Consider the following 115,343-nt stretch of genomic DNA (forward strand, 5'->3'; position numbering starts at 1 on the left):
GAATTTAAGGATAAGATGATCGAGATTGCAGAAGAGATGTATGATATCGATATCAAAAAAAAACTAGGTTCCAAACCCTTACCTGGTTCTGGCTCCACAGGGAAAAACACCGATGGAAAATGAATCAGCTCTATCGTTGGCTGGGCACCACGAAGCAGAATATTCATCAGCGACTCAACAGAGAATTAAAGAGAGCTGAGGAAGCAGAACAACTAAAAGTAGTTCTGCGCCAGGTAAGAGAGGATCATCCAAAAATGGGCTGTAAGGAACTTTACAGGAAGATAAAACCTCAGACCGTGGGGAGAGATAAGTTTTTTGAATTTTACCGTAGTTACGGATTTAAGATAATTCCACAAAAGTGCTTTAGAAGGACCACTGACAGCACGGGAGTTATCCGATTTCCTAACTTAGTTACCGGTCGGGAGTTGACTGGTGTAAACCAGGTTTGGGTGAATGATATAACCTATTATGAGCTAAATAGTAAATTTCACTATCTCACTTTTATCATGGATCAATACTCGAGAAGAATTATTGGTTATAGTGCAAGTAGCACCTTAAGAACAGAAGATACCACTATACCAGCTCTCAAGATGGCATTAACTCGTATCAGAAGTGATCAACAAGTAAAACCGATTATCCACTCCGATGGTGGTGGACAATGCTATAGTAAAGAGTTTTTAAGCCTTATAAAAGGACGTTTAAGAAATAGCATGTGTGAGAACGTATATGAAAACCCACATGCTGAAAGGATAAATGGAATCCATTAAAAACGGTTATATAAAAGGATATACTCCTAACGATTTCATAGATTTATACAAGAAATTAGATAAAGCTCTGTAGGGACTAAACCATCAACTGTGTAAGTAGAAAATAAAGGGTTGACTTACCGCTTATTTTTTAATCTTGCCCGGCGTAAAATCCGGGTGCTAATCTTACACAATAAATGAAAAAAGAAGATCTACTTGATGATGAGTTTCTCAAACAGTTTAAGTCAGGAGAAGGACTCAGCAGTTTCCTAAAACAAATCCAGAAAAGAGGACTTGAAAAAATACTTGAAGGAGAACTGGATGGTCACCTGGATTATCAGAAACATCAGAAATCTGCTTCCGGTAATACCCGAAATGGCTATTCCGAAAAGAAGATCAAGAGCTCCTATGGAGAGGACACCATTAAAGTTCCCAGAGATCGAAATGGTTCTTTTAACCCAATGATAGTCCCTAAGCGTCAGAACATGGTAGACGGTATAGAGAACGTCATTGTCTCCTTGTATGCCAAAGGAATGAGCAACAGCGACATCGAAGAACAAATCTCTGAAGTGTATAACTTTGGTGTCTCCACCACCACTATATCAAGAATAACAGATCGTATTACAAATGATATTGTAGCCTGGCAGAATAGGCCCCTAGAGTCTGTATACCTGATTGTCTGGATGGATGGAATTGTCTTTAAAGTGCGGGAGAATTCCAAGGTGATCAATAAAACTATCTACATTGCCGTAGGTCTTAGAAGAGATGGAATAAAGGAAGTTCTGGGGCTGTGGCTCGGAAAGAACGAATCTGCGGCTTCTTGGATGAGTGTACTGACAGATATTAAAGCTCGTGGCGTGGAGGATATTTTAATTACTGCCACGGATGACCTGAATGGTTTTACCGATACCATCCGGAATGTTTTTCCTCAGTCCAAGACCCAGATCTGCGTAGTTCATCAGATCAGAAATGCCTGCAGATACGTGGTCTGGAAGGACAAGAAGGCTTTTACCAAAGACATGAAGCTTATCTATGATGCACCCACCAAACAGGCTGCTGAGGCTGCTCTGGAGGATTTTGCTCAGAAGTGGAACTCCAAGTATTCTTACGCCATAAAAAGCTGGAGAGACAACTGGGAAGATCTTACCGTCTTCTACGAGTTCCCGCTGGAAATCAGAAAGATAATCTACACCACCAATCTTATAGAAAACCTCAATGGAAAAATCAGAAAGTACACCAAGAATAAATTCTCATTCCCTACAGATGAGGCTGTTACGAAATCAGTATATTTGGCTCTGAGGGAAGCCACTAAAAAGTGGACCAAGCCCATTAGAAATTGGGGCGTGATCCTAAATCAGTTCTTGTTTATTTTTGAAGAAAGGGTCCAACTCTAAATATGTTCAGCACCCTTTATTTGCTACTTACACAAAATACGGGATAGTGTCGCTCTGTATATGTATAGCTATGAAAAAGGCCATAGTTCCATTGATCATTTCACACCGGTAGAATACGAACAGAGATTAAAAAAAGAAGTACTAATTTTAGAATGAATAGTATTAATAAATAACTTTAAAAAATGGTCAACTCTATTCAGTACTCCACAAAGTCAAACCCTACAACAGCCAACATGAAAGTTCATACTGTTTCCAATTTGCTCTTTAAGAAAGTTTCTGACCGCTCGGTGATCTAAATAGGTATCCAATAATAGGTTTTGTTTGTATTTTTTTCTCTTTAGTAAGCAATATTGTGCTTGAGTGGTGCCTTTATGGATATTACGTATTAAACTGGACACCTTATTCCTGAGCAAGGTGGATATTTCATTCGGGGGCAAACTGAACAGTTTTTAATTATGGTTTTAAGGGTTATATTATATGATTTAATCATAGCATAGTATGGCCGATACGCCGATGAGATGAGTTATGATGCGAGAAATATCAGAATAAAAAAATGGATTTTCCAACATCAGGATATCCTAAAGCCTTGGCAAAATCGAAAACCACCGTAGTTAAATACCTCAATATTTTTGGGGCTCCGGCTTTAGCTTAATGAACTCCTATAACTTTTTGAGAATCAGGATACCTTTTCCTCCCTGCGATCAGGATAGCAAACAATCTGAATTTTATGCCTTCTTTCATTATATATAGAAAAGAAGTTAAAACGTGTTGGGGTTACCCGTCATATTTATAAAAAAATACAAACCAAAGTAGCCAGAGGCATTTAGTACAGCCATTTCAGCTACCATTACAGCCGATGGAGCCAGAAACCCGAAGGGTTTATGCCGGCTGTTTATAAAGCAGGAGAAAAGATCTTTGTTGATTACGCAGGGAAGAAACTGCATATTATTGCCCAGAAACCCGTGGAAGTGTTCGCAACAATGTTTGCTACAAGTCAATCACTTATGCAGAAGCCTTTTTCTCCCAAACTATCCCAGATTTTATCAACAGCAATCAGACCTGTCTTTCACTTTTTTGGAGGTGTTCCGGCTTGTTTCATCCCAAAAAACCTTTAATCGGTGGTAACTAAGGCAAATAGATACGAGCCTTTCTTAAGGGAACAATTTGCAGCTTTGCCTCTCATTACAACACTTCGGTAATGACGACCAAATCATAAAACCGAAAGATAAATCAGTGGTTGAAGGCGCTGTAAACATCACCTACACCCGTAGTTATGCGGCTCTTCGTAACAGAAAATTTTACAGCCTCAATGAATACCGCTATGAGGGAGTTGTTGATCCCCTATAACAATGCTCCCTTTCAAAAGAAAAAAGGATAGTCACACGGAGCTGTATCTGGAAATAGAAAAGCCCGAGCTGAAGCCTCTTCCAATAGAGCGGTATGAGCTAAAGGAATATAAAAGGGACAACGGCACTTTTTTAGAAATAAAGTAAAGCTGATCCTGACTCAGAACCCGGTTGATGTTTACCCTGCTCAAACCCGATTGGCCCTGCACCAGCGCAAGAGAAAACCTTATGCCTATATAACCGTAAAAGAACACATGCCGGTAAAACATACCATAACAGCGACTGGAGCCATGATTACTTTATTAATTGGGCCAGGAGCATCGGTTCTTCGGTAGAGCAATGCATTAAAATAATACTTAATAGAAAACAATATCCTGAACAGAACTACAAGAGCTGCGTGGGCATATTAATCCTGACAGCAAAAATGGATATTCCGGATTAAGCTGCCCCCCCTGAAAACTACTTTTTAGTTACCTGTCGTTCCGGCAGATACTGACTCCCTTATAAATTAAAAAATGGCTGTCCGGTAAAATTATTCTGGAGCATACTGACCCCTCTGTGAATTTATTCCGGAGCATGTTGACCCCCCGTTTTTCGAATTGGTTTTTGGTTTATTTGATGAATACCATCAAAAGATAAGTAATGGCCGGAAAACCAAAACGAATGAGTCAAGTAAAACAAATACTCCGTATGCACCAGCAGGGCAAGGGAATAAAAACTATTGCCAAAACCTTGTCCATCAGTAAGAATACCGTTAGAGGATATGTTCGTAAAGTTAAAACAGACACTCTTCCAGTTGAAGCTTTATTGGCCTTGGAAGACCCTGTACTTGAGGGGAAGTTATGGCCCGGAAACCCCGCTTAAAAAGATGAGCGGTATGAACAGCTTAAAACTTAGCTTGAATACTACAGCAAAGAACTTAAAAAAGTAGGTGTTACCCGGCAACTACTTTGGGAAGATATGCTTCTGGGATCGCCCGGAGCCAAGATTTGACTTGCATAATTATAATTCCAAATCTTTGAAGTTTTTGCCTTATGAACTCAGTTTTGTTCGATATGATATATTTTTAAGGGATAGTAACCGCGCCTTTTATCAGTTTCCCCTTTAGCACCGGCACCATTGTGTAATTCGAAAATAAGGTTCAATGATTTCGAGGAGTAATCATCAATAGACTTGTCACTAGCTCTTTTAATTTGATATTTATTGAGTTCAATTGCTATGACCGCTTTTTTCTTCAGAATCATGGCTGCTTACCTCCCCTCTTCCTTTTCTCCAACGGTAAATTCATCAACGCGCACAATTCCCAAGAGTGGGTATTGCCGGCTGTTTTGCATGGAGGTCCTTACCTTCTGCATAAAATATTAAGCCGTTTTCAGCGGTTATTAAATGTTTCCCCATTTGGATGCCCGATATACTCATACTGCTGGCGGACAATTCAAAAACAATACAAAAGGATGTCTAGGTCAAATTTAATCTAATGGAACAAGGTATTGGTTATTGAACTTTTAACATTTTGGCAATCATAGTATTAGTACATATAACCTGCTTTTCATATCCTTTTTACAAACTATTTCAAAGGCTTTAGCCGCTCCGGTTACAGCCATATAAACTTGCTTTGAATTCGCTTCAGTAAAGACATCTCCTTTTTCTCCCTCAGCTGGATTCTGCGCATGGAACTTTTCGCCGTCGCCTGTACCACGTTCCATTTATATATTTTTTTAAATTTCCATTGCCATAGTTTTCTTTTGACATGAGTTGATTTTAAGTCCTAATTCTCTCCTAAAATCCTGTTGTACCTTTTTATACATTCTAATCGGCTCTTCTTATTTATTAAAAGTGAATGAGATAGAAAATCTACACTCCAACGAACATGATATTAAAAAGTAGCAGAATTGAAATAGTTTAGTATTTCCTATTTATTTCGGTTGGAGTTATACTCAGAGCATTCTAGCTTTCTGATAATGAGCTAACATAATAAACCTGGGGTTCTACATGCAATGGATTCGACTTTTAATCTTGCCCACAGATTAACATATCTCATATGTTGGTTCTTGGCTGGTGCACATATTTTTTTAATTAAATTATAATCGATTCATATTTTTCTTGAAAAAAATTTTTATTTGTCAATGTTAAAAATTTTTACATATATTGCATTTAAATTAACAAAAAGAGACGAGTTTTTTAACGTTTTTCTTAATGATGCTGATGAAATATTGCTGTTTTCAAATTATTCGTTGTTGTAGTTCCGAAAGTCCAACGGTTCATAAATTGACAGTGCAAATCAGAAAAGCGTAAAGGAGTGTTAATTAAAACTTGGTACTTACGAAAAAGCACTTTCGTTAAATTCTGAAATCAAAAATAAAAATAAACAGATGAAGCAAAAGCTTATTTTAGTAAAAGCAGTACTGTTTTTTTGCACATTTATTCTTCTAAACTCTTGCGCTTCCGCCCAGGACACTACTATTCAAAAAGGTAAAATTGTTGATGCTTTACAGCAATTTGACCAAGCAATGATCGAAGGCAATTCAAAAGTTTTGGATTCGATAACTTCTCAAAACCTTACCTATGGACACTCCAGTGGAAGTATTCAGAATAAAGAGCAATTCTTAGAAGATGCGTTAAACGGTCCCTTCCGTTTTTTATCTATTAATAATGAAAAACAAAAAATAACTTTTTCCGGAGACGTTGCTGTGGTAAGACATATTCTTACTGGCGAAGGAACTAACGCTGGTAATCCTGCAACCGTCAGGATAGGTGTTGTTATGGTTTTTCAAAAGAATAAAGAAAATGAAATTGTGCTGTTGACCAGACAGGCATATAAACTATAACTAATACTTTAATTAATTTAAGAACTCATTCAATTAAAATTATGTTAAAAACAAAATTCTTTTTTGCAGTTGTTCTTCTTGGTCTGAGTGCGCAATTGTATTCGCAACAGATTTCCAAGGATGAGCTTATTTTATTAACCCCCGAATGGAAGGGAGAAAGATTTAATGATGGAAGGCCTAAGGTATCTGATGATATTTTAGAACGCATGAAATCAGTAAGCCTTGAGGAAGCATGGGCCGTTATGAAGAACGAAGGTTATCGCTATCAAATTGCTGAAGACTGGAAATTGATTAACCCCGATAGTGTTCTGGTAGGCAGGGCTCTTACCACAACATTTATGCCTGGTCGCCCAGATGTTTGGAAGGCTATTGACGAAAGAGGAAAGGCGCAGGGCAAAAGAGGACAAAACACATGGCCGGTAGATTTGTTGGTAAAAGGTGATGTGTACGTGGCAAACCAGTTCGGAGCTGATCGAAATGGACCGACTATTGGAGACAATGTAGGAAATGCAATTTATTCAAAGTCGGGAAATGGAATTGTCTATGATGGAGCTTTGAGGGATGTAGAAGGCCTTATGGAAATAGAAGGCTTTACTTCTTTCTACACGAGTTATGACGCTTCTCACCACAATCCTCCTGGTGATATAAATACTATGATTGTAGGTATAAATCAACCTACCCGAATTAGAACAGTTACCGTTATGCCTGGGGATGTAATTTTAGGTAAAATGGGGGTAGTCGCTTTTATTCCACCACATTTAGCAGAACGTGTAGTGACCACATCTGAAGTTGTACGTTTACGAGATATGTTTGGGCATAAACGTATAAGAGAAGGAAAGTACACGGCAGGTCAAATAGATACACGCTGGTCTGATGAAATTGAAAAAGATTTTAGTCAATGGCTTAACAAAAACGTAGATGACCTTCCTGTCCCAAAAGAACAGATCCAAGAAATATTAAAAGAAAGAACCTGGTAAGAACTAAACTACTATATCATAATGAAAAATTCAAGAAGATCTTTTTTAACAAAATCTTTAGTGGCAGGTGCCGGCTTGGGATTGGCACCATCGGTTTTCGGAACCGAATATCAAATTGCCATAGATAAAAATCCTAAATTATCTGCACCATCCGATTTAAAAATTACAGAAGTCAAATGTGGTTTTATTCGGGGTGGAAGCGGATTGTTTGTAAAACTAGACACCAATCAAGGAATTACTGGATGGGGTGAAGGGGTAGATGCCACTGTAGGCACCTATCATGTTGTAAAATCCATGGGAAGAAGATTGATTGGTCAGAGTCCATTTCAAATACATAAAATTTTTGAAGATATTCGTAGAGGCGGTCATTTTGGTGGAGGGCAATCTGGTATGTATGTAGCTGTACTTTCGGCTATTGAGACGGCTTTATGGGATTTGTCAGGAAAGGCACTTGATTTACCTGTATATCAATTATTGGGTGGTAAATTCCGCGATAAAGTAAGAGTTTATTGTGATACTGCCTTGTATCGTGTTCGATTTCCTTCACCAGAAGATATGGCTACCGCAGCAGTTGATGCCGTCCAGGACTGGGGTTATAATGCTTTAAAATTCGATATTGATTATGTAAATGATCCTGACAAATATGACCGTTATAATTGGACCGCCAGTCCTGGTGAAATACAAAGAATGTACGATCAACTTGCTGCCGTAAGGGAAGCTGTTGGTCCAAAAATAGATCTTTGTGTTGATATGCACGGCCGTTACGACCGCGTAACGGCTCAGACGATTGCTGCGAAAGTAGAGGACCTTAACTTAACATGGTTAGAGGAGCCCATCCCGGCAGAAAACTTTGATGCATTTAAAAATCTTTCAGATGAAACCAGTACACCAATTTCGGCGGGTGAAAATGTTTATCTCGTTCACGGATTTAAACAATTGTTAGATAATGGTGTGGACATCATTATGCCAGATTTACAAAAATGTGGCGGACTTGGAGAAGGACAACGAATAGCGAATCTTGCTAACGCATATTACGCGCCCTTCTCACCTCACATGGTGGCTTCTTTATTGGGAGGTATGGCATGTGCGCATGTGTGTGCCTCTGTTCCTAACTTTCATTTAATGGAATGGCAGTCATATTTCCATACTGATCCAATGTTTAAAGAAATAGTTCATTATGATCATGATGAAGACGAATTGATAAATAACGGTTTTCTCATAGTTTCTGAAAAACCCGGCATTGGAGTGGATATAAATGAAGAAGCTATGAGGAAATATGCACCTGAAGGTGTTCCATTTTTTGAATAAATAGTTAAAAACTTATTTGTGAAATCACTATATAAATTTGCTTTATGGGCCGGAGGAATACTGGCCCTTTTTTCAGTTTACTTTTATTTTAAGGGGCAATATTCTATTTTTGGTCCTTTAATGGTTTTCTTTTTTTTAGCTCTTTCAGTGGGTTTTCGCGGCTATAAAAGGTTAAAAGGTTTTTCATTCGCAATGCTTATTTTTGCAATGGTTGCTTTTGCTATGACCTACCCTGGCCTGTTAACCCGTTGGGGAGAATTTGAAGTAAAGTCTCTAATTGTTCCGCTACTACAGATTATTATGTTCGGTATGGGGACCACCATGAGTCTTGCAGATTTTGGCGAAGTTATTAAGAATCCAAAAGCTGTTTTTATTGGTCTCGCCTGTCAATTTACCATCATGCCACTGGTAGGTGTCGCTTTAGTTTTCTTTTTTAGTTTTCCCCCAGAAATAGCCGCAGGGGTCATTTTAATTGGTTCTTCACCAAGTGGATTGGCATCAAACGTAATGTGCTATATCGGTAATGCCAATTTGGCTTTATCTATTACTCTAACTACGGTAGCTACACTTTTAGCGCCATTTGTCACCCCTCTTCTCATGAAAACCTTTGGCGGTCAGTTAATACCTATTGATCTTTGGGAAATGATGTGGAGTATAGTTAAAATCACCATTTTGCCCATTGCAGCTGGGCTAATATTCAATAAACTTTTCCATGGGAAAACCGCATGGTTGGACAAGGTAATGCCTTTAATATCAATGGGAGGAATAGCACTAATTATAGCTGTAATAGTTGCCGCGGGACGAGACAACCTTTTAACTATGGGAGCTCTACTAATTCTGGTGGGATTCATGCACAATATGGCAGGTTACTTCTTTGGATACTGGGGGTGTAAAATATTTAGAATTGAAGAGCGATCTTGCAGGACTATTGCCTTTGAGGTGGGTATGCAGAATGCAGGTTTAGCTTCGGGATTAGCAAATGAAATGGGTAAGGTGGCAACGGTGGGATTGGCGCCTGCTGTGTTTGGTCCAATTATGAACATTACCGGTTCCATACTTGCATCTTTTTGGCATAAAAGATCTCCGAAGGATGAAAAAAAGCCTACATATGAAGTAATGAAGGAAGCGTGATTAATTATTTTACAGAACTTTTATTTTAAAATTGAGAAGGTATGGTATTATTGCTTAAAATTAACATCCTGGACATCAAATTTATCCAGCCTTATAACGCTTAAGAAGCCCTTGTGAATTATCTATCATCAGTATGAAATTTGTTTTTTAAAAAATTTATAAAAACCTGCTTCTTCATTATAAATAATTTATTGAAATAAAAATTTTAATAAAACAGGTTTCATTTTTTCACTTTATGTCTAAAACTAAACTACTACCGCTTTTTTCCAATATCTTCTTAGTCGTACTGTCAATACTGATTTTTTTATAATCGGATGCCAGAGAGAAAGCAAAAATGAAGTCATTCACACCTCTTGGGAACACTATGCCGGTAGTCCAGATCAATCAAAGTTTTTTCATACACCTGGTATCACAAAGTCTAACGTGGATGAAATCGAGATTTTATGGATGTATCCAACGGGAGACGAAAGATCCTACTTTTTTAATCCTTTAATCGTGGACAGCACCATGTATGTGATGGGGAAAAATAATTCCCTGATCGCCCTAAATGTTAAAACAGGAAAAGAGATATGGATACACACCAACCTAAAAGGAATTACTAGAAGGGGAATTAATTATTGGGAAAGTTCCGAATAAAAGGATCAAAGGCTGCTATTTACACTGAACAATACGTTACAGGCCATTGATGTCAAAACAGGAAAGTCCATAGCAGATTTTGGCGCTAACGGATATACAGACTTACAAGAAGGGCTTGATCGCGATCCCACCTCCATGAGAACTATACAATCCATGATGCCCGGAGTTATATATAATGATCTGCTAATCATTGGATCAGCTCCTGGAGAAGGTTATTTTTCACCGCCAGGACATGTTCGAGCTTATAATGTAGTAACCGGTAAATTGGAATGGACCTTTCATACCATACCCCATCCAGGGGAATATGGATATGATACCTGGCCCAAGGATGCATACAAATATGTGGGAGGGACAAACGTATGGAGCGAAATATCTGTGGACGAAGAACGCGGAATTGCCTATTTGCCGATAGGCTCGCCCACCTACGATTTTTATGGAGCAGATAGGTTAGGCAGCAATCTTTTTGCCAATTCTCTCGTAGCCGTAGATGCCAGAACTGGGGAAAGACTGTGGCATTATTAAACGGTACATCATGATTTTTGGGATTACGACCTCTCACCAGCACCACAATTATTAACTGTAACTAAAGATGGGGAAAAAGTAGATGCTGTGGCCATTGCTACAAAGCATGGATTCGTTTTTGTATTTGATAGGGTTACTGGTGAACCTCTTTTTCCAATCGAGGAAAAACCCTTCCCCAAAAGCGAAATGCCAGGAGAGAAATCCTGGCCAACACAACCTATAACTTCTCTTCCAAGTTTCACCAGACATGAGGTGACACCGGAAAACCTTAATCCATATTTCTTCGCTTAGAGAAGATTGGCTTAAAAGATTGGACACCACCACGACTGGTTTATTCAAGCCCCCATCAGATAAATACGAAGCCATCATGATGCCCGGTGCTTTAGGAGGGGCAAATTATGGTAATACCACAGCGAATCTTAATAATGGCATGATGTATATTATGACCCAGGAATATGCATCAATCTATCACCTGAAAAAAGTAGAAAAACCAAAAAATGAACTGTCTAAAAAAGATGTGGACAAAGTGAAATACTCCTGTATTTCATGTCATGGTCCCAATATGGAGGGAGGAGTAGGGCCTTCGCTGTTAAACTTAGACAATGCTATCTTCTATGATGAATTTGAGAATATAGTGATTAACGGTAAAGGTGTAATGCCTGGTGAAGTGCACATAGATGAAATCACCCTGAAGGCGTTGTTCCAATATCTTGGAGGTAATCCGGATCGTCGAAGGTTTAGACGTGGAGAAGATAAAGAAGAATCTATCGAAGGACCGGTGTGGCATCTGGAGGAGTTTACATACAGAAAGACGAACAAAGGGGAGCACCAATGGAGGCGTATCCTGAGGGTGTAGAACATCCCGAAGACAGGTTTTCTACGGATTATGGTTTGGAGTGGCCGGGTTTAATAAATCCTCCGTGGTTTTCTATTCTGGCTTACGATCTTAATGAGGGCACAATAAAATGGAGGCGTCCGATAGGAATTAATTCATTATATGTTCAGGGGGATAAAACAAAAGGAGCACCAAACGGCAGCCATAGAAAAGGTATTATAACTACTTCCACCGGGATTGTATTTGCTACCGCAAATGGCGGAATGGTATATGCTTTTGATGCCGAAGATGGGAGTGTACTCTGGGAAACCACGTTAAGCAATGAGACGAATGCTCAACCAAGTATGTTTTCCATTGATGGGAAGGAATATCTCGTAATCAATGCCACATCCAATTTTAGAAGTGACAGTTATGACCATTCAAAAAAACCGGGAGCATTACCCAAAGGATATGTAATTTACAGCATTCCGGATAATAAATAACGAAATATACTGGTAAGAGGTTTTTAAACTAAGGTTGAAAAACATTGACAAGAGGTGATATTCTTATAAAAAGTTTTAATTCGTTTAAAATATCAAATATTAAAATTAATATAAAAATTTTAGTATATTGTTTAAAATTTAACGTAAAATTTTATAAATATAAGAATGTGATGAAATTTATTCCTAAGGTCTTCTTAAAGTGAAAAAAAATCTGAGAAGTTTTACCTGCAGGGAAAACTTCTTAATACAAAATATTTACAACTATAAGTTTACCTAATCACCAGCAATACCAAATTAACGGGGGTATATTAAGATTAATGATTCACCTAATACAATTAAATTAAATCAAACAATTATGAAGCACTATTGGTATTTATTGTGTGTCGTATTTTTACCTCACATTGGAGCAATGGCCAAAAACCATGAGCTATACTTGCCTAAAGCAGATACAGCTTTATCAATCCTGGATAAACTTAACCAACAGACCACAGTTACAGGGCAGGTTACAGATGAAAATGGCGTACCTGTTTTAGGAGTTACAGTTTTCATTGAAGGTACTTCGACAGGTACGACTACAGATTTTGATGGTAATTACTCCATTGAAGTTCCGGATGAAAACAGTATTCTTGTTTTTACTTCCATAGGATTTAGCAGGAAGGAGGTTACCGTAGGAAACCAAAGTGTGATAGACATTTCTCTTGAACCCGACGTAACCTCTTTAAATGAAGTAGTTGTCACCGGTCTTGGTATTAAAAGAGAGTCCAAAAAACTCGGATATGCTGTCACCTCTGTAGATCCCGAAGAACTCACCAAGGGTAGAACTGTCAATGTAATGGAATCCCTGGAAGGCCAGGTTGCCGGCTTAAATATTACCCCACCTGCAGCCGGGGCTGGTTCCAGCATGCAGATACGTCTTAGAGGGCAGTCTGCATTTGCTGGTGCCAGTAACTCACCTTTAATTGTTATCAATGGTCTTCCAATGGATCAAGGCGCAAGGGGAGCTAATGGCCGTGATAACAATAGAGATACGGGAGACAATTTACAAGGTATAAACCCGGACGATATTGAAAGTATGACTGTGCTTAAAGGTGCTACTGCAGCAGCAATTTATGGAGCCAGAGCGGCTAACGGAGCCGTTATAATCACCACCAAATCCGGTAGCCTAAATCAGGGAATTGGGGTGGAATTTAATTCGAATATTACTTTTTCAAATCCACTAAATTTTATAGATGAAATAAGACAAACTCAATATGGCCAGGGAACTGGGGGTAATAGACCTCAGACTCAGGGTGAAGCCCAGAGTACAGGTCAATTTGGTTTTGGCGCAAGGTTAGATGGACAACCATCCATAAATTTTGATGGCGTGGAAAGGCCCTATAGAAATTACTCCGCTCCACTTTTTGACTATTTACGCACTGGAACGAATATTACCAATACGATTGGTTTATCTGGTGGAAATGAAAAAGGTAGTTTTCGTGCTTCATTTGCCAACACAAAGGCAGAAGGTATAACACCAGCGAATGAATATAAAAGGAGAATTTTTAATATTGGTGTGAATCAAAACATTACGGATAAATTAAGTCTTCTCTTAAATGTTAACTATTCAAATGAAGAAAATATCAATCCTCCGGAAATTGGTACTCAAGGTCCTGGAGCAGCGAATTTCTTTAACAGACTTGCGAACTCCGTACCAGAATCGGCTTATGAGCAAAGTGCAATAGATCCAGAGACCGGAGCAGAACTTCGTACTAATGGATTTTTAGGAACTATAAATAACCCTTACTATCAGTTACAAAAGGGCCAGTTTTATATTGATGACCGAAAAAAGTTACTCGGTACTGCTACTCTTAGATATGAGTTTACTGACTGGTTATATTTGCAGGGTCGATATAACTACGATTACAGCACCACTTTTAATGAATCGAATTCACTTAATGGTGCTGGAGCTACCACTATTTTTGAAGGCGATACCGGTTTTTACAGAGGGCAATATAATGTTGGACAACAACAAAGTACTGATATAAATGCTGATTTCTTGTTAGGAGCAAACCAGGAATTTGGAAAATTCTCAGTTGATGCGAGTTTTGGTGGGAACACCTGGAGGTCTAAATTTCAAAATCAATTCCAGTTCTCAAGGCTTTTTGTGGTGCCAGACTTGTACTCAATTTCAAATGGCACTAATTTTGAAACCGATAATGGTGTAAATCCATATAGCTTTAGTCAATTCCGGATTAATTCACTTTACGGATTGGCAGAATTTGGATTTAATGATTTATTGTTTTTAAATGTTACCGGAAGACAAGACTGGTTCTCTGTACTAAACCCTGAAAATAATAGCGTGTTCTACCCTTCTGTTTCAGGAAGTTTTATCTTTTCAGAATTGGTGAATGGCCAGGATTGGTTGAATTATGGTAAGCTTAGAGGATCATGGGCAGAAGTGGGTAGTGTTAATGGAGTTGGCACCTATGAAGGAGTGTTAAATTATTCCATTAATCCACCCCTAAATGGACAAACAACTGCGAGTGTTGCTGGAGGTTCTGCTCCCAACCGATTTTTACAGCCATTTACAGTGACTGAAAAAGAGATTGGTATAGAAATGAGAATGTTCGATAATAGATTAAGGCTTGATGTAGGCGCATTCGATAAGGTTACTACAGATCAAATTTTAGATGTAAACATTTCCAATGCTTCAGGATACACTGAATCGAAGCAAAATATTGCATCCCTACGAAACAGTGGTTTGGAAACCTTGATTGAATATTCACCCATTCGATCCGAAAATTTTAATTGGACCACCTCATGGAACAATGCTTATCTTTCTACAGAAGTATTAGATGTTGGTAATGACAGTGGTACTATACTTGTAGTATATTTTAATGGTACTGGGAATGAATTTCTTGGAGAACTCCGATATACTGAAGGGCTTCCTATGAATCAATTGTATACAAGAACCTACAGGCGAAATGAACAGGGACAGATTTTAGTAAATGATGATGGTCGTTTGCTCGCAACAAACAGCAGTACACCGGGAGCTGAGGAAACTAACGGATTTTTACCAGTAGGTAGTTCGATTCCGAAGCATACTGGTGGATGGAATAATAACTTTAGCTACAAGAACTTCAATTTTAGTTTCTTAATTGATTATAAACTGGGCGGTACTGTGTTATCTTCTACTCTTTTGAATATGACTAGACAGGGACATTCCAAACTTTCTTTGGATGGTCGTAGAGAGGGTGAAAATGGAATAATTGTTCCAAATAGTGTTTATGAAAGTAACGGACAGACCAACACTACAGCGGTTTCCAATTTACAAGGCTTTTACGCTGATTATCGCAACCTTCAGATTGGCGATCCATTTACTTATAAGTCAGACTTTGTAAAGTTAAGAACCGTTTCTTTATCATATAATTTTACAGATATGTTGAGTAATGTAGCATCTTTAAAATTTGTAAAAGGACTAACTTTAATGGCAGCCTGCAGAAATGTAGCCATACTTCATAAAGATTTACCAGGACTGGATCCTGAAGCAGTGCAATCATCTGGTGATTTTAGAGCCGGTTATGAGAATGCTGCTCTTCCAACCACCCGCAACTATACTTTCAGTCTAAATTTAAAATTCTAGAAAATGAAAATTACAAAACAATTTATACTCTTATTTGTTGCCTCTCTACTTATCGTAGGTTGCGATGATGATTTTGTCGAAGTCAATACCGACCCTTATGCAGTTAACGATGTCGACCCTGCTCTGCTATTTGGGGGAGCCCAACGAATTGGAACTGGAAGTCTTCAGGCAGAAAATACTATTGTACAGCAGTTTGTAAACCCTTATAATCAGGGTGCTACTCTTGGCTTCAATTTCAATGCAGATATTGATGGAGTAAATAATGGAATATGGAACGACGCCTATGGTGGTGATCTTCGAAATATTATACAGGCTTTAAACCTTCTGGATGAAGATACCGAGCGTACTAACCTGGAGAATATGATCCGGATCTGGAAAGCACATATCTTTATGAGATTGGTCGATACTTATGGAGATGTACCTTATTTTGAAGCTGGAAGAGCGGTAAGTGATATTATTTTTTATCCTGTTTATGATGATGATGAGATAATTTATGAAAATTTACATGCTGAAATTACCGATGCAGTGGCTTCATTTAACCCCAATGGAGAGTTTGTCTCTGAAGATCTTTTTTATGGTGAGAATGGTTCAAATCCAACAAATTCCGCATCAGCGCAGGTGGAGAAATGGAGAAAACTGGGTAATTCGCTATTATTGAGATTAGGTATGCGCTATTCCGAACTCAATCCTTCCAAGGCTGAATCAATTGTTTCAGAAGCTCTTAATGGAGGGGTTATGACTTCAAATGATGATAATGCGTATATAGTTCTTGATGGAATTAGAAATGTTAATGGACGCAATAATCTCTTACGTGATTTTCCATTTTTCTATTATGCTGCAGAACCATTCGTGGATCAATTAAAATCTACTAATGATCCCAGAGGTACGTATATATTGGCAACCTATGATGACCCGGGAGCAATCGTAAATGATCCAGAGCCAGACACCGATTTGGACAATCAATTTGGTGTTCCAATTGGGGTAACAGATGTGGAATTAAGAGATACTTCTCTGGGCTATAGAGGTGCAAGAGGTGCAGGCTTAGACTATTCTCAATTCAATGTTTACTCTGTATTATCTCCCGCAGCTCCAGAGGAGTATGTAACATACCCGCAAACCGCTTTGCTGCTGGCAGAGGCTGCATATAGAGGATGGATAGATGGGGATGCTCAGGAATATTACGAAGAGGCTATAACTGCACATATGCAAATGTATGAGATCTATCCAAATACCGCTTCAATTACAATGTCAGAAATTGAATCTTATCTCAACGAACCGGAAGTAGCGTATGATGAATCCAATGCTCTTGAATTAATTAATACACAATATTGGATTGTTAGCTTTACAAATGCAGCTGAAGCGTTTGCCAATTTCAGAAGAAGTGGTTATCCTAATTTAAATCCTAATACTTTTAATGATGATTTAGTAGCCGGAGGTGGGTTTGCAAATAGATTTTCCTATCCAGATCGTGAGTCTTCGGCAAATGCAGAAAACTACTCAGCTGCAGCCGCAGCTATAGGTGGAGATAATTTGATTTCAAGAGTTTTTTGGGATATTGAATAAATAAATAAGATGTTGTAATTGTAATCAATAATTGAGCTCGTTAGCTTGTTTTAAGTGGCGATGTAATTATTATATCGCCACTTTTTTATTACTGGTCTCCTTCCAATCTACGAACTGGTTAAAAGTAGAAAATCCGAGCTATTTCTTTTCTCTCGATGTACTCCATTGGGAGATCTTCCTATAAATTATGTGGCCTAAAACCATTATAATCTTCTCTCCAATGATCAATTTTCTCCTGGACATCTTCTATGCAAAAAAACCATTTAATGTTTAAACACTCATCTCTAAATGACCCCTTAAAGCTTTTAATTAAAGGATTATCTGTAGGTTTTCCAGGTCTTGAGAAGTCCGGTTCTATTTTATTTTCGTAAGCCTATTTATCCAATACTTTACTAATAAACTCGCTTCCGTTATCTACCTATATTCCTTTCAGATTTTGTTTATTTTCAAAGGTAAAACTTTCCATTACTTGTACCTAATCACTTCCTTTTACTAATTTTCCAGCTTAAATCGCAAGACATTTTCGACTATAATTATCCACTATAGTTAAAGCCCTAAATCGGGACCCATCATACAGCTGATCACAGACAAAATTCATGCTCCAGCACTAGTGTAAACTAGAGGCATTTCCTTCAGTAGGTTTTCTCTTGGCAGCGGAACGATGCGTTTTTAGACGTTTGGATCTGAGCTTAAGTCCTTCTTCACATTAGACCCTATTCACCCTTTTATGGTTCTCAGAAACCATAGCGAACCCCAGTATCGGTGATCTCCCTCATTCCCATACGGAGCAACTCATTACCGCGTTAGATATTTTTGTAATGGAAAACACTCTTGAAGAGCAGTACCAAGTGACAACAGCGATTAATAGAGATATCATACTCCATTCAAATATTACCGACCAACTCCCGCCTTTTGCGCTCTTCTCAGTATTTTCAATAGGTACAGACATTAATTATTTTAAGGTAACCTTTTAGTTATCTTCAAGTTGGACTTATATACTTTATACATCTATGCCGTAGAGGGCTTTCATCGCAAAATCTAAAAAATTACCAAAAAGGTGCTTTTACTAATAGTATGTCACTACTCAAGCTAATCTATCTGACTACAAGAAATTGAGAAGAAAAGGACCGTTCCTTTGTATAACTGGAGCCTTATGGATATTCAGGTGATGCTGACCCCCGTTCAGGCCATACTGACCCCTCTAGAGATTTTGGTCAAAAAGATAAGTTAATGACAATATTACAGTTTTTTTCTAAGACTTTCTCCCTTAAGTTCTATTCAATGGGAGGTGTATACCAGACGGTCTAAAATAGCATCGGCTATGGTAGCTTCTCCAATAATATCATACCAGCTTCCCACTGGTAATTCACTGGCAATAATGGTTGATGATTTTCCGTGCCTATCCTCAATGATTTCCATCAGATCCATTTGTTGTTTCTTGTCCAGATGAGCCAGACCAAAATCATCCAAGATCAATAGGCTGGCCTTAGCCAGTTTATCAAAGAACTTCAGGAAGCTTCCATCAATACAGGCCATTTTAGTTTTCATCAGTAATTTCTGTGTATTGAAGTACAGTATCTTATTCCCCTGGCTACAGGCCTGGTGTCCTAAAGCCGAGGCAAGGAAGCTTTTGCCGCAGCCTGTGGCACCGGTAATTAATACCGATTCCCCTTTTTCCAAGTATGTTCCGGTAGCCAGGTCGGTGATCTGGTCTTTATTGATTCCCCTGGCGGTTTCCAGGTTTAATTCTTCTATGGTAGCCTGGTAACGGAACTGGGCACTTTTCTTCAGGCGTTCAAAACGCCGGTGGGTACGTTCTTCGGCTTCGGCCTGTAATAATACTTCTAAACCTTCCCCCAGGGATAGCTCGTGGTGTTGCCGGGTTTCTATCATAGCTTTCCAGCTTCGGTGCATTCCCCCGAGCCGGAGTTGTGATAATTAGTTTTCAATGGTGTTCATGTGATATTTGATTTTAATAGTTACTTATTATAAAAAGAAGCCCCGCGGATATTCCCATGAGTGGGCAGGGATTTTACCTTTTGTTCCTCCTGATAGTCGGTCATCCGGTTCTCCAGGACCTGCTTTAAGAACCGGTAAGAATACTGCCCATGGTCCAGGGCAATTCCACAGGCTTTAATAAAGCTTTCCCTATTAGTTTTCCGGGACAGGTTCAATATGCCATCACAGGTTTTGTAGAGCTGCTCGGAGTATTTGTTCTGTTTGAACAAGGCTTCCATGTACCGGTAAAGTTCTTCAGAGTGGTTATACCCACGCTGCAGGTAATATGTGGGGCTAAGCTCTTTATAATACTGGTGGTGGGAACACAGGTGTTCTTTCCGGATGGTATAACCTGCTTTTTTTTGGTTCCTGGGATGCGTGGCAATAAGGCCTACTTTATGGTAGATCCTCACCAGCAATCGGGTGTAGACTACCTTGACCTTCATGCCAATGTAGGTATAGGGAACGCTGTAATAGTGTTTGTCCATTCCCAGGTAAATATGATTGTTCTTGGCCACTTTATGTTCCCTGTAATATTTGATCTCGAAGGCTGTTTCCGATAAAGGCTGCAGGGTATGTTTTTCATCGGCCAGGAACTTTTCTTCCCTACAGTAATCCTTCTGCTGCATCCGGGTCTGGTTATGCTCCCTGACCTTTTGGGCAATGGCTTTGTTCAAAGAAGGAAGGTCAAAGAAAGTGAGCTTGCGAAGCTTGGCATATACCCGGCTGTAGATCAGCTTCACCTGGTTCTCCACTAAACCTTTGTCCTGAGGCTTTCTGGGACGTGCCGGGGTAACAGAAGTGCCATAGTGATTGGCAAAGTCTTCCAGGGCACGATTGAGTTCAGGCTCATAGGGATTGGCTTTTATTACTGCCGATTTTAGGTTATCCGGAATCAAGGTTTGGGGAACTCCGCCAAGATCTTTTAAACAACAGCCAACTGCATAAATAAAATCTTCCAATTTCTGACTGGGCACGGCCAGGGCAAAGCAATAATCGGAATAAGGCAGACAGGCAACAAATACCTGGACCTTGATTTCCTCCCCGGTATCCCTATCAATATAAGATAAAGTCTTTCCGGCGTAATCAATAAAAAGCTTGTCCCCAGCCTTATGGTCCAATACCATGGAGGGTTTCCCACTGCGCAGGTATTGCTGGAGGTGCCAGCAGAACTGGCCATAGCTATAGGGATAAGGATTTCCTGTTTTATACTCCTCCCAGAGCAACTGCCGGGTAACACCTACTTTTTTAAGCTCTTTGCTGTAGTATTCCAGCTGTGTCTTAAGATGCTCGTAGCGCTCGTCTTTGTAAGCTGGGTTTCCGGGCCATATTTTCCCTTCCAGTACCGGGTCTTCCATTGCCAATAGAGCTTCAATTGAAAGATCGCCTGCACGTGCCTTCTTTATATATCCTTTTACAGTATTCTTGCTGATCGAGAGGGTTCTGGCAATGGTTATATGCCCTTGCCCTTTTTGTGCATACGAAGTATTTGCTTTACCTGACTCATTCGTTTTGGTTTTCCGGCCATTACTTATCTTTTGATGGTATCCATCAAATAAACCAAAACCAATACAAAAAGCTGGGGGGCAACATGCTCCTAAATAATTTTTCCAGTCAGCTTTTTTTTTCTACAAGGGGTCAGCATCCGCCGGAATAACAGATACCTAAAAAGGTGGGCTTCAGAGGGGTCAGCTTAGTCCTGAATATCCACCTTACGATTTAGCAATTTTATATCATTTTGGAGACAGTATATCGCTGGTCATAAACGCCAATTCCTTTACGGTTAGCCCCAGAGGAATTGAAATATCAGACAGAGCTTAATTTACAGACCCTACAGGTACAATTCTGTTCAAAAAAAGCATCATGCACCTCGTTTTACAGAAGGCATGACTCATTTTTAAGTTTTTGTTTCCTTTTAAAGGTTGGACCTGACATAAGTAGTATTCGTTTTTTAGCAGAACCCTTAAGGGCTCGATCACACCACTGGAACTTTTAAAGGCGAAAATTTTCGCTGAAAAATAATAGAAAAACGCCTGACATTTACTTCAGAGAAATGAAGAATATTTGGACTTTTTCTTCATTTAGTGTAGAAATCATGATTGACAGTAATGCATTGATATTTTACTGATCGGATTTCTAACCACAACTAAAGTATTACTGGATTTTAAAGCTGCTCTTCTCTCTCACGAAATTTGCTTGGTGGTATCCCATAAAATTCTTTAAAACTAGTGGAGAATTTAGAAACGCTGGAAAATCCGGTGGCATAAGCCACCTCCGAAACAGTGATTTTTTTTGAAGCTAATAGTTCTCCGGCTTGAGTTAATCTTACATTTTTGATAAGTTCTCGGGCAGACTGATTAGTCAATTGTTTTAATTTCCTATATAAGTGAACTCTACTAATTCCTAATTCCTGTGCAATCATCTCAACATTTAGATCTGTTCTATGCATATTTTCTCCAGTGATATCCATAAAACGCTGAATCAATTTCTCATCAGCGGATTTAATTTGAACCTTTTCGATTTTTTCATTATAAACCTGATTACCGCCGAATGAATTTTTCAAGATTTTCCTATTTCCAATGAGCCCCTTTATGGTCTTTTTCAGGATTTCAATGTTGAAAGGCTTTGCCAAATAAGCATCTGCACCTATATCTAAGCCTTGTGCTTTTGTTTCAAAATCTGTTTTACCGGTTAATAGAATTATCGGAATATGATTAATCTTAATATTATGCTTTACTTTTCTGCAAAATTTAATGCCATTCATCTGGGGCATTACTATATCACTTACAATAAGATCTGGATTTTCTTTTAAAACTAGCGGGAAAGCGGATTTTCCATTGGAGGCTGAAATGATATTGTAGTGTGATCGTAATTCCTGACATATATAATTTCTTACATCCTGGTTGTCATCTATAATAAGGATTTTCGGCTTATTTTTATTATTAGTTTTTGAATCGCCTTCATCTTTCAAAATTGGAGAGATCATCTTTTTCTCTTCTGGTTTAGAAATTTCAGGTTTATACATTCCATGGTCAATTTCATCTGGCCTGAGATGCTTTTTACCTAAAGGTATACTGACAACAAATTTACAACCGATTCCAGTTTTGTTATTTCTGGCATAGATAGTTCCATGATGTAATTTGGCAATAGAACGTGTAAGATGAAGACCTATTCCGGCACCTTCAGAACGGCGTAATTTACTGGCCTGGTAGAAACGTTCAAATATCTTTTCTATCTCTGTCTCATTAATTCCGACACCTTCATCTTTAATTATAATATGAAAAAATCTAATTCCAGATGTTGTTGAGTTATTATTACCGAGATTTTTAGTTGTAATGAGGATTTTGATCAGACCATTTTCTGGAGAAAATTTGAATGCATTAGAAAGTATGTTCTGGATAATCTTATCGAAATGGTTTGGATCTATCCAAACATCAAGCCTTTCCACTTCTGAAAGGAATTCTACCCGAAGGTTCTTTTCATTAACTTGATCTTCAAAAAGAAAATAAATATCCTGAACAAAAGATATCAAATCTACTTGACGAAATCTTAGAGTGATCTGACCCTTATCCAATTTTCTGGCATCGACTAGTTGTTGGATCAACTGCAAGATACGATCAGAATTGCGCTGCATTATACGGTAACTCTTTTGTCTCGCCTCATTATCGTCATTAAGAATTAATTTCTTCAAAGGGTTCACAATTAATGAAATAGGTGTTTTAATATCATGCGAAATATTCGTTAAGAATTGAAGCTTCGCTTCGTTAATTTCCTTTGCCTGCTCATAATTGCGTAGCCTCTTTTTCGTTTTTTCACGCTGACGAATTTGATGAATAAAGAAACAACAAAGGACAATAAATATTATGGCGTAAAGAAATTTTATCCATGTCGAGAAATACCAAGGAGGATGAACAATAACACCTAATTTTCTGATAGGAGAAAAATGACCCTGATCTTCGGCTCTAACCTGAAAAGAGTAATAATCAGGTTGTAGATCGCTAAAAACCACGCTATTATCACCTGGTTGCAATTTGATCCAATCTCCACCATCAAATTTATATGAGAACGTCACTCTTTCAGGGTTGCCAAATTCCAACGACGAAAACTCAATACTAAAATCATTATCTTTATTTGATAAATGAAAGGTGTCGGCATCGATAACAGCTTTATCTACTATATCGAACTTTCCAGATTTCATCCCTTTTTTTACATTTCTATCCTGAAGATAAAATCCAGTTATCCTTACGTTTAAATCTACTTGCTGTTCTACTATTTCACTGGGATCAAAGTAGGTGACACCGTTCGTACTACCAAAATATGACTCATCCTCGGAAACATACGAAGCATTCTTCATAAATTCGTTACCTTGAAGCCCATCCCCAAAGAAATAATTTATAAATTGTTTTTTTGCAGGAATCAATTTAGAGAGACCATGACTAGTACTTATCCACAAGTTGTTGGCTTTATCGCTGACAATGGAACTTATTATATTGCTCGGCAGACCATCTTCAGTTGTATATTTTCTCTTAATTCCTTCACCTTCTGGTTTAATGAAAAGGCCTTCGGATGTTCCAATCCAAAGATTATTCTCTTTATCCTCAAACAATGAATAAATAATCTTACCGCGCAAGAGACTGTTGGTACCTTCTTCCGTGACATAACTATAGGTCTTTAAATCTAAAATGGCAAGACCATCAAAAGTACCTATATAGAGTTTCCCACTTTGGGAAAAAAGAAGGCAATTAATCCATTCGTTTTGCAGAACATCTCTTTCGTTGTATTTATCATCATCTTTAATAATATTATGGTTCTTTATTTCACCAGAAATCAGGTTAAGGGAAAAAAGTCCGGAACCCATTGTTCCGATCCAAAGGTGGTCGCTGTTATCTTCAGTCAAACTGTAGACCCGATTGACTTTGTAATTTTTTTCGTCTATTAAGTTTTCAACATATTCAATTTCGCCGTTTTCTTTGTTTAGTTTAGCCAATCCATTTGAATAGGTTCCGATCCATAGATTCTTTTTAGAATCTTCATAAATATGCATGACTGTAGATGGATTCTTGGGGCTAGTAATATCATTTACGTAATGATATTTTTTTTTCAGCCTTGGAGAAATACCGTATAATCCATCGCCATCAGTTCCTATCCACAAAATTCCCTCATTATCTTTAAACACAGACATCACAGGGCTTGAACCAATAACATCATGTTTAAACGAACGGTATCCTATATAGTTAAAATTGTTTTTTCTTGCAGGTATCAGCATAACCCCTTTGTGATATAAACCTAACCATAGATTCCCTACTTCATCTTCCATAATTGAATGGACTTTAGCCTTAGAAAAATTGTAATTGGGAAAACTAATGTCTGTTTGACTCATCTTCTGTTGAGAAGGAAGGAAGGTTTTTAGCCCTGCACCATCAGTGCCAATCAGTATCTTATTATCTGCCAATAAGTGCAAAGAAGTTACAGATGTGTTTTCGGTGGTCGAAATAAGAATAAATTTATCGGAAGATTTGTTGTATTTCAATAGACCCTGATTAAAACTACCTAAAAAGATATTGTCATTCAAATCCTGTATAATCGTGGATAAATTGCCTTGATATTTCTCATTGGAGAGATATTGTTTAACACGATTATCTGAATCAATTTTAAAAATTCCCTGATCCTGTGTAAGAACCCAAAGGTTTTGCTCACTATCTTCAAAAAGATTCGAGATATATGAGCTCGTAATATTGTGTGATAAACTACGTGCTATAGGTGTTGAACTTGAAAAATCCACTTCAAAAATCCCCTGGCCAGATGTTCCTACAAGAATTTGTCCATTCTTCCTTTCTAGCATTGTTAATACGTGGGCTTTATAAGGTTTATTATTGTCCATCATCAGAGGAATCTCTTCAAAACTCTCTGTTGCATGGTCATATATCTGGAGCCCATTAAAAAAGCCGAAATAGAGTCTTTTCTGGCTGTCCTCGAAAACCTCCTTCACATAATTGTTCAGTACGGACTGAGAGTTCCTGTGATCCTGTTTGAAGATGGTAAACTTTGAACCGTCATACCTGTTTAAACCATCTTCTGTGGCTATCCAAAGGAACCCTTTACTGTCTTGATGTACGTCATTTACAAGACTACTGGATAATTCAGAGTCAGTTGAAAACAACCTGCCCGATTGGGAAAACGTGCATAAAGGGCAAAGTACAAGGGCTAGAAGTAGTTTTATTATTCTCAAAGTCTATAAATTGAATTAGAAAAGATCAAAAAATTTAGTATCCAAGAAATGAGGATCCCTGACATCCTAATAAGACAGCCTTGCAAATAAATGGTGTGAGAGACTACAAGTATATAAAATAACTTCGAATTTCGCAATTTTACGGGAATAAACGAGGAAATCTCAATTTATTTATCCTGATAACCCGAAAAGATGTACTAGATTCTTTAAGAAGCAATTGAGGGTCTGAATTGAATTATTTATTAATTTCATTCAGTTAGAATCTTGACAATAAAAGAACAACAAGAAATAAGAAGAACGTACTTGACCAGTTCATGTCTAAAAGAGCCTTTTTGGTGCAGACGGTGCTTTTGTACTCATGCTAAAAATGGTGACTGAGAAAGCCCTGAAGGCAGAGATGAACTCCCATTTGGATAGTGATGAACCTCCAAAGAAATAAGCACAATGGCAAGGGAAAGAAAAAGCTAAAAAGAAATACGTAGCCTCGAAGGATCAGAAGGAGTTTATGAAAGACTGAAAAAATTGTATAGGGCTGTCACCAAAGATGTAGCCGAAGATGAGCTATTGAACCTGGAAGAGAAATGGGTCAGTAAATATCCTGTGGTAATTGAAGGCTGGAAGCGCAATTGGGAGCAGCTATCCCAGAATTTTCAATATACGAAACCCATTAGAAAAATTATTTTATACCACAAATGCCGTGGAAGGCTCCCATCGCCAAATCAGAAAAATCATCAAGACCAAAGGTGCTTTCACCAATGATATGTCGCTGCTCAAGCTGGCCCACCTGGCTACAAGAAACATTGAGAAGAAATGGACCGCTCCTTAGTAAAACTGGAGCCTTACGATTTAGCAATTTTATACTAAAATTAAAGACCGGATACCGATGGCCAATTCCCCTGGGGTTAGCCCCAGAGGAATTAAAATATCAGACAGATTATGAATTACAGACCCCAACAATTTGGTTGATGTAGCTTATTATCATTTCCCTTATTTGCTTTAAATTCCGCTATACTACTAAGTGCAGCCCTTTGAATATTATTAAGGAAATCCGTCTTCCATACTTCGCATTTCTTCTAAAGAAAGAATACTAATTCCTACGGCCGGTCATAGCAATATTCATACTAGCACACTTTCCCCTTGTTCTTCTAAATTTTTTCTCCAGCTATGAGCTTATTTATTTCTCTTTCGGTAAAGCATCGTTTGCAGATGTTGCATACAAGCCTATAAGTGCGCCCGTAAAACCACCAGCGACATTTGTAGATAAAATATCGCCAGATACAGTTCCTCCTAAATTCTGGAAGTCTCCTTCCTTTAAAGCATAACTAAATTTATATAAATCGCCTTCTGCTTTTACTTTAAGCTGAAGCTCATCATTAAATTCTATTTCTTTACTCGCGATTATTTCAGAAGAACCTTTCTCGGTCCTCTCTAAGATTACATAGTATTTTTTGTCCTTTTTGGTGATGCCAAAAATATAGTTAAACTTTTCATTTTGTAAAGCTGTGATCCCAGCTAGATCATCTTCAGACTTAGGTTTATAATCCATGGTTGTTGTAAAGGAAAAATCCTTGTGCTGTTGCCTGTGGAAAAGGGTGGAAGTAGGTTTCACTTCTTTAATATTTACGTCAAAAGGAGTGATTTTCAAACCATTTTTAGTAATCTCCATGAAATCTTCGCGCGGTCCTCTTAATCCAATCCATCGATAATCCAATTTTTCAGAATCGAAATCTTCGGTATATGTGAAGTTTCCATTAGGGAAATATTCACCTTCTCCTGTCTTATTTTCTACTCCTTCAGGCATTTCAAGTTTTGGTTCCATTGGGACTAAACCATTTTCAAACACAGGGAATTTACCAGACCAATCTAATGGTAAAATAAAGGTTTCACGGCCTGTATTCACTCGATCCTCATCATTAGGTCGTATTCCTAAAAACACACCATAATATTTATCATCCGGACCAACTACCAAATCTGCATGTCCTGCCCAATCCACTTTATTTTTTCTGTCCTTCGGAAAATGACGCTGTGTAAGTATTGGATTGCTAGGTGCAGGTTCGTATGGCCCCATTGGTTTATCACTAACAAAAATTACTTCACTATGCCATCCTCCGGTACCACCTTCGGCGCACATCAGATAATAAAGTCCACCTTTTTTGTAAATATGAGGTGCCTCAATCCAAATAGGTTTTTTCGAAAGATCAACACCACCATTTACAATGATTTTATCAGTTCCCTCAATCACCTTATCATTCTCAACATCATATTCCCAAATTTTAATTACACGATGCCCCTCATATAGCTCTTCTCCCCTATTTGGAGCATCATTATGAACTACATAGACTTTACCATCGTCATCAAAGAAAATTGCCGGATCTATTCCCTGAAAATCTAGTTTAATTGGGTCGCTCCATCCTTCCATAGGATCCTTGGTTTTAACAACCATATTACCAAAACCACCGGCAAATTGGGTGGTGATCATGTAAAAAGTATCGTTGTGTGGGTTATAACGTATATCAGGCGCATAAACCCCTCCACTTATTCCTGCATCATAAACTTTTAACTGTGATTTGCGGTCCAGAACATGACCGATTTGGGTCCAGTTTACCAGATCTTTGGAGTGAAAAATAGGTACTCCGGGAAACATTGCGAATGATGAGGCTACCAGATAATAATCATCTCCTTTCCGGGCTATGGCGGGATCTGGATAAGTACCCTGCAATATCGGGTTATAGAATTCATCAGCTTCCAATGGATTTTCATTATAGACATCATCATTTCCTTCGTACACTACTTTAGAAAAAATGGGAACGTTTTTCTGCGCATTACAACCAGTAAAGATAAACAGCGTCAAAAAGGCCATCATTAAAACAACTTGATTTCTTTTCATTTTTATTACTTAAATAATTATATATATTTCTATTTCATTTTTTTTCCAAAAAAACCCGTCTATAAAAAAACTGGAATAACCTCATTGGTATGAGCTTTCACTCGAAGGTGATGAAAGTAAAGCATAGAGAAATGTGAAAACGAACGTCCTCTATTTTCCCTGGGGTCATCTGTCTTATTTAGATCATCCTTTACCATTTGACATAATATCAAAACTATTTTTGGATCTCAGGTTTACATCTTCCTAATGTTTATACCTACTTACTCATTGTTATCCTATACCGTTCTTCTCTAGAAGTTTTTAAATCGTACTCATAAACCTGCTTGATTTCGGCTTCTTTTAAATTTGCTTCTTCTAAAAAAAGTGGTTGCTTTATATCCGGAAGGCTGTAAAATTTATTCGGATTAGCTCCTTTGGCTTCTTCCAGGCCTTCTCCTTCCAGCGGCCAATATGATCTTAGCCTTAGGTTTCCTCCCATTTTTGAGTAAACAGTAACCTCGGCCTTGTTTTTCTGCCAATCTATGGCTACCTCAAAACCTCCACGGGCGCGCAAACCAGAAACAACTCCTTCCCCCCAGGCTCCAGGTAATGCCGGCAGCAGGTGAATTGCACCATCGTGGCTTTGAAGCAACATCTCTGCAATCCCCGCCGTACACCCAAAGTTGCCATCGATCTGAAAAGGAGGATGCGCATCGAAAAGGTTGGGATACGTGCCGCCTTTTCCTCTAAAGCCTTCCTGAGTAGCAGGGCTTAGCTGATCTTTTATTAGTTTTAACGCATGATCGCCATCCAGCAATCTCGCCCAAAAATTCACCTTCCAACCCATTGACCAACCCGTGGATTCATCTCCCCGGGCCACCAGAGAAGTTTCGGCAGCATTAAATAATTCAGGGTTTCTATAGGGGGAAATCTGGTTAGAAGGATATAGACCATAAAGATGTGAAACGTGCCTGTGATCTGATTCAGGATCGTCCCAGTCTCTGATCCATTCCTGTAACTGGCCCCAGCTGCCAATTTGCATAGGAGGCAATTGCTGAAGCTTTTGGTTTAATTCAGCTATAAATGCTTTATCATTGTCACCAACAATTTCAGCGGCTTTTGCTGTTTTTGAAAACAAGTCGAATATCAATTGGTTATCCATTGTTGTTCCGTAGGTCAAAGAAGATTCCGGATGTGCCGTTGGCGCGTGCTCCGGGGAAATTGAAGGTGATACTACGAGCCAGTTGTTTTCAGGTTCATGTATCATAAAATCCAGATAGAACTTAGAAGCCTCTTTTACTATGGGATAAACAGATTCTAAGAATTCCTTGTCTCCTGAAAAATCATATTTATCAAATAAATGCTGGGAGAGCCAAACGCCACCCATGGGCCACATTCCCCAATAAGAGCCATCTATCGCTCCCGTCATTCGCCAAATATCGGTATTGTGGTGCATCACCCATCCCTCAGCACCGTACATGTCCCTGGCGGTTTTTCTTCCGGCTTCTGATAGCTCCTTCACCATCTGTATTAGCGGCTCGTGGAATTCCGGAAGATTTGTGATTTCTGCAGGCCAGTAATTCATTTCTGCATTAATGTTTACTGTGTATTTACTGTCCCACGCAGGTGTTAATTGGTGATTCCAGACTCCCTGAAGGTTGGCAGGTTGAGTTCCAGGTCTCGAAGAGGTTATTAAAAGATAGCGTCCAAACTGGAAATACAAAGAAACAAGGGCAGGGTCATTTCCCGTTTTGAAATTTTCAATCCTTTCATCTGTTGGTAATTTTGCCGCTTCGGTTTGTCCTAAATCCAGCGACACCCTGTTAAAATAGGTCTGATAATCTTCCAGGTGCGCCTGGTAAATCTCTTCTGAATTTCTATTCCCTAAAGCCGAAAGATATTCAGCCGCTTTGGCTTCTTCTTCGATACTCAGATCCTTATAATTTTTGAAATTAGAGGCAATGGAAATGTACATTGTAGCACTATTGCCATTCTGAATTTTAATGGCATCATGCTCAATAACTACTTCTCCGCCTTTGGCCTCAATTTTAGTAATTGCCTGGAATTCAACTTTCCCTTCCACTCCTTCAAAATCACTGGTTTTTCCATGTAATTTTAATTCCCCGCTTTCAGTGGTAGAAACATCAGCGCCTTCGGGACGATCCATGGTAGCCGTGAAATTTAAAGCTCCGGGTTGGTTTGCTTTTATCTGTACTACAATCACCTGGTCGGGATGGGAAACGAAAACTTTGGTTTGATAGCCTACACCTCCAACTTTATAGCGCGTGGTGGTTACCGCATTCTCCAAATCCAGTTCGCGGTAATATTCCGTATAGTTCTCGTGATTAGGGAAAGACAACTTCAGGTCCCCTACAGTTTGGTAAGGCATCCCATGAGAGGTCTTGCTTATAAAATGCTCATTCACAACTTCCTGGGCTTCCTCACTCTTTCCAGCAAATAAAAGCTCCTGTACCTGGGGTAAATACTTTTTAGCTTTAGGATTATCATTCCGGTTAGGCCCACCTGCCCATACGGTATTCTCATTCAGCTGAATTACTTCCTCCTGAGGATCGCCGTAAACCATTGCCCCTAATCGGCCGTTTCCCACAGGAAGCGCCTCCACCCATTTTTTTGCAGGCTCATCATACCAAAGTTTTAACTGTGAACTTTTCTGGCTCCAGACCGGTGAAATAGACAAGAAACAGAAGAAACCAACTAATGCGATAATCCCATGACTGAAGTTAGTATTCATAAGCAGTTTTAAATAACAGTAATTTTTTATTTCCTAATGCTCGTGCTTGTTGCTTATCAATTACTTATACATCATCGACGTTCTTCGTCAAGGTCTTAAAATGGCAATTTTCGACCTTCTATTTTATTTATCATCTATTTTAAAAAAATCAAAGTCTACATGACCTCCCGCTTCTTTTGTAGCATAATTAAATAAGCTGAATCTGTAACCCATAAAGTGTGGAAGCGTGTACGACATTTTAAGCTCATTGCCTATAGCTTTCCAGTTTTCACCATCAAGGCTGTAGTAGAATCTTGCGGTATCCTTCCGGTTCCTAAAATCACCGACAGCTTTAAGATAAAGCTCCTCCTGATTCAAAGGTGTACTTTCCACCTCAACGGGTGCTTCGGAAGCTCCATTTACCATAATAATGTGCTTCTTATTTTTTATCATTTTAACTCCCACAAAGCCAAAATACTTCTGAAGAAGTCCGAGTCCCGCATAATCTCCTTCCTTCATACCTTCAAGCTCTATTTTAGTATTAGCAGAACTTTTTGGACCAATGGTTCTTTGGGTAAGCGTGTTTCGTGTATCTAGAAATGAAGTATCTACTCTGTCAGTAATCAATCTTAGATAGCCTTCGCGATCCTTCACAGACCAACAATCCTGTTGCGGATTGTGATTCCATTGCCACACCAAAGGCAAATCTCTGTCATTGGCGCTTCTACTAAAATCGTCTGAAGCAACAATACCAGGAATTAATCCTTCACTTGCAGGTAGATCCAGTGTTTCAGGCACCTTACCATTTTTGCCTAATATAGGCCAGCCATCTTTCCATTCGACCGGAACGATATATGGAATACGCCCTACCGCACCATAATCACGGAATAAATATGAATACCAATCACCTTCCGGTGTATCAATTAAACCTCCTTGTGCCACTCCTTTATCCTGGAAAGCCAGTTTCCCTTCATATGGTCCCGTAATTTTATTGGCCCGGTGAATTATAACTGATCTCATTCCATCTCGGGGCCAGGCTATGTTGAACAGATAATATTTGTTATTGACCTTAAATAACTGCGATCCTTCTGCAGGTAGAATAAAATTAGACCCTATAGGTTCCGTAGCGTTCTCAATTAAAACCCGCTCTGTGCCTTCTTTTACACCCGATAAATCCTCTTTAAGTTCCACAATGTGTAATCTACCACCGCCCCAAATGAGGTAAATTTTTCCGTCGTCATCAAAAAACAGAGTGTTATCGTGAAGAGAGGGTGAAAAAGTAATTTCCTCCCAGGAGCCGTTCTCAATATCTTTAGTATTGAAGATATGAGTTTTTCCTGTGGTGCTCGCAAAAGTTGAAACATAGAAGGTTTCATTATGGTAACGGAGGCTACTTGCCCAGGAACCGGCACCATAAGCGTTTTTACCATTTTCTAACTCCAGCGCATCCTCATTACCCAAAGTATCATATGCATAATTCACGATTTCCCAGTTCACCAAATCGGTAGATTTCATAATAGGCACCCCCGGACTCATGTGCATCGTGGTGCTGCTCATATAATAGCTGTCGTCAACCCTGATCATAGAAGCATCGGGAACATCAGCGTGGATAATGGGATTTCTTGCCTTCTCTTGTGCCGACCCATAATTACTTAAAGAAAGACTTATTATGAGAAGAAGTGCGTTTACTATTTTCATTTTGATTTTAATTAATCCTGGGAGAACAATAAGCTAGTAAAGGTTCAATTTGTGATCACAAATCCGCCCTGTGGTTGCATGGTAACTTCAAATTCACCCCTTTTTCGTTTGATTTCTTTCTTTTCAGTTAGTCCCTCTTTGGAATCATTAATAATAAATTTATTTCCTTCCAGTTCCGGAAGGGAAAAGCTCACTTTCTTGGGCTCTTTTGACGCATTAATGCCTGCGATATACCACTGCTCTTCGTGTCTTCTCGCAATTACAATATACTCCCCGGGATAGCCATCAATAAAAATAGTTTCGTCCCAGGTTGTGGGGATGTTTTTCATGAAGTCTATTGCAAATTCCGGAGCGTCCTCGAGATTATTCGGTGTGAGTGCAAAGAATTGGACCGGCGTCTGGAATAATACTGCAGTTGCCAGTTGAAAGGCATCAGATGTTTTTCTAACGTTTCCACCATCATTCGTGCGGTTATATCTTTCGTTTAACACAGTACCCCCAAAATCCATACTTCCAACGGTATTTCTTATAAATGGATGAATTGCAGCGCTTCGGGCTTCCTGGTCATTTGCGTACTGACTAAACATCAAGTTTTCCGAAGCAAGAACGGCTTCAGTACTTATAAAGTTAGGATACATTATCTCCCAGCCTTTCGGAATTGTTGCCCCGTGAAAGATCATCATCAATCCGTAGTCATTCGCATCGGACATGATATCCTCATAAAGCTGAATGGTCTCCTGTTTATCACCTCCCATAAAATCAACTTTTAAGCCCTTTACCCCGTTCTCCTGCAACCACTGCATTTCCTTTTTTCGGGAAATCGCCCTGTGCATTTTATTTCTTGGAGTCATAGGAGCATCATTAGCAACTCCATTTGAGTTATACCACAATAAGACATCAACATTCTTACGTTTAGCATAATCAATTAGATCCTCCATTCTATTATACCCAATATTTTGATCCCAAAGAGCATCAATAAGAATATATTCATAGCCCAGTTCGGCAGCAAAATCTATATATGTCACTTGGTCTTCATAATTCATACTTGCATCCTGCCACATAATCCAACTCCATACGCCGCGGCCAGGTTTATAATCTTTAGAAGATTTATAGAGGGGCTCCACCACATCAAAAGGAATGGTCGTTTCCACAATAGGCTTTAGGCTTGTACCTAAAGTAATTGTCCTCCAGGGCGTACTATACGGAAGAGAAATTGCAGCACCGGTACTTCCAAAGCTGTTAAGTTCTGTACTCTCAGGAAAAGAAATAGTGAATTCTCCTTCATCATTTGGGTCACTTAAATGAGAAGCAACGTAAGTGGCGTCAACCCCAGTTTCGGAAATCAAAACCCAATTATTATCTGTTTTAAATAGAGCAGGAAATGTGTAGCCCAGGTTATTCACTGAAGCAGTTGTGATATCCTGATCTAAATAATATCCCTCTTCGTAACTTGGCTTAGTACGCTGGAAACCTACCATGGATTTCGACTGAGGGGTGAGAAAACTTTTGGCCGTTTGTGGAAAATTGAATCCCGTAGATTCTTCGATAACAACATGAGCTACGGTATCATTGTATTTAGGAATATGGTATCGAAAAGCAATATTATTATTGCTTACGCGGAAAACCACTTTTATTTCCTGATCTTTTTCGTTAGAAAAGGTAGTGATAAGCTCCTGTGCCTCATAATCAATATTAGATTTCTTGAGTTTTCTGGATTCATAGGTCTTCTCGATAGAGTTTATTTCACTTCCTTTAAAATTCAAATTTTCGGAATAGTCAGTAATATTTGTTCTTAGTCCTAAAGGAGATTTTTCCAGTACAACTTCATTTTTATATAATACCTTATAGACTGGCATTCCCGATTCAAGATAAACTTCTAACTTCACAACTTCATCGGGGCTGTTTATCGTGGCTTTCTGGGCCAGTGAAAATTGATATACAGACATCACGCCAATAAGGAAGATGAGATTTCTCATTACAATTTTCAGATTTTCAAGAGTTATTGAACTGACGCTAATTCTATAAGTTCCTTCACTACAGGTTTTGCATTATTTTCACGATCAAATAACAGCGGATAATCAGTTCTGCCTCTTACCGGCCAATTATTTTTCCAGGAATTTCCATCATTGACACCCCATAGAGTAACTCTTGTGATTATCTCCTGATGTTCTAAAAAAAGATTAAAAAATTCTACATATCTTTTCGATAATTGTTCCTGAACTTCATCAGGTAAACCATTGGGAAAAGGATCCATTTTATCTTCGTACTCGTAATTATCCGAAATTTCTGCGCCAGCATCGCCCCACGGAGATGGTAAAACAGTGAGATCGAGTTCACTTATCACAACTTTACCAAGTTTCCCAAAAGCCTCTAAACTTTTTTCGAATTCCTTAAGGTCCGCACCCAAGCTAATGTGACCTTGCATTCCTATCCCGTAAACAAAAATATCCTGATCCTTAAGTTTTTTGATCATGTTCACCACCCCATCCCGCTTTCTGGGATTGGACATGGAATAATCGTTATAATAAAGATGAGCATCAGGATCGGCTTCATGGGCAAACTCAAAAGCAAGTTCGATGAAATCCTCACCAATTATTTTGTAAAACTGGCTTTCCCTAAAGCTCCCATCATCTTCAATCGCTTCATTTACTACATCCCAGGAATGAATTCTGCCTTTATATCGACCTACTACTGTTGTTATATGGTTTTTCATACGTTCAATAAGGACTTCTTTTGAAACAGTATTTCCATCTTCCCCTACGAAGAACCAATCGGGAGTCTGTGAATGCCATATAAGTGTATGACCATGTATGTGCATATCGTTTTCCTCTCCGAATTTTACAAATTCATCGGCTAGTGAAAAATCAAACTGTCCTTCTTTTGGTTGGATCCTTGCACTTTTCATTATATTTTCAGCAACGATCGAATTAAAATTTTCTTTAACAACTTGTATTTCCTCAGGTCTTCTTCCCCTTATTTGCCAAGCATTAAGTGCTGTACCTATATAAAATTTATCTTTATAGGCTTCCTTTAGGGTCTTTTCTTTCCCAACTGTTGTAGAATCTACACTACCGGGATTAGTATTTGCCATTATAATACTCACGCTAAAAACGAAAAGAAGAGCGAGTTGTTTATGTTTTCTCATGGGTGTAATTTTTTAAGTTTTTAATATTCCGGTAAGTCTTTCGAATCTTAATTATTAAAAGCCTTTAAATCGGCTAATTCACAGTTGGCTTTCTCTTTGGCATATTCTGCAAATTATTTGTGAGCTGCGTAACCACAAGCATCAGGATTATTTTCGTAAGCAATACCACCGTTAGGATCACCTTCAAATAGATTTTCAGGAGCAAGTAAATTCAAACCTACATTGCTTCTTTTATGTGCGAGAGCTTTAAAATCGAAATCCCCAGGTACCGGCTTCGCCAGTAACTCCGCCTTCTCCCAGATAATATATCCATCGGGGACCCAGGTCTATTTCAGTAATAGCAACTGGGGCAATGTCTGCAACAAGTTTAATGGTTTCCTCACAATTTCTCCGGAAAGTGACGGGGTCATTACTATCCTCTCCCCAATAACCAGAATAGATATGTGCTGCATAACCCAGGTTTTCTTTCTCAATAGGATTATTTACATATCCTTTGTAATGAGACTGGTAACCAGCACAAATTTACCCCGTGAAGCAACATTTTTTCTCCCCAGGAATTCTTTTCGACATGTAACCTGGAGGTCCTTAACGGCCACTCCATTTGCATTGACGGATCATCTTTTGTATTATCATTTTCATTTATTCTATAGCATCTTCTTTTTCTGCCTTTTCTGCCGGTAAGGATCGTCGTCAGCAGAACAACCTACGATAATTAACATTGAAGTTACCAGAATTAAGAAGAAGGACGCACCCTCTGCATAAATTCTATTTTTACAGACCTTCGAGAGCTTCGGCAAAACTAGCGTAGGCTGGCTTTCTATTTAGATTTACATTCCATAATCCCTGAAATTCTCCAGGCAGCCAATTTGCATCCTCCGGGCTATCGGTTATTCCCCATACCGTAATTCCATACTGTTGCGACTCTGGTACGTATTGTACATATGTCTCTACCACATATCTATACATATCTGCCTGTTGCTGTAAAACTTCTTCAGTAGGTTCAGAGACGTTTGTTCTTACATCCAGTTCAGAAACTTTAACAACTTTACCGGTTGCAGCAAGAAGCTGGAACATTTCTGCTATTTTATCCCTGTCAGAATCTATACTAATATGCATTTGTGTTCCTATTCCATCTACTGTAGCACCCTGGCTTTCTATATATTCCACATATTCAATTAATCCTCTTGTCTTGTCTAGATTATATTCAAGATTATAATCGTTTATAAATAGCAAGTCATCAGAATCTCCATGTTCCCTGGCCAGATTAAATGCTTTAACCGCATAATCTTTACCCAGGTAATCCTGCCAGTAAAATTCATCACTAGTAATATCTGAATCGTTGGCTGCGGTTTTTAATTCGTATGGATTTCCATCGTCCATAGGCTCATTTACCACATCCCAGGCGTGAACATAGTCGTTAGAAACTTCCATCATGCCCGCTATCCATCTTTCCATTTCGGCAGTAATGATCTCCTCCTTTTCTTCAGGTGTTTTCTCTATAACACCCCCCGCATTGGGATTTACCCGCGAAAGCGTCACGTCATCAATATAAATCGTTCCTGCAAAATCACCATAACTAATAATCAATCGCGAACGGTCCTCTTTGGTAATCGTCGTCTCCAAAGTATATTCCTCCCAGTCTTCCAATACATTAAATGAGCCAAACCCATCACTTGAATAATCAGGTGATTGTAGCTCGGCACGAATAGTACCGGCAGTATTTGCCTTTACTTTAAAATTTAATACATAAGTTGCCTCCATTTCCAATGACGGTAAATCATAGGCAATCTGTGCCTCCCAAAAATCCGTAGCGGAAGGATTCGTAAAGGTAAAAGCATAACCTGTATCACCATAGCCCTCACCTTCTGCTGAGCGCTCCATGGTAGAGCCATTCCCCCAGCCACCCCAGCCGTCGGTGCCACTTTCAAAATCAGAATTGGTAACTACACTTGGATCCAATGCCGGACCACCACCACTGCCCTCCTCGTTATACTTTTTTAAGCTTATGTTATCGAAGTAATAAGTAGTGGCAACATTGCCAAGGTTAAAAGCAATAGTACTCGACCCTGCAACTTCTTCAGAAACAATGATCCTTTTGGTATAAGTAGTCCATTCAGGAGAGGAAGTAATAGCACCAAAAAAATCATAATGTTTATATTCACCAGGTTGAATATGAGCCTGTGTAGCAAAGGAAGCATCAGCATCTGAACGAACATCCATAGTAAGTTCGTATTCTTCCCCTACTTCCATAGCCGGAGAAAACTTAAAAAAGAACTGGCTTCCCCAATCGTTTTCCCGAACTTCTTCATTGGTCACCGTCAATGCCCTCCCTTCACCGTCTGCACCTTCTCCGTCAGCAGTAAAAGACATTATAGCATTTGCGTTACTCTCGTAATTTGCTGCCTCATCGGTCTCAAAGTCAGCGCTAGAAACCACATCCCAGCTTGGTCCGCCGCCTACTACCGTTGGCGCAATAGTACTGTTCAGATATTCGGCATTTTGGTTGGCATGCCAGACAAGGGTATGTCCATAAACAGATAAACCGGCCCCGTTTGCTGTTGCGAGAAATTCCTCCACACCCGCTAGATTCAAACTTCCGTCTTCTTGTACCACGGCTCCATGTTTCATTCCATATCCCGGCGTCACCTCCTCAAAGTTAGAATTAATAAGGCGATACATTACCCCCTTAGAATTATATTCTGAGAGGTTAACTGCCCCCCCCAATATGAAGTCAGAGGCCTCTTCTCCCATATATGTTTTTAAGGCTCCGTAGCTATTTAACTCTTCCTGGAGGGCTACACTTTCCGGCTTTTCTACTTGAAAGTCAAGCGGTTCATAATCTGTGCAGGCGGTTACAATAGATAATCCTAATACACAGATCCCTAATTTATATAGACTTTTCATACAATTTCGATCTTAATTTTTAAACGATTATTCAAGTACAGGAGTAAAGAGTTCCATTTCTACCCCCCGATTCCTTAACACTAAAGTATCTGCAGAGGAAACATGAAAATTTTCCAGATCAACCTCGTAATTGAGATAAATAGCATCACGATCCTGATTTCCCCAACTGTTTTCCTCTCCATCCTTAACGAATTCTCCACTGCCAGTTACAGTAAATTCGTTAGAACTTGTTCCTACCGTAATGTTTCCTTCTTCATCAAACGTTAATATTAAAGGCACATTAATATTAGTTTCATCACTAGCTTTAAAAGTTAGCGGAAACAAGATTTCATTCAGAGATTGAGTAGCTAGCATAACTACTTCATCATCTTCAACGAATTCTTCACTTCTTACAATCGTCTGATCAAGTTCAGTATTTCCATTTTTCCCTACAATAACGTCTTCACCTCTGCGTAAATAATATCCATGCAAGCGGTTTATATATTTAACAGCATATAGAACAAAGTCTTTAGGTTGAACAACCCAATCACTCTCCAGTGTTCTTCTTGCATCAACAGAAAGAGGTTCTCCTACCAGAATAGAATCTGCTTGTTGCACGTTCGTCATTCGCACGGGAATCACATAGTTACGTTGAATTGACAATGGATCTGCAAAATATGCTTCCGTAAGTTGCACTTCAACACCACCTGTCACACTTCCCGAAGGAATGACAATATTATCGGAAGACATATCATAATAATTGTTAGGCATGGCCATTATTTCACGATCATTTTCAAAAGATAAACCGTCGACCAAAGTGTTATCTATTGTCACGTCAATAACAACGTCATTTACATTCTCGTAGACTCCTCCTGTTGTGGCCATGATTTCAAATTTCCACTCATTGTCCAGTGTGGTATCAAAAATGTCCTCACCAAGTGTAATCGTCCTTACAGGATATTGATGAGCAAAGTAAACCGTTTGATATTCAAAATCGGGAAATTCCCAATCCTCATTCTCGCATGAAGCGAATATTAAAGGAATGAACAAGAACAAGATTAATTTAGTTATATTTTTCATGCGTTTTCAGTTTTATTTATATAAGTCCTGCGAATACGATTTTCCTGGCTTACCATCCCATATTTTGTGTGAAGCCGAACTTAAGTATTTCGCTGTAAGGTATAGGTCCGTATATCATATATTCGGAATAAAGCCGGGGCTCAACAGGAATAATTTCATGATTACCGTTTAAAATCCTATCTCCCAATGCCATCTCTGAAAGATCTTCATTCCACCTGCGCAAATCCCAGAAACGGAATCCTTCAAAGCTAAGCTCCAATCTTCGTTCGTTTCTAATTAGTTCCCGCATAGCGTCCTGATCCCCCTTAATAGATTCAAGGTAGGTATCACCTCCATTTGCACTTAGACCTGCCCGCTCACGTATGGCTCTAACCACATCATAAGCCGAATAAGCATTTCCGCCGGTACCTTCAGGACCCCAGGCTTCGTTAGCAGCCTCTGCGTAATTCAGGTAGATTTCGGTGTAGCGAATAAGAGGGTTTATATGTCTCTGTTGATTAACACTTTGAGGATCAAGATTCACATCCTCCCGCAGCAGCTTGCGCAGATAATAACCTGTTCGGGTCGAGGATTCCACTATGTTCAGACCATCATTGGTACCACCATCAACTGCGGTAATAATAGTTTCATCAAAAGGTCCCATTTGGCTACCGTTCACCACAATAAATTCCATTAGGCGCGGATCTCTATTCGTATATGGATTACTAGCGTCGTAGCCACTTTCCATATGATCTATGGGAAAACCATTGGCCATAGGAAAAGAGCTAACCAGATTCTGAGTGGGATTTACCAATCCGTCTCCAAAGAGTGTTGGTGGATACAGCTGCTCTTCAAGTGCACTGCTTGGCCCGGGCATATTTGTACGCCAGAGGATTTCAGAAGGATTAGCACCCGCAGTAAGATTATCAATTACTCCTCCATCGTTGTACCAGGTCAGTCCATCGGGAGTAAGACCTCCAACTCCTCCGTTTATATCTAACACATCTGCCGCATAGTTAGCCGCATCCTCCCATGTAGTGGTTGTACCTTGATTAAAGGCAGGACTTGCCGCCAACAAGGATGCTCTTGAACGGATTGCCAGAGCAATGCGTTCTGTCATACGCAGCCGATTAGTCTTTCCTAAAACCCGATTATAATCATTCACATCCGCATCCATATTCAGATATTTATCCGGGATCTCAGATTCACTACCAATATCCTCAGAGTCTAACGGTAGCAGGTCTATGGCTTTTTCTATGTCACTATATATTTGCTGCATACCTTCCTCAAAAGTAGCCCGCTGAAAGCTGGAAAAGTCTGTAGAGGCATCTTGTGGTTCAAGCATTATAGGAACTCCAAGGAGTTGTCCCCCAGCCATACCACCATGTGCTTCAAGGAGTCTGTGCATAAAATAAGCGCGTAATCCATATACTTCCCCTTTAGTGCGATCCTTGAACATTTGATTAACTGCGGGATTTTCGGCATAAGTAACAGTATCTGCCTTAGAAAGCATCAAGTTCAAGTACTGGATTGCTGAAAAGGAATTTTGCCACTGCCCAACGGGGTTAAAATTGGAAGCCCATTGCCCTGTGGCCATATTAGAATATGTGTTATCTTCGTCACTACTCACCGCATCATCAGTGGCCATTTCATTGAAGGAAAAACCTCCAGGTAGCCTGGTGTAACCATTATATAGCAGCCCCAGTGCAAAAGCTGGCTCATCCTGAATATCGTTCAGGTCTCGATTGTTTTCAATAGCTGGCTCCAAAAAGTCCTTCTCACAAGAAGACAGCGCCAGCACAACCAAAACAAAAAACAGTATTTTCTTATACATAATAAAATTTTTAAATTTCTTAAAATAATGCTTTAACACCAACATTGAAAAAACGTGTCTGAGGAGCACCTCCAATATTCAATTCCATGATGTCCTTATTGGACGCAATCGTTAATAGATTAGCTCCATTCACGTACACTCCAAATTCCTGAAGGAAATTGCCATTAATCATAGTTTCCGGGAATGTATAAGAAACCTGAACCCGGGCCAAATCAAAACGGTTGGTACTGTATTCCCAGAAATCTGAATTCCGGAAGTTATTATTACCGCCACCGGTGGTCAGCCGTGGATACGTAGCTGTTTCCATAGTTGCTTCTGTCCAACGATCCCTAACAACCTCAGAGTATTTATCCTGGCCATTTACCCAGAAATAATCATTATCTTTCATACCTATTGCGCCCGAACGGCCCACTCCCATTGCAAAGAAGGTAAAATTCTTGTACTTCGCCGTCAGGTTAATTCCCCCGGTAAAAGGAGATCCAGACCAACCGCCTCTTCCAAGGTATACCTCGTCCTGTGCATTAATTAAGCCATCTGCATTTTGGTCTACGTATTTAATATCACCTGGCTGCACTTCTCCAAATGCCGATTCTGGTGAATTGGTAATATCGTCAGAGCTTTCAAAGAAGCCATCACTTTCCAGACCCCAGATGGCATCCACAGGTCTCCCCTGCCTGTTCTGATATTCATTCTCAAAAAATTCGGCCCGTTTGGAAGCTTCGGTTGTATAATAAGTTCCTACCAATCCAACCGTCCAGTCCACCTGCCCGGTTCGTTCCTGCAGGGTCAGACCAAAATCAAAACCCTTACGTATATCTTCATTATAATTGGTATAGGGGATAAAAGATGAATTTGGATAACCCGTTTCAAAATAACTAGGATATAAAACGGAAAGTTGATCTACAAGACCAGTCATTTTGCTCACAAAAACATTCCCGTTTAAGACCAACAAATTATTGAATAATGAAGCATCAAGACCCACGCTTACTTCTTCCCGCTTTGGTAAAGTCAGATTAGGATTTGCTCCACGGCGCGAGTCGGTACTTCGTGCGGGCGCAGATAAATCTGCCCACCCGTACCAGGCTCCATCAGTTTGTGTATAGATTGATTCATATAGGTAGTAATCTGAAATATCTAAATCTGTATGTAATATACCCGCAGACACAGATAACTTCAGGTTATCTACAACAGATGAAGAGGCTAAAAAGTCTTCTTCACTAATTCTCCAGCCCAACGATGCTGTAGGAGAGAATGCAGTCCGGTTGTCTTCAGGCACTCTAGTAGAGTATATCATTGCACCACTAAATTGGGCGTAATATTTATTTTTATAGTCATAGCCCAAATGTAATCCAAGATTCGCATTATTCACGCCGTGGTAGACCCCAGATTGCGATCGTTGGAAGCCTCCGGCAATCAACATTGCAGAGAAATCGTGGTCATCTTCAATTACGGTTTCATAGTTCAATTGTCCAGAAAAAGCCAGTGTCTGGCGGTATAAGCTGTTGCTAACATTTAAGTCCCCCGAACTAATATCCTGTCCATAACGGGTAAGCGAACTTATCATATCAGTTCCTGCATAGTTGGTCCAGGACGGTTCAAACACTGAATATTCATTATTAAAGGATTGATTGTATGACGTGGCATAATCTATCCCAAACAAAGAACTAAAAGACAATCCCTTTAAAAGATTTTGGAGGTCAGCATCAACACCGGCATTAAACTGGAATTGACGGCTGATGTATGTATTAGAACCCCCGGCATAAATATCGGCAATTGGATTACTTTGATCCAGCTGCGTACCTCCAAGCAGGTACTGCCCGCCTATTAAATTATCCGTCCCTTCTATCAGATCCCATGAAGCCTCATCATTTTCTTCAATCATACTGATTGGTATAAACGGAGTAAACCGGTGTGGCCTTAAGTTAGCGGCACCACCCCAGTAGTCAGCGTTAACTCCTACGTTATTTGTGAATATTGCAGCTAAGTCCACATGGGCAGAGATATTATCATTTAAATTCATATCTACGTTTCCGCGGACGTTGAACCGTTGATTCTTATTGTTCTCTGCTTCACCAAAATTCAGCAACGAACCTTCTGTCATAAAACCCAAATTGGTATAGTAACGGGCCACCTCGTTACCACCAGCTATTTCCATCGTGCCATCATATCGGCTATAGGTGCTTTGCAGGTAATCGTCCGTATAATAGTCCAAATTAGGGTAGCGGTAAGGATTTGTTCCCGCGGAATGGTGGTAGATTTCTTCCTCGGAATATAGGGATCCAAGACCATCATTATTCCGTGCTTCATTATACAGCGTCATATATTCCGCAGATCCAAGATATTTTGGAAAGCTCCGCGGGGCAAAGAGGCCCGCATTCACCCGAACATCAACTGTCTGTTCACCTATATGCCCACCTTTTGTGGTGATAAGTACGGCACCTTTGGCAGCACGGCTGCCGTACAACGCTACAGCGGAAACCCCCTTAAGAAAACTAATCTGATCAATTGCGGTGGGTTGCACACTACCTATATCACGAGGTACGCCATCTATGAGCACCAGGTACTCGTTCATCCCCCAAAGATTTCCATGAAAACCTGGCACTAAGGCTTCCATATTGTCCAGAGGATAAGTGATATAGTTTTTATCCAGTAATTCAGGAATATTAATATATGATATACCACCCAACAGGTCTTCCTTTTCCTCCTTTTGGTAAGCTACCTGAACCAGCTCCAAATCAGAGTCCAAAACAATCTCTTGCAGGCCGGGAGTTGCGGTGGCAAATTTAGTTCCATAGCCAGCTGTATTAACAGATAGGGTAGCATTAGAAGATACCTCCAGGGAAAAAATTCCGAGACTATCCGTCTGTGTTGAAATATCATCCTGCTCACTTCTTACAATAGCCCCCTGGACGGGCAATCCCTGCTCTGTCCGGACAACCGTGGTTAAATCTATTTTTGTGGCAGTTTGTGCGCTACTTATTACTGGAAGTAGAGCAATAAGAGTGCACAAAATAATTTTTAGCGTTATTTGTTTCATTAGTTAATGTTTCGTCGTTAAGATCATTTTACACTTAAAATATAAACCATTCTATTTACCCGCTACCATCCCGGATTTTGGTGAAACTCAGGACATATACTCACATCCGATACTTTTAATGGCAGCCAATAATGTTTTTCGGAAAAATCACGTTCCAGAATGAGCTCTTCCCTAAGATTCACCACATGGTTTTCCCTGGGGGTTTCATGATCAAAGGATGCTGCACGGTCAAATTCATGGGACGTTTTAATGGTATAAGGAAGTTCAGTTAACAACAACCAACGACGAAGATCATTAAAGCGGTGTCTTTCAAAGGCCAATTCCACGGCACGTTCACGTCTCAATTCAGGCAAAAAAGCCTCTAAAGAACCAGTAAAGTTACTATGTACCGGATCTACACCAGCTCTGGACCGGATGACATTCACCGCTTCCACTGCTGTTAGATTAAAACCTCCCGCAGTATTATTGGGGCCAGAGCTAACTGCGGTAGCCTCGGCATACATCAGGTAAACATCGGCCAGACGCATATAAGGCACCATAAGGTGGAGGGCATAACCATAATCAAACTTTCGGTCAAATCTGTTCGCTGTTAACGGAATAAATTTATTATTAACATAACCCGTACGGCTTCCATTAACGACATCGCGGTAAGCTCCTTCAGTGTACAGACTCGCATAGCGAAGCTGCTCTGGGTTTTCCTCGCTTGGAGGTATGGATCCCTCGACAACCTGCACCCCATCATAAAGAATATCATGATAAAAACGTGGATCACGCCCTTCCCAGGGATGTTCAGGATCATATCCTGATTCAGGATCGGCCTGGGTTATATCATCCGGCAAAGGCATTCCATTGGCCATCCCATAGAAGCTAACATAATTGGCTGTAGGATAAAATCTAGCAGGATCCCCGTGATCATTCACTACAGAAGGCAAATATTGACCACTAATTCTCCAGTTTGAAGCATTAGCCGAAACATAAGTAGGGCGGAAAATAGCTTCCGTACCACCTGGGATAGCCCAGTTCTGTCCGGTTGTATAAAAATTATCACTATAGTCTTCAAAAGGAAGCAATTCATATTGAGTTTGCCCACTTTCGACCAGGGACAATAATTCTCCGAATGCAGATGCCCCACGCTGGGCAAATTGCTGATTATAACTCTTGCTTCCAGTAGATTCATAATTCATTAAGGGACTGGCAGCCCAAAGAAGGTCTTTCCCTAAATAACCGAGGGCCATTATCTTGTTGATGCGCAAATCATTTTTTCCAAGTGTTCGCCTACCTGCCACTGTATTGTCCCAATCAATCGGCAAAAGATCAGCAGCTGCCCTTAAATCTGCTGCAACCAATTCCGCACTCTCATGGTAACTTAGACGGGGCTCACAAATTTGTTCATCAGAAGGGAGCACTTCATCGATGTAAGGCATGCCTCCAAAGTACTGGATCAACTGAAAATGAAACCAACCCCTGAAAAATAGCAGTTGTCCTTCAATAAGCCTTCTTTCTTCCTCTGTAGCATCTGTCATGAGGTCCAGGTTGGCTAAACCAATATTTGCCTTTCTAATTCCATACCAGGCAAGCGGCCACAAGCCTCCATCATGAGCACCTCCATTGGTTTCAGCACTCCCATCCATCCATCCGGCACCCCAGCCGTCATGCTCTGCTTGCCAACCCCAGAAGTCGCCATTTTCAATTTTCACCCCAAAGTGAAAGTTAGGACCAGGAGATTGGATCTCATCGTCTCCCCAGTTCCACGAAGAAGTCCAGTAACTGGTAGTAAAGTTTGGAACGGCCATATAAAGCTCTTCTGTAAATCCCTGAAAATTTTGAAAATTTCGAAAGGCAGTCTCTTCTGATATAACCGAATCTGGCGTTCTTTCCAGATAGTCCTCACAGGAGACCATCATGAGCATTGCTATAAAAAAGCTGCTCCTAACAATAGTTCTTATATATATTTTCATAACAAACAAATTTAAAATGTCATATTTAATCCCAGGTTAAACCTTTTAACCGTAGGGTAAGCTCCTTGATTACCTATTCCCGAAAAGTTCGATTCACGATCGTCAGGCATTTCAGTCCACAGCAAAAGGTTATTGCCATTTATATACACCCGCAGGTTTTGAAGACCAAACCTACTCACTGCTTCAGAGTCGAATCGGTAAGCGATTTCTGCATTCTTCAGGCGAAGGTATGAAGCGTCGTAATAATACCGGTGCCCCATAAAGTTTCCGGGAGGAACTGAACTCCAACGCGGCATGGGCGTATCGGCATTTGGAACATCTTTGGACCAGAAGGTACCCTGCTCAAAAACCGTATTTGATTGATTTCCAAGACTGGTAAGAGATACATTCCGAGTAACATTATTTACTCCGTAGAACTGTGCAAATGCGGTAAAGCCTTTCCATCCAAATCCTACATTGGTGCTAAAAGTATTCTGGGGTATACCGGAATAGCCAAAAGGGGCCGAATCAAAAGTGTCAATTATTCCGTCTCCATTATAGTCAAGGATCTGGTAGTTTCCAGGGATTTTATTGAGGTTATTGGTATTGTGAACTGTGCTCGCATATAGTTCGTCCCAGGTATTGTAATATTCGCTTGCGATATGAGTCCGGGTCTGTCCCAGTGCATATCCCGCCTGCTTTTGATAATCGGGTAACAATGCGGGATCATCCCGATCAAGTATCTCATCCTTTGCATGCGTCATGGTAAAGTCGGCCCATAAGTTCAATCCATTGGCAAAGGTATGATTAACGCCTAAGGTTATTTCATAACCCTGGGTCCTCACGCGCCCGAGGTTGGCTGCAGGAGCATCTGCACCAAAATAGGAAGGCACCGCTCTGTCACCTGCCATCAGGATATCTATCCGGTTATCTCGAAAGACGTCTATGGATCCATCAAAAAGACCCTTAAATATCCCGAAATCCATACCCAAGTTATATTTATATACCGTCTCCCAACGAACAAAAGGATTCCCTACCTGTTCCTGAGTGTACCATGCATAAGGGCTTCGCTCACCACCCTCGCCAACTAATCCAAGTTGAGAATTTCCTCCATATCCCCATTCATCCATGAAAAGAAACCTTGCACCTATATTGTCGTCTCCTACTTCTCCATAAGAGGCACGCAGTTTTAGCATATCAAGGAATGAAAACGAATCCATAAATTCTTCATTGGTTACCATCCATCCCAGCCCTCCTGAAGAGAAGAAGGCAAACCGGTATTCAGGAGCAAATTTTTCTGAACCATTATAGGCACCATTATACTCCAGCATATATTTGCTTTTATAATTATAGGTGGCCCGGAAAACCCAGTCTTCACGATATGCTGGAATTCCATTACCAATGGCATCTTTCTGGCGATTCATAAGCCCCATAAGATTGTAGTTGTGATCTTCTGCAATGGTATTTGCATAATCCAGTTTTAATTGATAGAAGATCCTACGAAGTGGGACTTCCTGACCCTGATCAACAATAATATTCCCACTCACAGGTGACCATTGTGGTCCAGGGGTATAAAAATCAAGCCCTGTGGTAGAACTTACACCCTCGGCAAGAACTACCCGCCCGGTTTCGGGATCAATCCACTTTTCCTGGGCGTCGTTGTACAAGTCATTTACCCCCCTTTCACCTTCTAAGAAGGTATTATCCACAGCCAAAGTTCCATTGAAATTTAAACCTTCCAATATCATACTTAAATCCTGGTCCAGGACAAAAGTCGTTGAGATACGGGCAGTAGTTTGCTTTTCTACTCCACTAATGGACAAGATCCGCACAGAGTTATACCCTTTTTGAATATTAGGAGCATAATACCCATAGATACCGTCTGAATACTGTGGCATAAATAGGGTTGGATCACCGCGATAAGCGGCATCCCAGAAACCATAATCATTACCCCCACCCCAAGGACTCCTCCGAACACCATAGGTACCCCCTAAATCTGTTCGGAGTTTTGTAGTAGGCGTAATCTGAAAATCTAAGTTACTCCTGAAATTCAAGCGGTTATACTCATAACCAGGATCATAACCCCTGTTATTATCGAAATCCCGGAACAAATCCCCTTCATTCTGAAAATCGAGTGTAGCAAAGTATTTAACAAAATCTGTACCTCCACGGATGTTTAAGTTAGCATTATATGCCATAGCATAATCCTTAAATAAGATCTCTTGCCAATCAACATTGGGATAACGTTCACTTTCCTCGAGACTGGCGGGATTAAGATACTTATACCTGGTTTCTTCAGGTATTATATCACCCCAACTAGCGGGATTGTCGGAAAGTTCATATTCAATTGCCCTGTTTCTAAGCCCAATAGCATCGTAAGCATCGTATTTACCAGGCAATTTAGAAACCACCTTCATCGTTGAACTAAAATTGGCCGTGATTTCTGCCGCACCCGTGAGCCCTCTTTTTGTTGTTACAATGATTACCCCATTGGCACCCCGGGAACCAAATACCGCAGTAGCCGAAGCATCTTTTAAAACAGATATTGATTCAACCGAACTAATAGACATGTTAGTAAAAAATCCTGGGCGTTCTACTCCATCCACCAAAATCAAAGGAGATGTACCATTCCAGCTATTTTGTCCCCTAATCACAATTTGCGGAGTTTCCCCACCGGGTATACCTGTACTGGCAGAAGTTACTAATCCAGGTAGCGCACCCGTCAATGCAGCACCAATATCGGATACTCCACCGGTACGTTCCAGAACTTCACTATTAGTTTGAGAAACGGCACCCACAACAGTTTCCTTCTTCTGGGTCCCATATCCCACTATTACCACTTCTTCAAGCGCACTCTGATCGGTCTCCATAACAACATTAATCTCGGAATCATTCCCTATTTCCCTCTCCAAGGTTTGAAATCCTACAAAACTAAATGTTAAGGTAGTCGCCGACTCAGGCACAGTGATTTCATAAAAACCCTCCATATCTGTTATAGTTCCTATAGAGGTTCCTTTTACTATAACATTTACGCCTGGAAGACCTAGATTATCCTCAGAAGATGTAACTATTCCACTAATTGTTTGTTGCTGTTCTCCTTCACTTCTTCGCTCATTATTATTAGCGTAGATGGCAGAAGAAAACAAAAATTCAACTAATAGCCCGACGACCATCAACTTCGCCAGATATGGAAACTGTAATAATCTTATTCTCATATTATAAAATATTTAAAGACTTGATTGAAAAGATGCTGTATCATAATTATTAATCCTTTGTTTAACCTATTACGTTTTAGTAATAAATGAAAAAGCTGATTTGCTCAAAGCAGAGCTGGAGCCTCCTTTTTGGTCACTAATAATGTATGGACGCCGCAATTGTTGAATGAGTTGAAATTTTACCATTATTTAGCCGTTTTAAAATAATATTTGGGTGCTTTTCTATTTCAGTTCCTTTGCTCAGATATCTTTGTAGAAAACGCCGCCTTCAGTCCAGAAAGCGAAATAAATTTATGAAACTTTTTAGTATTCTTTAACTTAAAAAATCAAAAAATGTAAAAATAACACAATAATCTCTTTTCAAATATATTTTTTAATCCCCTGGCACCTCTATTCTTATGTAACAAATTGTTTCCGCTATGTTACATTGCTAAAAAATCGAAGAAAAACTACTAATAATCAAACGAAAACAGATGAATTAAGAGACTGAAAAATTTTATAAAACCAAGGTGTTCAGTCAGTTTAAGAAATGGTTATCGTAACAATATTTAAATGTTAAATTTATTGCTAAATGATCTTCATGAAATTTAATAGTGACAAAACAGCTAAAAATGCTATTATTTTAACATTTTTCATTATCTAATACTGTTTTTCTGAAGAATATTCTTGATAGAAACAAACCTGAAAAGGATATTATTTCCTTCAAATTGATCGTGCAGTTCTTCTCGTTTATATGGAAGTTGACTTGCAAAACAAAGCGGAACTTTAAGGTATTCACTAAGCTGCTCGGTTGTAATTATACATATTTAACTGAAAATCTTTAATAACTCTGTCCTAATAAGAATGTCTTCTTCTGTTATTGTATCAGGTCTCGATCCAAGGAAAATGAATAATTCTGATTCAGATCTCAGGTTAAACCTGTTCCTATAAACCCATTAAACTTTTAAGGATTTAAAAATGTTTCTGCTACGACATTGTCCCAGCAGTTTCCTTTTCGGCTGATGAACTCCTTTTATCAAGCTATTATCGTGTGGAGGATGCTGGTAAATCTATGGCTTGCATATTGAATACCTTATCAGAGGTTGTTCTAGCGCTGTGATTTATGGCCATATTCCAAGCTTTTCTAATAGTATCTTCAGTAGTGAGGTTATCGCTTAAAGCCTACCTAATAACCTTTCTGTTAAATAGAGCGATAATTACCGTTAACTAGTGACAGCCTTGCTTGGTTCGGATTACAACTTTTAACTCAACTTACTTCCAAACTAATAGGGTAAGTCCAGTTATTTTTTCAATTAAACAATTATCTAGATGAATTCAACAACAATACAAGTTCAACTTAAATTTTTAAAATGTGACCTTAAGTTACATTTTGAAAAGCAGGAAACCTTTTAGTTCCCATTTGAAATCAAATTGATTCAAATAAAAAAATCTCCAAAACCTAAAAAACCACGCTAATCCTAAGATTTGCGTGGTTTTGGTGCTAATGGTTATTAGCTTTGGTGACCCCGGAGGGATTCAAACCCCCAACCCTCAGAGCCGAAATCTGATGCGCTATTCAGTTGCGCCACGGGGCCGTTATTTTTATTTACTCAATTTGCTTTTTACAATAGAAGAAATGGTTTTACCGTCTGCCCTTCCTGCAAGTTCTTTTGAAACCATTCCCATCACCTTTCCCATATCCTGCATTCCGCTCGCATTGGTGTTCTGTATAATCTCTTCTATTTTTAATTCAATTTCTGCTTCACTCATTTGCTCTGGAAGAAAATTCTCAATTACTTCTGCCTGCTTTTCTTCAGGTTCAGCCAGATCTTCTCTCCCCTGCTCCCGGTAAATAGCAGCACTCTCCTTACGCTGCTTTACAAGTTTCTGCAAGAGTTTAAGCTCTTCATCCTCGTTCAGACCATCCTTAGAAGCGCTATCAGTATTTGCCAGAAGAATAGCACTCTTTACAGCCCTAAGAGCTTCCAGTTTCGTACTATCTTTAGCCCGCATCGCCGCTTTCATCTCAACCATTACTTCATCCTGTAGACTCATACTTTCTCGTTTCTGGGTGCGAATATAAAATATTATATTCAGAATTACCACTTAAATCTACTTCCAACATCAGATCCTTTTCAGTAAAATTTTTTATCATAATTATTTGCTCCCAAAGAGACGCTCTGTTTTTCCACATTTTCGGTCCTAAAATATTGTCGGCATTTCTATGACGTATAATTATTTAACACTCCTCCTTCTTTACCACTATCTTAAATTCTGATAAGGTAAAACAATATTTTTATTAAAAGGATTATTTCCATTATGTTGGATTTATTCCTATTTTTGAAAAAATTGCTATGAGAAATGAATTTTGATAGAATTAAGGAAAAATTGTCCATCCTTGCAGATGCGGCTAAGTATGACGTCTCCTGCTCCAGCAGTGGTAGTATTCGTAAAAACAAAGGAAATGGGCTCGGAGATTCTTCAGGAATGGGGATTTGCCACAGCTATACAGAAGATGGCAGGTGTATTTCTCTGCTCAAAATTCTTCTTACTAACCATTGTATTTTTGATTGTGCTTATTGCGTCACCCGTAAAAGCAATGATATAAAACGTGCCGCCTTTAAAGTGCAGGAAGTAGTAGATCTTACTATTAATTTCTACCGACGCAATTATATTGAAGGTCTATTTCTTAGTTCAGGAATTTTTAAAGATGCTGATTATACTATGGAACGCCTTATTTTGGTTGCTAAAAAGCTTCGATTAGAAGAGAATTTTAACGGGTACATTCATCTCAAATCCATACCTGGAGCAAGTGATGAGCTTATGCAGGAAGCCGGTTTATATGCAGACAGGCTGAGCGTTAACATTGAAATACCTACGGTTTCCGGTTTAAAACTTTTGGCTCCAGATAAGAAACATGAAGATTTCATGAAACCTATGCGTAAGGTTAGAAATGCAATTACAAAAAATCGCGAAGAGAGTAAAATCTTAAAATCCACACCAAAATATGCTCCTGCGGGACAAAGCACACAAATGATTGTTGGGGCCACAGGAGAGACAGACAGGGACATTATGTACACTGCTACCTACTTTTACAAAAAATATGAAATGAAAAGGGTTTACTATTCCGGCTATGTGCCGGTTACCACCGATCCCCGACTGCCAGCTCTCACCTCTGCCGTTCCCATGTTGCGGGAGAACCGTCTTTATCAAACAGATTGGCTGCTCCGCTTTTACGGCTTTGACATAAGAGAACTATTAAATGAAGAACATAAAAATTTAGATACAGATATTGATCCCAAATTAAGCTGGGCGCTTCGCAACATGCACCTTTTTCCTGTAGATATAAATAAAGCTGAAAAACAATTGCTGGCACGTGTCCCGGGAATTGGGCTAAAATCGGTTCATAAAATTATTAATGCCCGTAAACATCGCTGTTTAAATTGGGAACATCTTAGAAAGATTGGAATTGCCCTCAATCGCGCAAAATATTTTATTGTTTGTAATTCACATGGGTGGGAGACGAAAGATCTTTCTTCAGAAAAAATTAAAGGTTTAATACTTAAAAACTCAAGCAGCAAATTTAAAAAGAATTATAGTCCGCAATTGTCAATTTTCGACTCATGAAGATTATTTTAAGCTATGATGGAACTTTTACGGGATTTCTTACATGTGTCTTTACCACGTATGAAGAAAAGCTTGAAGTGGTGGACATTCAACAGGAGCAAAGGGCAACAGAATTATTGTTCAGCCAACTTCAAAATATCATTACAGATGAAGCTAAAGCCGCAAGGGTTGCTTTGGCTATAAAAGAAAGATGTTCAGCCGCCGGAAGAAGGAATCTCTACCGCGCATTCCTTAGTGAAGAACCAGGAATTGAGCTTACTATATTAAAATACCTGCAGTACGTTTTTAAAAGTAAGCATCAGATTGATTCCGATTATAGTAATCCACAAGTTTTGAAAATTGCTCAGACAGCTAAAAAGGTCGGCAGAGAAAAACATCGCATGGAGGCTTTTGTACGGTTTAAGCTGACTAAGGATCAAATATATTTTGCCTGTATTGAACCTGATTTTAATGTTTTACCTCTTATCCAGGAACATTTTAAAAAAAGATATGCCGATCAAAAATGGATCATTTACGATATCACAAGGAAATATGGGTTATATTATGACCTTCAGGAAGTTAACCACATAGCCTTACAATTTAACCAGGACATGAACATAAATGCCAGTAATAGCAAGGCTTTAGATCCTAAAGAGATAGAGTTTCAACAGTTGTGGCAACAATATTTTAAAAGTACCAACATTGTATCAAGAAAAAACACTAAGCTTCACCTCCAACATGTTCCCAGACGGTACTGGAAATATTTAAGTGAAAAGAGCCTATTGCATAATTAAAAAATAGTTTAAATTTGTTGCTTCAACTAATTAAACAAATATTACAATGAGAAAATTATTTTTATTATTCGCAGTAGCAACAATGTCTCTTTCTATTTATTCTTGTAGAGAAACTACAGAAGAAAATGTAGAAAACGATATGGAAGAAATTGGTAACGACATCGAAGAGTCTGCTGAAGAAGCTGGTGAAGACATCGAGAATGCTACCGAGGAAGCTGGTAACGAAGTAGAAGCAGAAGTAGAAGGAACTGACGAGATGTAATCCTCGTTTGAACTAATATTTTCTAAAGCCATTCTGATATCGGAATGGCTTTTTACTTTTAATAGAAACACAACAATGAAAAAAGTATTTTTAGTTTTTATAGTGGCCGTGTCCTGCTTTTTATATTCCTGTCGTGAAAGTACTCAGGAGAAGACTGAAGAAGCGGTTGAAGCCATAGGTGAAGATATAGAAGAGAATACACGTGAAGCCGGACGTAAACTTAAAGAAGGCGCAGAGAAAATTGATAATAAAGTAGAAGAAGAACTTCAGGAACTGGAACGTGAAAATAACAAAACCGAAATCGAATGAAAGGCGTTGTTAACCTTACTTTTTCCGTTCTATTACGTAATTCACCATTAGCTCAAGTGAATCCCGGTAAGTGGAGGCTGGGTACTCCTCGAGAAGCAATAATGCTTCCTGCTGGAATTCTGTCATCTTTTGTTCAGCATATTCCAGACCTCCGTTGGTTTTAACAAATTCAATAACTTCTTTTACCCGCTTTTTATCTTTATTGTGCCTTTTGACTGAATTGATGAGCCAGGATTTCTCTTTACTCGAGCAATTATTTAGGGTATAAATAAGAGGTAACGTCATCTTTTGCTCTTTAATATCTATCCCGGTAGGCTTACCAATTTGAGCTTCTCCATAATCGAATAAATCATCCTTAATCTGGAAAGCCATTCCTATAAGCTCCCCGAATCTGCGCATCTTAATCATATCGTCAGAATCAGGTTTTACAGAAGCAGCGCCAAGACTACAACAAGCTGCAATTAAAGTAGCTGTCTTCTGCCGAATAATTTCGTAATAAACTTCTTCTGTAATATCTAATCGCCTTGCCTTTTCAATCTGCAATAATTCACCCTCACTCATCTCTCTTACCGCAACCGAAATTATCTTCAGAAGGTCAAAATCATTATTATCGATAGACAACAGTAACCCTTTGGAGAGCAGGTAATCTCCAACTAAAACAGCAATTTTATTCTTCCACAACGCATTAATACTGAAAAAACCCCGCCTTCGGTTAGAATCATCCACAACATCGTCGTGAACCAGTGTGGCGGTATGGATAAGTTCAATTACTGAAGCACCGCGATATGTCCGTTCGTTAACAGTGCCGCCGGAAACCATCTTGGCTACGAGAAACACAAACATAGGCCGCATCTGCTTGCCTTTACGATTTACGATGTAATGGGTAATCCTGTTAAGAAGCGCTACATTTGAAGACATGGACTGAAAGAACTTTTTTTCAAAAAGTTCCATCTCCTTTTCCACCGGAAGTTTTATTTGGGAAATTACCTTCATAAAGCAGTGAGCAAAGATAACTTTTTATGCGGAAATCCTACTGCTTTTAATCCCCGTAGATTAAGCCGATTTATTTGCGAGTTGACCACAGGCTGCATCTATGTCCTTACCCCTGGAACGCCTTACGGTAACGGTAATTCCGTTTCTTTCGAGCATGTGCTGATACATGGTAGTAGCCTCAGCAGATGCTTGCTGGAAATGTCCGTCATCTATAGGATTATATTCAATCAAATTTACCTTACAGGGAACCGCTTTACAGAAATCCACCAATGCCTGGGCCGCTACGCGATTATCATTAATATCTTTCCAAACGATATATTCATATGTAATTCTGCTCTTCGTCTTAGCGTACCAGTATTCCAAAGACTCTTTTAAGTCCTTCAGCGGAAAAGTTTCGTTAAAAGGCATAATCTTCGTCCGCACCTCATCTATAGCCGAATGTAATGACACTGCAAGCTTTATCTTCGCTTCATCATCAGCAAGTTTTTTAATCATCTTTGGAACGCCAGAAGTTGAAATGGTAATTCTTTTAGGAGACATTCCCAGACCTTCTTTAGAAGTAATTTTCTCAACAGCTTTCATCACGTTGTTGTAATTCATCAAAGGCTCGCCCATTCCCATAAAAACAATGTTAGAAAGAGGTTTATCAAAATAAAGCCGGCTTTCGTTATCTATGGCTACTACCTGATCATAGATCTCATCCGGATTAAGATTGCGCATTCGTTTTAACTTAGCCGTTGCACAAAACTGGCAATCAAGGCTACAACCAACTTGAGAAGAAACACAGGCAGTAGTACGTTTAGGCGTAGGAATAAGTACAGACTCTACAGTGAGGCTGTCGTGTAACTTTACGGCATTTTTAATCGTGCCATCGCTGCTGCGCTGCATCTGGTCTACCCGAATATGATTAATAACAAAATTATTCTTCAGCATCTCACGGGTCTCTTTGGAAATGTTGGTCATTTCTTCAAAAGTATGCGCACTTTTGTTCCATAACCACTCATAAACCTGGCTTCCTCTAAAGGATTTATCTCCCTGGGAGACAAAGAATTCCTGAAGTTGCTTTTTGGTTAAAGCCCGTATGTCTTTCTTTTCGTTTTTCACGCTGCAAAAATACAAAAGACCCCACAGGTTTCAGAAACCTGTGGGGTCTTTTTCAAATTATTATTTAAAACGCTATAAAATCAACATAGCATCTCCGTAAGTATAGAATTTATATCCTTCCTTCACAGCCTCATCATAAGCTCTTTTCATGAAGTCGTGTCCTGCAAAAGCAGAAACCATCATTAAAAGCGTAGATTTTGGAGTATGGAAGTTAGTAATCATACAATTAGCAATACTAAAATCGTAAGGAGGGAAAATAAATTTATTGGTCCAGCCTCCAAACTCATTAAGTGTAAGGTTTGAAGAAACTGAGCTTTCCAAAGCTCTCATCACTGTTGTACCAACAGCACAAACTTTACGTCTTTCCGTTTTCGCCTTATTAATTGTTTCTACTGCCGGACCTTCAATAAAAGCTTCTTCGCTGTCCATTTTGTGCTTGGAAAGATCTTCCACTTCTACCGGACTAAAAGTTCCCAATCCAACATGAAGCGTAACTTCAGCAAAATCAATTCCTTTAATTTCAAGACGCTTTAACAGGTGCTTAGAAAAGTGTAATCCTGCAGTAGGTGCCGCAACAGCACCTTCCTTTTTCGCATATATCGTCTGGTAACGTTCCTCATCTGAAGCTTCTACCTCTCGTTTGATATACTTTGGAAGCGGAGTTTCCCCCAATTCATTCAATTTTTTTCTGAAGTCTATATAAGAACCGTCATACAAAAACCTTAATGTACGACCCCTGGAAGTTGTATTATCAATAACTTCTGCAACAAGACTTTCGTCATCGCCAAAGTATAACTTGTTCCCAATCCTAATTTTTCTTGCCGGGTCCACCAACACATCCCAAAGCTTGGTTTCAGGATTTAACTCCCTTAAAAGGAACACTTCGATCCTGGCTCCGGTTTTTTCCTTGTTTCCAAAAAGTCTTGCAGGAAACACTTTGGTATTGTTAAGTACCATTACATCCTGCGGATCAAAATACTCTATCAGGTCCTTAAATTGCCTGTGTTCAATAGTTTGATCCTTCCTGTTTAGCACCATTAGCTTTGCCTCATCCCTGTTTTCTGAAGGATATTCAGCCAAAAGTTCTTTTGGAAGTTCAAAATTGAAGTGTGAAAGTTTCATTCCCATAGTTGAATTTTTAAAGGGGGCAAATATACAACCTCAACATAGGGGTTGTCAAGTAAATAGCACTTTATTTAAAAAATGATTTCTTCGGAAGGAAATAGTGCCGAAAATTGCCATTTTGAAGGCTATTCTTAAATTGAGACAGGAGACAGGAGACAAGAACCAGGATGCGTGATAAACCATTACAACTTATGATTTTCAGCAGAAATTTGTGACAAAGATTCCATTTGAGATTTTACAACCTGCTCCTGAAAAATATAAAGGCCTAAAATCACCATTTTTCAGCCTCTTCTTAATTTCCATTGTGAATAACAAAAGAACTTCAGGGTTTTTCTGAAGAACCAGTACCTACTCAAGGCCGATAATTGCCATTTTGTAGCGTTCATCTTAAACTGAACCATGAAACAGGAGGCAAGAATCACGATCCTAATAAAAAAACTTTCCGCGGAAGCATTTAAAAATTATTTGTGGATTCGTGGCGGGACTACAGGTCAAAAATTGGTAATTATCAACCTTCTCTTTGCACATCAAATCCCAGGCTTTCCAGATCTTCCCAAAAATCTGGATAGGATTTTGAAACCACCATTGCATCTTCAACCCTAAACGGCACTTTAAGCGCCAGCGGTGCAAATGCCATTGCCATTCTATGATCGTTATAAGTCGCCACAGAAGCCCCTTCATTAAAAATTTTTACCGGATGCAATCTTAGACTGTCGTTCGTAATGTCCACTTTTGCCCCAAATTTTTCAATTTCGTTCTTTAAAGCGACTAATCTATCGGTTTCTTTGATCTTCAGCGTATGTAAACCGGTTAACTGACATTCAATTCCCAAAGCTAGACAGGTTACAGCAATCGTCTGGGCAATATCCGGCGAATTCTGAAGATCTTCAGCAATTCTCTTTGGCTTTTTACAGGGTTTTTTCTTCAGAATAATGGAATCATTCTCATATTCTGTTTCCACTCCCAGCTGACTATATATTTCTGCCAAACACGAATCCCCCTGAAGGCTGGTTTTACGATAATTGGATAATTTTAGCTCTGCTTCATCACAAATGGCAGCGATACTGTAAAAATAAGATGCTGAACTCCAGTCTGACTCGATATTGATCGTTTTTGAAGACAGGCTTTCTTCCGGTTCAATTTTTATTCTGTTATCCTTAAATTCACCCTTAATCCCAGCGTGGTGTAATATCTCCAGCGTCATGGAAATATATGGTGCGGAAGTAATTTGTCCATCCAGCCTGATCTGTAGTCCGTTAGGAAGTGAAGGTGCAATTAACATTAACGCCGAAATGTACTGACTACTGATATTTGCCTGCACCACTACCTCATCTTTGCTAAGTTTTTTCCCTTTTATCCTTAGCGGGGGAAAACCCTGCTCCTTTTCATAAGAAATATCTGCTCCTATACTTTTAAGTGCCTCAACCAGTAGTTTAACTGGTCGCTCCTGCATGCGTGGACTTCCTGTAAGTACTACTTCCCTGCCCTCTTTAGCTGCAAAATACGCTGTTAAAAACCGCATGGCAGTACCTGCGTGATGTATATCTACGATCTCATCTTCAGACTGAAGCGCCTTCTTCATCACCTGGGTATCATCACTATTGGACAGATTTTTTACCTGCAGTGAAGGAAATAAAGATTGAAGAATAAGAAGCCTGTTGGATTCGCTTTTAGATCCGGTTATTTGTAATTTTCCAAAAAGTTTTTTTTCAGAATGTGATATTTTGATTTCCATATAATTCAGTTATTGGAATTTTCTTCTCGTTTTTCTTTTGATCTAAACTGGCCATAAGCAACTATAACTCCATAAAAAAGGGCGGCTCCAAGTTGGGCTAAAATATACCTTAGCAACTTGTCCCCGGCAATATGATCGTAGTAATAATTTTCAAAAGCAAAACCACCATATTCAAAAAAGATTGAAACGAGATTGTAAAGAATGGCAAATATTAGCCCCAGAACAACTACAGACTTCCAATATTTCCTTTGTGAGACAATGCTCTTAAACCCCATTTACTTCAGCTTTTCATTATTATGATGCCTGTCATGATCCCGTTTTGTCTTCAAATCCAGTTTTTTATCAAACGCTTTTTGAAGATCGACACCAGTTTGATTTGCAAGGCATAAAATTACAAAAACAACATCTGCCAATTCTTCTCCAAGGTCTTTATTTTTATCACTTTCTTTCTCACTTTGCTCTCCATAACGACGGGCAATAATCCTGGCAACCTCCCCAACTTCTTCGGTAAGTTGCGCCATATTTGTTAGCTCGTTGAAATAACGCACTCCGTGTTCATTTATCCATTCGTCAACAGCTTTTTGAGCGTCCTGTATATTCATTTTTATATTTTTGAAAGAACTATTGCTTCGGTTTGTTTTTCAATTATCTGACTGTAAAACTTCTTTAAACCATCATAATCTTCAGGAGTAAAATAGGTTTTTGGCAAGTCTAGAGTAGATCTTATATTCAAAATAGCTCCATTTTGCTGCACAATAAAAGTGTATTTAACTTCTCCCCCATTAAGCTGGAAAATTCCACTTTCGGGAACCGATTCCAGGATATATCCTTCCGGAGCAATAAAAGTAATAATTTCATTTTGCAAGAAAGGAAAATCAAAGAAAATCGGATAATTTCTCTCATCGGCTTTAAAGGGATTTTCCTGAACAGCATTAAACAAAAACGGTTGTAAATAAATTTTTCCGTTGATTTCCTCTACCGGGTTTTTTGCTGTAAAAGTATAAGCTTCCTTAATGTCTTCATTTATACTTACTTTGTTTTCAACAACAAGGTCTGATATAGTATACTGGCCTAATTTTAATTGCAATTTTTCCAGATATTCTTCATCACTCATACCGTTATTTTCACGGAAACGCTTTGCATACAATCCCTGATGTGCTTTACTGGCTTTACCCTCCAGTTGAAGACCGTCATTTAACCCAAAATACGTATACACTTTTTCTTCAGAAACTGTAGAAGGAATAAGGTCAACCCAGTCTGAACTACCTTCTTCTCGTATAAGTCTACCCTGAAAATTTCTGGCACGTTTTGGCAGCTCCCCTATAGCAGCTAAAGGATCTGTAGCATCGAGCAGCACGGTCTGGCCCTGGAGTTCTACACAGGAAATTACATAGTTAAAACCATTTCTTGTAGGAAACACAGGAATACCGTTATCTGGTGTACTTAAAAGCACCGGATTAGCGGTTAAACCAGCATACCTAAGCATAGCTGTTAGTAAAAGATTTACATCTGCACAGTTTCCAACTCCCTCTTTGTAAGCAGATCTAAGACCATTATCTGCATAATATCCCACAAAATTATTCCACCTTACTTTATTCTTCACAAAATCATATATCAGCGATATTTTAGTTTCAGGATTGGAAATTCCTTTTAGAAGCTCATCGATGTCCTTCTTAAAATACCGTTCCTGGCTTAATTCCTTACCCAGGCTGCCATCATAAATAGTTTTAGTGACCTTTTCCCAGCTTTCGGTAAAATTCTCTACCGGTGAGTTAGGGAACTTTGTATACATAAGCTCCCATTTAATGTACGCCGCGTAATTTTCAAGATAATCCACAAAAGGCTCTTCTTTTAAAGCAGGAATGTTATCTTCTTTAATCTCATAAACAGCTAAATTGTAATCTATAGAATTACTGGAATAATCTGATGACCTTGTCAAGCCATTACTCCTTCTATTAGCCTCCTGATAAGTATACCTAAAAGTGTCACCAGATTTGTCTATATTAAAAATTAAACGAGACTTAAGGTTAGAATGTAGCTTAAAACCAAAGAATTCAGGAATTTTCACCTTCACTTCGATTCTATTAACAGGAATCGTATACTGCAGCCTGGTCTCTCCCAGGTTGGTTAAGAACGGAGACCGAATAGAATAAGAATACTCTATTACACTTCCTTCTGTTACAGCTGGCATAGTGAATTTTGTCTTTAGCCGGTACTTATTTACTTCTTCATCAAAAATACCGTCTTTGTGCAACTTTTCATCTTCAAGTTTACCATCTACTATATTATACGTATTTCCTTTAATACTTACGATTTTCTGGCGGTCAGATCCACTCTGATAAGCTGTAATCTCTTTATTTGCCCAATCAAACCCCTCTTTGTTATAAATTTTTATACGTTCGTGAATATCGGTTACAAGAGTGAATCCCGCGTTTTGGTTGAATTCATAATAGGTATTCTCACTTTTATAAAGAATGGCTGCATTGGCTGTAGAATCCAAAGGATGAATTTTTTCTAGCACTTCTTCTTTGGAAACTTTTCCGAACTTAAAGTCCTGCCCGTTGGCGACGCTAAAGGCAACGAGGAATAGAGTAAATAAAAAATTACGCATGATGTTAAAGGTTAGTTATTATAACGGCTTTTTGATTGTTGATATGATTTACTTCAGATATAAAATCCCGGAATTTCTGATACTTTTCTGCAGGCCAGGATCCTTTTTTTATTTGATATGACCGTATCACCTCAATCTTTTTCTCGTCTCCACCATCTATTACGTTAAGTTGAAAGTCCAGACTTCCAAATTCTGAAGTTATATTTGCGGATTGTGGAATTGATTCCACCTCAAATCCTTCAGGCAGAAGAAAGCTAAAATAATCAACTATTGTTTCTCCCCTTCTTATCTCCAGTGGCAATTTTCGCTCTTTAGTTTCCGCAGTATTAAAAGTTTTCAGGTTTAGAAAACTTACCGGTAGTAATAGTCTTTTTCCGGCCTTTGTACCGTATTTTTGTCCGGTAAAACTCAGCTCTTCAACAAACTGCTGTTTATCTTTGTCATCATTGTATTGTATAGACTCTATTTTTAAATCCTGTAAATGCCCCCAGTCTTCTTTATATACTATATCCTGAATTGCTGCTTTTTGATCTTTTAGTTGATAAATATTTCCATAGAAAACACCATTGCTCTGGCGCAAAAATTGAGTTTCAAAAGAGCCATCTTGTTTTAAAATAATTTTTGTATTGCTTTCTCTGAGGTTCTCAGGTGCAGTATAAGTTTTTGTACGAACAATTTCTCCTCCTTCAGGCTTTACAAGTAGTACATTTCTATCGTCCGTAAAATCGCCAAGATAATTAAAGGGCATGGTCTGGCTTGTACATTCCAGCCATATATCCTCCTCACCATCGGGAATATTGAGAATTACATGTGTGCCCTGCATCGAAGCAAAATCTGAGTCAATATTTCTTTTTTCTTCCCCTGCATAAACCACAGCATAATTAGATAGGATATCCTGTGATTCCAGCAGAGCCTTTGTATAATTGGTTAAGGCCTTACAATCACCATATCCCAATTTATCAACATCTTCAGACGGCATAGGTTCCCAACCGCCAATTCCCAGTTGCACACTTATATACCGCGTTTTTTCCTGAACATAGTTATAGATGATTCTAGCCTTCTGTTCTAAGGTTTTTGCATCTTTGGTTAGTACTGCAATTTTTGAAATGGTTTCTTCAGGCAATCTATCCCTGCCTCTTAGTAAATTATCGAACTGCCATTTACCCAGTTCTGACCAATTAGTTGCATGCCCAGTCACTCCCACCAAAGAGAAATCATTTAAAGCAATCAATACTTTAGGTGTAAAATGTTCCAGGTCTGGCGCCAACTTTTCAGAAACATAAGCCGGAATTTTGCTTACACTATAAAAAAGTTCATATTCCGAAACTTTCTTACTTAAAGAAAAACCTTCAAAATTCCGTTCTTCAAAACGAAAAGGAACTTTAGCCGGGTTAAGCAAACGATAGGAAGAATTCTCTATACTCGCATTATACCCGTATACAGGCTGCCACGGTGGAATAAAAATAGTAGTATTAGTCACTACTTCACTTTCAAATAAAATTGTATAAGGATAGCTTCTGGGAGTATAATCAAGATAACTTATTCGATCATCTGAATGAAGGTTTGCACCTCCCACAGCACTTTGATCTTTAAAATCCCGCTCTTTATAATGCTGAATTTCTTTGCCAACAGAATTAAATATATAAGCTTCCTGATGTTTTATTTTCCGGTTATCATCATAGAAGGTGGATGCCAAAGCATAACCATCACCTTTCTTATTTAAAACAGTAACAATTTTTTTGCGACGGATAAGCATCTTGTCCACCGCCAAAACCTCCACCTCAGTCAGGTTTTCTCTAATAATTGCATGTGAATTAGCCGTGAGACTGGAATCCAGTAGAAAGCTTTGGTATTTAAAATCTTGAGCAACTGCAGAATTAACTAAAAAAAAGAGTACTACTGTATATACTGAAAATTTACGCAGAATCATTAAGAGGTTTCATTTTCTAAGGTAGGGCAGATTAATGACTGCAATATAGAAAATTTTAAGACTTTTTAACTTTTATTTTTAGAATCCATAAGAATCGTAACAGGTCCATCATTAATTAAGGCTACCTTCATATCTGCCCCAAACTCTCCCGTGCCTATGCGTTTATCCAGTTTTTCTTCCAACACTTTAATAAATCTCTCGTAGAGAGGTATGGCAAATTCAGGCTTCGCAGCTTTTATATAGCTGGGCCTGTTTCCTTTCTTAGTACTGGCATGGAGGGTAAATTGACTAACAACTATGGCATCTCCCTGAATATCCAGCAAAGAGAGGTTCATCACATCATCTTCATCATTAAAGATGCGCATTTTAATAATTTTATTACACAACCATTCGATATCCTCCTCTGAATCTTCATCTTCAATACCGAGCAAAATAACAAGTCCTTTTTCTATAACTGCATTTACGCGATGGTTAATAGTCACAGAAGCTTCTGACACCCTTTGTAGTACTACCCTCATTTCTTCTGATAATTATCTATTCTGTAATTTTCATCTTCCCCCTCCATTATTTGTAAGTAACTCTTATACCTGGACCAGGCGATTTCACCCTCTTCCAAAGCTTCCTTTACTGCACATTGCGGTTCTTCCATATGCAGGCAATTATGAAATTTACAATTTTGTTTTAGGGCAAAGAACTCCGGAAAATAATCACCAATTTCTTCTTTTTCCATATCCACCACTCCAAAGCCTTTAATTCCCGGTGTGTCAATAATCCGAGCATTAAAGCTTAAATCAAACATTTCTGCAAATGTTGTAGTGTGCTGCCCCTGCCGGTGCTGTTCAGAAATAACCGAAGTTTTTAAATCCAGCGAAGGCTCAAGTGCATTGATTAATGTAGATTTTCCAGTCCCGCTGTGTCCCGAAAACATGCTGGTTTTCCCTATCATCAATTCTTTGACTTTCTCAACACTTTTACCTGTCTTAGCTGAAATTCCCACACATTCATAACCAATTTCGCGGTACAGCTTCGCCAGGAATTTCACTTCCATCGTTTCTTCATTAGAGTAAGTATCAATTTTGTTGAATAGGATAACCGCTTCTATGTCATAAGCTTCTGCCGTGACAAGAAAACGATCTATAAAAGTGGTAAATGTCGGCGGATTATTAAGGGTAACCAGGAGGAAAACACGATCTATATTTGAAGCAATTATATGCGTTTGCTTAGAAAGGTTTACAGATTTACGAATTATATAATTCTCCCGCTCCTCGATCTTTTTTATAACTCCCTGCTGCTCATCCCCCTGCTGGTCTTCCAGATCAAAGACCACTTTATCCCCTACAGCAACGGGATTTGTACTTTTAATTCCCTTAAGGCGGAACTTTCCCTTTATTCGGCATTTATAGAGTTCTCCTGATTCGGTTTTCACGAGGTACCAGCTGCCTGTAGATTTGTATACAGTTCCTTTCATTAAATATTAAATTTATACTAATTGCCTTGTAAAATCAATTGAATTTCCACATAGATTTAACCGCTTAAACTTAATCATTCTTCATCATGCAAAAAGTTACTAAAAAATCGTTCATTTTCATCTTCTTCATCTTTATGGGATTTACATCCAACGCGCAAACCCACCTGTATGAAGATCCAAATTTCGATCAAATTGCAAAAGAGCATAAAACAATTGCTATTTTGCCATTCACTGCAAAGGTAAGCCTACGACCTAAACAAATGAAAGAAATTTCAGCAGAACAGTTAGCTGAAATGGAAAAAAGCGAAGGAACTGCTGTACAGGCTTCTATGTACTCCTGGTTCTTGAAAAGGAAAAGCCGCGGCAAATTGTTTATTGACGTTCAGGACCCAAAACGCACAAATGCGATGCTGGCTAAGAATAAAATTTATGATCTTACCGCCCTTACACCAGAAGAACTAGCCGAAGTATTAGAAGTGGACGCTGTTATTGGCGGTAACTTCGAAACCGACAAACCTATGTCTGACGGCGCATCCATTGCCCTTGGACTTCTTGTTGGATTTTGGGGATCCACCAACGCTGCAACTATTAATATGAGCGTAAACAATGCGGCAGACGGGGAACTTTTATGGAATTACAATAAAAGAGTAGCTGGCAGCCTAGGTAGCAGCACAGATGTGTTGATAAATACGCTAATGCGAAAAGCCTCAAGACGGTTGGCCTATACTAAGTAAGCACAGCAAAAAATAAGAAAGCCTCACTCTAGCAGTGGGGCTTTCTTATTTATACCAAAATCACATTTCTCATTTTTGAATTTATAGCAAAATGAAATGAGACTCTTAAGAATTCATTACTTTCTCCTGGTGGTTAATAGATTCCTGGTGGACAGCCTTAAATAAACGTAAAATAAATTCTTCGCTAAGCCCGTGTTGCTCTCCTTCCAACACCATTTTTCCGAGAATTTCATTCCATCTTTTTGTCTGAAGAACAGAAACGTTCTGTGACTTTTTCACTTTTCCTATTTCATCAGAAACTCTCATTCTTTTGGCAAGTAACTCAATTAACTGATTATCGGCAACATCAATTTGTGCTCTAAGATTACTGAGTTTATTCTGAAATTCTTCACTTTCTGAAATTTCTTTTCTAATCTTCAAATCTTTCATAATCTGAACAAGGGTTGCTGGAGTTATTTGTTGTGCCGCATCACTCCATGCATCATCAGGAGTATGATGGGTTTCTACCATTATTCCGTCGTAATTAAGATCGAGTGCCGTCTGGCAAAGATCAAAAATTATATCACGGCGTCCGGCGATATGCGAAGGATCAAGAATTAATGGAAGATCAGGAAATTTATTCTGAAGTTCAATAGCGATCTGCCATTCCGGATTGTTTCGGTATTTTGTTTTTTCGTAAGCTGAAAATCCTCTATGGATTACTCCCAAATTTTTAATATCTGCAGTGTAAAAACGCTCAACAGCACCTAACCACAGAGATAAATCTGGATTCACCGGATTTTTCACCAATACAGTTTTATCAGTTCCCTTCAGAGCATCTGCTATTTCCTGAACGATAAATGGAGAAACTGTAGTACGCGCACCAATCCATAGAATATCTACATCATTTTCTAAGGCAAGGTCTACATGAGCAGTGTTTGCAACTTCAGTAGTAGTTAACATTCCTGTCTCTTCCTTTGCCTTTTTGAGCCACTTTAAACCAAGTGCACCAACACCTTCAAAGTTTCCAGGTCTTGTTCTTGGTTTCCAGATTCCTGCTCTTAAAACTGTCGCATCTGTATCTTTTAGCTGATGTGCAATCTTCAAAACCTGATCTTCGGTTTCGGCGCTGCATGGGCCCGCGATCACAAGAGGGTGATCAAGACCAAAAGCATCCAGCCAATTTCTAAGTTCTTTCTTGTTTTCCATTTGTCAATATAATTTAAGTAGTATTAGTTGATTCCGTTTAAAATTGTTTTAATATGATTTGTCCTTTCCATTTCATTAAAGACCTCCTCAAAATCCTCATTTTCGATAAGATTCTTAAACTGGGTAAGATTACTGATATATCCATTTAAGGTTTCCAGTACATTCTCTTTATTCTGCTGAAAGATTGGTGTCCACATAGCAGGTGAACTTTTTGCCAGGCGCACAGTAGATGCAAATCCACTACCTGCAAGATCAAAAATATCCCGCTCGTTCTTTTCCTTTTCCAATACCGTTTTGCCAAGCATAAAAGAACTTATATGTGACAGGTGTGAAACGTATGCGATGTGCCGGTCATGTGATTCAGGATCCATGTACCTTATCCTCATTCCGAGTTTATTAAAAATGTCCAAAGCCTTCTCCTGAAGTTTAAAAGCAGTCTTTTCTACCTCGCAAATAATATTAGTTTTGTCTTTGAAAAGTTGAGGTGTTGCCGCTTCGGGACCAGAATATTCTGTACCCGAAATAGGGTGGGCAGCCAGAAAATTTCTTCTCTTTGGATGATTTGTTACCGCCTGGCAAAGCTTTGCTTTTGTTGATCCCGCATCTATAACCAAAGTGTTTTCCCCAATTTGATCCAGTGTTTGCTTAATGACCTCCAGACTAACATCTACGGGAACGGCCACAAATACAACATCGGCATCTTCAAAATCTGCCATTGTAGCTTTTTCATCTATCAGCTTTAATTCCTTTGCCCTGTCAAGATGTGCTTCATTAGCATCTATTCCGAAAATCTTTGAATCTGGAAAATTTGCTTTCACGTCCAGTGCAAAAGAACCTCCAATAAGCCCTATTCCTATAATATAAACTTTCATTTTTTTACTCGTTTAATGGCTTCAGAAATATTGTCTTCGTCTGTACAAAGAGAAAATCTGATGTAACCTTCTCCCTGACTTCCAAAAATAAATCCGGGAGCGGTGAAAATATCATGAGTATGTAAAAGTTTATCTACAAATTCTTCTGAAGTTTCACCTTCCGGTACCCTCGCCCAAATGAACATTCCCTGTTGATCTTTTTCCGGAGTACAACTTAGAGCTGCAGCCAGTTCCAGGACTTTATCTTTTCTTCTCCTGTAAATTTCATTTTGAGCCGTAAACCACTTTTTATCCAGGCGTAAAGCTTCAGCAGCTCCGGCCTGCAAAGGATAAAACATCCCACTATCCATATTGGTCTTTACCTTTAAAATGGTATTAATGTTTTCTTCACTACCGCAGAGCATCCCGATACGCCAACCGGCCATATTAAAACTTTTGCTCAGGGAATTCAGTTCCAACACTACTTCTTTAGAACCTTCTGTTTTCAAAATACTTTCGGGATGATCATTTAGAATAAAGCTGTACGGATTATCATTTACGATCAATATTTGCCATTTTTTGGCAAAAGCCACTAATTCTGAAAAGAAATCTTCGTTAGCTGAAGCTCCTGTTGGCATATGAGGGTAATTAACCCACATCAGTTTTACTTTGCTTAAATCCTTTTTAGCTAACTTTTCAAGATCCGGAAGCCATTTCCCTTCAGCATCCAGTTCATAATAAACCGCTTCTGCTTCCACAAGCTTTGTTACCGAAGAATAGGTTGGGTAACCCGGATTGGGGATTAAAACCTGATCTCCTTTATTTAAAAAAGCCATAGAAATATGGGTGATTCCTTCTTTGCTCCCCATTAAAGGAATGATTTCTTTCTCTGGATCCAGGCTCACGTGATAATGGTTCTTATAAAATTCCTGAATGGCATTTCTAAAATCTGCCGTTCCTTTATATGGCTGATATTGGTGCGCTCCGGGATTCATAAGTGCCTCATTTAGTTTAGAAATCACCTGAGGCGGTGGTGGTAAATCGGGACTACCAATTCCTAAATTTATAATAGGTTTTCCCTGCGCCTCCAGTGCGCGCACTTCTCTCAGTTTACTGGAAAAGTAGTATTCCTTTACCTCATCTAATCTTTTTGCCTGTACCATTACAAACTATTTTTATATGTGCCCAATACTTTTAATTGCTCAGTCATCACTTCCAATATTTCCATTGCCTTTTGAAAGCTTTCGTACTCTTCAAAAATAACATCTACAAAAAAAGAATACTTCCAGGGCGTTTCTATAATAGGCATACTTTGGATCTTAGTCATATCCAGATCAAAATCCCTGATGATATTTAATACAGAAACAAGACTCCCTCTTTTACTTTCTAATTCAAATTTTAAAGATGCCTTATTAATAATGTCCCCGTTTGGCTCCTTTTTCTTCATACTTAAAATCAGGAAGCGCGTAGCATTACTTTTTTTGGTGTGGATATTTTGCGCCAGCATTTCGAGGTTAAAAATCTGCGCTGCAGCTTTACTTGCTACCGCTCCAACATGCTTTAATCCCTTTTCTGAAATCCTTTTGGCAACTTCTGCCGTATCTGCATCCTCAATTAACTTAATATGTGGATATTTTTTAAAGAATTCTTTACACTGTAGCAATGCCATGGGGTGGGAAAAAACTTTCTTAATTTTTTCTATAGACTGGCCCGGCAATGCCATAAGGTTCATATCAATAGGAATATAATGCTCCCCAATCACCTTTATGTTATTTTCATCAATCATTGCATAATTGGGCAATATGGAACCCGCAATAGAATTTTCTATAGCCATTACCGCCTCATCTGCTTCACCCGAAACAAGTCCTGCAACCAGCTCACGAAATGACATGCATTCCAAAACATCAATATTTTCATGGTAGTACTCCTGTGCCACCAAATGATGAAAGGAACCTTGAATTCCCTGAATTGCTACTTTTTTCTCCATTTGAAATTTGCTCTAAAAAAAAAGTCCCGACGTTTAGATCGAGACTCTTATATAATTTCAGCACAGTTAATTACAAAGCATTCCCGATCCTATCTCTGGTATAGAAATAAAAATAATAAAATGCGTTCCAGGTAATTAAGTTGTTCATTGTTTCACTGTTACGGCGCTAAAGTAGCATTTAATTTCAAAAATGAGCGCAATTTTTATTCTTTTTTTAACTTTTTATTAATTTCATTTCCTAATTCTACTTTCCTGAAAGGATTACTAAAAATTGTCATTTTTAATGATACTTTATTCCGAATAATTTAAACGACTTTTGCCGCTCTTCAGAAGGAAAACGAAAACCTACATTTTCCTTAGCACATATGGGTAATAATTAATTGTTACTTTTGAAAAAAAGAGTCTGTATGTCCATTTCAGTTGAAGGAATTTCTAAATTTTACGGAGATCAAAAAGCCCTGGATGCAGTTTCATTTTCTATTGAAAAGGGTGAAATTGTTGGTTTCCTTGGACCCAACGGAGCGGGAAAATCTACTTTAATGAAAATCCTTACTGGCTATTTACCTCCTTCTGAAGGAAAAGCTGAAGTAAACGGAATTCAGTTGAGTGATAATATTTATCAAATCCAGAAGGGAGTGGGATATCTTCCGGAGCATAATCCATTGTATACTGAAATGTATGTAAGGGAATATCTTGCTTTTAATGCAAAGGTTTATGATATAGGTAAAGAAAGAATTGAAGAAGTAATCGAACTTACGCGTCTTACTCCTGAAGCAAACAAGAAGATTGAACAGCTTTCAAAAGGTTACCGACAACGGATCGGCTTGGCTTCAGCTTTACTTCACGATCCGGAAGTTTTAATCCTCGACGAGCCTACCACCGGGCTGGATCCTAACCAGCTTGTAGAAATCAGGAATCTTATCCGGAATATTGGCAAAAATAAAACGATCTTTCTTTCTACCCATATTATGCAGGAGGTGGAAGCTATTTGCGAAAGGGTGATTATTATAGATCATGGAAAAGTGGTGGCCGATAAGAAAATGGCAGAACTTCGGGACGAAAATGAGCAAATTATCATAGTGGAATTCGATTATCGTATTGAAGATGTTGCCTTCAACAAACTTCCGCATTTAATTAGCGCTAAAAATGTCGGTGGTTTTACCTACGAACTTCATTTTGATACTAGAAAAGATATGCGCCCTGCGGTTTTTGATTTCGCACATGATAACGGACTAAAAACACTTCAGCTAAACCGGAAAACCAAGAACCTGGAAAGTCTTTTTGCTGAACTTACGATCCCCCCAGCCCCCGAAGGGGGAGTTTCGTAGAAAAAATTTCACAAGTGAACTTTTTCAAGCTCAAGAACGAACTGTTTCTTCAGTACGAGCGCAGTCGACAACCCATTGTTCCGTTGTTCAGAGATTAATGTTTGCTGCTTTCAACCAACCCCTCGACTCCGCTCGGGGCGACCAAATGAAACTTTGAAACAGTTCTAAAAGTGAGGCATCAAATTTGGCAATTATCGATCTTTAGAAATCAGAAGGATAAAAATTTTTTCTTTCTGACTCGGGGATTCGCAATTTAAATCTTTGCTCTTCGAATCCTTCCAGAGAGATATGTCACGCACTGTTTTGTCAGTTCCAGCGCAGTCGAGAACCTATTGTGCTGTTCCCATAAAGAAGATGGTTCCCTGCTTTTAACAAACCCCTCGACTGCGCTCGGGGCGACATGCAATTGCCACGCAAATTCATGCATTTACCAGTTCACATTTCAGTCGAGAACTCATACAAATTACTCTCTTTAAAAGAACCTCTCGACTCTGCCCGAGTTGACCTCATATTTAAAAATCCCTTTCGGGGATTTAAAGGAAAAACAGTTTTCCCGTATAAAATTCTTCTACATCAACAACCGGCGGCCTATTAACAGAAATTACATCGCCAAAACTCCTTATCTCACCTTTTACAGACTGCTGCGGATTTATTATCATTTTATTTGTCCCGCGGTGAAAGATTTCACAATGCTGAACAACAAGATCACGAGCCTCCAGCCTTCCGTCGCCGGCAGCAAAGAACACATTCAGATTCTCCACCTTTCCTGAGAGGAAATAATTTGAGTATTGATCATTTGTAATCCGAAGATTTTGCACGTCCAGATTAACCTGAAAATCTCCCACAGTACGAATGGAGGAATCATCTTCCTGATTAAAAGATCGCAACCATAAATTGGCAAATTTCAGTACACCTATACTTTCTATTGTGCTGCCACTACTATTCTGCAACCATGTGAGTTCGGGAACAGTAACGTAAACTTTGGTAACTTCGTAATCCCGGAACAGGTTACAGGAATTGCCATTTTTGATGCTCAGTCTGGAACCTTCTACTTCAACCGAAATCTCATCTCTCAAATTCTCACCGGTCTCCACAATTATCTTCTGTTCCGCCCCCTGCTGAATGAATAGTTTCACTCTTTCATAAACCATTATTTCATCAAAAGCTTCTACTTCAACTTCGTCCCGCACCACTTCCCCGGCAGTTTCAAAACAGGTTACAGCCTCTTCCGGAGAACAGCCGGAAAAGAAAAATACGATAAATACTATGTAGAAAATATTCTTCATTTATTTATAATCTATACCCTAAAGAAAATTCGACAGCTTCTGCATTTGCACCATGCGCCCTTACTGTAGCTGATGCCCAGAAATGCTCACTCAACTTTCTGCTCAATCCTGCCCTTATGTAAAGCTGGTCCACATATTCAGCATAAGGATAGTAAACGTAAAAACCCAGCTGAGTAATGACAGAGAGTTTGTTGAATGTTAGCTGATGACCCGCAAACAGTCCTACGCGATTTGCATCTTCATCACCTGTGGTATGGCCGTTTGGGAAAGCCACCGATTGGTAATAAATATATTCTTCCAGGGCTTTGGAATAGAAAAACTCCGCACCTGCCTGCAAAGTGCTTTTTCTGTTAATCACTTTATCTGCAAATACCGTAGCCGTTAAAAAAGGATATCGTGCAGATCCTATAATTCCCATGGTATTTACTCCGCCGCGAACAGCAAAATTCAAGTGAACCGGTTCGGAGTATTTAATTTTCTCCGAATCCTTAGCAATATATTCCGGAGCATTTTCATAATCCAGCATATAATTTACTCCCACATTAAATGTCAACGTATTTGTACTGCTATTAGGAGATTTAAAATCGGCATTGGAATAATGAAGCAGCGAAATCCCCGCCTGCAATCCAAATCCTTTGTAAATGTTTTCCCTGTGAAAATTACCCATGAGGTAAGTGGAACTTAAAATTTGGGAACCGTATGCGTTGTTCCGGTAATTATCGTCCGGATGATATGGATTTGAAGCATAGGCCAGTCCCTGCCCTACCCTAAACATTAAATTCCGTTGTAAAAAGTAAAAACTTAAATGAGCATAAAGTCCGAAGTTTTCCCCGAGGTGCTGATTTTTTAGATCCTGATAAGTAAAAGAATAGCCCACATCAGGATGATTGTAACGCCGCTCCCAGGCTTTAAACCCATAAGTTTTTCGCTGAAAACTGAGGATTATTCCCGTGGGATGGTCCGTAATGAGGTGGGAGATATCGGGACTATGTTCTAAAATTGTTCCATAGAAATAATTGGCATCTACCGAATAAAATTTGGAAGCTTTATCCTGCGCATTTATTATTCCACAGCAAAACAAAAGTAGGTAGAGGACAAATTTATTCATGGCACAGCAAATCTAATACATTTGCGATAATTGCCATTTTTGGCATCTCTCTTATTTTTCCGCTAAAAAATTGCCTCTGCAATTTTTTGAATATTAGAGCTTTTCCCCATAGAGTAGTAGTGCAAAACCGGAACCCCGGCATCCATTAATTCTTTAGATTGCGAGATACACCAATCTACACCTACCTGTCGTACTTCTGCATTACTTTTGCATTTTTCAACTTCTGAAATTAATTCTTCGGGAAGATCTATTCTAAAAACCTGCGGCAGTAACTGCAGGTGCCTCATTGTGGCTATTGGTTTTATGCCCGGAATAATTGGCACGTTAATTCCAGCTTTTTTGGCATCTTCCACAAACTTGAAATATTTGCTATTATCAAAAAACATTTGTGTTACGATATAATCTGCCCCTTTATCTACTTTTTCTTTCAACCGCCGGAGATCTGATTTTAAGGAAGGGGCTTCCAAATGTTTTTCAGGATAGCCCGCGACTCCAATACAAAAATCAGCCTTGTGATCTGCCTCGATAACATCGTGCAAATATTTTCCCTGATTTAAACCCTGAATTTGCTCCACCAACTCACAGGCGTAATTATTACCACCTTCTGAAGGTTCAAAATATTTTTGATGGCTCATCGCATCACCACGCAGCGCCATTACATTTTCAATACCCAAATAATGGCAATCCACCAGCAGATACTCAGTTTCCTGCTTGGTAAAACCTCCGCAAAGCACATGAGGAACTGTATCTACGTTGTATTTATGTTTGATCGCGGCACAAATACCCACCGTTCCAGGGCGCATACGTGTAATTTGTCTGTCCAGAAGCCCTTCTCTTTCCACATATACATATTCTTCCCGGGAAGTTGTCACATCTATAAAAGGCGGCTGAAATTCCATTAAAGGATCTATATTATTATATAGCTCCTGAATATTTTTTCCTTTTTTTGGTGGAATAATTTCGAAGGAAAATAATGTTTTTCCCTTTGCATTTTTGATGTGTTCCGTAACTTTCATGTTAACCTAAGATTTCTTTATATATTGGCGTTGCCTTACAGGCCGGGCTTTTCGCTATATCTTTTTTCCCAGCACTCCACTTCGCTGCGTGCCGGTAAAAAAGGATGCCGCTGCAATCCCTAACGCATTTATTTCATCTAATCTTTTATTCTTTTATTCAAGAACTCGTAACCAAATCTTGAGCAGCTAAATTAAATGTAGCTTGATGCTTGTCTACACTTTTCCACGACTCTAAGACCGATGATTCTTTCCAGACCTACAAGGTTCTAAAAACCTTGCAGGTCTACCGAGTCTTTTCCAGACCTCACAGGTTTTTAAAAACCTGTGAGGTCTCCAATTCTAAATATTTCAATCTAACTTCTCAATTCTAATCCGCTATATTTGGATTGAGCCATTTCTCTGCTTTTTCGAATGATATTCCTTTTCTTTCCGCGAAATCTTTTACCTGGTCTTCTTTTATTTTTCCTAGTCCGAAATATCGGGCTTCAGGATTTGCAAAGTAGTAACCACTTACACTTGCGGCCGGCCACATCGCAAGACTTTCAGTTAATTTCACCCCAATTCTCTCCTCAACTTTTAAAAGCTCCCAGATACTCAGTTTTTCCAGGTGATCGGGACAGGCCGGGTATCCCGGTGCCGGTCTTATTCCTTTATAAGTTTCTTTTATTAACTCTTCATTAGAAAGATTTTCATCTGGAGCATAACCCCAATCTTCAGTTCGAACCTGTTTATGAAGATATTCGGCAAAAGCTTCAGCCAGACGGTCGGCAAGGGCTTTGATCATGATAGAATTGTAGTCATCATGATCTTTTTCAAATTGTGCTGCAAGATCGCTGGTCCCAAATCCTGTGCTTACGCAAAAGAATCCGAGGTAATCCTGGATTCCTGTTTCCTTTGGCGCTATAAAATCTGCAAGGGCGAAATTTGGCTTTTCACCGTGCTTCTTAAGCTGCTGCCTTAATGTGCGAAAAAGCAACGTTTTCTCTTCGGAATCTTCTTTATAGCTGACTTCAATATCATCATTATTGACTGTATTAGCTTCAAATAGTCCAAATACTGCTTTTGCTTTCAGCAGTTTTTCATCAAGGATCCTGTTTAGCATGTGTTTTGCATCATTGAACAGAATGCTTGCTTGTTCGCCAACTTTTTCATCTTTCAGAATATCTGGATACCGACCATGCAAATCCCAACTTCTAAAAAACGGACTCCAGTCGATATATTTAACAAGTTTCCTTATGTCGAAACCGTCAATAACCTGGATACCTGGTTTATTCGGTTTTTTAATGGAAGTATTTTTCCAGTCAATTTTGTATTTATTCCGGCGGGCCTGCGACAGATTAAGGAAACTCTTTACTTTACCACGCTTTTTAAAGTTTGCACGGAATTTATCATACTCTTCCTTAAGATCGCTTTTATATTTTTCCCTTGTACTCTCCTTCAGCAAATCACCTACAACCGTCACTGCACGCGAAGCATCATTTACGTGCGCTACAGCATAATTATATTGCGGATCTATTTTTACGGCAGTATGAGCTTTAGAAGTTGTCGCACCACCAATCAACAAAGGCACTTCAAAGTTCTGACGCTGCATTTCTTTTGCAAGAAAAACCATTTCATCCAGCGAAGGTGTGATCAAACCACTCAGCCCAATCGCATCCACATTTTCGGCTTTGGCAGTTTCTATAATTTTTTCTGAAGGTACCATCACCCCCAAATCTATAATTTCATAATTATTACATCCCAAAACAACGCTTACGATATTTTTACCAATATCGTGCACATCTCCTTTTACCGTTGCCATAAGCACCTTCCCTGCCGACTGCCGCTTCTGTGATTTATCAGCTTCAATATAAGGGAGCAGATAAGCAACCGCTTTTTTCATTACCCGGGCAGACTTCACCACTTGCGGAAGAAACATTTTCCCGCTTCCAAACAAGTCCCCAACCACATTCATCCCGATCATCAGGTGGCCCTCAATAACTTCAATAGGCTTATCTGCTTCCTGCCGGGCTTCTTCGATATCATCGAGAATATAAGCATCTATTCCCTTCACCAGGGCATGGGTAATCCTCTCCTGCAACGGCTTTTCCCTCCAGGAAAGATCTACCTTACTTTCACGTTTTGTCCCTACTACATTTTCTGCGAAATCCAGCATACGTTCGGTCGCATCTTCCCTTCTGTCAAGAATTACGTCTTCTACATGCTCCAGTAAATCCTTTGGGATATTGTCATAAACATCCAGAAGTGCAGGATTTACAATTCCCATGTTCATTCCGGCCTTTATCGCGTGGTATAAGAAAACGGAATGCATCGCCTCCCTTACAGGATCATTCCCCCGGAAGGAAAATGAAACATTACTTACCCCACCACTAACACTGCAATGCGGAAGGTTTTCTTTTACCCAACGTGTTCCTTCAATAAAATCTATGGCATTACGCTTATGCTCGTCCATTCCCGTTCCAACAGGAAAAATATTTAAATCGAAGATGATATCTTCAGGAGGAAATTTTACTTTATTGACCAAGATATCATAAGATCTTTTGGCAATCTCTATCCGCCGCTCATAATTATCAGCCTGTCCTACTTCATCAAAAGCCATCACAATTACCGCAGCACCGTATCTCTTTATTTTCCTCGCGTGGCTAACAAATTCTTCTTCTCCTTCTTTTAAGCTGATGGAGTTCACCACACATTTTCCCTGCACTACCTGAAGCCCGGCCTCTATTATTTCCCATTTTGAGCTGTCAATCATGATAGGAACACGGGCAATATCCGGCTCGGCAACTACAAGGTTCAGGAATTTCACCATGGCTTCTTTTCCATCGATAAGACCATCGTCCATATTTATATCGATGATCTGTGCACCACCATCTACCTGATCTCTTGCAACTTCCAGGGCTTCATCAAACTTCTCTTCTTTAATAAGCCGCAGGAACTTCTTTGAACCTGCAACATTAGTACGCTCTCCAACATTCACAAAATTGCTGTCGGGGGTAATCACTAAAGGCTCAAGGCCAGAGAGTTTTAAAGGTCTAATTTCTGACATGGAGATTATATGCTTTCTGTATATTGAATCCTGGTTGGAATTTTTCTCGGCTGGTAATTTTTAACTGCTTCGGCAATTGCGCTGATATGTTTTGGGGTAGTCCCGCAACAGCCACCAATAATATTTACCAGTCGTTTTTCAAGATATTCATTGATCTGATCGGCCATTTCTTCCGCATCCTGGTCGTATTCCCCAAATGCATTGGGCAGACCGGCATTGGGATAAGCCGAAACTCCGGAATTTGCGTACCTGTTAAGAACTTCAAGATGCGGAGTAAGCTGTTTTGCACCTAAAGCACAGTTAAAGCCGATACTTAAAAGCGGAATATGGGAAACCGAAATGAGGAAAGCTTCAGCAGTTTGCCCGGAAAGGGTTCTCCCCGAGGCATCTGTAATAGTTCCGCTAATCATAACCGGAACATCTACGTTTAATTCCTCCTTAAGTTCATCTATGGCAAACAAGGCTGCCTTTGCGTTAAGAGTATCAAATACCGTTTCAACCAGCAGAATATCCACTCCGCCGTCTATTAACGCCTGTGCCTGTTGCCGGTAAGCCACTTTAAGCTCCTCAAAGGAAATTGCCCTGTACCCGGGATCATTGACATCTGGCGACATGCTTGCCGTTTTATTGGTGGGGCCAATTGCACCTGCAACAAATCGCGGTTTTTCAGGATTTTCTGCAGTAAGATCTGTAGCTACTTTTTTAGCAATTCTGGCAGACTCATAATTCAGCTCATACACAAGGTCTTCCATCTGGTAATCTGCCATGGCAATGGTAGTACCAGAAAAGGTATTGGTTTCCACAATATCGGCACCGGCAAGAAAATACTTGCGGTGAATTTCGGCAATTGCCTCAGGTTGTGTTAAAGAAAGTAAATCATTATTACCCTGTAAAGAAACAGGCCAATCTTTAAAACGTTCACCACGGAAGTCTTCTTCAGAAAATTTATATTCCTGAAGCATGGTCCCCATGGCACCATCTAAAACCAGTATTTTTTGAGAAATTAAATCTTCTATTCTTGACATGCTATTCGTTTCAAAATATTATCAAAAAAGAAGAGAGGAAAGATTCTTTTGTTATCTATCCACAGCGTTTCCGGAATGGTAGAACGTAGCACCTTCTCCCATTACAGGAGGGTTGCCAAGGCTTCAGCGGGTCTAATCCCTCAACCTTTCTTGATAACGGTGTTTAAATTAATGAACTTGCCTGGCAAATATAAGGCTAAGGCCTGAATTTGCAAGTGAATTGAACGAAAAGTTAAAAAGGGAAAGAGGGAAAAAGCTAAATAGTTATTATCTCTCTATTCCCTTATCTCATTAAATCTTTCAATTTATATTTTAAAGTTTTAAATGAGCTTTTCATTTAAATTAACTTCAAAAGATATTTCGGCAGCTTTTTCCAGCATTTTTGACACTGAACAGTACTTTTCCATAGAAAGGCTAACTGCTCTTTTTGCTTTTGCTTCCGGAATGTCCCCCTTCAGCATAAAATTAAGATGGATTTTCTTGAAAACATTAGGTATTGCTCCATCTTCCCGAAATCCTTCAACTTCTACCTGAAGGTCATCCAGTTCTAAATGTTGCTTCTTTAAAATCATCACCACATCAATACTACTGCAGCCGGCTACACCTCTTAGTATAAGATCCATAGGACTAGATCCCTGCGGATTTTCTTCAGATTTATTATCCAGATGAACTACGTCTCCACGCTCATTTTTGGTTTCAAAATGATATGCGTCGTTTAATCGGGTGAGGAATACTTTCATTTAATTATAAATTTTAAGCAAAGGTAGAAAAAATAAATCACCGTTTTCCCTTAACTTCAGTTGGCGCAATAGATGATACGGAATTGTTTTGTCGTCAAACAATAGCCGAATTCAAATTCCTTTTTTCCGGAATTACTGGATTATAAATATTCAAAGCGGCTGTAAAAAAGTTGAATTATCGACAGCTCCGCGTCCTCAACTTCTTGCACAACATCAAGATAATCCTCATAGGAATTCAGGACTACACCATTCCTATGCTCTTTTAAAGTGGAGAAGAATTTCAATTCAAACCAAACTTTATCCAGTATTTCCTGCTCTTCAGGAGAAATGCTTTCATAATCGTAAATGATGGTCTGCATTTGCCTTCGTGCTAAGTCTTTGATATTATTGGCCGCATTGCCATTGGTAGGCAAATTTCGAATAGCACCTATGATAATATAATTCTTCCCGTAACCTACCTTAGAAATATATTGGTCCCCATACTTCAATTCAAACAAATCCGGGTTTTCATGATATACCTCTCTAAGCGAATCTCCAGCCTTGCCGGCGGAATTAAAATTATCATACCCATGCTGATATTTGAAGCACCCTACAAGAACACCGTCTTCGGTCACCGGGTACTGTTCGATGATCGATTGGTATAGGTTATCGGTAACAGCAAGACTCACACCCGACTGAGGCCTGTAATTATTGTAAGAAAACCCATCAAACAAGCGGTAGGGAAACATATATTCCAGCGGATTTACATTAATATGCCAGGTTAGGCTTTGAGAAAAAGATTCATCTATGTGAAAATAGGAGGTTTCAGATACGCCAAATGGATTACCCAGAGGCATATACGCATTGGTATTAATTCCGGAACCAAACTTTTCCTGGTAAGGATAGTTTTCGTTCAGAATTGTTTCTTCGTTTTTTGTGATGGTGAGAGTTCGCTGGCCGGTGCCTGCATCGAATGCCAATTTCTGAAAACTGCCATTATCAGCCGCTGTAAATTCAGTTGAAGTAAGATCCCCGCTGCTGTAATTATAAACAGTTGTACCATTCTCACTATAAACTTTCTTAATTAAAGGAAGTCCATTTTCATATCTGGTTTCAAACCATAAGTCTCCATCTGGATTATAATATTTAGACCAAAGAGGTTTATTATCTTCACTACGACTTACCTCCATGTACAGGTGTTGATTCGGAACACTGGAATATAACTATGCAGATTTTATATATCCGTTTTCATAATACTCATATTCCTTTGTAGGTTCATCTCCACCATATCTCGCTTCTTTTATCCAGCCATTTTCATGCTGACTAATCAGCTCAAAATATTTTTCGGATTTAATTGAATAGTCAGTTTGCGGAGTATCGTCTTTCTGGCATGATGATAATATTAAAACTGCCAGAAATAGGCAAAAATGTAATTTTTTGTGCATTGTTTGGTGGGGATGATTTTGAGTAATGAAAAATTAGAATAGCTGTAAAAACTTTACGCTATTATTTATTATTTGCCGAAAATAATAAATTTCTGGAAAGCATTATAACAATTTCAGTCCGCTGTTTGTCCTGCGGAATTCAACCGGGTTAAGATCATCTTGATGAAAATAGAGAAAATTCTGAAGTTAATGCCGTTTGAAATAAAAAAGAATGGCCGAAACAATTGCCAGGAAAGGCAATTTTCGACCATTTATTAAAATCTCAAAGTTTATCCTATACTCTGGACAACTTCTTTTTTAGCTTCCTTTTTACTTCCATCAAAGCCCTGAACACCTCCAACGGTGGTATATTTCAGGATATATTTCTTATCCGGGAAAATTCTCGCGTAAGCACTCTGGCACATAATCGCAGCTTCGTGAAAACCGGAAAGAATCAGCTTTAATTTTCCTTTGTAAGTATTCACATCTCCAATTGCGTATACTCCGGGAATATTGGTTTGATAATCGTAAGAATTATCCACTTTAATAGCGTTCTTTTCGATCTCCAGACCCCAGTCTCCAATAGGACCAAGTTTTGGCGAAAGTCCGAATAGCGGAATAAAATCATCTACCTCCCTAAATTCTTCTCCCCTTGCGGTATCTTTATGACGAATTACTACTTTTTCAAGTTGATCTTCACCTCTTAGTCCAACAACCTCAGCATTGGTAATCATTTCAATCTTACCAAGTTTCGCAAGCTCAGAAACACGCTCTACGCTATCCAATGCTCCACGGAATTCACGTCTTCTGTGAACCAGTGCAACTTCAGATGCAACATCTGCAAGATAAATTGCCCAGTCTAAGGCAGAATCTCCACCACCTGCAATAACAACTTTTTTATCGCGGTAAACTTCAGGGTCTTTAATGAAATAAGAAACTCCCTTGTCCTCATAGTCAGTGATGTTTTCAATAGGTGGTTTTCTTGGCTCGAAAGACCCTAATCCACCGGCAATTGCCACTACAGGAGCATGGTGCTTTGTACCTTTATTGGTAGTCACTATAAAAGTCCCGTCGTCCAGTTTCTCGAGAGTTTCTGCACGCTCACCCAATGTAAATCCAGGTTCGAAAGGTTTGATCTGCTCCATAAGATTTCCTACTAAATCCCCGGCTAAAATTTCCGGAAATGCAGGGATATCATAGATTGGTTTTTTTGGATAAATCTCAGAACACTGTCCGCCAGGTTGTGGCAAAGCATCTATCAGGTGTGTTTTCAACTTTAATAGTCCCGCCTCAAAAACGGTAAATAATCCCGTGGGGCCGGCTCCTATTATCAGGATATCTGTCTTAATCATTATTATCTTTTTTAACTTTCAACGATTCGGTTATTGTATTCATCTGTTCCACCTTGGCTTCAAAATCACCTTTAATGGATTTTCGATACTCATTCAAATTTTCCACCATCTGGTTCACATTCTCCGGAATCACTTCCTCGAAAAATTCCCTCAGGCGTTTTGCAGTCGTAGGTGATTTTCCATTGGTTGAAATGGCAATTTTCACATGTCCTTTATTTACAATTCCGCCCATATAGAAATCACAGAGGTCTGGTGTATCGGCAATATTAGCAAGTAAATAGCGTTTTTTTGCATCTCTGTGAACCCGCTTATTAAGCTTAGCATCGTTAGTCGCCGCAATTACCACATGCCGCTTTTTTAAATATTTTCTTCTATACCGGCCCTTGATCATTTTTACACCATGCTTCTTTGCAAGTTCTGCCGTTTCGGGCAGGAACTTTTTGGCCACAACTTCAACATTTGCATTTGGACTGGATTTCAATAAAAAAAACAGTTTTTCATGCCCCACATTTCCACCCCCTACAACGAGAATGTTCAATTGATTGACCTTTAAGAAAACAGGGTATAATTCGTTTCGCTCTTCCATGTTAGTTTTTTGGGTTGTTTTCAGGAATTACCTCCAGATTTTCAAAAATCCTGTGTACCTGATTTCTTTCCTTTACCACTTCGCCAATAACAATTATTGCAGGTGCTGTTAATCCTTTTTGACAAACCACCTTTTCAATAGTCGAAATAGTTCCAAAACCTGACTTTTCATTTACCGTCGTTCCATTCTGAATTACTCCAACGGGCATATCTTCTTTCCCAAAATGACTAAAAATATCAACAATTTCGGCCAGTTTGCTCATTCCCATTAATATCACAACGGTTGCCGTAGATTGCGCTGCCAGACGTACATCATCAGATAATTTCTTCTGTGTCGTAGTTCCTGTTATTACCCAGAAACTTTCGGAAGTTCCACGTTGCGTGAGCGGAATACCCACACCTGCCGGAACAGATATAGCCGAAGTAATTCCGGAAACCATTCCAGTCTCCAGTCCTTTGCTCTTCGCATAATTAATTTCCTCAGAACCTCTTCCAAAAACAAAGGGATCTCCTCCCTTAAGTCTTACCACATGTCCGCGCTCCAACGCATATTTTACAATCAGCTCGTTTATTTCATCCTGCGAGTAACGATGTTTATCTTTGCGTTTCCCCACAAATATATGCTCTGCCTGTGGGGCATATTCTAATAGTTCACGGTTAATTAACGCGTCGTATAGAACCACGTTGGCTGACTCGAGCGCTTTTAACGCTTTTAGCGTTATCAATTCCGGATCTCCCGGCCCCGCTCCTACTATTGTTAACCTGGATGAATTATGCATGTCGTACCTCCCTTGTTCTATATGCATCTACTCTCTTCAGAAATAAAGACGCATCTTCTAAATACTTTACAGCAAAAGCTTCTGAAGGCTCATGCTCATTCAACTGATAAGCAAATTCTTTGAAGGAAGTGGAAAGTTCAATTTTTCCTGTTTCCACAAAAAGCTCATCAAATTGAGAAATAATACCTGCCTGTGTATTCGTTTTTACATCATCAGCAATTAATAAGGCTTTAGCCGAATTCACAATAGATGTATAGGCATGGTAAATACTATCTGCCCAGTCTTTTCTATCCAGCGCGCTTTTTGCATTATCAATTTTTTCTTCGCTTTCAAAAAGAAGCGTTGCAATAAGGTCAATCACCACCCCGGCACATTCACCAACTCCAACTGCCTTAATATAAGGTTTTTCATGACCCCAGTCAACATATTCCTCTTCAGTGAAATTAGATGTATCGGCAATATCCTTTAGTAAATCATAGAAATATGTTTTCCCCTGGCGATCGTAGTATTCAATAAATCTTTCTTCAGAAGCTGCATTTGCTTCAAAATCGTTTAAAAGAATCCGGAAAGCCGCAGGGCCTCTTTTACTTGGCACCTTAACTACCTTATCTGCAAAGCGTCCCTCTCCGTCTCCAAGAGTTCCTCCTCCAAGTAAGATCTGAAGTGCCGGAGCTACCGTTTTTCCAATTTTTATAGACATTCCCTGAAAGCCAATTTCAGCCATGTTATGCTGACCACAGGCATTCATACAACCACTAATTTTAATGGTAATATCCCTTCCGTTTACAAATTGCGGATATTCATCCTTCAGGACATCTTCAAGAACATCGGCAATTCCTGTACTACTGGCGATCCCAAGGTTACAGGTATCTGTTCCCGGGCAGGCTGTAATATCTACTGTTTTATCATAACCGGTTTCCGCATATCCCAATTTTTTTAATTCTGAATAAAAGAACGGAAGAAACTCTTCGCGAACGTGACGGATCAAAATATCCTGCCTTAAAGTTAACCTAATTTCATTTCCGGCATATTTTTTCACTAAATCTGCAAGTTTCCTTGCACCTCCTGTATAAAAATCTCCTAAAGGTACGCGAATACCTACAGCAAATAATCCTTCTTGTTTCTGTGGAAGTACATTTGTGCTTTTCCAAAGTTCGAAATCTTTTTGATCTTCAATTTCTACTGAAGGAATTTCTACCTCCTGTAAAGGTGGTGCTGCTTCAAACTTTTCAATTTCAATATTCGGCTCTTTTTTGGATAGTGCAGTATTTTGCTCCGCTACCAATTCCATAAAAGCATCTTTTCCAAAATCCTTCACAAGATATTTCATTCTTGCTTTCATCCTTTTTGCCCGCTCTCCATAACGGTCAAAAACACGTAATACTCCTTCAATAAGGGAAATTATTTTATCTGCTTCTATAAATTCATAAAGCACATCTGCATGTCTTGGCTGAGAACCTAAACCTCCACCAAGCATTACTTTAAATCCGCGTTTTCCATCTTTCATCTTAGCGATAAAGCCCAAATCATGAAGGTAACTTAGCGCAGTATCTTCATCTGAAGAAGAGAAAGACATTTTAAACTTTCTCCCCATTTCCTGACATATAGGATTCCGTAGAAAGAACTGAAAAGCAGCGTGAGCATAAGGGGAAACATCAAAAGGCTCATTTACGTCTATCCCCGCAGTTGGAGAAGCCGTGATGTTTCTTACCGTATTTCCGCAGGCTTCACGAAGTGTTATATCATCTTTTTCCAGTTGGGACCATAATTCTGGTGTGCGGTCAAGGCTCACATAATGAATCTGAATATCCTGCCTGGTAGTAATATGCAACCTCCCCCGGGAATATTCATCAGATACATCAGCAATCCTGTGTAACTGTTCAGAAGTAACTTTACCAAATGGAAGTTTTATACGAACCATTTGAACTCCTGCCTGCCTTTGTCCATAAACACCCCGTGCAAGACGTAAACTCCTGAATTTCTCCTCATCGGCTTTACCTTCACGGAACAACCTGATTCTTTTTTCCAGGTCTATAATGTCGTTCTCAACAACAGGATTTTCTATTTCGGTTCTAAAACTTTGCATAATATTGAAAAATTTAATTTATCACCTGAAAAACAGGATTTTGATAAAAAAGGTTCTTTTAGTTTTTACGCTTAAAAAGAACCTTTTATAATTGGATGTTATAAAAACGGTCTTCTAAGTATTTGCTGTACAGCGCATACACATATACTTATAAAATGATGTTTTTTTTAATTTCATTTGATTCTTACTTTATAAAGCCAACTCCGGAAGTTGTATTTGTTTGTGTATCCACAAGAATAAAACGTCCATTTGCTTTATTTTTTTCAAAGTTATCTGCAAAAATGGACTTACTCAATTTAATGGAAACCTGGCCTATCTCATTAAGCTGAAGTGATGAAGCTTCGCTGATCCCTCCAAAATCTGTAGAAACCTGACCCTCAATTTTGTCAATTTTCGCCATTACTCCGTTAGTATTATGCTGAAGCACGTATTTACTTCCCGGCACAAGAGCTTTCCCGTCCATCCAGCAAATAGTAGCATTTAGTTGTTTTGACTCTTTCGGCACTTCTGAAGATTTTACGAGGGTATTTCCACGCGCCACATTAATGTCGTCTTCCAAAGTAATGGTTACTGAGCTTCCTGCCGGTGCTTCTTGAAATTTCTCATCAAAAAAGAATATTTCCTTTATAGTTGAAGTTGTTAAAGATGGAAGCACAGTTACCTCATCCCCTACTTTAAGGCTGTTCCCTGTAATTTTCCCTGCATAACCCCTAAAATCATGATGCTCATCGGTTTTAGGACGAATCACAGTTTGTACGGCAAAACGCGCCTGTGAAGTTTCCTGAAAATCTTCAGCTTTGACATTTTCCAGATGCTCAAGAACGGTGTCTCCATTGTACCATGGCATTGCTGTAGATTTTTCAGCAATATTCTCTCCCCATAGTGCACTTACCGGAATAAATGTCAATTTTTGTTCTTTAAAGTCGCTCTCTTCCTGAAGTTTTCTAAAATCGGCAACAATTTCATTAAAAACCTCTTCAGAATAGTTTACCAGGTCCATTTTATTGATTGCCACCACAACTTCTTTTACACGAAGCAGGTTATTTATAAAAAAGTGGCGATACGTCTGTTCGATCACTCCTTTTCTGGCATCAATTAAAATTATTGAAGCCTGAGAAGTCGACGCTCCTGTTACCATGTTCCGGGTATATTCAACGTGCCCGGGAGTATCAGCAATGATGTAACTCTTTTTCTTTGTAGAAAAATAAATATGAGCAACATCTATAGTAATCCCCTGTTCCCGCTCTGCAACCAAACCATCTGTAGCCAAAGAAAAATCCAGATAATCCAGACCTTTTTTTCGACTGCTTTTATCGATTGCCTCGATCTTGTCTGAGGTAAGGGACTGTGTATCGTAAAGCAACCTACCTATAAGTGTACTTTTACCATCGTCTACGCTACCTGCTGTTGCTATTTTTAAAACTTCCATTTTTTCTAAAATCGTTAAATTCTGTTCTTTGCTTGAGATAATTTCTTCGGAAACGGTTTCTAAAAGTAACCTTGCTGCTTCCTGGTTTCCATCGCAGCTTCAGAGCGTTTATCATCTATTCTTGCACCACGTTCAGAAATTGAAGACTCTCTTATTTCCTGAATTATTTTCTGAATAGAATCTGCTTTGGATTCTACCGCCGCTGTACAGGTAATATCTCCAACTGTTCTAAATCTTACGCTGCGCTTTTCTGTAACCTCATCTTCTTCTTTATATACATATTCTGAAGCAGTCCAGATTAAACCATCCCTTTCGAATATCTCACGCTCATGCGCAAAATAAATAGACGGAATTTCGATTTTTTCCTGATCGATGTAGTTCCACACGTCAAGCTCTGTCCAGTTAGAAATCGGAAAAACCCTTACGTTCTGTCCGATTTCAATCCTTCCATTTAGCATATCAAATACTTCCGGACGCTGATTCTTTTCGTCCCACTCTCCAAAATCGTTTCTTACTGAAAAAATTCGCTCTTTCGCCCTGGCTTTCTCCTCATCTCTTCTTGCACCCCCAATACAGGCATCAAATTTAAATTCTTCTATAGCATCAAGAAGTGTATTTGTCTGCAGTCCGTTTCGGCTGGAATATTTACCTTTTTCCTCTATGGATTTACCATTGTCTATATCGTCCTGTACATGACGCACTATCAACTCAAGTCCCAATTCCCTTACCAGTCTATCCCTAAATTCTATGGTTTCGGGAAAATTATGACCAGTATCTATATGCATTAAAGGAAAAGGAATCTTTGCAGGATGAAACGCCTTTTGAGCCAGTCTAACCAGGGTAATGGAATCTTTTCCGCCGGAAAAGAGCAAGACCGGGTTTTCAAACTGTGCCACTACCTCTCTAAAGATGTAAATAGCTTCGCTTTCTAAGGTATTTTGATTTAGTATCGAATTCATTTATATATTTTTTAAGCGTGTAAACCACACTCTCTATTGGCTAAAACTTTTGTAGGGTCAAAATACTTAAATTCATTTGGCAGACCATGTTCTTCGAGATAAGCATCCAGCTTCTCGTCACTCCAATGGTAAAACGGACTAACCTTTAACATACCGTCTTTGCTGTAACTAAGTATATCTATACTATTTCTAAAAGAGGTTTGCCCCTTTCTTAGATTAGTAAACCACACATCTGGCTGTTGCTGCTTCATTGCTCTCTGGAAAGGCTCTAGCTTAACTTGTTTTGTAAATTCGTCATGTAGAGATGAATTTACATCAGGTATTCCTCCAAAAAGTGCATCCCTGTATGCAGCGGTTTGCTTTGGCGTATAAAGCTTTACATTAAGCTGAAGTGTATCTATAACTTCTTTTGCATGTTTATAGGTTTGCGGAGTATTATACCCGGTATCACACCAAATCACTTTTACAGACGGATCTATTTTAGAACATACATGAAGAATAGCTGCCTCGTAAGGACGAAAATTAGTGGTTACTACAGGTTTTTCAGCATTTGAAATAACCCATTGCACAATTTCAGCCGGGGTAATCCCCTTTAATTGCTGATTAAGCACTTTTAGTTCTTGTTCGTTATACTTTTTCATAACTATTCCTTTCCAAAGTTTATTTTATTCCAGATCCTCTCGTGACCAAAATAAAGTATCATTTTTGTAACCAATTCTACAGAGCCTATTGCCATAGCTGTCTTTATCTCACCAGTCAACACCCACGATATCGCTACCGTATCCATTGTTCCCACTATTCTCCAGCTGACGGTTTTTGCAATACTGCGCATCGGTTTTTCTGCAGCCCTGTCTTTTTTGTAACTCTTTTTCGTCTTCGTCTGGTCAAGCAACATAAGCATAGTAATTCTTATTATTCTATTACCCTATCGGGTTACTAGGTTATACTGCAAATGTAAACTTCAATTTCAATTACTCCAACTAATTAGAGCTCTAATTTACAGGATTTAACATTTATTTGTGGGATCCTACTCCTTTACAGCTAAATCAGCTAAAGTATTATCTCCCAGAATTTTTAAAGTGCTGTCTCTTACCTGGATCATAAGGGCATGAACAGAGCACTTTTCCTCACTTGGACAATCTGAGCATTTCTCATAATAGTTGAGACTAACGCACGGAACCATCGCTATAGGTCCTTCCAACACCCTTATCACCGAAGTCATTTTTATTTCTTCAGGTTCTTTAATTAGATAATAGCCTCCGCCCTTACCTTTCTTGGCTCCCAGGAAACCTGACTTTCGCAGTTCCAGCAGAATACTTTCCAGAAACTTTTGGGAAATATTCTGACTCCTGGCAATTTCAGAGGTCTGCACCGGTTCATGCTCCGGTTGTTTTGCCATATAAGACAATGCTTTTATTCCGTATTTTGTCTTTTTTGAAAGCATAACGCAAAGATAGCTAAATTTGAAAAAGTTTTAAGTTTAGAGTTCGTGGTTTGAATAACTCCCCCGTGACGTTATTTACAACTTTTAAATTCGCACTTTAATATCACACTTTCAACTTCAAAAAGTCACCGGTCTATGGGCTACCCCTCCTTAAAAAGAATGGAAACTTTTGCTTACCAACTACAAACTAAGAACTCCAGACTATTTAAGCGCCTGCTTCAAATCAGCAATAATATCATCTACATGTTCAAGTCCTACAGAAACCCTTACAAGACCAGGAGTAATTCCTGCCTCCAGCTGGTCTTCCTCACTTAACTTACTGTGCGTGGTAGATGCAGGATGCGTCACAATACTACGTGTATCTCCCAAATTTGCACTTCTGGAACACAATTTCACGCTGTCAATAAATTTTCTTCCGGCTTCAATCCCGCCTTTTATTTCGAAGGAAATAATATTTCCGCCCAGTTTCATTTGCTTTTTGGCAATTTCATACTGCGGATGTGACTTCAGGAAGGGATATTTGACATTTTCAGCATTAGGCTCTTTTTCCAGAAATTCCGCTACTTTTAAAGCATTTTCACAATGCTTGTCCAGCCTTACAGCCAAAGTTTCAAGACTCTTGGACAGCACCCATGCATTAAATGGTGATAAAGCAGGGCCTGTATTTCGTGAAAAAAGATAAATTTCCCGGATTAATTCTGGATTACCGACCGTAACACCTCCTAAAACACGTCCCTGACCATCAATTAACTTCGTTGCCGAATGGATTACAAGATCTGCTCCAAATTTTATTGGATTTTGCAGGTATGGCGTTGCAAAGCAGTTATCAATGATCAAAATTAGGCTATGTTTTTTGGCAATTTGACCCAACCGCTCTAAATCCAAAATATCGACACCAGGATTTGTAGGGGTTTCAGCAAAAAGAATTTTTGTCTCCGGTTTTATCAGGCTTTCAATTTTGTCAACTTCATTTACATTAAAGTAGCTATGAGAAATATTCCATTTGGGAAAATATTTTGTAAACAAACCATGTGTAGAACCAAAAACCGATCTTGCTGAAACAACGTGATCGCCACTATTCAATAATGCCGCAAGCGTTGAAAATACAGCGGCCATCCCGGTGGCAAAAGCATACCCGGTTTCTGCACCTTCCATTTTTGCGATTTTATCAACAAATTCTGAAGTATTGGGATTGGTAAACCTGCTGTAAATATTCCTATCTTTTTCTTCTGAAAATGAAGCCCTCATATCCTCGGCATCCTCAAATACATAACTGGAAGTTAAATACACTGGCGTGGAATGTTCTAAATGTTGTGAACGTTCCATTTGAGTTCTTACCGCAATAGTTTCAAATTTTTCCATTAAGCTTTTTTTTCTGATAATTTTAATATGTCTCCAAATACACCTCTTGCAGTAACAGCAGCACCGGCACCGGCACCCTGAATTACTATTGGACGATCGCCGTAAGATTCGGTATATATCTCAAAAATTGAATCGGCACCCTTCACCTGCCCAAGACTGCTATCTGCTGGAACCGAAACCAGGTTCACTTCCAGCTCACCCTTGTCCTGTTGCAAATCTCCGGAAAGGTCTCCTATATATCGCAAAACATGATTTGGTTCTTGTTGGTCTTTTATCTTTTGATACCTTTCATCCAATTTCACCAAATTTGAAATAAAACTTCCTGCATCGCCGTCTCTTAAATCTTCCGAAACCAGGTTCTTAATTTTCACATCTTCAAACTCGTTTTGCAAATCAAGTTCCCTTGCCAAAATAAGTAGTTTTCTGCCCACATCATTTCCATTTAAATCTTCCCTGGGATCAGGTTCTGTAAAGCCTTTATCAATAGCATCTTTAACGACACTGCTAAACGGTCTGTTTTCTGAAGAAAATGTATTGAAGAGATAACTTAACGTTCCGGAAAATACACCTCTTATCCTGGTAATATTTTCTCCGGAAAGATGTAGTATTCTAATTGTATCTATAAGCGGAAGTCCCGCACCTACATTTGTTTCGTAAAGATATCGCTTCTGATTTTTTTCCAAATCTTCCCGCAAACCTTTATAAAAATGCATATCTAACGTGTTTGCAATTTTATTGGAGGAGATAAGGTCAAATCCATTTTTAACCAGTTTGGAATACTGCTGAACAAAATCCTTACTGGCGGTATTGTCAATTGCAATGAGATTTTCTAAATGATGCAGCCGCGCGTAATCGATTACTTCTGAAACTGAAGATTCTTTTTCTGATGTCTGCAACTTTTCTTTCCAGTCATCAGAAAGACCTTCGGAATCTACCAAAAGCTTTCGGGAATTGGCAACAGCAAAAACATTCAGTTTAATTTTTTTCCGTTCTTCAATTGAAGCAGCCGAATGTAAAATCTGATCAATTAAGGTTCCTCCTACACTTCCATGTCCAAAAATGGCAATATTAATTTTTTTGTAAACCTCAAAAATTTCACCGTGAATTACATTCAGTGCTTTATGAAGCTGAGTTCTTTTAACAACCAGGCTCACATTTTTTCCGGTGACAGTATTATTAAAAAGCAACGGCACGATCTGATTCCTGATGAGCGCATTATAAGGTTTATGAAAAGTACTCAGGTCCTGCCCGACTATTGATATTACCGAAACATCATCTACAACAGAAATCTTATTCACATCCTTGGAATAAAAGTCACTTTCAAATTCCCTTTCCAGGGCCTTCACTGCGCGACTTGCATTTTGAGCATCCACCACAAGACCTATACCCCTTTCTGAAGATCCCTGTGAAATGATACTTACACTTATTCCGCTATCCCCGAGCGCCCGGAAAATTCTGGCATCAATTCCCGATTTTCCTAAAAGCCCGCGGCCTTCCAGATTGAGCAATGAATTATGTTCAAGAACCGATAATGACTTAATTCCTTCTTTCGAAGGTTTGGCGGTAATTAAAGTTCCTTTGTTATCATTATTAAACGTGTTTAAAATCCGTAGCGGAATATTTTTTTCAATTAAAGGAATAATTGTTTTAGCGTGCAAAATCGTAGCACCGAAATTTGCCAATTCATTCGCTTCACTATAAGAAAGTTCCTCGATACGTTGCGCATTCCTAACTAAATCTGGATTTGCGGTGAAAATCCCATCGACATGGGTGTAATTTTGCAATTCTTCTGCATCCAGGTAATTTGCCAGTAGTGCCGCAGAGTAATTGCTTCCGTTTTTACCCAAAGTGGTAGTATCGCCATTTGATGTTGACCCAATAAAACCAGTAATAACATTCACTGTCTGCCCATTATGTACTCCAAAGTGTTTAAGAAAATTTTCTTTTGAAATTGCTTCCAGAGGCTGGGCATTACCGAATTTATCATCGGTTTTTAAAAGCTTTCGGGCATCTGTAAAACGGGCCTTATGACCCCGTTGCTGCAGCACCTCCGTTATAAATTTACCTGATATTATTTCCCCCTGGGCAAGCAACTGATCTTTTACCTTAAAGCTGTAATCGCCAAGCAAACGAACTCCTTCAAGTATATTTTCTATATTTTTAAATTCTTCTGAAAAACCCAGACCATCATAACCGCCAATCTGATATTTTTTGAATTTCCTCAAGGCATCGCTGTAATCCTGATTTGAAGCAGCCATTTCCAACAAGTCTTCAAGTTGAATTGTTGTTTTCCCCCTTGCAGAAACTACCACCCCTATTCGCTCCTGCCTTTCTATTTTATCCTCAATAATATTCAGAACTGCTTTAATCCCATTTCCATTAGACAAAGATTTACCGCCAAATTTGACAATTTTCAGCTTATTTCCCTGCTGAAAAATTCCGGAAATGATCTGCTCTACCTGCCTGGATTCTATTAAAAAAGCATCATGACCATGAACAGAATGAATTTCGCTGTATGTAACCTTGTTACTGCTTTGTGCGAGCTGGCGGTGCGTTTCCCTGTTTTCTTCAGCAGTAAAAAATAAATCTGAATCTACTCCGATAATAGTAATATTCCCTTCGATTCGCTCCAGTATTTTATCTAATTCGGGTCTGCCACGGGCAACATCTATAGTCTTTAATAATTGATTCATCAACTTGTAAGCTCCAATCTGGAATCGCTCCTGGAGTTTATTACCATGATGTAACAACCAGCTTTCTACATTAAAGACCTGCAGCTCTTCATTAGTACTACGCTTAAAACGGGATTTGAAAGATTCTGGCGTGCGGTAACACAACATTGCGTGCATTCTCGCATCATGCACAGGATTACTGGAATTATTAAGAAAAAGCTCCTGAACCTGGCAATTGGCAATTAGCCAGTCGGTAGATTTCCAGTCGGTAGCAATGGGTATTAAATTTTGAGTAATAGAGGGATTAATCGCGGCCATTTCCCAGGCGATACCACCTCCAAGCGAACCTCCAATCAAGGCAAATAATTTTGCGATTTTCAACTCTTCCAGACCCTGAAGAAAAATATCTGCGATATCCCGTGCGACAAAATCTTTATAATTTTCTATAATAAAGCCATCATAGCCATTTCCGGGAATATTAAAAGAAAGGATAGTATATTTATTAGTATCTATACATTTTTCCTCACCAACAAGATCTTTCCACCAACCCTCATCTCCCGCCACGTTCGAATTTCCGGTAAGGGCATGGTTAATCATCACAACCGGCGCCGTGTCTAAAGGCTGACCAAAAATCTCGTAAGAAAGTTTAATATCCTGAAGCTTCCCGGCGGAATTTTTAAAATTTGCTATGTGAATTTCCTCTAGCATTTTCTTTCCTTTTTTTGAAAGAATGAGGGAAAGAACATTTTAAATGCTCTTTCCCCTTACCTTCCAACCAACAAATTAATTAAAACAGTATCTCTTACTTAATTTTTGAAAAAGCTTCTTTTAAATCAGATTTAAGATCCTCTATATCTTCCAGACCTACAGATAACCTTATTAAATCCTGGGTTACACCTGTAGAAGCTTGTTGTTTTTCATCCAGCTGCTGGTGTGTTGTACTTGCAGGATGAATAATAAGAGATTTTGTATCCCCAATATTTGCGAGAAGCGAAAATATTTTTGTTTCATCTGCTACTGTTTGCGCCGAATCAAAACCTCCTTTTACACCAAACGTAACCAAACCACTTTGACCTTCTGGCAGGTATTTTTGTGCCAACTTATAGTATTTGCTTTCCTCCAGCCCCGGGTAATTTACCCAGGTAACCTCTTCCTGTTGCTGAAGCCATTTTGCCAGTTCCAGTGCACTTTCACTATGTTGTTTTATTCTTACTTTTAATGTTTCCAGCCCCTGAAGTATCTGGAAAGCATTAAACGGACTAAGTGCTGCGCCGTGATCACGCAATCCTTCGATTCGCACTTTAGCAATAAACGCTGCTTCCTCCAGCGCGTCGTGGTAAACCAGCCCATGATAACCCGGAGAAGGTTCAGTAAATTCAGGGAATTTACCATTAGCCCAATTGAATTTGCCGGCGTCTATGATTACGCCTCCAAGTGCAGTTCCGTTACCATTAATGTATTTTGTGAGTGAGTGAATAACAATATCGGCACCATGCTCAATAGGTTTTACCAGGTAAGAAGTAGCCACTGTGTTGTCTACGATAAAAGGCACACCGAGTGCTTTAGCTTCTGAAGAAATAGCTTTAAGGTCTAAAACATCCAGTTTTGGATTTCCTAAAGACTCTACAAAAATAGCTCTGGTGTTTTCCTTTGCTGCTTTTTTAAAGTTTTCAGGATTGGCGGGATCCACAAAGGTGGTATTGATTCCCAGCCTTGGTAATGTCACGCTTAATAGATTATATGTACCCCCATAAAGGCTACTTGATGCTACGATGTGGTCACCGGTTTTTAACAGCGTAAGAAGCGTGGTATTAATAGCTGCCGTTCCCGAAGCTGTCACAACACCGGCAATTCCACCATCCAGCGCAGCAAGCCGCTGTTCTAAAACATCGTTTGTAGGATTATTAATCCTCGTGTAAATGTAACCAGGTTCTGCCAGTGAAAATAAGTCGGCAGCATGTTTGGAATTTTTAAACACGTAGGAGGTAGATTGATAAATAGGAACTGCGCGCGTCCCTCCATTAGCGGTTACATCGTGTCCTGCGTGAAGTGCGTTTGTGGCAAATTTTTGTGTACTCATAATTTCTATATTTATATACTTCTGTTCGTTGGCGTTAAGTTAAAAAAAATCCCCCAAGTTAGCTATTACCAGGGGGACTCCGAATTGAACTATATAAACTAAATTATACTTCCGAGTTTTGGCAATAGCGCATCATGTGACACATTCGCATCATCATCATCATTTCTCGTACTACTAGTTTTTGAATTGCCATATTACTTTTTCTTTCTTTAATCATTAAAAACCTTTTTCCGAATGACTGCAATAAAAAAGCCGCTGCGATTGGCAGCGGCTTTTGCAAATATCTTTTCAGTTTATGCAATAAGGTACACTGCGGAAGGTTTCCACATCATGCACATCATCATGTCGCAATTGAACTGTTTCATTGTTTGTTATTCTCTAAGGCAAATATAACCACACAAAATTCTATTTTCCAAATTAATTATTACTTTTTTGGGATTCTCAGTATGGATATGATAAATTCTGAAATCGGCAATAAAAGGATTGTTCGCCTGTAAAGTTTATAAAGATAAACCAAACACTTTCCACTCTCTCTTATTTCGTCCGGCACCAGGGCTTTAAGAAAAATATTAAAGTAGTCCCAAGAAATTTATAAAATGATATGGTCCTCTGGTACTAGCTTTATCTTTGCAGAATAAAGTGAATTTCAAAAAACAATACATTATGAAAAAACTATTGACTCTCGTTTTATTTTTTACCTTCGGCGTTACTCAGGCACAATTACAGGAAGGAAATTTGATGTTAGGTGCAGATTTGGGAAACGGCCTCGTTAGTCCCGCGAGTAGTGGACTGTTTGGGCTCAACGTCGGTTTAAATGATGGTGCGGGCTGGAATGTTGGTCTAAGTCCAAAAGCCGGTTTTATGATCACGGACAATTTCATGTTAGGTGCAATCGTAAATCTTGGACACTATAAAACAAGCGAAGATTCTGACGGGGTTTTTGTTTATGGAGCACAGGCACTAACCAGGTTTTATGTTAGTCCAGGAGAAGCTGATGTTGAAGATGTGGTTCCCGCCGGACAATTCTTTTTAGAAACAAATGCTGGTCTTGCCGGTAGAAATATTTCCGGTGGATCGACAACTAACGGCTTTGCCTTTGGTTTTGGACCCGGGTATTCTTATTTCCTTACTGACAGTGTTGCACTCGAAGCTGCTCTTAAATACAACGGATTAGTAGGCGGCGGAAATGAAGATTACCAAAATTCATTAGGTTTAACGGTGGGTATACAGGTATTCCTGCCTCGTTCCAGTGCTGAAGAAGCAATAAATAATTTTGACTAAACAGGTAGAAATTTAATCTCCCTTTAAAATCCCTGTGATACAATCACGGGGATTTTTTTTGTAATCTGCGCTAAGGACTGAGCGTTTGTTGGAGCATTTTTACATCTTTTTAGTTTTGAAAAGCGATCCGCGAAAGCCAGGCCCCGCTTTTTTAAGCAAAGGGCAGCGGACAACTTATAAAAACAAGTTAAAGGATTTTTCATCTAAACAATTTTTATACATTTGTACCGAATTATTTACAGGGAAAGATTTGACTGATTGCAACCCTAAAATATATTACTCATAAGAGTGGTATATAAGCTGAATCAAACTTCAGCTGAAAATGCTAAAGCAGTGATACACTCCTATAGCCTTTTGCACGTCATTTTCCTACCTGTTTTTCTTAAAAATTGAAAACATGGCGTATTTATTTACTTCTGAAAGTGTATCTGAAGGTCATCCCGATAAAATCGCAGACCAGATTAGTGATACTCTTTTAGATAATTTCCTTGCATTTGATGAAGAATCCAAAGTTGCATGCGAAACCCTTGTTACAACAGGGCAGATTGTTTTAGCCGGAGAAGTGCGAAGCAATACTTACCTGGATTTACAAAATATTGCCCGTGGTGTTGTTAATGAAATAGGGTATACCAAAGGGGAATATATGTTTAGCGGTGATTCCTGTGGTGTTATTTCGCTTATACATGAACAATCCCAGGATATTTATCAGGGCGTTGATCGCGGTAAAAAAGAAGAACAGGGTGCCGGCGACCAGGGAATGATGTTTGGCTATGCCACTAACGAGACTGAAAATTATATGCCATTGGCGCTCGACATTTCTCATAAAATCCTTATTGAGCTTGCAAAGCTAAGAAGGGAAGGTGAAGAAATTAAATACCTGCGACCAGATTCCAAGAGCCAGGTGACGATAGAATATAGTGACGATAATATTCCGCAACGGATTGTGGCCATTGTAGTTTCTACCCAGCATGATGAGTTTGATGAGGATGATCAAAAAATGCTGGACAAAATTAACAAAGACATTAAGGAAATTCTTATTCCAAGGGTGAAAAAACGTTTACCCGATTATGTTCAGAAACTATTTACAGATGAGATCAAATACCATATTAACCCCACCGGAAAGTTTGTTATTGGTGGGCCACATGGAGATGCCGGGTTAACCGGAAGAAAAATTATCGTGGATACGTACGGAGGAAAAGGAGCTCATGGTGGTGGTGCCTTTTCAGGAAAAGACCCGAGTAAAGTGGACCGTTCAGCTGCTTATGCTTCCAGACATATCGCTAAAAATCTTGTTGCTGCAGGACTTTCTGACGAAGTTCTTGTGCAGGTTTCTTATGCTATTGGCGTGGTAGAGCCGACTTCCATTTTTGTTGACACCTACGGGAAATCCAATGTAGATATGACCAACGGTGAAATCGCTAAAAAAGTAGCTGAAATCTTTGACATGAGACCTTCAGCAATAGAAGAGCGGCTAAAATTGAGAAATCCTATATATAGAGAAACTGCAGCTTATGGTCATATGGGAAAAGAACCGAGAACAATTACCAAGATTTTCAAAAGCCCGTATTCCGGAGAGGTCAAAAAAGAAGTAGAACTTTTTACCTGGGAAAAACTTGATTACGTAGAAAAAGTTAAGGAAGCATTCGGGTTGTAAAATCTACATCCCATAACCCCCAAAAGGGGAATTGATATAAATAAAACTCTTCTGTATAAACAAACCTCATAGATTTGAAAAATCTGTGAGGTTTTGTTTTTGATGTCCAAGCTTTACTGCCGGAGAAATTTTCTGTTAGTACTGAATTTCCACACGCTCCCCATTATTTCGGGCCGATTCATAAATCGCCATGATAATCTTCATATCCCTAACGCCCATTTCGCCCGGCACTATAGATTCCTGATTTTTACTAAAACTTTCTGCCTGGCTGTCCATTTGTATCGCCTGTTCGTAAACATTGGGGAAATCCATTTTCCCTTCGCTGGTTTCTCCCTCTTTACCTTCGTAAGAATAGGCGGGATCCAATTTCCACCAGCCATTTTCGGCTTCAGCAGATAATAATTTCTTTCCTTCGGGATCTGCATAACTGGTTTCACATTCAGCCACTACCCCATCTTCAAATTCCATTTCCCATTTTACAGACTGTTCCACATCCCGGAAATAAGCCGGGTGGGTGATCTCTCCGAATTCAGCTTTCACAGCAATTGGTTTTTTACCCATGGTATAAACCGCTCCCTGCACGCAATATATCCCCAGGTCCATTAATGGACCGCCACCGGCACGTTCTTTATCCAGACGCCACACATCCAGGCTGCCCCCGGTCATGTCACTGCTGTCTGCAGCTTTTATGCTCTTCACTTTTCCGAAAATTTTATTCTGGCCAAGCTCCATGACGCGCTTATTAAAAGGTTCAAAGTGCAGGCGGTAACCAATCGCTAGTTTTACTCCGTTAGCATTACAGGCATCAACCATTCGCTGAGCCTCCTCTGCAGTTGTGGCCATTGGTTTTTCACAAATCACATGCTTTTTAGCTTCTGCTGCACGTATTGTAAATTCCGCATGAAAGGCTATTGGCAGTACAACATAAACTATATCTATGTCGTTATTATTGGCAATTTCATCAAAATTGTCATAATTATAGACATTTCCTTCCGGAATATTGTACTTACTTTTCCATACTTCTGCTTTTGAAGGGGAACCGGTCACAATTCCTGCTAGGTGGCAATTTTCTGTTTCCTGCAAGGCAGGTGCCAGTTGATTTGTACTGTAACGACCCAGACCCACCAGTGCAATCCCCATACTTTTAAGTGGCTTACCAGATTCTCCGGCTGCTGCCTCCATAAATGAATAAAGAGGAGAAGTCATTAATGCTCCGCCGGTAGCCAGACCCATCCCTTTTAAAAATTTTCGCCTGTTGCAGCAGTTATAATTATTATCGTTGCTCATAATCTGCTATTAAATTGTAGGTGTTCCTCCCGTAATCTGCACGGTAGAACCCGTCATGTAACTTGAACCTTCTGAAGCCAGCAACACATAAGCTGCAGCAAGTTCTGCCGGTTGTCCTGCACGCTTCAGGGGAGTATTTTTTCCGAATTGTTTTACTTCTTCCATTGGCATGGTAGCAGGAATAAGCGGTGTCCAGATGGGCCCCGGGGCCACACAATTTACTCTTATTCCTTTATCTGCAAGCAGCTGGGCAAGGTTGGCTGTAAAATTCTGAATTGCTCCTTTGGTAGCTGCATAAGCCAGCAAAACCGGTTTAGGCTTATAAGCATTAATAGAAGTGGTATTAACTATTGTGCTACCCGGCTTCATGTGTGGTTCTGCGGCTTTGCACAGGTAGAACATAGAGTAAATGTTTGTTTTAAAAGTATAATCCCACTCTTCACTGGAAACGTCCTGCAAAGATTCACGTGCCATTTGAAATGCGGCATTGTTCACAAGGATATCAATTTGTCCAAATTCCTCTACTGCCTTACGAACAATCTCTTTACAATGCTCCTGTTCACTCACATCACCAGCAATGAGAAGAGCCTTTCTTCCCGCTTCTTCCACATATTTAGCGGTTTCTTTAGCATCCTCATGCTCTTCGAGATAAGAGATAACCACATTGGCACCCTCGCGGGCATAAGCTATGGCCACTGCCCTTCCTATACCCGAATCGCCACCGGTTATAAGGGCATTTTTACCTTCCAGTTTTCCGGAACCTTTATAAGAACTCTCCCCGTGATCTACCTGAGGCTGCATTTCATTTTCATGGCCCGGTTCATCTTGTCTTTGTTCAGGATAAGGTGGTTTTACGTGTTTTTCTTGTGGATCTTTCATAATTTGAATGGTTAATTTTTAAAAAATATGGCCCTTTTCTATTTGTAAACAATTTGTTTCATTTTTATTCCGAAGAAATTGTAACAGCAGAAATAAGAGACCTTCTTAAAATTACCAATATCGGCATGGTAGATAAAAGTCTGGTCGCTAAATCTTTCATAAATTTTTAGGATGTGAAAAATTCTTAGCAGAAACTCTTCTTCATTTTTCAACCCTGATCGGCAAAAATATTTTTGACGTTTTCTTCGGAAAGGTTTAACAACTGGCAAGGTTTAATTTGTCTATTTTTAAAAAGAACCAATACTACTCCTATGTCATTCTTTGGAAAAGTCAGAAACACGATTAACCTATTAAAGTCGGTTGATCTCGACCAACTACAGCAAATCAACAAGCAAATAGACCTTTCTGAAGCAATGAAAGCATTGGGCACTCTGGATGACAGGCAACTGAAGGGGCTGATGAAAATGTTAAAAACAAAGCAGCAAAAAGGAGAAAAAGAACTCCCTCCTACAGATGCCGACTTTTATAACCTGGACCTTAAACTGACTAAGGAGCAACGTGAACTGCAGATGAAGGTCCGCAACTTTATGGAAAAAGAAGTCCGTCCAATTGCCAATGATCATTGGAACCGCGCTAAATTTCCTTTTGAAATTATAGAAAAATTTAAATCACTTAATATCGCCGGGGTTCCTTACGAAGGCTATGGATGCCCAAATTTGCCATTTTTAATGGAAGGCATTATTGCACAGGAAATTGCAAGAGTAGATGTCTCTATTTCTACATTTTTCGGTGTGCACAGCGGACTGGCAATGGGTTCTATCTACCTGTGCGGAAGTGAAGAACAAAAACAGGAATGGTTGCCACAAATGCAAAAGCTGGATAAAATTGGTGCTTTTGGTTTAACCGAACCGAATGTAGGTTCCGGAGCTGCCGGAGGACTGGAAACCACCTGTAAATTTGATGGTGAAAACTGGGTTATCAACGGTCAAAAAAAATGGATAGGAAACGCAACTTTTGCAGATGTGATCATCATTTGGGCCAGAGATATAGACAGTAACCAGGTGAAAGGATTTTTGGTCAGAAAAGAAAATCCCGGTTTTAAAGCCGAAAAAATGGAAGATAAAATGGCGCTGAGAATAGTTCAAAATGCGCTTATTACCCTCACCGATTGTAAAGTACCGGAAAGCGACAGGTTACAAAATGCAAATTCATTTAAGGATACAGCAAAAGTACTTAGAATGACCCGTGCAGGAGTTGCGTGGCAGGCAGTAGGCTGTGCCCGTGGTGCTTATGAAAGTGCTTTGGCATATACTAAAAAGAGGGAACAATTCGGCAGGCCAATTGCATCCTATCAGCTAATTCAGAATCACCTTGTCGAGATGCTTTCCAACCTTACTGCGATGCAAACATTGGTTTTCCGGCTAAGTGAAATGCAGGATCAGGACATGCTCACAGATGAACATGCATCTCTTGCCAAGGTTTACTGTAGTATGCGCACAAGGGATGTTGTAAGCCGTGCCCGTGAAGTTTTAGGCGGTAACGGAATTTTACTGGAACATGACGTTGCCCGTTTTGTAGCCGACGCCGAAGCTATTTACAGCTATGAAGGAACAAAAGAAATAAATTCTCTCATTGTAGGAAGAGCCATTACAGGCTTTAGTGCATTTGTGAGCTAATATTAATAAAAAAAGGAAAAGAAAAATGTCATTTTTAATTGTAAGTCCGGGCAGAGACCCGCAACCCTGGTTAGAAGCTTTAAAAAATCAACATCCGGGACTAAATATTTATGTATACCCGGAAGACCACGACAAAGAAGAAGTGGAGTTTGCACTCGCCTGGAACCATCCGCGGGGCTTGTTCAAAAATTATCCGAATTTAAAAGTAGTAGCCTCTATGGGTGCTGGTGTGGACCACATCACCAGCGACAGGGAACTACCTGAAAATATAAAAATTACACGAGTAGTAGACCAGCAGCTCACAACAGATATGAGTGATTTCGTGCTGGCCCAGGTGATGGACCACGTGAGACGACTTTCTTATTATAAAGCCCAACAGGTAGAAAAAACCTGGAACAGGAAACCTTATAAAAGACCTAAAAATACTACAGTAGGTATAATGGGAATTGGCGTTTTAGGATCTGCTGTAGGTGAAAAACTGGCGAAGAATGGTTTTAATGTTCTTGGATGGGCTAAAAGTTCTAAAGACAAGAAAGACATTAATACGTATTGCGGAAAAGAAGGACTGGAAGAATTTCTTCCGCAGGTAGAAATTCTTGTTTGTCTACTGCCGCTTACTTCCAAAACAGAAAACATTCTCAACATGGATTTATTTGATCAACTGCCTGAAGGAGCTTACGTGATAAACGTAGCCAGGGGAGAACATCTTGTAGAACAGGATTTACTCAGGATGATTGGCAGCGGACACTTGTCCGGAGCTGCACTGGATGTATTTAGGGAAGAACCTTTACCCGAAGAGCATCCTTTCTGGACCGAGCCTAAAATTCATATCACTCCGCATATCGCCAGTGTTACTAAAGCTTCCTCTGTTGTCCCACAGATTATTGAAAATTATGAACGTCTTCAGGACGATGAGCCGCTGAAAAACGTGGTAGAAAGAGATAAAGGTTATTAAATTAATAAAATGGTAGGGATAAACAACATTCTTGTTGCAGTAGATTTTGATGAATCAGTAGGCAACTTACTCAATTATACTGAAAGCCTTGCCGAAAAATATGATGCAAAAATCTGGCTCCTCCACGTTGCAGACCCGGAGCCAGATTTTATAGGCTATGAGCCAGGCCCGCAGTATATAAGAGATTTAAAGGCTGAAGAATATCGTGATGAACACCGAAAGTTACAGGCCTTGTGCGACAGGTTTTTAAGTAAAAATCTTCATGCTGAAGCGCTTCTCATCCAGGGTTCGACGGTAGAAATGATCCTGAAAGAAGCTGAAGAGTTGCAGGCTGACCTTATGATTGTAAATACTCATAAACATGGCTTTTTCTTCAACCTTTTTTCCGAAAGTGTGTCTTTAGAACTATTTAAAAAATCAAATATTCCTCTGCTCACCATTCCGGTAGACGGAGTTGAGTAAGTGCTGATAGCAATAGTTCTTAAATAATAACAATTTTTGATCCTGTAGTTCGCCACGGATACACGAATAACTTCGCAACTATGTAAACCACTGAATTGACATAAAACAGACCTCACAGTTTTAAAAACCTGTGAGGTTTTTATTCTGAAGTCATGACGTTTCTTTCTTGAAGGTTTATTTATTACGAATGATTAAAATTACCTTTAATTTTATTCCACCAGACCGAACGAAACTTTTCAAAGAATTCGTGAATTAGCGGCCTCTTTTCCCATTCAAAGAAGTTGCTTCAAGGTGGCAATTATCGACCTAAATTTTCTCACCGCAACTACACTAATAATATATATTTCCGTTGGTTCAGCTTGCCAGCTGCTGTGATCTTTAAATATTAGTGGATTAGTAGCTGCTTTTTCGCTGCATTTATGATCTGAAAATTTTAATTTTACATAAAAAATTTAGTTATGCATTCTAAGAAGGAACTTGAAGAAGTACACCAGCGAATTCTCCCTTACATCCATAAAACCCCGGTTTTACACTCGTCACTCCTAAATGAGATTTCAGGAACCGACTTGTTTTTTAAGTGCGAAAATTTCCAGCGGATGGGTGCTTTTAAAATGCGGGGTGCTACAAACGCCATTCTTCAACTTCCTAAAGAACAACAGCAAAAAGGTGTGGTTACCCATTCTTCTGGAAATTTTGCACAGGCGCTTTCTCTTGCCGCTAAAAGTATTGGTATTCCTGCTTATATCGTAATGCCTTCCTCTGCCCCGCAGGTGAAGAAAAACGCGGTGAAAACTTACGGCGGAATAATTACGGAATGTCCTCCTACTTTGGAAGATCGCAAGGAAAATGCGCAACGAATTATGCAAGAAACAGGAGCCAGTTTTTTGCATCCTTCAAATGACACCAATGTGATCCTGGGACAGGGTACTGCGGCAATAGAACTTTTACAGGAATATCCTGATCTCGAAGTTATTGTGACGCCGGTTGGCGGCGGCGGACTCGTTGCCGGAACTGCTCTTGCAGCCCATTTCTTCGGAAAAAATTGCAAAACTATTGGAGCTGAACCTTTTGAAGCAGATGATGCTTACCGTTCGCTGCAAAGCGGAAAAATTGAAACTAATAAAACTACAAATACCATTGGCGACGGACTTAAAACTCAGCTCGGAGACAAGAATTTCCCAATAATTCAGCAGTATGTTTCTGAAATTATACGTGTGGAAGAGAATGAGATTATTGAAGCGCTGAGAATTATCTGGGAACGCATGAAGATTGTGGTAGAACCATCCAGTGCCACAGCCCTGGCCGCAGTTTTACGTGAAAAGGAGAAATTCCGAAATAAGAAAGTGGGGATCATTATTTCCGGTGGAAATGTGGACTTAAGTCAGTTACTGTTTTAGCCAGTTTTCAGTACGCTAATCGTTACCAGCATCTGCCCAACATGCCGCTGACTGTGTTCTGCGGCGTGAAAATATAATCCCAATACGGTAGAAGGCAATTTCTTTCTGCCTACCGTCCGTTTTTCGGTTAAAATTGCTTCAGGAGTTGCTTTAAAAACTTCTAAAGCTTCGTCTACCTTGTTAGCAAAGTCCGTAGTCAAATTTGCCAAATTTCGATTTTCAGTGGGCTCGCCTTCCCTGCCTAAAAACTCAAATTGATCTTCAGAAAGCAACTTACCTTCAGCATAAGTAAGCATCCGGTCCAGGACTCCGGTGATATGCTGCAAATGAAATCCAACAGAAGCACGGCCGGCAGGTTTCTCCAATAGCAGATCTTCAGAAAAACCTTTAGTATATTTAAAAACCTCTTCTTTAGACTGCAACAGGGCGTGAGCCGCAGGTTGTAACAAGGCAGGAATACCTGGAACAGGGCCACGGAGCCAGACTTCAGGTTTTTTAGATGCATCCATAAAATTCCAGTTTTCGCCTTACAAAGTTAAACGGTTTAGTTAAACAGGACGAAATAGCTTTAGGTTTTATTCTGTTGGTGAAATTGATCTGCCGCCCACTTTGCTGGATTATTTTTGATGTATTCTGAAATAGCATCAAATGCGCGTTCATCCCGAATTATAATATCATGAAACCGTGTTTGCCAGGCAAAATTTGGGTTAATCTTCCGCGCGTGGATCGTGCAAATGCGTTTGTATTGATTTATAATAACGCCCAGTGTCCCGGGTTTCCATTGTTCATTTTTCCCGCCGGATTTTTGTTTTTTAAGAGGATTATTTGCCGCGTCATTGTCGCGGTTTTCCGGATTTGCGCGTTCCGGAATGCCCGAAGAGACGCCCAAATTGGGCGTCTGTACATTATCGGGGGAATATGGGGCGGCGGGATTATTTATTTCGCCGGCATCATTGGATTTCCCGGGGGAATGAGGTGGGTTATTAATAATTATAATTCCGTGGATGTGGTTGGGCATAGCGATGAATTCTCCGAGTTGGATAAAAGGGAAATGGTTGGGGATTTCGTTCCAGAATTGGTGGGAGATTGTTCCAATTTCTGATAATTGCATTTTTGCGTCGGAAATTTTTCCGAAGAAATTCTGGCGATTATGAGTGCATATGGTTACAAAATATGCAGCATTCCATGAATAATCCCAGGTTTGTAATCGCGCAGATGGGATTCGGTATTTGTTTCGGAATTTATCGGTCATTATTTCAAAAGGAGCTTAATATATGATGAAAAAATTCTGTGTTATCCCCGGTTACAAGTGTTGGCTGAAATTTGCCAATTTTCGGCTTTCTCTTTTCCTAACCTCATTTCTTCAGCAGGAATAATTCAGCTCCCGAATGTTTTTATTTCGGGTTTAAAGGTTGATCTGAAGCTGTAATTTCTCTGTTACCATAGTTTGCCACCAAAAACGGAACTATTGTTGTAACTTCATCTTTTAAATCTCATTTTTAAAGTTATGAATAAAATAATCCCGGCGCTTACTTTTTTCCTCTTCGGAACGGTTTTTTTAAACGCGCAAAATAGCATTGAAATAGAAATTTCTAAATTTGAATCTGATAAGGGGTCTGTTTTCGTTGCCCTTCATAACACTGAAGACTCTTTTCTAAAAAAAGCATTCCTGAGTGAAGAATCAGAAATTAAAGGTGATAAAGTAGTCTTGCAATTTAGTGATGTTCCCGACGGAATATATGCGATTTCTCTATTTCATGATGAAGACGGAAATAGGGAGATGAACACCAATTTTATAGGAATGCCAAAAGAAAATTATGGTGTCTCCAATAACGCACCGGCAAATTTTGGCCCTCCAAAATGGAAAGATGCAAAATTTGAAGTTAATAACGGAGAAATGGTAAGGCAGGAAATTGAGCTGAGGTAGGTGTTGGAAATTCTCAGCCTTTACACAACTCCACCAGCTTTAAAATAGTTTTCCAGTTCCTGGTGGTCGCCCCCGTTTTCAGTTTCTTTTCAAAAAAATTATTGGTCAATTTAGACTGGTGGTATTTGCCCTCGCAGTATATAAAAACCTCTTTATCCTGAATTTTAAACTTATCAGGTTTATAATCGTAAGTTTCTGTTTGCTGAATACTTTCTTCAGCAGGTTTTTCTTTTAGGAAAGTCAGGTGCAATTTATCACATTAGCGGTTGAAGTATAGAACGGATTTTGATCTACTATTTCCTGAAGCTCTTCTAAAGTTCTCACAATAACAGGAACTTCAAATCTGAATTTTTTCATGATAGCCCTTTCCAGTTTATTTTCCAGGATTGGATTCCGGCCTGCCGAATTGAAAATTATGTTCCCGCTCTGGATATACGTTTTTACGTTATCCATTTCTAATTCTCCGCACAAATCTCTTAAATCTGCCATGAGTATCTTCCGCTTCCCTCCCACGTTTATACCTCTTAAAATTGCAATTTTACTTTCCATTAAGTTATTATTCATTGTGAAAATTTAGAAATTTTGCTGTATTCCCAGGGTTTCCAGGTGCTTTACATTGTGGTATGTTAAAGATGCTTTTATACACTCTTTCAGTTCGTTGACGGGAATTTCCTGATCTAAATGAAATACAATTGCACGATTTCCTTCGTACCGGAATTTTTGATCAAATACCATTCTGAAAGAATCTATTAACCGGCTTGTACATTGGAAATACATCGCATATTGATCTCGTGATTTTTCCTTCCAATCTATTCGGAAGGTACTCCCGTTTTCAGTCACAAAAGCAGGTTCTCCCCATTTTAATGTCTCTTCCAGTTCAGTAACACCTTCGGTCTCTTTTGCGGTTTCAACTATTAGTTCTCTTAAAAACTGAAGTTTCTCCCGTACCTCATCAGGATAATTACCAAATTTTGCACTGAACTTTGGATTTGTTTTCAGAATTAATTTCCCCATTGTTTAAACTTATGAAATTGGATTTATTTCAGCGCCGGCACTTCAACTTTACTGATATCAGGAGCAGAATATTTTACAAATTATTAAAAATCAGCAGGTACCTGATGAACAAATTCTTTAAGCCGCATAAATTTGGAATCTTCTGAAGGTATACATATAGCCGGTGCCAAAATTTGCCAATTATCGGGTAGCACGAGCTTTGTATTGCGACGAACACCAAATTGTCTCAACTGATAGCCATTGCGTTTAAACATTCATCCACTATTTTTAGCCCTCGTTTGCGTTAAAACTAATTTTCCAGCTAATTCCGAATTTATCTTTACATTGACCATAGTAAGAACCCCAGAATTGATTGGTAATAGCGATAATCACCTTCCCTTCTTCAGATAAAGCAGTAAAAAGCCGGTCAGCTTCAATTTTATCAATCGCATTTACATACAAAGAAAAGCTACTATATGCATGAGTTAAATCTTTTTCGGGATCAATAATATCAGCCCCCATAAGTATTGTTTCTTTACTAATTGGTAAGGCAATATCCATAATTTGATCATCAGTAGCATGCGGAATATTCTGCCTGGCTGTTTCTGAAATTTCTCTGTAACGTCCTATAAACTGATATTCTCCACCAAAAACAGATTTATAAAAATTAAATGCTTTTTCGCAATTTCCGCTGAAGTGGAGGTATACATTTATGGTTGCCATAAGCTATACAATATAATTTTAAGGAATTAAAAGCTGTCATTGCTCTCCCAAACCATCGCAATTTTTCCTTTGGTATGCATTGCTTCGACGTACTTTATGGCTTCCGGAATTTCTTTATACGAATAAACCTTTTCTATATGGCCTTTGATTTTCCCGTCCCTAATCATAGTTGCCAATGTCTCCAAATCTTTTGTGTTTGCTTCCGCTGTAAACTGGACCAAAGGGAATTTTTTAAGCTTGCTTTTTAAGAGTACTGACATCATATGTCCCACCGTGGTAAACCCTATCATAACGCCCCTTTGTCCCATACGTTTAAAATCGGCAAAGGAGAGATTACCATGGGCATCAAGAACGAGGTCGTATTTCCCGTTGTGTTGCTGAATATTTTCTTTGTCATAAGCGATTACCTGATCTGCACCTAACTTCTTAACAAAATCAACTTTTTTAGCTGAACAGACACCGGTTACTTTAGCGCCAAAGGCTTTTGCAATTTGAACAGCAAAATGACCAACACCTCCCGAAGCACCATTTATTATAACAGATTCTCCTTCTTTAATTTTCCCGTGAGAAATAAGCGCCTGCAGGGCCGTCAATCCAGCTACAGGAACACCGGCCATTTCCGGGAAATCTGATCTTTCCGGCATTGTGCCGCATACCTTTGCCGACACAGAGACATATTCAGCAAAAGCCCCGCCTTGAGTTATCTCTCCAAAAACCCGGTCTCCTGTTTTGTAACTTTCTACATTTTTTCCTACCTCTTCTACAATACCGGCAAAATCAATCCCCGCAATTTTATCTTTAGGCTTAAACAAACCAAAAGCGAAACGTGCAAGAAAAGGCTTTCCCCGGATAATATGCCAGTCAGCGGGATTGGCCGAATTCGCCATTACTTTTACAAGAAGGTGACCGTCTTTTACAGATGGTTTTTCCACTTCTTCCAATTGAAGAATTTCCGGACCGCCATATGTTGTTTTTGTAAAAGCTTTCATTAATTTTTATTTATTTCCTTATAAATACTTAGTTCGCTCTTGCAGAACCGCCAACAAAGCCAATACTAATTGCTTTTCAGCACAGGTACTTCCTTCGAGATTCAACAAAACCAAAGAGGCATCATAAATATAGAATATTTAACTGTAAATCAGAATCTTACACGATAATTTTATTGGTGCATATAAGGAAATAATCAACACTCCTGGGGATCTAATTGGTGGAATAAAGCCGACCTTGAAATTTGGCAATTATCGACCTTCTTTTTCGTGGATACCTGAACTGAAAAATTTTCCGCAGCGGGAAGCTTCCTGAACCGGAAAATTTTATTCTGTTATAGCCAGGTTTACTTTAATAAATTCAATTTCTCCCGACTTAAATTTTAGTTCGTATTCGCCGGCTTCGGAGGGAGTGAAAGTATAGACTGCAGTTATTTCTGAATAAATTTCCGGACAGATGCAACCTTCATATCTTGCCTGAACCTCGATAGTTTTGGAATCTTCAGTACCACTTTCAATAAATTTTTGAAACTTTCCGCAACCATCATTGACGAAAAAGATTACTTCAATTTCTACCGGCTGATCATTTTTTCCCGTTTCAGGAGCATTTACTTCAGATACAAATTCCGTTCTATGGCCGATGCATTCCCGGGAATCATCTTCATCGCAGGAAACGAAGGTAATAAGAAAGACGAAAAGTAATACAGGAAGAATTTTATGCCTGAGAGCATCGCGGTAATCGCGCAGAAACTTTGAATTATGAATTAATTTCAGCATTGGATTTCTTTTATTCAGGTTATCGACCTTATAGCGACGCTCCCAGGGTTAAGATGCAGCAAGCAGTAAAAGGTTACATCAAAATTTTATGACATCACTAGTCATAGAATTATTGCTATAAAAAGGAAACAAAAGTGATGGCAATACCTCTGCCTAATTCATTTTTGGAAAAATACCTATTTTCAACCCTCACTTACGACCTGTTTGCCTTATCCCGACTATTTCTTTTTTACCATTAAACATAATTTCAATCATTTTATCTGGAGCAGATGAACTCTCGTTTTTGTACTTCAATTCGAATACTGCAAATTCTTGTCCAGCCATTTCGAGGTGACGTGCACTGGTCTTCATAGATTCAATTTTAAAATCTACCTTATCGATTAGCGTATTTAAGTGCTCATCGGTTAAATTATTATTAATTGAATCTGAAAAAAACTCCCTCGATCTGGTAATATCTTTATTATTCAGACTATGCAGAAAGTCAAGTGATAAAGAAATTAAGTGAACCAAACTGGCTTTCGTTGTCTCTATTTTACTGTTCCTTATGGACAGATGTATTTCCTGATTCTGCTTAGATGTGTCTCTACTCCGTGGCTTATAAAGACGGGTCATTAACTCAATTTCTGTACTATCATTTGGATACCATTTTTCTATCTTTTGCAAAATGTTGTTGGGATTTACCCATTTTGGATTAGAAAATTCTTCTTCTACCTCTTCTATTGGTTCTCCGTAAATTTGGATTAATTTATTTTTCAGGTTATGAAATTTTTCTACCATAGCTCTTCGAACAGCTTCTTTCTTTGAAGAATGCATCCCGACCCGTCCGGGATAACCTTCATCCCAATCATAATGCACACTCATCATTGTAGAGTCTTTTGCTTTAAAATGATATCGTGAGAACAGGTTTGGAATTATCTTTTCTTCCCGAATAAATTCGATTGGTCTTGCCTGCCCGTTAAACGCTACGGAATTTGAAGCTACCGGTATTCTGTAACTATCCAGGTTCTTTTCTATTTGTAGGTATTGCTTCAGAGAGGTTTTGTGGATATTCAGTCTTATTTCCTGTGCGAAGAGGATAGGTCCAAAAATTAAAAATCCGAATGCAAGTTTATAATTTATTGGTTTCTTCATGCCGGGGGGAATTGTAAAGGAAAATTTTCTTTAAGAATTGAAATGGGAAATTCATATGCTGGTATTTTTCGAGCTATTCATTCGGCTCAACCATTCGAATAAAGTATAACGACTTAGAAATAGTTGCCTGGGTTAGTATTCAATAGCAATTAATTCATACTTATCCGCCAAACCGGGGAGCTTTTCTTCCGAAATTTTTATTTCCATTGGAAAGGTATGTGGAACAAGTTTAGTGAGATTTATAACAGAATGAATAGGTAAAGCAATTTGATCGGTTACATACATCTCGTAAATCGTATTTCCGAAATCGCTTATAGTGTCTTTTATAATTATCGATAATTTGTAGCAATCAAAACCCTTTATTTCTTTTCTGTCATTTCTATTCTCCAGAACTTCGTATTCATCCTTTATACTGAAAAGATCATAATTTCTGTAGTTCACAGATTTAGATTTATCGTAGTAATGTAAAATCCCGCTATCTTTTTGAATCATCAAATAATCTCCAATCATCTCTCCATTTTGTTCCCGATGACGCCAGATAGAATCATTCTGAACTTCAATATAAATTTTAGTTTCCGGTGTTTCAGTTAAAAGATCAGTCCACGGCATCTCCTTGAGTTGTTTAACCATTGTAGAATCTTCTCCATTTGGATTGGCTAGTGCATCAATTAAAGAGTCCTGCTTAGATTTTAAATTAGCGATTCCACTTTGGGAAGAAATACTGGATTTTTCAAACACAAATTTTGTAGGTTCGGCGGTCTTTGCTGTCTGGTTTTTTGTAGACGAACAGGCGACAAAAAAGAACAATATGAAAACATAGTTAACAGCAGTATAAACGAAGTGGCTCGAAGTGTCTCTTCTACTTATATTCCAGGGAGTACCACCAAACTTATCAAGATAATTTTTAGCTTTTTTCAAATTTTGAAATTGTTGATTTTTTATATTTTCTTGCCTCTAAATATTTCAATGGTAAAACTGACTCAAAAACCCCGGATTTTCCTTTTCGGCTTTATAATAATAGATCCCAATCAAAAATTTACTGTTCTCCGGGACCTTGTCTTTAATTCCTTTATCACTACTTGTCCATTCAGTAGTATAAAGAATTTCCATTAGGTTTTTGTCAATTGGAGTACCAAATCCGTTTATTTGTTCCACACTTTTTATTTCTAAATCAGAGGAGAATGTTATTTGATAAAATCCATAATTTTTTTTAAGTTTTATACCTCTGAATTGACCCAGTTTTTCTCTAAGTGTCCCTTTTTCCCATAACTTATCTTATCAGTAAAATCAATCTCTTTTGATTTAAACATTTCAAGAATTTCCACTTCCCGCTTTTTTCTCTGAGGTGTTGTCCCATTCAAATAAAGCAAGCCAGAGCACATACCAATTCCGTAATTTCCATTTTTGTTTTTTCTCGCATACGCGATCAATTGGGTATCGACAGGAATAAGGATATCACAGGAAGATTGAAATTTATGGTCACTTCTTCCATATACGTGAACAGATTTTATTGGTTCGCCTTTATACAGTTTGTTTATTTTAATATCTGCTTTATATCCGCGTTCATTCTTTTCATTCGGATATATTTTTATAATTGTAACGTCAGCAACAAATTCTGATTGAACAAATTTTTCGGTAATATCCGGAGGGTCACAATCACAAGCTAAAACCCGACTTGAAACTAAAAATAGTATTATTAACAGAAATTTTTTCATGATTGGCGGCAAGGGGTAAGAATTCATTTTCCCCTTTCAGATAGTTTTACTTGTGTTTTCTATATTTTCATTTAAGGCCATTTGCTCTACAAGAGCATCAACAGAAATGGTTCCGAAGAGCTGTCACGATGGTCTTTTAAAATTACCTTGGTCAACATAATTTTCATATTATAATCGGAAGATACAATTTTCTATTTTTTACGACTAAAACAGAAAAGACTGGAGCTTTTTAGCCCTTATTATTTATTCATTAATCCGATACAGGACAGTCTCCGAAATAAAATCAGCTCTCTTAACCTGGAAAATAAATTCATTTTCTTCCATCCCGCTACTTTCAATCATTTTCTTAAAAGCGACATCTGTGCCGGACATAACTGAGGCAAATCATATTCTTTTCCTTGAAACTCCACCACCTATTACCGTATTAGCACGTTCTTCATCCTTTTTAAGATTTTAATACGTCCGAAAGCAACGTCTTATATTCCTGAACATGCTCCTTAAACGTTCTCTGTAAATGAAGCGCTAATAAAATTCCTGTTACCAAGAATATCGCTCCAATTATATACATATAGGAATGGCTATTTACCTCTAAGACTACGGCAGCTAAAAAGCCCAGCCCCAGAATAATATTTGCAAAAATTACTAATTTCGATAAGATGTGTGGCGTAAAGTAAATTTTTACACCAGCCTTATTGCCGGTACCTGCTTTTAAAATTTTTCCGTTTACAATAAGATGATTTTGGGAATTTAATTCAAAGCCAAGCAGCATGCGTTTGCGCAATTTAAACCTGACGGAATTTATCTTCTCATCACTTATATTAAATACAAATTTGCCAGCAGATCCCAGGGCGGATTCTAATTTTTCACCAATCTCTTTAGGACTACTTTTTACCTGAAAATTCCATGCTTTCATGTTAATTACTTTAGTGTTTGTCACGATTATAGCTTAAATGTTACGGTTGGAAATGTGGGATTGTCGGCTTCGTAGGATTCTCATGTATTTTTCGTGCTTAGAAGGGGATACTATCAAAGCTATGGAAGCAGTTTATGCTATGACTTCAAAGATGATTTTCACAATTAATGTAATCTACAGAAATCAGGA

At 39.1% G+C, this 115,343-nt stretch carries 93 protein-coding genes, 1 tRNA gene, 4 pseudogenes and 1 riboswitch (1 of these 99 only partly in view); of the genes and pseudogenes, 28 read left to right on the plus strand and 70 right to left on the minus strand.

Features of this window, described 5'->3' with window-relative positions:
- The 4 genes from RM541_RS01375 to RM541_RS01390 all read left to right on the plus strand — a co-directional run.
- Positions 1 to 123: the 3' end of a transposase gene (locus RM541_RS01375; protein ID WP_311498437.1), read on the plus strand. 303 nt of this gene lie to the left of the window's left edge; only the last 123 of its 426 coding nucleotides appear in the window; its start codon lies beyond the left edge, outside the window; its stop codon occupies positions 121 to 123.
- Complete coding sequence (locus RM541_RS01380) at positions 120 to 767, plus strand: DDE-type integrase/transposase/recombinase (protein ID WP_311498438.1); 648 nt, start codon at positions 120 to 122, stop codon at positions 765 to 767. The genes RM541_RS01375 and RM541_RS01380 overlap by 4 nt, the downstream gene beginning before the upstream one ends.
- 176 nt (positions 768 to 943) lie before the next feature.
- The gene (locus RM541_RS01385) at positions 944 to 2,140 is read left to right on the plus strand and encodes an IS256 family transposase (RefSeq protein WP_311498439.1); all 1,197 of its coding nucleotides are present in this window, start codon (positions 944 to 946) and stop codon (positions 2,138 to 2,140) included.
- Positions 2,141 to 4,149: 2,009 nt separating this feature from the next.
- Positions 4,150 to 4,350 carry a LuxR C-terminal-related transcriptional regulator gene (locus RM541_RS01390; RefSeq protein ID WP_311498440.1) on the plus strand — a complete coding sequence of 67 codons (201 nt, stop codon included), beginning with the start codon at positions 4,150 to 4,152 and terminating at the stop codon, positions 4,348 to 4,350.
- A 103-nt stretch (positions 4,351 to 4,453) separates the two neighbouring features.
- On the opposite strand, the pseudogene RM541_RS01395 reads toward RM541_RS01390, so the two are convergent.
- Together RM541_RS01395 and RM541_RS01400 are read right to left on the minus strand one after the other, a co-directional pair.
- A pseudogene (locus RM541_RS01395) lies at positions 4,454 to 5,035 on the minus strand (IS1595 family transposase); the annotation flags it as partial.
- Complete coding sequence (locus RM541_RS01400; protein ID WP_311498656.1) at positions 5,007 to 5,192, minus strand: hypothetical protein; 186 nt, start codon at positions 5,190 to 5,192, stop codon at positions 5,007 to 5,009. The gene RM541_RS01400 and the pseudogene RM541_RS01395, both read right to left, overlap by 29 nt.
- Before the next feature lie 666 nt (positions 5,193 to 5,858).
- Here RM541_RS01400 and RM541_RS01405 point away from each other — a divergent pair.
- The 9 genes and pseudogenes from RM541_RS01405 to RM541_RS01450 all read left to right on the plus strand — a co-directional run bounded on the left by RM541_RS01405 (position 5,859) and on the right by RM541_RS01450 (position 17,390).
- Positions 5,859 to 6,314 carry a nuclear transport factor 2 family protein gene (locus RM541_RS01405; protein ID WP_311498441.1) on the plus strand — a complete coding sequence of 152 codons (456 nt, stop codon included), beginning with the start codon at positions 5,859 to 5,861 and terminating at the stop codon, positions 6,312 to 6,314.
- A gap of 41 nt (positions 6,315 to 6,355) precedes the next feature.
- On the plus strand, positions 6,356 to 7,291 hold the full coding sequence (locus RM541_RS01410) for an RraA family protein (RefSeq protein ID WP_311498442.1): 936 nt from the start codon (positions 6,356 to 6,358) through the stop codon (positions 7,289 to 7,291).
- 21 nt (positions 7,292 to 7,312) lie between these two features.
- Positions 7,313 to 8,599: a mandelate racemase/muconate lactonizing enzyme family protein gene (locus tag RM541_RS01415; RefSeq protein ID WP_311498443.1), complete on the plus strand. Its 1,287-nt coding sequence runs from the start codon at positions 7,313 to 7,315 to the stop codon at positions 8,597 to 8,599.
- Positions 8,600 to 8,617: 18 nt separating this feature from the next.
- The gene (locus RM541_RS01420; RefSeq protein ID WP_311498444.1) at positions 8,618 to 9,730 is read left to right on the plus strand and encodes a bile acid:sodium symporter family protein; all 1,113 of its coding nucleotides are present in this window, start codon (positions 8,618 to 8,620) and stop codon (positions 9,728 to 9,730) included.
- 342 nt (positions 9,731 to 10,072) lie between these two features.
- Positions 10,073 to 11,179, plus strand: a pseudogene (locus RM541_RS17545) (PQQ-binding-like beta-propeller repeat protein).
- A gap of 19 nt (positions 11,180 to 11,198) precedes the next feature.
- Positions 11,199 to 11,744 (plus strand): c-type cytochrome, encoded by a 546-nt coding sequence (locus tag RM541_RS01435; RefSeq protein WP_311498447.1) that lies wholly within the window; start codon positions 11,199 to 11,201, stop codon positions 11,742 to 11,744.
- Positions 11,720 to 12,205, plus strand: a complete 486-nt coding sequence (locus tag RM541_RS01440; protein WP_311498448.1) for an outer membrane protein assembly factor BamB family protein — start codon at positions 11,720 to 11,722, stop codon at positions 12,203 to 12,205. Before RM541_RS01435 ends, RM541_RS01440 begins: the two co-directional genes overlap by 25 nt.
- A 355-nt stretch (positions 12,206 to 12,560) precedes the next feature.
- Positions 12,561 to 15,827, plus strand: a complete 3,267-nt coding sequence (locus tag RM541_RS01445) for a SusC/RagA family TonB-linked outer membrane protein (RefSeq protein ID WP_311498449.1) — start codon at positions 12,561 to 12,563, stop codon at positions 15,825 to 15,827.
- Between the two features lie 3 nt (positions 15,828 to 15,830).
- Positions 15,831 to 17,390: a SusD/RagB family nutrient-binding outer membrane lipoprotein gene (locus RM541_RS01450; protein ID WP_311498450.1), complete on the plus strand. Its 1,560-nt coding sequence runs from the start codon at positions 15,831 to 15,833 to the stop codon at positions 17,388 to 17,390.
- Positions 17,391 to 17,568: 178 nt separating this feature from the next.
- Here RM541_RS01450 and RM541_RS17460 read toward each other — a convergent pair whose 3' ends face one another.
- The 4 genes and pseudogenes from RM541_RS17460 to RM541_RS01465 form a co-directional block, all read right to left on the minus strand.
- Positions 17,569 to 17,748: an integrase core domain-containing protein gene (locus RM541_RS17460; protein ID WP_432264654.1), complete on the minus strand. Its 180-nt coding sequence runs from the start codon at positions 17,746 to 17,748 to the stop codon at positions 17,569 to 17,571.
- A gap of 920 nt (positions 17,749 to 18,668) precedes the next feature.
- Positions 18,669 to 19,316, minus strand: a pseudogene (gene istB / locus RM541_RS01455) (IS21-like element helper ATPase IstB); the annotation flags it as partial.
- Between the two features lie 53 nt (positions 19,317 to 19,369).
- Positions 19,370 to 20,959, minus strand: coding sequence for an IS21 family transposase (gene istA, locus RM541_RS01460; protein WP_311498653.1), 1,590 nt, complete (start codon positions 20,957 to 20,959; stop codon positions 19,370 to 19,372).
- 593 nt (positions 20,960 to 21,552) lie between these two features.
- A complete protein-coding gene (locus tag RM541_RS01465) occupies positions 21,553 to 25,272 on the minus strand; it encodes a hybrid sensor histidine kinase/response regulator transcription factor (RefSeq protein ID WP_311498451.1) in 3,720 nt (1,239 codons plus the stop codon).
- A 30-nt stretch (positions 25,273 to 25,302) separates the two neighbouring features.
- Between RM541_RS01465 and RM541_RS01470 the strand changes: the two genes are divergently transcribed.
- Together RM541_RS01470 and RM541_RS17465 are read left to right on the plus strand one after the other, a co-directional pair.
- Positions 25,303 to 25,437, plus strand: coding sequence for a hypothetical protein (locus RM541_RS01470; protein ID WP_311498452.1), 135 nt, complete (start codon positions 25,303 to 25,305; stop codon positions 25,435 to 25,437).
- Positions 25,438 to 26,139: 702 nt separating this feature from the next.
- A complete protein-coding gene (locus tag RM541_RS17465; RefSeq protein WP_311498453.1) occupies positions 26,140 to 26,376 on the plus strand; it encodes a transposase in 237 nt (78 codons plus the stop codon).
- Between the two features lie 415 nt (positions 26,377 to 26,791).
- Here the strand turns inward: RM541_RS17465 and RM541_RS01480 are convergent, their stop codons facing one another.
- From RM541_RS01480 to RM541_RS01545, 14 genes and pseudogenes are all read right to left on the minus strand, one after another.
- Positions 26,792 to 28,477 carry a glycoside hydrolase family 43 protein gene (locus tag RM541_RS01480; protein ID WP_432264655.1) on the minus strand — a complete coding sequence of 562 codons (1,686 nt, stop codon included), beginning with the start codon at positions 28,475 to 28,477 and terminating at the stop codon, positions 26,792 to 26,794.
- Between the two features lie 283 nt (positions 28,478 to 28,760).
- Positions 28,761 to 31,235, minus strand: a complete 2,475-nt coding sequence (locus RM541_RS01485; protein WP_311498455.1) for a glycoside hydrolase family 95 protein — start codon at positions 31,233 to 31,235, stop codon at positions 28,761 to 28,763.
- Between the two features lie 123 nt (positions 31,236 to 31,358).
- Complete coding sequence (locus RM541_RS01490; RefSeq protein ID WP_311498456.1) at positions 31,359 to 32,912, minus strand: glycoside hydrolase family 43 protein; 1,554 nt, start codon at positions 32,910 to 32,912, stop codon at positions 31,359 to 31,361.
- 44 nt (positions 32,913 to 32,956) lie between these two features.
- Positions 32,957 to 34,888 carry a glycoside hydrolase family 97 protein gene (locus RM541_RS01495; protein WP_311498457.1) on the minus strand — a complete coding sequence of 644 codons (1,932 nt, stop codon included), beginning with the start codon at positions 34,886 to 34,888 and terminating at the stop codon, positions 32,957 to 32,959.
- 23 nt (positions 34,889 to 34,911) lie between these two features.
- Positions 34,912 to 36,057, minus strand: coding sequence for an endo-1,4-beta-xylanase (locus RM541_RS01500; protein ID WP_311498458.1), 1,146 nt, complete (start codon positions 36,055 to 36,057; stop codon positions 34,912 to 34,914).
- A gap of 771 nt (positions 36,058 to 36,828) precedes the next feature.
- The gene (locus RM541_RS01505) at positions 36,829 to 38,961 is read right to left on the minus strand and encodes an endo-1,4-beta-xylanase (RefSeq protein ID WP_311498459.1); all 2,133 of its coding nucleotides are present in this window, start codon (positions 38,959 to 38,961) and stop codon (positions 36,829 to 36,831) included.
- 27 nt (positions 38,962 to 38,988) lie between these two features.
- Positions 38,989 to 40,020 (minus strand): DUF5627 domain-containing protein, encoded by a 1,032-nt coding sequence (locus RM541_RS01510; protein WP_311498460.1) that lies wholly within the window; start codon positions 40,018 to 40,020, stop codon positions 38,989 to 38,991.
- A gap of 49 nt (positions 40,021 to 40,069) precedes the next feature.
- Complete coding sequence (locus tag RM541_RS01515) at positions 40,070 to 41,833, minus strand: RagB/SusD family nutrient uptake outer membrane protein (protein ID WP_311498461.1); 1,764 nt, start codon at positions 41,831 to 41,833, stop codon at positions 40,070 to 40,072.
- Positions 41,834 to 41,852: 19 nt separating this feature from the next.
- Positions 41,853 to 44,870 (minus strand): SusC/RagA family TonB-linked outer membrane protein, encoded by a 3,018-nt coding sequence (locus RM541_RS01520; protein ID WP_311498462.1) that lies wholly within the window; start codon positions 44,868 to 44,870, stop codon positions 41,853 to 41,855.
- A gap of 62 nt (positions 44,871 to 44,932) precedes the next feature.
- Positions 44,933 to 46,828 (minus strand): RagB/SusD family nutrient uptake outer membrane protein, encoded by a 1,896-nt coding sequence (locus RM541_RS01525; protein ID WP_311498463.1) that lies wholly within the window; start codon positions 46,826 to 46,828, stop codon positions 44,933 to 44,935.
- A gap of 11 nt (positions 46,829 to 46,839) precedes the next feature.
- Positions 46,840 to 50,022, minus strand: coding sequence for a SusC/RagA family TonB-linked outer membrane protein (locus RM541_RS01530; RefSeq protein WP_311498464.1), 3,183 nt, complete (start codon positions 50,020 to 50,022; stop codon positions 46,840 to 46,842).
- Positions 50,023 to 50,856: 834 nt separating this feature from the next.
- Positions 50,857 to 51,228 (minus strand): annotated as a pseudogene (locus tag RM541_RS01535) (IS3-like element ISLbl1 family transposase); the annotation flags it as partial.
- A gap of 291 nt (positions 51,229 to 51,519) precedes the next feature.
- Positions 51,520 to 51,596 (minus strand) — tRNA-Arg (locus RM541_RS01540).
- Positions 51,597 to 51,603: 7 nt separating this feature from the next.
- A complete protein-coding gene (locus RM541_RS01545; RefSeq protein WP_311498465.1) occupies positions 51,604 to 52,056 on the minus strand; it encodes a GatB/YqeY domain-containing protein in 453 nt (150 codons plus the stop codon).
- A 306-nt stretch (positions 52,057 to 52,362) separates the two neighbouring features.
- Between RM541_RS01545 and RM541_RS01550 the strand changes: the two genes are divergently transcribed.
- The 4 genes from RM541_RS01550 (at position 52,363) to RM541_RS01565 (ending at position 54,972) form a co-directional block, all read left to right on the plus strand.
- Positions 52,363 to 53,628, plus strand: coding sequence for a putative DNA modification/repair radical SAM protein (locus RM541_RS01550; RefSeq protein WP_311498466.1), 1,266 nt, complete (start codon positions 52,363 to 52,365; stop codon positions 53,626 to 53,628).
- Positions 53,625 to 54,401 carry a TIGR03915 family putative DNA repair protein gene (locus RM541_RS01555; RefSeq protein WP_311498467.1) on the plus strand — a complete coding sequence of 259 codons (777 nt, stop codon included), beginning with the start codon at positions 53,625 to 53,627 and terminating at the stop codon, positions 54,399 to 54,401. Before RM541_RS01550 ends, RM541_RS01555 begins: the two co-directional genes overlap by 4 nt.
- A gap of 82 nt (positions 54,402 to 54,483) precedes the next feature.
- Positions 54,484 to 54,663 (plus strand): hypothetical protein, encoded by a 180-nt coding sequence (locus tag RM541_RS01560; protein WP_311493524.1) that lies wholly within the window; start codon positions 54,484 to 54,486, stop codon positions 54,661 to 54,663.
- Positions 54,664 to 54,738: 75 nt separating this feature from the next.
- A complete protein-coding gene (locus RM541_RS01565) occupies positions 54,739 to 54,972 on the plus strand; it encodes a hypothetical protein (RefSeq protein ID WP_311498468.1) in 234 nt (77 codons plus the stop codon).
- Between the two features lie 15 nt (positions 54,973 to 54,987).
- On the opposite strand, the gene RM541_RS01570 is transcribed toward RM541_RS01565, so the two are convergent.
- From RM541_RS01570 to rsgA, 10 genes are all read right to left on the minus strand, one after another.
- On the minus strand, positions 54,988 to 55,965 hold the full coding sequence (locus tag RM541_RS01570; RefSeq protein ID WP_311498469.1) for a polyprenyl synthetase family protein: 978 nt from the start codon (positions 55,963 to 55,965) through the stop codon (positions 54,988 to 54,990).
- A 60-nt stretch (positions 55,966 to 56,025) separates the two neighbouring features.
- Positions 56,026 to 57,069, minus strand: coding sequence for a dual-specificity RNA methyltransferase RlmN (gene rlmN, locus RM541_RS01575; RefSeq protein ID WP_311498470.1), 1,044 nt, complete (start codon positions 57,067 to 57,069; stop codon positions 56,026 to 56,028).
- Positions 57,070 to 57,141: 72 nt separating this feature from the next.
- The gene (gene queA, locus RM541_RS01580; RefSeq protein ID WP_311493725.1) at positions 57,142 to 58,191 is read right to left on the minus strand and encodes a tRNA preQ1(34) S-adenosylmethionine ribosyltransferase-isomerase QueA; all 1,050 of its coding nucleotides are present in this window, start codon (positions 58,189 to 58,191) and stop codon (positions 57,142 to 57,144) included.
- Positions 58,192 to 58,702: 511 nt separating this feature from the next.
- Complete coding sequence (aroA, locus tag RM541_RS01585; protein ID WP_311498471.1) at positions 58,703 to 59,929, minus strand: 3-phosphoshikimate 1-carboxyvinyltransferase; 1,227 nt, start codon at positions 59,927 to 59,929, stop codon at positions 58,703 to 58,705.
- A gap of 5 nt (positions 59,930 to 59,934) precedes the next feature.
- Positions 59,935 to 60,204 (minus strand): hypothetical protein, encoded by a 270-nt coding sequence (locus RM541_RS01590; RefSeq protein ID WP_311498472.1) that lies wholly within the window; start codon positions 60,202 to 60,204, stop codon positions 59,935 to 59,937.
- Positions 60,205 to 60,531 (minus strand): nucleotide pyrophosphohydrolase, encoded by a 327-nt coding sequence (locus RM541_RS01595; protein ID WP_311498473.1) that lies wholly within the window; start codon positions 60,529 to 60,531, stop codon positions 60,205 to 60,207.
- A gap of 2 nt (positions 60,532 to 60,533) precedes the next feature.
- Complete coding sequence (locus tag RM541_RS01600; protein WP_311498474.1) at positions 60,534 to 62,540, minus strand: transglutaminase family protein; 2,007 nt, start codon at positions 62,538 to 62,540, stop codon at positions 60,534 to 60,536.
- A 4-nt stretch (positions 62,541 to 62,544) separates the two neighbouring features.
- A complete protein-coding gene (locus RM541_RS01605) occupies positions 62,545 to 64,470 on the minus strand; it encodes a DUF3858 domain-containing protein (RefSeq protein WP_311498475.1) in 1,926 nt (641 codons plus the stop codon).
- Between the two features lie 65 nt (positions 64,471 to 64,535).
- The gene (gene dtd / locus RM541_RS01610; RefSeq protein ID WP_311498476.1) at positions 64,536 to 64,988 is read right to left on the minus strand and encodes a D-aminoacyl-tRNA deacylase; all 453 of its coding nucleotides are present in this window, start codon (positions 64,986 to 64,988) and stop codon (positions 64,536 to 64,538) included.
- Positions 64,985 to 65,938, minus strand: a complete 954-nt coding sequence (gene rsgA / locus RM541_RS01615) for a ribosome small subunit-dependent GTPase A (RefSeq protein WP_311498477.1) — start codon at positions 65,936 to 65,938, stop codon at positions 64,985 to 64,987. The genes dtd and rsgA overlap by 4 nt, the downstream gene beginning before the upstream one ends.
- 86 nt (positions 65,939 to 66,024) lie before the next feature.
- Between rsgA and RM541_RS01620 the strand changes: the two genes are divergently transcribed.
- Positions 66,025 to 66,672, plus strand: a complete 648-nt coding sequence (locus RM541_RS01620) for a hypothetical protein (protein WP_311498478.1) — start codon at positions 66,025 to 66,027, stop codon at positions 66,670 to 66,672.
- A gap of 105 nt (positions 66,673 to 66,777) precedes the next feature.
- On the opposite strand, the gene RM541_RS01625 is transcribed toward RM541_RS01620, so the two are convergent.
- Genes RM541_RS01625 through RM541_RS01640 form a run of 4 tightly spaced genes read right to left on the minus strand, consistent with a single transcriptional unit; the run spans position 66,778 to position 70,698 of the window.
- Entirely contained in the window at positions 66,778 to 67,860 is a 1,083-nt protein-coding gene (locus tag RM541_RS01625) for a chorismate mutase (RefSeq protein WP_311498479.1), read from the minus strand.
- A 23-nt stretch (positions 67,861 to 67,883) separates the two neighbouring features.
- The gene (locus RM541_RS01630) at positions 67,884 to 68,732 is read right to left on the minus strand and encodes a prephenate dehydrogenase (protein ID WP_311498480.1); all 849 of its coding nucleotides are present in this window, start codon (positions 68,730 to 68,732) and stop codon (positions 67,884 to 67,886) included.
- Positions 68,729 to 69,874 carry a pyridoxal phosphate-dependent aminotransferase gene (locus RM541_RS01635; RefSeq protein ID WP_311498481.1) on the minus strand — a complete coding sequence of 382 codons (1,146 nt, stop codon included), beginning with the start codon at positions 69,872 to 69,874 and terminating at the stop codon, positions 68,729 to 68,731. The genes RM541_RS01630 and RM541_RS01635 overlap by 4 nt, the downstream gene beginning before the upstream one ends.
- Positions 69,874 to 70,698 (minus strand): prephenate dehydratase, encoded by an 825-nt coding sequence (locus RM541_RS01640; RefSeq protein ID WP_311498482.1) that lies wholly within the window; start codon positions 70,696 to 70,698, stop codon positions 69,874 to 69,876. The genes RM541_RS01635 and RM541_RS01640 overlap by 1 nt, the downstream gene beginning before the upstream one ends.
- Positions 70,699 to 71,105: 407 nt before the next feature.
- Between RM541_RS01640 and gldA the strand changes: the two genes are divergently transcribed.
- Positions 71,106 to 72,026 carry a gliding motility-associated ABC transporter ATP-binding subunit GldA gene (gldA, locus tag RM541_RS01645; RefSeq protein ID WP_311498483.1) on the plus strand — a complete coding sequence of 307 codons (921 nt, stop codon included), beginning with the start codon at positions 71,106 to 71,108 and terminating at the stop codon, positions 72,024 to 72,026.
- A gap of 533 nt (positions 72,027 to 72,559) precedes the next feature.
- Here gldA and RM541_RS01650 read toward each other — a convergent pair.
- From RM541_RS01650 to RM541_RS01745, 20 genes are all read right to left on the minus strand, one after another.
- On the minus strand, positions 72,560 to 73,312 hold the full coding sequence (locus tag RM541_RS01650; protein WP_311498484.1) for a head GIN domain-containing protein: 753 nt from the start codon (positions 73,310 to 73,312) through the stop codon (positions 72,560 to 72,562).
- Positions 73,313 to 73,316: 4 nt separating this feature from the next.
- On the minus strand, positions 73,317 to 74,420 hold the full coding sequence (locus RM541_RS01655) for an acyloxyacyl hydrolase (protein WP_311498485.1): 1,104 nt from the start codon (positions 74,418 to 74,420) through the stop codon (positions 73,317 to 73,319).
- A gap of 62 nt (positions 74,421 to 74,482) precedes the next feature.
- Positions 74,483 to 75,436, minus strand: a complete 954-nt coding sequence (metF, locus tag RM541_RS01660; RefSeq protein ID WP_311498486.1) for a methylenetetrahydrofolate reductase [NAD(P)H] — start codon at positions 75,434 to 75,436, stop codon at positions 74,483 to 74,485.
- 367 nt (positions 75,437 to 75,803) lie between these two features.
- Entirely contained in the window at positions 75,804 to 78,482 is a 2,679-nt protein-coding gene (gene metH / locus RM541_RS01665; protein ID WP_311498487.1) for a methionine synthase, read from the minus strand.
- Between the two features lie 5 nt (positions 78,483 to 78,487).
- Positions 78,488 to 79,507, minus strand: coding sequence for a homocysteine S-methyltransferase family protein (locus RM541_RS01670; protein WP_311498488.1), 1,020 nt, complete (start codon positions 79,505 to 79,507; stop codon positions 78,488 to 78,490).
- 48 nt (positions 79,508 to 79,555) lie between these two features.
- A riboswitch (SAM riboswitch) is annotated at positions 79,556 to 79,667 on the minus strand.
- 160 nt (positions 79,668 to 79,827) lie between these two features.
- Positions 79,828 to 80,247 carry an OsmC family protein gene (locus RM541_RS01675; protein WP_311498489.1) on the minus strand — a complete coding sequence of 140 codons (420 nt, stop codon included), beginning with the start codon at positions 80,245 to 80,247 and terminating at the stop codon, positions 79,828 to 79,830.
- Between the two features lie 140 nt (positions 80,248 to 80,387).
- Positions 80,388 to 81,416: a hypothetical protein gene (locus RM541_RS01680; protein ID WP_311498490.1), complete on the minus strand. Its 1,029-nt coding sequence runs from the start codon at positions 81,414 to 81,416 to the stop codon at positions 80,388 to 80,390.
- A 33-nt stretch (positions 81,417 to 81,449) separates the two neighbouring features.
- Entirely contained in the window at positions 81,450 to 81,671 is a 222-nt protein-coding gene (locus RM541_RS01685) for a hypothetical protein (protein ID WP_311498491.1), read from the minus strand.
- Positions 81,672 to 81,940: 269 nt separating this feature from the next.
- Entirely contained in the window at positions 81,941 to 83,002 is a 1,062-nt protein-coding gene (locus RM541_RS01690; RefSeq protein ID WP_311498492.1) for an NAD(P)/FAD-dependent oxidoreductase, read from the minus strand.
- The gene (locus tag RM541_RS01695; RefSeq protein WP_311498493.1) at positions 82,995 to 83,588 is read right to left on the minus strand and encodes a precorrin-2 dehydrogenase/sirohydrochlorin ferrochelatase family protein; all 594 of its coding nucleotides are present in this window, start codon (positions 83,586 to 83,588) and stop codon (positions 82,995 to 82,997) included. The genes RM541_RS01690 and RM541_RS01695 overlap by 8 nt, the downstream gene beginning before the upstream one ends.
- A 1-nt stretch (position 83,589) precedes the next feature.
- On the minus strand, positions 83,590 to 84,393 hold the full coding sequence (gene cobA / locus RM541_RS01700) for a uroporphyrinogen-III C-methyltransferase (RefSeq protein ID WP_311498494.1): 804 nt from the start codon (positions 84,391 to 84,393) through the stop codon (positions 83,590 to 83,592).
- Complete coding sequence (locus tag RM541_RS01705; RefSeq protein ID WP_311498495.1) at positions 84,359 to 86,452, minus strand: HEPN domain-containing protein; 2,094 nt, start codon at positions 86,450 to 86,452, stop codon at positions 84,359 to 84,361. The genes cobA and RM541_RS01705 overlap by 35 nt, the downstream gene beginning before the upstream one ends.
- Positions 86,453 to 86,636: 184 nt before the next feature.
- Complete coding sequence (locus tag RM541_RS01710; protein WP_311498496.1) at positions 86,637 to 87,881, minus strand: sulfate adenylyltransferase subunit 1; 1,245 nt, start codon at positions 87,879 to 87,881, stop codon at positions 86,637 to 86,639.
- 59 nt (positions 87,882 to 87,940) lie between these two features.
- Positions 87,941 to 88,840 (minus strand): sulfate adenylyltransferase subunit CysD, encoded by a 900-nt coding sequence (gene cysD / locus RM541_RS01715; protein WP_311498497.1) that lies wholly within the window; start codon positions 88,838 to 88,840, stop codon positions 87,941 to 87,943.
- Positions 88,841 to 88,851: 11 nt separating this feature from the next.
- Positions 88,852 to 89,481: a phosphoadenosine phosphosulfate reductase domain-containing protein gene (locus RM541_RS01720; RefSeq protein WP_311498498.1), complete on the minus strand. Its 630-nt coding sequence runs from the start codon at positions 89,479 to 89,481 to the stop codon at positions 88,852 to 88,854.
- 2 nt (positions 89,482 to 89,483) lie between these two features.
- The gene (locus RM541_RS01725; protein WP_311493557.1) at positions 89,484 to 89,741 is read right to left on the minus strand and encodes a DUF2061 domain-containing protein; all 258 of its coding nucleotides are present in this window, start codon (positions 89,739 to 89,741) and stop codon (positions 89,484 to 89,486) included.
- Positions 89,742 to 89,867: 126 nt separating this feature from the next.
- Positions 89,868 to 90,284 (minus strand): RrF2 family transcriptional regulator, encoded by a 417-nt coding sequence (locus tag RM541_RS01730; protein WP_311498499.1) that lies wholly within the window; start codon positions 90,282 to 90,284, stop codon positions 89,868 to 89,870.
- A 201-nt stretch (positions 90,285 to 90,485) separates the two neighbouring features.
- A complete protein-coding gene (locus RM541_RS01735) occupies positions 90,486 to 91,646 on the minus strand; it encodes a trans-sulfuration enzyme family protein (protein WP_311498500.1) in 1,161 nt (386 codons plus the stop codon).
- Positions 91,646 to 95,026, minus strand: coding sequence for a bifunctional aspartate kinase/homoserine dehydrogenase I (gene thrA / locus RM541_RS01740; RefSeq protein WP_311498501.1), 3,381 nt, complete (start codon positions 95,024 to 95,026; stop codon positions 91,646 to 91,648). The genes RM541_RS01735 and thrA overlap by 1 nt, the downstream gene beginning before the upstream one ends.
- 94 nt (positions 95,027 to 95,120) lie before the next feature.
- Positions 95,121 to 96,398 carry an O-acetylhomoserine aminocarboxypropyltransferase/cysteine synthase family protein gene (locus RM541_RS01745; RefSeq protein ID WP_311498502.1) on the minus strand — a complete coding sequence of 426 codons (1,278 nt, stop codon included), beginning with the start codon at positions 96,396 to 96,398 and terminating at the stop codon, positions 95,121 to 95,123.
- A 663-nt stretch (positions 96,399 to 97,061) separates the two neighbouring features.
- Here RM541_RS01745 and RM541_RS01750 point away from each other — a divergent pair.
- Positions 97,062 to 97,679 carry a hypothetical protein gene (locus RM541_RS01750; RefSeq protein WP_311498503.1) on the plus strand — a complete coding sequence of 206 codons (618 nt, stop codon included), beginning with the start codon at positions 97,062 to 97,064 and terminating at the stop codon, positions 97,677 to 97,679.
- 397 nt (positions 97,680 to 98,076) lie between these two features.
- The gene (metK, locus tag RM541_RS01755) at positions 98,077 to 99,333 is read left to right on the plus strand and encodes a methionine adenosyltransferase (RefSeq protein ID WP_311498504.1); all 1,257 of its coding nucleotides are present in this window, start codon (positions 98,077 to 98,079) and stop codon (positions 99,331 to 99,333) included.
- Between the two features lie 135 nt (positions 99,334 to 99,468).
- Here metK and RM541_RS01760 read toward each other — a convergent pair whose 3' ends face one another.
- Together RM541_RS01760 and RM541_RS01765 are read right to left on the minus strand one after the other, a co-directional pair.
- Complete coding sequence (locus tag RM541_RS01760; protein WP_311498505.1) at positions 99,469 to 100,620, minus strand: Gfo/Idh/MocA family protein; 1,152 nt, start codon at positions 100,618 to 100,620, stop codon at positions 99,469 to 99,471.
- A gap of 9 nt (positions 100,621 to 100,629) precedes the next feature.
- Positions 100,630 to 101,499 (minus strand): SDR family oxidoreductase, encoded by an 870-nt coding sequence (locus tag RM541_RS01765; protein ID WP_311498506.1) that lies wholly within the window; start codon positions 101,497 to 101,499, stop codon positions 100,630 to 100,632.
- A gap of 311 nt (positions 101,500 to 101,810) precedes the next feature.
- Here RM541_RS01765 and RM541_RS01770 point away from each other — a divergent pair, with 311 nt between their 5' ends.
- The 4 genes from RM541_RS01770 to RM541_RS01785 all read left to right on the plus strand — a co-directional run bounded on the left by RM541_RS01770 (position 101,811) and on the right by RM541_RS01785 (position 105,989).
- Positions 101,811 to 103,175 (plus strand): acyl-CoA dehydrogenase family protein, encoded by a 1,365-nt coding sequence (locus tag RM541_RS01770; RefSeq protein ID WP_311498507.1) that lies wholly within the window; start codon positions 101,811 to 101,813, stop codon positions 103,173 to 103,175.
- A 25-nt stretch (positions 103,176 to 103,200) separates the two neighbouring features.
- Positions 103,201 to 104,130 carry a 2-hydroxyacid dehydrogenase gene (locus RM541_RS01775; protein ID WP_311498508.1) on the plus strand — a complete coding sequence of 310 codons (930 nt, stop codon included), beginning with the start codon at positions 103,201 to 103,203 and terminating at the stop codon, positions 104,128 to 104,130.
- Positions 104,131 to 104,139: 9 nt separating this feature from the next.
- Positions 104,140 to 104,592, plus strand: a complete 453-nt coding sequence (locus RM541_RS01780) for a universal stress protein (protein ID WP_311498509.1) — start codon at positions 104,140 to 104,142, stop codon at positions 104,590 to 104,592.
- A 458-nt stretch (positions 104,593 to 105,050) separates the two neighbouring features.
- Complete coding sequence (locus RM541_RS01785) at positions 105,051 to 105,989, plus strand: pyridoxal-phosphate dependent enzyme (RefSeq protein WP_311498510.1); 939 nt, start codon at positions 105,051 to 105,053, stop codon at positions 105,987 to 105,989.
- Here RM541_RS01785 and RM541_RS01790 read toward each other — a convergent pair.
- Both RM541_RS01790 and RM541_RS01795 read right to left on the minus strand, forming a co-directional pair.
- Entirely contained in the window at positions 105,986 to 106,498 is a 513-nt protein-coding gene (locus tag RM541_RS01790; protein ID WP_311498511.1) for a DinB family protein, read from the minus strand. The genes RM541_RS01785 and RM541_RS01790 overlap by 4 nt on opposite strands.
- Before the next feature lie 59 nt (positions 106,499 to 106,557).
- Positions 106,558 to 107,241 (minus strand): transposase, encoded by a 684-nt coding sequence (locus tag RM541_RS01795; protein ID WP_311498512.1) that lies wholly within the window; start codon positions 107,239 to 107,241, stop codon positions 106,558 to 106,560.
- A 255-nt stretch (positions 107,242 to 107,496) separates the two neighbouring features.
- Here RM541_RS01795 and RM541_RS01800 point away from each other — a divergent pair, with 255 nt between their 5' ends.
- Positions 107,497 to 107,916, plus strand: coding sequence for a DUF2141 domain-containing protein (locus RM541_RS01800; protein ID WP_311498513.1), 420 nt, complete (start codon positions 107,497 to 107,499; stop codon positions 107,914 to 107,916).
- Between the two features lie 13 nt (positions 107,917 to 107,929).
- On the opposite strand, the gene RM541_RS01805 is transcribed toward RM541_RS01800, so the two are convergent.
- The 12 genes from RM541_RS01805 to RM541_RS01860 all read right to left on the minus strand — a co-directional run bounded on the left by RM541_RS01805 (position 107,930) and on the right by RM541_RS01860 (position 115,154).
- A complete protein-coding gene (locus RM541_RS01805; RefSeq protein ID WP_311498514.1) occupies positions 107,930 to 108,166 on the minus strand; it encodes a hypothetical protein in 237 nt (78 codons plus the stop codon).
- Positions 108,157 to 108,480 carry a DUF1697 domain-containing protein gene (locus RM541_RS01810; protein ID WP_311498515.1) on the minus strand — a complete coding sequence of 108 codons (324 nt, stop codon included), beginning with the start codon at positions 108,478 to 108,480 and terminating at the stop codon, positions 108,157 to 108,159. Before RM541_RS01810 ends, RM541_RS01805 begins: the two co-directional genes overlap by 10 nt.
- Positions 108,481 to 108,489: 9 nt before the next feature.
- Positions 108,490 to 108,930, minus strand: coding sequence for a DUF1801 domain-containing protein (locus RM541_RS01815; protein WP_311498516.1), 441 nt, complete (start codon positions 108,928 to 108,930; stop codon positions 108,490 to 108,492).
- Between the two features lie 83 nt (positions 108,931 to 109,013).
- Positions 109,014 to 109,184, minus strand: coding sequence for a hypothetical protein (locus RM541_RS01820; RefSeq protein ID WP_311498517.1), 171 nt, complete (start codon positions 109,182 to 109,184; stop codon positions 109,014 to 109,016).
- A gap of 13 nt (positions 109,185 to 109,197) precedes the next feature.
- Complete coding sequence (locus tag RM541_RS01825; RefSeq protein WP_311498518.1) at positions 109,198 to 109,632, minus strand: VOC family protein; 435 nt, start codon at positions 109,630 to 109,632, stop codon at positions 109,198 to 109,200.
- 26 nt (positions 109,633 to 109,658) lie between these two features.
- Positions 109,659 to 110,621, minus strand: coding sequence for an NAD(P)-dependent alcohol dehydrogenase (locus tag RM541_RS01830; RefSeq protein ID WP_311498519.1), 963 nt, complete (start codon positions 110,619 to 110,621; stop codon positions 109,659 to 109,661).
- A gap of 324 nt (positions 110,622 to 110,945) precedes the next feature.
- The gene (locus RM541_RS01835; protein ID WP_311498520.1) at positions 110,946 to 111,395 is read right to left on the minus strand and encodes a hypothetical protein; all 450 of its coding nucleotides are present in this window, start codon (positions 111,393 to 111,395) and stop codon (positions 110,946 to 110,948) included.
- A 189-nt stretch (positions 111,396 to 111,584) separates the two neighbouring features.
- Complete coding sequence (locus RM541_RS01840; RefSeq protein WP_311498521.1) at positions 111,585 to 112,526, minus strand: hypothetical protein; 942 nt, start codon at positions 112,524 to 112,526, stop codon at positions 111,585 to 111,587.
- Positions 112,527 to 112,658: 132 nt separating this feature from the next.
- A complete protein-coding gene (locus RM541_RS01845) occupies positions 112,659 to 113,444 on the minus strand; it encodes a hypothetical protein (RefSeq protein ID WP_311498522.1) in 786 nt (261 codons plus the stop codon).
- 45 nt (positions 113,445 to 113,489) lie between these two features.
- Positions 113,490 to 113,681 (minus strand): hypothetical protein, encoded by a 192-nt coding sequence (locus RM541_RS01850; protein WP_311498523.1) that lies wholly within the window; start codon positions 113,679 to 113,681, stop codon positions 113,490 to 113,492.
- A gap of 62 nt (positions 113,682 to 113,743) precedes the next feature.
- Positions 113,744 to 114,241: a hypothetical protein gene (locus RM541_RS01855; protein WP_311498524.1), complete on the minus strand. Its 498-nt coding sequence runs from the start codon at positions 114,239 to 114,241 to the stop codon at positions 113,744 to 113,746.
- Between the two features lie 445 nt (positions 114,242 to 114,686).
- Positions 114,687 to 115,154, minus strand: a complete 468-nt coding sequence (locus tag RM541_RS01860; protein ID WP_311498525.1) for a DUF423 domain-containing protein — start codon at positions 115,152 to 115,154, stop codon at positions 114,687 to 114,689.
- Positions 115,155 to 115,343: the final 189 nt, after the last annotated feature.

It is taken from the genome of Autumnicola psychrophila (assembly GCF_031846645.1).
In the GTDB taxonomy this organism is placed as follows: Bacteria; Bacteroidota; Bacteroidia; order Flavobacteriales; family Flavobacteriaceae; genus Autumnicola; species Autumnicola psychrophila.

Bases quoted from the DNA above. Each gene is read 5' to 3' on its own strand.
- RM541_RS01380 (WP_311498438.1), top strand. From the start codon at position 120: ATGAATCAGCTCTATCGTTGGCTGGGCACCACGAAGCAGAATATTCAT.
- RM541_RS01385 (WP_311498439.1), top strand. From the start codon at position 944: ATGAAAAAAGAAGATCTACTTGATGATGAGTTTCTCAAACAGTTTAAG.
- RM541_RS01390 (WP_311498440.1), top strand. From the start codon at position 4,150: ATGAGTCAAGTAAAACAAATACTCCGTATGCACCAGCAGGGCAAGGGA.
- RM541_RS01400 (WP_311498656.1), bottom strand. From the start codon at position 5,192: ATGGAACGTGGTACAGGCGACGGCGAAAAGTTCCATGCGCAGAATCCA.
- RM541_RS01405 (WP_311498441.1), top strand. From the start codon at position 5,859: ATGAAGCAAAAGCTTATTTTAGTAAAAGCAGTACTGTTTTTTTGCACA.
- RM541_RS01410 (WP_311498442.1), top strand. From the start codon at position 6,356: ATGTTAAAAACAAAATTCTTTTTTGCAGTTGTTCTTCTTGGTCTGAGT.
- RM541_RS01415 (WP_311498443.1), top strand. From the start codon at position 7,313: ATGAAAAATTCAAGAAGATCTTTTTTAACAAAATCTTTAGTGGCAGGT.
- RM541_RS01440 (WP_311498448.1), top strand. From the start codon at position 11,720: ATGGAGGCGTATCCTGAGGGTGTAGAACATCCCGAAGACAGGTTTTCT.
- RM541_RS01445 (WP_311498449.1), top strand. From the start codon at position 12,561: ATGAAGCACTATTGGTATTTATTGTGTGTCGTATTTTTACCTCACATT.
- RM541_RS01450 (WP_311498450.1), top strand. From the start codon at position 15,831: ATGAAAATTACAAAACAATTTATACTCTTATTTGTTGCCTCTCTACTT.
- RM541_RS01465 (WP_311498451.1), bottom strand. From the start codon at position 25,272: ATGATGGACAATAATAAACCTTATAAAGCCCACGTATTAACAATGCTA.
- RM541_RS01470 (WP_311498452.1), top strand. From the start codon at position 25,303: ATGGTCATATATCTGGAGCCCATTAAAAAAGCCGAAATAGAGTCTTTT.
- RM541_RS01480 (WP_432264655.1), bottom strand. From the start codon at position 28,477: ATGGCCTTTTTGACGCTGTTTATCTTTACTGGTTGTAATGCGCAGAAA.
- RM541_RS01485 (WP_311498455.1), bottom strand. From the start codon at position 31,235: ATGAATACTAACTTCAGTCATGGGATTATCGCATTAGTTGGTTTCTTC.
- RM541_RS01490 (WP_311498456.1), bottom strand. From the start codon at position 32,912: ATGAAAATAGTAAACGCACTTCTTCTCATAATAAGTCTTTCTTTAAGT.
- RM541_RS01495 (WP_311498457.1), bottom strand. From the start codon at position 34,888: ATGAGAAATCTCATCTTCCTTATTGGCGTGATGTCTGTATATCAATTT.
- RM541_RS01500 (WP_311498458.1), bottom strand. From the start codon at position 36,057: ATGAGAAAACATAAACAACTCGCTCTTCTTTTCGTTTTTAGCGTGAGT.
- RM541_RS01505 (WP_311498459.1), bottom strand. From the start codon at position 38,961: ATGAAAAGTCTATATAAATTAGGGATCTGTGTATTAGGATTATCTATT.
- RM541_RS01510 (WP_311498460.1), bottom strand. From the start codon at position 40,020: ATGAAAAATATAACTAAATTAATCTTGTTCTTGTTCATTCCTTTAATA.
- RM541_RS01515 (WP_311498461.1), bottom strand. From the start codon at position 41,833: ATGTATAAGAAAATACTGTTTTTTGTTTTGGTTGTGCTGGCGCTGTCT.
- RM541_RS01520 (WP_311498462.1), bottom strand. From the start codon at position 44,870: ATGAAACAAATAACGCTAAAAATTATTTTGTGCACTCTTATTGCTCTA.
- RM541_RS01525 (WP_311498463.1), bottom strand. From the start codon at position 46,828: ATGAAAATATATATAAGAACTATTGTTAGGAGCAGCTTTTTTATAGCA.
- RM541_RS01530 (WP_311498464.1), bottom strand. From the start codon at position 50,022: ATGAGAATAAGATTATTACAGTTTCCATATCTGGCGAAGTTGATGGTC.
- RM541_RS01545 (WP_311498465.1), bottom strand. From the start codon at position 52,056: ATGAGTCTACAGGATGAAGTAATGGTTGAGATGAAAGCGGCGATGCGG.
- RM541_RS01550 (WP_311498466.1), top strand. From the start codon at position 52,363: ATGAATTTTGATAGAATTAAGGAAAAATTGTCCATCCTTGCAGATGCG.
- RM541_RS01555 (WP_311498467.1), top strand. From the start codon at position 53,625: ATGAAGATTATTTTAAGCTATGATGGAACTTTTACGGGATTTCTTACA.
- RM541_RS01560 (WP_311493524.1), top strand. From the start codon at position 54,484: ATGTCTCTTTCTATTTATTCTTGTAGAGAAACTACAGAAGAAAATGTA.
- RM541_RS01565 (WP_311498468.1), top strand. From the start codon at position 54,739: ATGAAAAAAGTATTTTTAGTTTTTATAGTGGCCGTGTCCTGCTTTTTA.
- RM541_RS01570 (WP_311498469.1), bottom strand. From the start codon at position 55,965: ATGAAGGTAATTTCCCAAATAAAACTTCCGGTGGAAAAGGAGATGGAA.
- queA (WP_311493725.1), bottom strand. From the start codon at position 58,191: ATGAAACTTTCACACTTCAATTTTGAACTTCCAAAAGAACTTTTGGCT.
- aroA (WP_311498471.1), bottom strand. From the start codon at position 59,929: ATGGAAATCAAAATATCACATTCTGAAAAAAAACTTTTTGGAAAATTA.
- RM541_RS01590 (WP_311498472.1), bottom strand. From the start codon at position 60,204: ATGGGGTTTAAGAGCATTGTCTCACAAAGGAAATATTGGAAGTCTGTA.
- RM541_RS01595 (WP_311498473.1), bottom strand. From the start codon at position 60,531: ATGAATATACAGGACGCTCAAAAAGCTGTTGACGAATGGATAAATGAA.
- RM541_RS01600 (WP_311498474.1), bottom strand. From the start codon at position 62,540: ATGCGTAATTTTTTATTTACTCTATTCCTCGTTGCCTTTAGCGTCGCC.
- RM541_RS01605 (WP_311498475.1), bottom strand. From the start codon at position 64,470: ATGATTCTGCGTAAATTTTCAGTATATACAGTAGTACTCTTTTTTTTA.
- dtd (WP_311498476.1), bottom strand. From the start codon at position 64,988: ATGAGGGTAGTACTACAAAGGGTGTCAGAAGCTTCTGTGACTATTAAC.
- rsgA (WP_311498477.1), bottom strand. From the start codon at position 65,938: ATGAAAGGAACTGTATACAAATCTACAGGCAGCTGGTACCTCGTGAAA.
- RM541_RS01620 (WP_311498478.1), top strand. From the start codon at position 66,025: ATGCAAAAAGTTACTAAAAAATCGTTCATTTTCATCTTCTTCATCTTT.
- RM541_RS01625 (WP_311498479.1), bottom strand. From the start codon at position 67,860: ATGGAAAACAAGAAAGAACTTAGAAATTGGCTGGATGCTTTTGGTCTT.
- RM541_RS01630 (WP_311498480.1), bottom strand. From the start codon at position 68,732: ATGAAAGTTTATATTATAGGAATAGGGCTTATTGGAGGTTCTTTTGCA.
- RM541_RS01635 (WP_311498481.1), bottom strand. From the start codon at position 69,874: ATGGTACAGGCAAAAAGATTAGATGAGGTAAAGGAATACTACTTTTCC.
- RM541_RS01640 (WP_311498482.1), bottom strand. From the start codon at position 70,698: ATGGAGAAAAAAGTAGCAATTCAGGGAATTCAAGGTTCCTTTCATCAT.
- gldA (WP_311498483.1), top strand. From the start codon at position 71,106: ATGTCCATTTCAGTTGAAGGAATTTCTAAATTTTACGGAGATCAAAAA.
- RM541_RS01650 (WP_311498484.1), bottom strand. From the start codon at position 73,312: ATGAAGAATATTTTCTACATAGTATTTATCGTATTTTTCTTTTCCGGC.
- RM541_RS01655 (WP_311498485.1), bottom strand. From the start codon at position 74,420: ATGAATAAATTTGTCCTCTACCTACTTTTGTTTTGCTGTGGAATAATA.
- metF (WP_311498486.1), bottom strand. From the start codon at position 75,436: ATGAAAGTTACGGAACACATCAAAAATGCAAAGGGAAAAACATTATTT.
- metH (WP_311498487.1), bottom strand. From the start codon at position 78,482: ATGTCAGAAATTAGACCTTTAAAACTCTCTGGCCTTGAGCCTTTAGTG.
- RM541_RS01670 (WP_311498488.1), bottom strand. From the start codon at position 79,507: ATGTCAAGAATAGAAGATTTAATTTCTCAAAAAATACTGGTTTTAGAT.
- RM541_RS01675 (WP_311498489.1), bottom strand. From the start codon at position 80,247: ATGAAAGTATTCCTCACCCGATTAAACGACGCATATCATTTTGAAACC.
- RM541_RS01680 (WP_311498490.1), bottom strand. From the start codon at position 81,416: ATGGAGGTAAGTCGTAGTGAAGATAATAAACCTCTTTGGTCTAAATAT.
- RM541_RS01685 (WP_311498491.1), bottom strand. From the start codon at position 81,671: ATGCACAAAAAATTACATTTTTGCCTATTTCTGGCAGTTTTAATATTA.
- RM541_RS01690 (WP_311498492.1), bottom strand. From the start codon at position 83,002: ATGATTAAGACAGATATCCTGATAATAGGAGCCGGCCCCACGGGATTA.
- RM541_RS01695 (WP_311498493.1), bottom strand. From the start codon at position 83,588: ATGGAAGAGCGAAACGAATTATACCCTGTTTTCTTAAAGGTCAATCAA.
- cobA (WP_311498494.1), bottom strand. From the start codon at position 84,393: ATGCATATAGAACAAGGGAGGTACGACATGCATAATTCATCCAGGTTA.
- RM541_RS01705 (WP_311498495.1), bottom strand. From the start codon at position 86,452: ATGCAAAGTTTTAGAACCGAAATAGAAAATCCTGTTGTTGAGAACGAC.
- RM541_RS01710 (WP_311498496.1), bottom strand. From the start codon at position 87,881: ATGGAAGTTTTAAAAATAGCAACAGCAGGTAGCGTAGACGATGGTAAA.
- cysD (WP_311498497.1), bottom strand. From the start codon at position 88,840: ATGAATTCGATACTAAATCAAAATACCTTAGAAAGCGAAGCTATTTAC.
- RM541_RS01720 (WP_311498498.1), bottom strand. From the start codon at position 89,481: ATGAAAAAGTATAACGAACAAGAACTAAAAGTGCTTAATCAGCAATTA.
- RM541_RS01725 (WP_311493557.1), bottom strand. From the start codon at position 89,741: ATGCTTATGTTGCTTGACCAGACGAAGACGAAAAAGAGTTACAAAAAA.
- RM541_RS01730 (WP_311498499.1), bottom strand. From the start codon at position 90,284: ATGCTTTCAAAAAAGACAAAATACGGAATAAAAGCATTGTCTTATATG.
- RM541_RS01735 (WP_311498500.1), bottom strand. From the start codon at position 91,646: ATGGAAAAATTTGAAACTATTGCGGTAAGAACTCAAATGGAACGTTCA.
- thrA (WP_311498501.1), bottom strand. From the start codon at position 95,026: ATGCTAGAGGAAATTCACATAGCAAATTTTAAAAATTCCGCCGGGAAG.
- RM541_RS01745 (WP_311498502.1), bottom strand. From the start codon at position 96,398: ATGAGTACACAAAAATTTGCCACAAACGCACTTCACGCAGGACACGAT.
- RM541_RS01750 (WP_311498503.1), top strand. From the start codon at position 97,062: ATGAAAAAACTATTGACTCTCGTTTTATTTTTTACCTTCGGCGTTACT.
- metK (WP_311498504.1), top strand. From the start codon at position 98,077: ATGGCGTATTTATTTACTTCTGAAAGTGTATCTGAAGGTCATCCCGAT.
- RM541_RS01760 (WP_311498505.1), bottom strand. From the start codon at position 100,620: ATGAGCAACGATAATAATTATAACTGCTGCAACAGGCGAAAATTTTTA.
- RM541_RS01765 (WP_311498506.1), bottom strand. From the start codon at position 101,499: ATGAAAGATCCACAAGAAAAACACGTAAAACCACCTTATCCTGAACAA.
- RM541_RS01770 (WP_311498507.1), top strand. From the start codon at position 101,811: ATGTCATTCTTTGGAAAAGTCAGAAACACGATTAACCTATTAAAGTCG.
- RM541_RS01775 (WP_311498508.1), top strand. From the start codon at position 103,201: ATGTCATTTTTAATTGTAAGTCCGGGCAGAGACCCGCAACCCTGGTTA.
- RM541_RS01780 (WP_311498509.1), top strand. From the start codon at position 104,140: ATGGTAGGGATAAACAACATTCTTGTTGCAGTAGATTTTGATGAATCA.
- RM541_RS01785 (WP_311498510.1), top strand. From the start codon at position 105,051: ATGCATTCTAAGAAGGAACTTGAAGAAGTACACCAGCGAATTCTCCCT.
- RM541_RS01790 (WP_311498511.1), bottom strand. From the start codon at position 106,498: ATGGATGCATCTAAAAAACCTGAAGTCTGGCTCCGTGGCCCTGTTCCA.
- RM541_RS01795 (WP_311498512.1), bottom strand. From the start codon at position 107,241: ATGACCGATAAATTCCGAAACAAATACCGAATCCCATCTGCGCGATTA.
- RM541_RS01800 (WP_311498513.1), top strand. From the start codon at position 107,497: ATGAATAAAATAATCCCGGCGCTTACTTTTTTCCTCTTCGGAACGGTT.
- RM541_RS01810 (WP_311498515.1), bottom strand. From the start codon at position 108,480: ATGAATAATAACTTAATGGAAAGTAAAATTGCAATTTTAAGAGGTATA.
- RM541_RS01815 (WP_311498516.1), bottom strand. From the start codon at position 108,930: ATGGGGAAATTAATTCTGAAAACAAATCCAAAGTTCAGTGCAAAATTT.
- RM541_RS01820 (WP_311498517.1), bottom strand. From the start codon at position 109,184: ATGTTTAAACGCAATGGCTATCAGTTGAGACAATTTGGTGTTCGTCGC.
- RM541_RS01825 (WP_311498518.1), bottom strand. From the start codon at position 109,632: ATGGCAACCATAAATGTATACCTCCACTTCAGCGGAAATTGCGAAAAA.
- RM541_RS01830 (WP_311498519.1), bottom strand. From the start codon at position 110,621: ATGAAAGCTTTTACAAAAACAACATATGGCGGTCCGGAAATTCTTCAA.
- RM541_RS01835 (WP_311498520.1), bottom strand. From the start codon at position 111,395: ATGCTGAAATTAATTCATAATTCAAAGTTTCTGCGCGATTACCGCGAT.
- RM541_RS01840 (WP_311498521.1), bottom strand. From the start codon at position 112,526: ATGAAGAAACCAATAAATTATAAACTTGCATTCGGATTTTTAATTTTT.
- RM541_RS01855 (WP_311498524.1), bottom strand. From the start codon at position 114,241: ATGAAAAAATTTCTGTTAATAATACTATTTTTAGTTTCAAGTCGGGTT.
- RM541_RS01860 (WP_311498525.1), bottom strand. From the start codon at position 115,154: ATGAAAGCATGGAATTTTCAGGTAAAAAGTAGTCCTAAAGAGATTGGT.